This is a genomic window from Rhodococcus sp. Z13_19A (assembly GCF_058133575.1).
In genome coordinates this window covers 788,881-902,062 of the sequence record NZ_JBYUNN010000002.1, presented here as the reverse complement: position 1 = coordinate 902,062, position 113,182 = coordinate 788,881, and the positions used below count along the sequence as shown (strand labels likewise).

Sequence of the window (113,182 nt, the reverse complement as noted above, 5' to 3'; positions counted from 1 at the left end):
GTGATGGTGCCCACCGTGGACCGCGGGTTGCGGTTGGTGGACTTCTGGTCGATGGAGACCGCCGGCGAGAGGCCCTCGATGAAGTCCACGTCAGGCTTGTCCATCTGCCCCAGGAACTGGCGGGCGTAGGCCGAGAGCGACTCGACGTAGCGGCGCTGCCCCTCGGCGAAGATGGTGTCGAAGGCGAGGCTGGACTTGCCCGAGCCGGACAGCCCGGTGAAGACGATGAGGCTGTCCCGGGGCAGGTCGATGTCGATCCCCTGCAGGTTGTGCTCGCGAGCGCCACGGACGACCAGACGGTCAGCCACTCCAGATCCCTTCATCACGCACTAGTTCCCCTGCGCACCACTGCACACCCGGCAGCACACCGCGGTGCACCGAGTGTGGCCAACATCCGCCACGAGGTGACCACATCCGATATGCGACCGGTGTGGCCGGATGTCGCGCTCTCCTCCATGGTAGGTCGGCGCCCCGACAAGAACCGGGCGGCCAGTCGCTCCCCCGGTCTGGACGTGACGCCGGTAACGTTGTGCACCATGCAGGTTGACGCGCACTACACAGGCTCGGTGACCCCGGGTGGGGCCGCGCAGCGCAAGGACTTTCCCGGCGGGACCCTCACCAAGGTGTCGGTGGGCCCGATGGACAACAACGCCTACCTGGTGGTGTGCCATTCCACCGGCAAGTCCTTGCTCATCGACGCCGCGAACGACGCCGACCGCCTCACCGAGCTGCTCGACGAGCAGGCCCCCGAGCTGTCGCTGGTGGTGACCACCCACCAGCACCCTGACCACTGGCAGGCCCTGGCCGACGTGGTCGGCGGCACCGGCTCCCCCACCGCCGCGCACGCGCTGGACGCCGCCCCGCTGCCGGTGGTCCCGGACCGCGTGCTCGCCCACGGCGACACCGTCGAGGTGGGTGACCTACGGCTGGAGGTGATCCACCTGCGCGGCCACACGCCTGGCTCGGTGGCCCTGCTGCTGCGCGCCGGCGAGCAGAAGCACCTCTTCACCGGCGACAGCCTGTTCCCGGGCGGGCCGGGAAAGACGCAGAACCCGGAGGACTTCGGCCAGCTGATGGACGACCTGGAGGAGCGCGTCTTCGGGACGCTGCCCGACGACACCGTCGTCTACCCCGGCCACGGGCGCGACACCAACCTGGGCATCGAGCGTCCGCAGCTGGGCGAGTGGCGCGCCCGCGGCTGGTGACCGCCGGCTAGGGCAGCTGCTCGTACAGCCGGGACAGCGCTGACTCCACCTCGGGGGTGAAGGCGGTGAACGGGGTGGCGCTGATGGTCTGCTGCGCGCCGCGCCCCGCCCGCCGCCAGGTGCCCACGATGCGCCCGGCGCTCACCACGGTGGACAGGAACATCCCGTTGCCGCCGGGCACCACCCGGCCGGCGTGCTCGGTGTCCAGCTGCGCCCGGCGATCGCCGTAGCCCAGCACCAGCTCGTCGAAGCCGGGCAGCAGCAGCACCCCCTCGGCCTCCTCGCGCGCGGCAGCGAGCCGCTCGGGAGTCTGCGGGTCCATCAGGTGCTCGGTGCCGTCGCCGTCGGCGCCCGCCACCTCGACGCTGAGCAGGTGCAGCCGGGCCAGCTCCACCCCGGTGCGGCGGTCGCCCACCCGCAGGTGGGCCCACCGGCCCAGGTCGGCCGGGGTGGCGGGGCCGTGGCTGCGGAAGTAGCGCAGCGCCAGCTCACCCAGGGCCTCCTCGCGCTCGAGCCGGCGGGGCCGGCGCACCCAGTCGCGCGCGAGCACCAGCAGGTGCTGCCCGTTCCGGGTAGGGCCGAAGACCAGGGTGCCGGTCATGGCCAGGTAGCCGAGCAGGTGCGCACCGCGCTGCTCGCGGGTGGCCAGACCCGCGTCGTCCCACACCGCGAACAGCTCGCTGCGGGTGAGGCCAGCTCCCCCGGCCAGCGCCTGCTCGGCCAGCTGCCCGGCACGGTCGAGGTCGTCCTCGGTGAGCCCGAGGCTGCGGCGCCGGCCCGCGCTGGCGGCCACCACCCGCGGGGTGAGCAGCGGCAGCATCCAGGCCACGTCCTCGGCGGGCAGCAGGTGCAGCGTGCCGCGCATGGGCCAGGTCCGCACCACCTCGCCGGCGTCCAGCGCGGCCACCACGTCGGCGCGGGTGCCGGCGGCGGTGCGCAGCGCCACCGAGGTGAGCGAGCCGGGGTGGTCCTGGGCCTGCACCGCGCCCATCCACCGCACCGCCTCGGCCGCGGTGGCGGCACGTGGCCCCGCCAGCCGCTGCGCCGCCAGCCGCAGCAGCGCCACCTCCGGCAGCGTCACGTTCTGCACCGTGGCCATGGGTTCACGGTCGCACGCCACGCCGACAGGATGGTGCGTCTGCAAGTACCACCAACCGCCCCGCGCCGCGTCCGCAACCGCTGCCAAGCAGGCTGGAGCGTCAGCTCGCGGTGAGGCCCGTGATCACCAGGTCGAGCAGCCGTCCGTAGGTCGCCTCCGGGTCGACCGCCACGGTGCACCCGGCCAGCTCTAGCGACACCGCCCCGTGCACCGCCGCCCAGATCTGGCTGGCAAGGTCCTCGGCGTCACCGGTGGCGATCGCCCGCTGCGCCATGGCGTGCTGCACGTGCCCCACCAGCTCGCCGAACGCCGCCATGGCCGCCTCCTGCACCTGCTCGGAGGCGAACCCCGCGCCGGTGGTGGCGTCGAACATGACGCGGTAGTGCTGCGGGTGCGACAGCGCGAACTCTCGGTAGCGCACGCCGCAGCACCGCAACCGCTGCAGCGGGTCGGCCTCGCCGCGGGGGGCCACCGCGTCACGCAGCCCGTGGAAGCCGCGCACCAACAGCTCGCGCTCCAGGCCCTCCTTGTCGCCGAAGCGGTTGTAGACACCCATCGGCGCCACCCCGGCCTCGGTCGCCACCGCGCGCACGGTCACGCCGGACGGGCCCTCTCGCACCAGCACCGCCTCGGCGGCGTCCACCAGCGCAGCCCGCACGTCACCGCTGGGGGTGCGCACCCGACGCGTGGATCCCGCCACCGGTACCTCCTTGGCCTTGCTGATCGCCGTGCCACGCCCTGCTGGCCAACGCGCTGGCTCGACTGCCAGCAATGACCGCAAGTTACCCCTTGCCAGCACCCCCATCGTAGATAACACTGTTCCACATCAGTAGTACATCGTTCTACAGGAGAACCTGATGGCTGCACCACGACTCGACCCGCCCCACGCCGCTGCCCCGCACCCACGCCGCTGGTGGGCGCTGGCCGTGCTGTGCCTGAGCGTGCTCATCGTGTTGGTGGACAACACCATCGTGAACGTCGCGCTCCCCACGCTGAGCCGCGAGCTGCGGGCCTCCACCAGCGACCTGCAGTGGCTGGTGGACGCCTACACCCTGCTGTTCGCCGGGCTGATGCTCACCGGTGGCGGGCTCGGAGACCGCTTCGGGCGCAAGCCGGTGCTGCAGGTGGGCCTGGTGCTGTTCGCCGCCACCTCGGTGTGGGCGGCCTACGCCTCCACCACCGGCGAGCTGATCGCCGCACGGGCGGCGATGGGGGTGTCCGCAGCCTTGATCTACCCGGCCACGCTGGCCATCCTGTCCACGATCTTCACCGACCGCCGGGAGAAGGCCACCGCGATCGGCATCTGGACGGCGGTGTCCGGGCTCGCGGTGGCGGTGGGGCCGGTCAGCGGCGGGCTGCTCCTGAAGCACTTCTCCTGGAGCTCGATCTTTCTGGTGAACATTCCGCTGGTGGTGCTGGCGCTGGTGGCCGGCAAGCTGCTGCTGCCCAGCTCGCGCGACCCCCACCCGGGCCGGTTCGACGCCGTCGGCGCGGTGCTGTCGGTGGCCTCAGTCGGGCTGCTGGTGTGGACGGTGATCGAGGCACCGGACCACGGGTGGCTCTCGCCGGCCACCCTCGGCGGCTTCGTGGGGGCGGCACTGCTCTCTGTGGTCTTCACCTGGTGGGAGCTGCGCCGGTCGCAGCCGCTGCTGGACGTCCGGGTGTTCGCCAACCGCCGGGTGTCGGCGGCCAGCGCGGCTGTGGCGATGGCCTACTTCGGCCTGTTCGGCTTCATCTTCATGATCACCCAGTACTTCCAGGCGGTACGCGGCTACGACACCCTGCGGGCCGGGGTGGCGACGCTGCCCTTCGCGGTGGTGGTGGGCCTGCTGTCGCCGGTGGCGATCGTGCTGATGAAGCGGTGGGGCACCACCGTGGTGGTCGCCGCCGGTCTGCTGCTGATGAGCTCCGGGTTCCTGCTGGTCACGGTGACCACGGTGGACGCGCCCTACTGGGGGCCGATCGTCGTCGCGATGGTGCTGATGGCAGCAGGGCTGGGACTGACCACCGGCCCGGCCACCGACGCGATCATGGGCGCCCTGCCCGCGGTGCGGGTCGGCGCCGGCTCGGCGATCAACGACACCACTCGCGAGGTGGGCGGGGCCCTGGGGGTCGCGGTCATCGGCTCGGTGCTCAGCTCGGTCTACGGCGGCAAGCTCGCCACCGAGCTCGGCGGGCTCGGGCTGCCGGCCGACGCGGTGTCCGCCGCGCGGCACTCGGTGATAGCCGCCTTCGAGGTGGTCGGGCAGCTGCCCGGCGAGCTCCAGGGCCCGGCGGTCGCCACCGTCCGCACGACCTTCATGGACGGGTTGCACGCGGGTTCGCTCGCCTCCGCCATCGCCACAGCCCTGGCTGCGGTGGGGGTGCTGGTCGCGCTGCCCAAGCACGACCAACACCCCGATCCGTCCCCGGAGGAGCAGACGGCTAACGACGCTGCGGCGCCGGGCACGCGCCAGCCAGCCACCCCACCGAGTTGATCTCCTCGGCGGAGCGAGGGTCCCCGGCGTAGCTGACCTGGTCGGTGCACGGGCGGGCGCTGGCCGTGGGGGTGGTGGTGCCCGGCGGCGACGCGGTGGCGCTGGGCACCGGCGTGCGGGCGGTGCTCGGCGCCGGGCTGGTGCGCGGCGGCACCGGCGCAGCCCGCTCGCGCAGCGTGACCGTCGGCGTGTGCGGTGACGAGGTGGGCGGGGTGGCCAGCGGAACGCTGGCCGTGGGCGCCTCCTCCAGCGTGGCGGACGGCTGCTCCCGGACGCCGGACGGAGCGGGGCGCGCGCACGCGCTGACGACCGTGGTGGCGGCGAGTGCCCCGAGCAGCAACCGCTTCATGGAACGGCCCTCCTGGCTGACTCGCCCATTGCGGACGAACGACAAGAAATGGCAGGTACCAGCCGCCATTACAGACCACGAACGGCTCCGCAGCCATTCCGGGAGCGACGGAGCAGTCGCCGGCTCGGGGCGTCTGCAAGTACCACCACGTGACGGCGGCCCCTCGCCGGGCGACGGATCTACCAGCGCCGATGCCGGCAGTCGATCAGTTTCCTGCGGCTGCGGCGTCCCTTCTCCCAGGACGGCGCACGGTGCGCGCACGGCAGAGGAGGGCGAAACAGCATGGGCGACTTGGTGGTCACCACGTTTCTGACGATGGACGGCGTGATGCAGGCCCCGGGGGGTCCGCCCGAGGACGTCTCCGGCAGTTTCGAGCACGGTGGGTGGCTGGTGCCCTTCGCCGATGAGGACATGGGCGCCCAGGTGGACGAGTGGTTCTCCCACGCCGGGGCGTTCCTGCTCGGTCGCGGCACCTACGAGATCTTCGCCGCGCACTGGCCGAAGGTTCCGGTGGAGGGCGACCGGGTGGCGTGGTCGTTGAACACCCTGCCCAAGCACGTGGCCTCCACCACGCTCAGCGCGGTGGACTGGGAGGCCTCGCAGCTGATCACCGGTGACGTGCCCACGGCGGTGCGGGGGCTGAAGGAGACTGTGGACGGTGAGCTGCAGGTGCACGGCAGCGCCGGGCTGGTGCAGACCCTGCTGACCCACGAGCTGGTGGACGAGCTGCGGCTGATCGTCTTCCCCGTGGTGGTGGGCACGGGCAAGCGGTTGTTCGGCGAGGGCACGGTGCCCACCACCTTCTCGCTGGTCACCTCGGCGAGCACCAGCACCGGCGCCCTCACCGCCGCCTACCGGCACGTGGGCGGGGTGCAGACCGGCTCCTTCCTGCTCGAGGAGTGAGCAGGAAGGACCCTCAGCCAGGACGGCCGGCTGCGCGCCGTCAGGCCTGGCGCAGCGCCTGGTCCAGGTCAGCCCGCAGGTCTTCCACGTCCTCCAGGCCCACCGACAGCCGCACCACGCCGTCGGTGATGCCGACGGCCGCGCGGCCCTCCGCGCCCAGGCGGCGGTGGGTGGTGGTGGCCGGGTGGGTCATCATCGACTTGGCGTCGCCCAGGTTGTTGGAGATGTCGATGATCTGCAGGCGGTTGAGCAGCTCGAAGGCCCGCTCCTTGCCGCCGTCGAGCTCGAAGGTGATGACGGTGCCGCCCCCGGACATCTGCCGCTTCGCCAGCTCCACCTGGGGGTGCGAGGCCAGGAACGGGTAGCGCACCCAGCTGATGCCGGGCTGCTGCTCGAGCCACTCGGCCAGCTGCTGGGTGGTGCCCACCGCGTGGCGCACCCGCAGGCCCATGGTCTCCAGGCCCTTGGTGAGCACCCAGGCGTTGAACGGCGACATGGAGGGCCCGGTGTGGCGCATCAGCGTCTTCACCGGGCCGTCGATGAACTCCTTGCTGCCCAGGATGGCGCCGCCGAGCACGCGCCCCTGGCCGTCCATGTGCTTGGTGGCGGAGTAGACCACCACGTCGGCACCCACCTCGGTGGGCCGCTGCAGCACGGGGGTGGCGAAGACGTTGTCCACCACGACCCTCGCACCCGCGCCGTGGGCGAGCTCCACCACGGCGGCGACGTCCACGATCTCCTGCATCGGGTTGGACGGGCTCTCGAAGAACACTGCGGCGGCCGGGGTGGCCAGCGCCCGCTTCCACTCGTCCAGGTCGCCGCCGTCGATGAACTCGGTGACGATGCCCCAGCGGGGCAGGATCTCGTCGAGGATGACGAAGCACGAGCCGAACAGGCTCTTGGCCGCGACCACCCGGTCGCCGGCCTTGAGCAGGGCCGCGAGCGCGGTGAACACCGCGGACATGCCGCTGGCGGTGGCGAAACAGGCCTCCGCACCCTCCAGCCGCGCCAGGCGCTCCTCGAACATGGCCACCGTGGGGTTGCCGTAGCGGGAGTAGACGAAGCGGTCGACCTCGCCGGCGAACGCCGCCTCAGCGTCCTCGGCAGTGTCGTAGACGAAGCCCGAGGTGAGGAACAGCCCTTCCGACGTCTCCTGGAACTCCGAGCGCGTCACGCCAGAACGCACGGCCAGGGTGTCGGGACGCCAGCTCGGCGTCCCGTCGGTGCTGCTCACGACTGCCTCCACGGGAGCCCCTCGGCTCGCCATCCGGTACTGCCACGGTGGCCGGAGGAGTCCAGCCCACCCTCGAATCCGTCGAGCACGTTGTAGGCCGGGCCGCTGCCGGCCGCCGTCACCGCCCGAGCAGCCGACACCGACCGCTGCCCAGACCGACACAGGAACATCACCGGACGTCCCTGCGCGAGCCGATCCACTTCGTCGGTGAACTCCGGGTTGACCTCGCCCTGGGCGCTGACCCACTCCACCAGGCCGAGCTCGGCCTGCAGGTCGGAGAGGTCGGGCACGCCGACGTGGCGCCACTCCGCGTCGGTGCGGACGTCGACGAGCACAGCGGCGCCGCCGGCCACCGCCTCCCACGCCTCCTGCACGGTCAGGTCACCGGCGTAGCCCTCGGCCGGGCACCCCTGGGGGGCGCTCACCGCGCGGCCTCGCTGTCGTCCAGCACCACGGCCTGGGCCACGATGACCTGCCCGTCGGGCCGGCAGGTGGCGGAGGGCGAGCCGTGCAGGCGGTAGCCCTCGGCCAGTGCCGTGCTCACCCGCTTGCAGAACGTCTGGTCGTCGGGGCCGGTCAGCAACCGGTACCGGAGCCTTCCCTCACCTGGCTGGGGATCACTCACGTGCTTCGTCCCATCGTCTCCGTGCGCGCCGACGTGCTCACCGGCGCGGAGGCGATGTTACGACCCCGGCTCCGCGGCGCTGCGGCCTCGTCCGGCACCCGGGGCGAAAACGCCCTCCGGGACCGCACCCGCGTCGAGGATCACGCGGGACAGCCGGGTTCCGATCTCGGTGAGCCGAAGGGTGCCCGGCACGCCCAGCGCCGCCCAGGGGGCCACGGCCATCCGGTCGGTGGCAGCCTCGACGTCGGCGCGCAGCTGCACGCCGGCCTCGGTGAGCGAGCCGTCCCCGGCCAACAGGCCCCGCTGCCGCAGCGCCTGCTCGGCGTCCGCCCACTGCTGCTCCGACCAGCCGCGGGTGGCCTGCGCGGCCCCCACGGTGAACCCGGTGCCGGTGGCGGTGTGGGTGATCAGCGCCTCGATGCCCGACAGCCCCGCACCCAGCAGTGCCGCCACGTGGCCGTCGCCGCGGTGCTCGCGCAGCAGCGTGATGGCGTGCCAGAGCACCAGCAGCGGGGACTCCGGCCACTCCAGGTCGGCGTGCCCGGCGTGCAGTGCCCGGCCCGCGCTGGTGCAGGCCAGCGCCGCGGTGCGGGCGAGCTCGGCCGCCTCGGCGACCTCGGGCGAGTCGGCGAGCTCCGGGCCCAGCAGCCGGCGCAGCGCCTGCTCGGCCGCCGTCCGGCGGGCGGCCAGCACGGCCGGTGGCTCGGCCAGGGTCCAGGCCCGCGGGAGGTGGCGCGCGATCACGTCGGGGTTGAAGTTGTAGAAGGTGGCCGCCACCGGACCCGGGCCCACCGCCCCCATGGCCGCGGCGCGACCCGCGAAGTAGCACATCCGGCCCGGCCGCAGGCCCGCCTCGGTGAGCCGCTGGTCGGTCTCCGGCACGAAGTAGGTCATCGAGTGGATCATGTCGGTGGCGCGGGCACAGCGAGTGGCCGTGGCGGTGTCCATCGCAGCGGTGTCCAACGTGGAGCTGTCCATCGTGGCGGTGTGCACCGTGGAGCTGTCCATCTCGGGGGTCGTCATCTGCGTGACCCTAGCCACGCCAGGGGCCCCGGCCCAGCGGCACGGCTGCGACAGCGCGCCGCGGGGCTACTTGGCGGTCTGCCGTCGCAGCAGGTACGGGTGCAGCCGGCTGAGCCCGCGCACCCGCACCGGACGCATCGACCGCAGCCGGAACTGCTCGGCGTGCTCCTCCAGCGCCTCGGCCAGCTCGGAGTCGAGCAGCACCGAGTCGGGCTTGGCCACCGAGGTCAGCCTGGCGGCGATGTTGACCACCGAGCCGAAGGCGTCGCCGAAGCGGACGAGGACGGGGCCGTAGGCCATCCCCACCCGGATCCCGGGCAGCACGTCGTCGGCGATCACCCGCTCCTGCAGCTCCAGGGCGATGCGGGCGGCGTGCGCGGGCTCCTGCACGGCGAACATCACCTCGTCGCCCACGGTCTTGACCACCCAGCCGTGTCCCTCGGCGATCACGTCCATGGCGCAGGACTCGAAGCGCTCGATCAGCCGGTCGAGCTCCTCGATGTCGAGCTGGCGGGTGAGCCGGGTGTAGCCCACGATGTCGGCGAAGCCGACGACCAGGCACTGCCGGGAGATCTGCTCGGTGGGACCGACCAGCGCACGGCCGGCGTTCGCAGCGAGGTGGCGGCGCCACACGTAGGACTGCAGCGCCTCGATGGTCGGGAGCAGCCCCTTGGCCACCGAGCCCACCTCGGCGCGCACCACGTCCACGTCCAGCTCGGAACCCTCAGGGGTCTTGTCCACCGCCTCGGCCAGCCGGGTGCCGATGTAGCTGGTCATCAGCCCCACCTGCCACTCGGCGAGCCGGGACAACGACTGGCCCAGGGCGCGGGTCACCGAGATCTCCATCTCGGCCGAGATCACGCCCTCCTCGACCAGCCGGCTGATGGTGCGCAGCGCCTGGACGTCGCCGCGGGTGTACATCACCGCGTCGGGGTCGTCGCCCTGCGCGAAGCCCATGGCCACCCACAGGCGGGTGGCCTGCTCCAGCGGGACACCGGCCTCCTCGGCCGCCTGGTAGCGGTCGTAGCGACGGCGCCCGCCCAGCAGGGTGCGCTCGAGCTCCTCCTGGATGCCCTCGCGCAGCGCCTTGTCGTCGTCGGCCCGGTCGCTCTCGGGGCTCGGGGCTGTGCCCTCGCCCACCGTGTCGGCTCCAGCCGTCGCGGCTGCACCCTCCTCGACGACTGGTGCGGTGTCCTCGGAGTCTGCCGTCACTGCACCGTGTGCACGATCAGGACGTCGCAGTGGGCCTTGCGGGCGGTGTCGGACGGGACGGAGCCGAGCAGCCGACCGGTGAGGCTGTTGAGGCCGCGGTTGCCCACCACGAGCAGGTCGGCCTTCACCTCGTCGATGAGGGCGAGCAGGGTGTCCACCGGCGCGCCGCTGACCGCGCGGGTCTCGATCTCCCCCGCGCCAGCCAGCTTGGCCCGGTCGTGGGCGGTCTGCAGGGTGTCCTGGGCCGGCGCCGAGCCCATCACCTGGTAGGACTCCTCGCGCAGCGCCTCCGAGGCCCGCTTCACCTCGCGCGGGCTGGCCGGGAAGTAGGCGCACGCGATCACCAGGCGCGCACCAGCGTCACCGGCGAGGCTGGCAGCGCGCTCCACCGCGAGGAGTGACGAGTCCGAACCATCAGTACCGACGAGCACGGTGCGATAGGCGGTCAACTGAACCTCCGACGTGGGGCGGGCCGGGCGCCTCTGCCCGGTCTCTGTCAGAGACCGTAACGGTTTTGCCCTGTTTTCGGGGTTGAGGTCATCGCGGCAGGACCGGCTCCGAGCCCTCCTGGACACCGGAGCGCTCCGGGACGTCGAGCTCGGTGCGGCGGGTCGGCCAGCTGCGCTGCCGCTCGCGCGCCACCACCACGGCTCCGACCAGCAGCGCGATGCCGACGAAGCACTCACCGTTGCCGACGAACTGCTGGATCAGGTCCCAGTTGTGCAGCTCGCGGTCGCCGCCACCGGGCAGGTCCCACTGCGCCCCGAGCAGGAACACCACCGTGGCCAGGGCGAGCAGGTAGCGCCACGACCGGTACTGCGGAGCCACCAGCAGCGGCAGCAGCAGGATGACGTAGGCCCAGTGGTGGGAGGCGGCGAACGGGGCGGCGAGCAGGGCCGCCAGCGCCACCACGCACATCGCCAGGACGTGCTCACCGGTGCGGGTGAACTGCCAGGCGGCGTAGGCCGCGGCGGCCACCACCAGCAGCACCGCCAGCGCCCAGAGCCCGGTCTGCACCGCGTCGGGCAGGCCGAGGCGGGCCAGCGGACCCGTGATCGCCTGGTTGGGGCCGTACCAGGGCTTTCCGCCGCGGTCGGTGTCGTAGGCGACGTCGGTCCAGAAGCTCTTGGTGTCCTCCCACGCGAACACCGCACCGATGCCCGCGGCCACCACGAAGGCGACCCCCGCGCGGACGATGGACGCGAAGTCGCGGCGCACCAGCAGGAGCAGGCCGAAGGCCAGCGGGGTGATCTTGATGGCCGCGGCCAGCCCGATGCCCACCCCGCGGAAGCGCTTGGGGATGACGCCGGTGCAGTCGGCCACCACCAGGGCCACGATCACCATGTTCACCTGGCCGAAGCCGATGGTGCCGCGGATCGGCTCCAGCAGCAGCGCCGGGGCGAGCAGGGCCAGCGCGGTGAGCTCGGGCGCGCTGGTGCCGAGGCGACGCATCACCGCCCGCAGCACGAAGTACACCAGGGCCACCGTGCCCAGCGTCCACACCACGTGCAGCACGTCGAGGGGCAGGAAGGTGACCGGTACCAGGACCACCGCCGCGAACGGCGGGTAGATGTACTTCAGGTCGTAGGGCGAGCCCGGCAGCGAGCCGTACAGCCCCTGACCGTCCAGCAGCGACTTGGCCGCCGCCCGGTACACGTCGAGGTCGATGAAGTCATGGTCGGAGATGACCACCGCGAACAGCACGGCCGCAGCAGCGACGAGCCCCTGCACGACAGCCATGGCCGTGGACGTCGTCCGCGGCGTCGCACGCTCCTGTTCGATGACAGCCATCTAGGTCGAACCTCCAGGCGGGTGGGTGGCAGAAACCGCGTCAGCGTAGCCGCTGAGCGGCGCAAACCGGGCACCCAGCGGCGGTGGCGTGCCCGCCCGGAGCCTGCTGTCCGTGCCCGTCGGACACCGGGTCCTGTTGTGGCCCAGCGCTGGCCAGCAGGGTGATTGCGACGTGCACCACACCGGCGTACACCGGAGGGAGAGACCAGTGCAGGGGGTCGGTGCTCGATCTCGTGGTCACGCACGCTAGCTAGGGGGGAATGGTGCCCGTGCCCGTCGATGCTGCCACCAAGTCCGAACACGCTGTGCACGAGCGCAACCCGGTGAGGCGAGCCCGTCCGTGAGCAGCGCAGCCCCCATGACGCAGCTGTCCTTCGCCGTGCTGGACGTGCAGGCCGAGCCCGCGGCGGCGGTGCCCCAGCTGGTGGCCCGACTGCAGATCGAGGAGTCCAGCGGAGCGCTGGTGCACGCCATGGTCGTGCGGGCGCAGGTGTGCATCGAGCCCCTGCGCCGCGCCGCCGGTGAGGAGCAGGGGCTGCTGAGCCGGTACGGGCCGCGCGAGCCCTGGCGGGAGACCGAGCGCCCGCTGCGGTGGCTGCAGGCCACCACGATGGTGCGAGGCTTCACCGGGGTGACCGAGACCGACCTGCCGCTGCCGTGCACCTACGACTTCAACGTCACCGCGTCGCAGTACCTGCACGCGCTGGGTGAGGGCGCGGTGGGCCTGCGGATGATGTTCTCCGGCACCGTGCTGACCCGCGGCAGCCACGGATTCGGCGTGCAACCGGTGTCGTGGGACTGCGAGGCCAGGCACGAGATGCCGGTGGCCGTGTGGCAGGACCTGATGGCCGAGCACTACCCCGGCACCGGCTGGCTGCGGGTGGGCCACGACGTGATCGCCCGGCTGGCCCGGCACAAGGCCGACCACGGGCTGATCAGCTGGGACGAGACGCTGCGCTCGCTGCTGCCCGCTGGTGAGGCGCCGCGCACCCAGGCCCGGCTGCGGGTGGGCGGAGCGGCCAGCGGGAGCGGCTAGGGTCCGGTTCATGGTCATCGAGGTCGCACAGCTCACCATCAACGCCGACGCCGCGGAAGGGTTCGCGGAGGTCTTCGCCGCGGCGGTGCCGCACGTCGCGGGCGCCCACGGCTTTCGCAGCGCACAGCTCACCCGCAGCATCGAGTCACCCCTGCGGTTCGTGCTGCTGGTGGAGTGGGAGACCCTGGCCGACCACACCGAGGGCTTCCGCGGCTCCCCCGCCTTCGCCGAGTGGCGTGCACTGGTGGGGCCGCACTTCGCCGAGCCACCGCACGTGGAGCACGTCGAGGTGGTCGGGTCCGCCTAGCTCCTCGGAGCCGACGGGTGTCACCGGGTCCGCCTAGCTCCTCGGAGCCGACGAGTGTCACCGGGTCCGCCTAGCTCCTCGGAGCCGACGAGTGTCACAGGGTCCGCCTAGCTCGTGATCGACTGGCGCGGATAGCCGGGATGTCGGGCACCTCACATACCGTGGGCGCATGTCCCGTAGCCGTCTGACGCGCCCGCTGGTCCTGCTCGGCGTGGTGGTGCTCCTCGCTGGCGTCCTGCTCGCGGTCACCGTGAGCCGGGCCAGCGGTGCCTCCGGGGTCGCCGAGCGCGCGGTGAGCGTCGACGTCACCGACGGGCCGGCCCGCGACCAGCCGATCACCGTGGACGCCACGCTGTTCACCCCCGACGCCACGCCCGCGCCGGCGGTGCTGCTGGCCCACGGCTTCGGCGGCACCAAGGACTCCGTGGCCGCGCAGGCCCGCCAGCTCGCTCGGGACGGCTTCGTGGTGCTCACCTACAGTGCCCGCGGCTTCGGCCGCACCACCGGGCAGATCGCGGTGAACTCTCCCGACTACGAGGTGGTGGACGCCCAGGCCCTGCTGGACTACCTGGCCCAGCAGCCGCAGGTGCAGCTGGACTCCCCCGGCGATCCCCGGGTGGGCGTGGCCGGCGGCTCCTACGGCGGTGCGCTGTCGCTGTCACTGGCCGGCCGGGACCCTCGGGTGGACGCGGTGGCCGCGTCGATCACCTGGAACGACCTGGGCCAGTCCCTGTTCCCGGAGCTCGCCACCACCTCCGGCGCGCTGCCGGACACTCCCGCGGCCGGCGCCACCGGCACCGACGGCGTGCTCAAGCGCAGCTGGGCGGGGATCTTCTTCGCCGCCGGCGCCACCAACCCGCTCGCCGGGCCGTGCGGCACCTTCGTCCCGGAGATCTGCGCCGCCTACAACACCGCCGCCGAGACCGGCCGCCCCTCCCCCGAGCTGGTGGAGCTGCTGCGACGCAGCTCGCCGGTGGCCACCAACGCGGCGGTGCGCGCGCCCACGCTGCTGGTGCAGGGCCAGCAGGACACCCTCTTCGGCCTGGACCAGTCCGACGCCAACGCCCGCCAGATCGCCGCCACCGGCACCCCGGTGACCACCACCTGGTTCGCCGGCGGGCACGACGGGGCCACCAGCAACGCCACCACCGAGGCCGCGGTCACCGACTTCCTGGCCTTCCACCTGGCCGGGCGCGGTGACGACCCCGGCACCTCGTTCAGCTACCAGCTCGCCGGTCCGCTGAGCAGCAGCGGCAACCAGCGCACCCGCACCATCCGGGTGCCCGCCTACCCGGGCCTGCAGGCCGACGACCCCACCCCCACCCGTCGCCTGGACCTGACCGGCCCCACCCAGCCGATCAGCCGGCCCGCCGGGGCGTCGCCGTCGTCGCTGAGCACGGTGCCCGGCCTGTCCTCCGCCTTCGCCGGCCTGGCCTCCGGGGAGGCGTCCGCGGCTGCGCTCAACGGGTCCACCGCGCTGGACGTGCCCGGGCAGGCCGCGGTGTTCCGCACCGAGCCGGTGTCCTCCACGGTCACCATCACCGGCTCCAGCCGGGTGACGCTGGAGGTGACCGGCCTCGGCCAGACCCGCGACGCGGTCCTCTACGCCAAGCTCTACGACGTCGGCGCGGACGGCCGCCGCACGCTGCCCGGCGGTGGCGTGGCGGCCTTCCGGGTGCCGGCGCTGAGCCCGGGCGGGCCGGCCACCCCGGTCACGGTCACCCTGCCCGGCATCGTCACCTCGGTGCCCACCGGGCACCACCTGGAGCTGGTGGTCAGCACCACCGACCAGGCCTACGCCACACCCCTCACCCCCGCCCAGTACGCGGTGGCGCTGGCACCGGGGGGCGCGCTCACGCTGCCCTCGGTCTCCGGTACCAGCGAGAGCTCGGGCACCGTCCCCGTCGGAGCCGCCGCGGGCATCGCCGCCATCCTGGCCGGCCTGGTGGTCGTCGCCGTGGTGGGTCGGCTGCGCCGCCGGCGCCGGGCGGCGAGCGACCACGACGGCTCGGACGTGCCGCTGGTGGTCTCCGGGCTGGCCAAGTCCTACGCCGACGGCTACCGGGCGGTGGACGGGGTGGACTTCGCGGTGCAGCACGGCCAGGTGCTCGGGCTGCTCGGCCCCAACGGCGCCGGCAAGACCACCATCCTGCGCATGCTGATGGGCCTGATCGCGCCCAGCAGCGGGGAGATCCGGGTGTTCGGCCACCGGGTGAGCGCCGGCTCCCCGGTGCTGTCGCGGATCGGCTCCTTCGTGGAGGGCTCGGGCTTCCTGCCGCACCTGTCCGGGGCGGAGAACCTGCGGATGTACTGGGCAGCCACCGGCCGGCCCGCGGCGGACGCTCACCTGGAGGAGGCGCTGGCCATCGCGGGGCTGGGCTCCGCCGTGGAGCGCACCGTCAAGTCCTACAGCCAGGGCATGCGCCAGCGCCTGGCCATCGCCCAGGCCATGCTCGGCCTGCCCGACCTGCTGGTGCTCGACGAGCCGACCAACGGCCTCGACCCACCGCAGATCATGGCCATGCGCGCCGTGCTGCGCGACTACGCCCGCACCGGGCGCACCGTGCTGGTCTCCAGCCACCTCCTCTCGGAGGTGGAGCAGACCTGCAGCCACGTCGTGGTGGTGCACAAGGGCAAGGTGGTCGCTGCCGGCACGGTGCAGGAGATCGTCGCCGCCGACGGCCGCGTGGTGCTGCGGGTGGACGACGCCGACCGCACCGCGGCCGTGCTGCACCAGCTGCCCGGGGTGGGCGCCGTGACGGTGACCGAGGTGGACGCCGGCACCTCCGCCGGGCTGGTGCAGGCAGACCTGGAGCAGGTCCCCGCCGCCGAGGCGGTGCGCTCGCTGGTGCAGGCCGGGGTAGGCGTGAGCTCGGTGGCGCCCCGCAACCGGCTGGAGGACGTCTTCCTGGCCCTGGTGGAGACCCCCGGCGGCAGCACCACCCCTGGTGACGGCAAGCAACCCGCCGAGGCGAGCGCCCCGGCGGCAGAACGGGTGGACCGATGAGCGAGCAGATGACGGCCACCGACGGCCGGGCCCCGGGCTACCGGATCGAGCGCACCCTGCGGGTCGGGGTGGAGCTGCGTCGGCAGGTCACCCGCCGGCGCACCCAGATCACCATGGGCTTCCTGGCGCTGCTGCCGTTCCTGCTGGTGCTGGCCTTCACCCTGGGCGACAGCTCGTCCACCGAGGGCGGCAGCTTCGTGGACCGGGCCACCACTGGTGGGCTCGGGTTCACCGTGTTCACCCTGTTCGCGTCCATCGGGTTCCTGCTGGTGGTGGTGGTGGCGCTGTTCTTCGGCGACTCGGTCTCCAGCGAGGCGTCGTGGTCCAGCCTGCGCTACCTGCTGGCCATCCCGGTGCCGCGCGGGCGGCTGCTGCGGCAGAAGTCCGTGGTGGCGGGGCTGCTCTCGCTGTTCGCGCTGGTGCTGCTGCCCGCGGTGGCCCTGGCGGTGGGCACTGCGCTCTACGGCACCGGCGACATCGTCAGCCCGCTCGGCGACACGCTGTCCTACGGCCCCGGCCTGGTGCGCCTGCTCGGGGCGATCGTCTACATCGCCATCAGCCTGCTCTGGGTGGCCGGGCTCGCCAGCCTGTTGTCGGTGGCCACCGACGCCCCGCTGGGCGCAGTGGGTGGGGCGGTGATGGTGACGATCGTGTCGGAGATCCTGGACGGCATCCCCGCGCTGGAGGGCCTGCGCGACTACCTGCCGACCCACCACGCCTATGCGTGGACGGCGCTGCTGTCCACCGACGTCGACTGGTCGCGGATGGCCTGGGGCACCTTGTCGTCGCTGATCTACGCCACGGTGTTCGGCGCAGCCGCCTGGTACCGGTTCAGCCGCAAGGACATCACCAGCTGACGAGCTCAGCTCTTGCTGATCTTCTCCTGCAGCCAGCCGGCGGTCCACGCGGTGGCGGTCTTGCCGTCCTCCACCTGGTAGCTGGCGTAGGAGGAGTGCACCTGCGAGGCCATGTAGGAGCCCACCTGGGCCAGGGCGGCGGGGATGTTGGACAAGGTCCGGGCCGCCTCGGGGGTGGCGCAGATCAGGTCGCCGGGTGCGCAGAAGGTGACCACGCGGTCGGCGACCTCGCCGAAGTCCTTGGCCCGCGGGCCGGCCAGGCCGGCGCCCTCGACCGGGGGGCCGACGAGCTTCTCGGTGCTGGGGCTGCGGTTGGGGTCAGAGAGCAGCGCGACGGCCACGAGCTTGTCCGCCTCCACCGGTCCCTCGCCGTTGCCGATCTGGGTGGCCACGTCACCGGTGACCGCAGCCCCCTGGGAGTAGCCGGTGAGCGCGAACTTGGTGCTCGGGCACTTGGTGGCCACGGACTGGATGAGGTCACGGGTGGCCTTGACCCCGGCCGCCTGGCTCTCCGGGTACGGGGTGGGGTTGCCGAACTGGGCGATGTAGGGCACGAAGCTGATGCCCATCGCGTCGGGTGCGACCGCACCGCGCAGCGGGTCGGCCACGGCCTTGAGCAGCCCCTGCGGGACGTTGGGGTCGGCGGTCGGCGAGGTCTCGTTGGTGCCGGGCACGAACACCGCCTGCACGTCTGCGCAGCCGGCGGGCTTGGCCTCGTCGGAGTCGGAGGAGCAGGCCGCGCTGAGCAGACCCACCACCGCCAGCGCGGAGAGCAGTCCAGCTCCGGTGCCACCGGTGATCCTCGAGCGCGTTCCCGCCATCGTCTGTCCCCTTCTCGGCCGTGTCCGTGGGCGAACGGCGCCCCGCACAGCGGGTCTCGCCATCCCGGCCAGGACACTACGGGACCGGTGGGGGCTAGCTGATGCCTGCCGCGTCCATGCCGCGCAGCTCCTTCTTCAGGTCGGCGATCTCGTCGCGCAGCCGTCCGGCCAGCTCGAACTGCAGGTCGCGGGCGGCCTCCATCATCTGGGCGGTGAGCTGCTGGATGAGGTCGGCCAGCTCGGCACGCGGCATCGACCCCGGCGCGCGGCCCTCCAGCACCCCGGCGCTGGCGGCCCGACCGGCCTCGCCGGTGGCCCGCTTGCCGCGGCTGGCGTTGCGCCCGGAGCCGCCCACCGAGACCATCCCCTCGCTGTCCTCGGCCTCGGCGTAGACCACGTCGAGGATGTCGTTGATCTTCTTCCGCAGCGGCTGCGGGTCCAGGCCCCGCTCGGTGTTGTAGGCGATCTGCTTCTCGCGGCGCCGGTCGGTCTCGTCGATGGCCTGCTTCATCGAGTCGGTGATCTTGTCGGCGTACATGTGCACCTCGCCGGAGACGTTGCGCGCCGCGCGGCCGATGGTCTGGATCAACGAGGTGGCACTGCGCAGGAAGCCTTCCTTGTCGGCGTCGAGGATGGCCACCAGCGACACCTCCGGCAGGTCCAGGCCCTCGCGGAGGAGGTTGATGCCCACCAGCACGTCGTAGTCGCCCAGGCGCAGCTGGCGCAGCAGCTCCACCCGGCGCAGGGTGTCGACCTCGGAGTGCAGGTAGCGGACCCGGATGCCCAGCTCGAGCAGGTAGTCGGTGAGGTCCTCCGACATCTTCTTGGTCAGCGTGGTCACCAGCACCCGCTCGTCGCGCTCGCTGCGCACCCGGATCTCGTGCACCAGGTCGTCGATCTGGCCCTTGGTGGGCTTGACCACCACCTTGGGGTCGACCAGCCCGGTGGGCCGGATGACCTGCTCCACGAACTCACCGCCGGCCTTGGCGATCTCGTACTTGCCCGGCGTGGCCGAGAGGTACACCGTCTGGCCGATGCGGTCGACGAACTCCTCCCAGCGCAACGGCCGGTTGTCCATCGCGCTGGGCAGCCGGAAGCCGTGCTCCACCAGGGTTCGCTTGCGGCTCATGTCGCCCTCGTACATGCCGCCGATCTGCGGCACGGTGACGTGCGACTCGTCGATGACCAGGAGGAAGTCGTCCGGGAAGTAGTCCAGCAGGGTGGCACCGGCGGAGCCGGGCGGGCGCCCGTCCACGTGGCGCGAGTAGTTCTCGATGCCGGAGCAGAAGCCCACCTGGCGCATCATCTCCAGGTCGTAGGCGGTGCGCATGCGCAGCCGCTGCGCCTCCAGCAGCTTGCCCTGCCCCTCCAGCTTGGCCAGCTGCTCCTCCAGCTCGGCCTCGATGTCGCGGGTGGCGCGCTCCATCCGCTGCGGTCCGGCCACGTAGTGGGTGGCGGGGAAGACCCGCGTCTCGTCCACCTCGCGCACCACGTCCCCGGTGAGCGGGTGCAGGTAGTACAGCGCCTCGATCTCGTCGCCGAAGAACTCGATGCGCACCGCCAGCTCCTCGTAGGCGGGGATGACCTCGACGGTGTCTCCCCGCACCCGGAAGGTGCCGCGGGCGAAGGCCAGGTCGTTGCGGGCGTACTGCACGTCCACCAGCGCCCGCAGCAGCGTCTCCCGGTCCATCGTCGCGCCCACCTCGAGCCCGATGGAGCGGTCCAGGTACTCCTGCGGCGTGCCCAGGCCGTAGATGCAGCTGACCGAGGCCACCACGATCACGTCCCGCCGGGTGAGCAGGCTCATGGTCGCCGAGTGCCGCAGCCGCTCGACGTCGTCGTTGACCGAGGAGTCCTTCTCGATGTAGGTGTCGGTCTGCGGGACGTACGCCTCGGGCTGGTAGTAGTCGTAGTAGGAGACGAAGTACTCCACCGCGTTGTGCGGGAAGTAGCCGCGCAGCTCGTTGGCCAGCTGGGCGGCGAGGGTCTTGTTTGGCGCCAGCACCAGGGTGGGCCGCTGCACCTGCTCGACCAGCCACGCCGTGGTGGCCGACTTGCCCGTGCCGGTGGCGCCGAGCAGCACCACGTCCGGCTCGCCGGCCTTGATCCGCTTGGTGAGCTCGGCGATGGCGGCGGGCTGGTCACCGGCGGGCTGGTAGTCGCTGACCACCTGGAACTGCCCCTTGACGCGCGGGATCGCGCTGACCGGCCGGAACTCCGAGTGCGCGCGGAGCCCGTGCTCGGGCTCCGAGGTCTGCTTCGTCTGCTGTGCCACGGGTCCAGGGTAGGCGTCGCCCCCGACAGCTCTCGCTGGGCGAACGCCCGGGTCGGGCACGGGCGGGGCGCGCGGCGTCGACTAGGTTTGGCCGGTATGGCGCTGCACCGTCCCAAGCGGGAGACCTTCGACGTCCCAGCGCGAACCAACACCGATCCCAAGGGGATCCTGCGGGCCGTGGACACCTACCGGGTGCAGCCGTGGGGCCTGTACATGGCCCGCCCTGCCGACCACGTGCAGTTCCACTACCTCGAGTCGTGGCTGCTGCCCAGCGCGGGGCTGCGGGTGACGGTGTTCCACTTCAACCCCGGTCACGAGCGCGACCAGGACTTCTACGTGGACATCGGTGAGTACCACCGCGACGGCGAGGTCTGGCACGGGGTGGACCACTACCTCGACCTGGTGGTGCGCACCGGGCGCTCCACCACGCTGCTGGACACCGACGAGCTGCTGGCGGCCCACGCGCACGGGCTGCTGGACCTCGAGTCCAGCGAGCTGGCCGTGCAGCGGGCGGTCGGCGCGGTGGACGGCATCGCCAGCCACGGCCACGACGTCACCGCGTGGCTGGGCGAGCGGGGCATGCCCCTCACCTGGCGGTGACGGTGCCCGGCTGAGCTAGTCGGTGGTGGGCTCCCAGGCGGTGCGCTCGGCCCACTCCCGCGCCCGGCCCGCGGTCTGCTCGATCCAGTCCTGCACGAGCCGGCGGTGCTCCGCCGCGGTGCCCGCGCGCGCCGCGGCCGCGCGCTGCGCCGCCACCAGCTCCTCGGCCACCGCAGGCTCGGTGCGCAGCCAGTCCACCAGCAGCAGCGTGTGCCGCTGCGCCGGCTCACCCGCCACCCGCACGGCCACGTGCACCGGCCGGTCCGGGTCGGCGCCCGCGTGGTGGGCCTCCGCCCAGGCGTGGTCGCCGCCGACGACCGGCTGCTCCTCCAGCGGGGCGAAGCCGGCGTCGACCAGCGGCTGCACCAGCGCGGCCACGTCGTCGGGCTGCGCCACGGTCACCTGCACGTCCAGCACGTCCGGCGCCGCCAGGCCGGGCACCGCGGTGGGCCCCACGTGGTCGATCCGCTGCGCGTGCAGCCCGGCCGCCACCCGCAGCCGGGCCACCAGCCGCGCACCCTGCGCGGCCCACTCCGGGTCGGCGTCCACCACCGTCAGGTCGGCCGGCTCGACCGGCCGGTGCAGCCGCACGTTCGCCTCGTAGGGCACCAGCCGCCGCTCCCACAGCTGGTCCACCTCCGCCAGCAGCGAGTCGGGCGCGCCCCCGTTGTCCAGCCACACGTCCGCCGCCGCGCGCCGCTGCTCGTCGCTGGCCTGCGCGCCGATGCGGGCCCGGGCGTCCTCCGCGGTCATCCCCCGCTGCCCCACCAGCCGCTGCACCCGCTCGTCGGCGTCGGTGTGCACCACCACCACCAGGTGGAACAGCGGCGCCATCCTGCCCTCGACCAGCAGCGGGATGTCCTGCACCACCACGGCGTCGGCAGGGGCGGCGGCCACCAGCTCGGCGGTGCGGGCGCCGATCAGCGGGTGCAGCACCGCGTTCAGCGCCGCCCGCTCGGCGGGGTCGGCGAAGGCCACGGCGGCCAGGGCGGGGCGGTCGAGGGCCCCGTCGGCGTCCAGGATGCCGTCCCCGAAGCGCTCCACCAGCTGGGCCAGGCCCGGGGTGCCGGGGGCCACCACCTCCCGGGCGATGAGGTCGGCGTCGACCACCACCGCCCCCCGCTCGGCCCAGCGGCGCGAGACCGTGGACTTGCCGGCGCCGATACCGCCCGTGAGGCCAACCCGAAGCATGGATCGAGTGTGGCACAACGGCGAGACTCGCCGCGGCACACCGGCGCGCCTCCGCGTCCCGACAGACCCTCATGCGTAGGTTGAGAGTTCACGGTTAGTGACCGCAGGTGTAGCACTCGTTCCCAGGAGGCCCCGATGTCGAGCTCTCACCGCAGGGGCACCGTCGGGCGCCACCGCGCCGGCCGCCCCGGACTCGTGCACTGCACCGAGCACCCCGCCGTGGCCGTCGTGCTCAGCACGCGTCGCCGCAGCTGGTTGAGCGTGCTGCTCACCCCGGCTCGCCACAGCCTGGCGGGGCTGCGCCGGCGCTCCCCCGCCACCCCGGAGGTGCGCTGGGCTCCGAGCCTGGCCACCACCGGGCAGCTGGCGCACTAGCCCGACCTCGCCCCGAGGAGGCACCCCCACCCGCACGTCCCCAGCAACGAGTCAGGCCCCGCCCCCGGATGTCCGGGAACGGGGCCTGCTTCGTCGGCTACTGACTAGGCGCCGGACAGCTTCTCGCGCAGGGCGGCAAGCTGGGCGTCGCTGGCGAGCGAACCACCGGCGGCGGCGGGGGCACCCTCACCGGCGTCGACCTCTTCGGTGTCGTCAGCGGAGTCGGAGGAGTAGTTGGTCTCCGACGCGGCCTCAGCCTCGTCCTTGGCCGACTTCTCCATCTGAGCCTTGTGAGCCTCGTGGCGCTTCTCCGCCTCGGCGTAGCGACGCTCCCAGTCCTCACGCTGCTTCTCGAAGCCCTCGAGCCACTCGTTGGTCTCGGCGTCGAAGCCCTCCGGGAAGATGTAGTTGCCGGCCTCGTCGTACTGGTCGGCCATCCCGTACTTGGAGGGGTCGAACTCCGCGGAGAAGTCCTCGTTGGCCTGCTTGAGGCTCAGCGAGATGCGACGACGCTCCAGGTCGATGTCGATGACCTTGACCATGACGTCGTCGCCGACGCCGACAACCTGGTCCGGGATCTCCACGTGGCGCTCGGCCAGCTCGGAGATGTGCACCAGGCCCTCGATGCCCTCGTCCACCCGGACGAACGCGCCGAAGGGCACCAGCTTGGTGACCTTGCCGGGCACGATCTGGCCGATGGCGTGGGTGCGGGCGAACTGGCGCCACGGGTCTTCCTGCGTGGCCTTGAGGCTCAGGGAGACGCGCTCGCGGTCCAGGTCGACGTCGAGCACCTCGACGGTGACCTCGGTGCCGACCTCGACGACCTCGCTCGGGTGGTCGATGTGCTTCCAGGACAGCTCGGAGACGTGCACCAGGCCGTCGACGCCACCCAGGTCCACGAAGGCACCGAAGTTGACGATGGAGGACACGACGCCCTTGCGGACCTGGCCCTTCTGCAGCTGGTTGAGGAACTCGCTGCGGACCTCGGACTGGGTCTGCTCGAGCCACGCACGGCGGGACAGGACCACGTTGTTGCGGTTCTTGTCCAGCTCGATGATCTTGGCCTCGATCTCCTTGCCCACGTAGGGCTGGAGGTCGCGGACGCGACGCATCTCCACCAGCGAGGCGGGCAGGAAGCCGCGCAGGCCGATGTCCAGGATGAGGCCACCCTTGACGACCTCGATGACCGTGCCGCTGACCGGCTCGTCGGCCTCCTTGAGCGCCTCGATCGTGCCCCAGGCGCGCTCGTACTGCGCGCGCTTCTTGGACAGGATCAGCCGACCTTCCTTGTCCTCCTTCGTGAGCACGAGGGCCTCGACGATGTCGCCGACGGCGACAACCTCGTTGGGGTCCACGTCGTGCTTGATGGAGAGCTCGCGGGAGGGGATGACGCCTTCGGTCTTGTAACCGATGTCGAGCAGAACCTCGTCGCGGTCGACCTTCACGATCGTGCCCTCAACGAGATCACCGTCGTTGAAGTACTTGATCGTGGCGTCGATCGCAGCCATGAAGTCCTCGGCGGAGCCAATGTCGTTGATGGCTACCTGGGGGCTGCGTGACGAGGGGAGGGTGGTTGTCGGCATGGGGTGGAGTGCTCCGGAGGGATAGGAAGTCGGTTGACGGTGTTCGGCCATACTGTGTGTGTTCAGCGCACAGTGGTCGTGCTGGTCTTCTTCAGTTCTGCAGTGAGCCGTCGTGCGGGAAGATCGCACGGTCAGCTGCAAGCGTCGAGACGCATGCCACGTGCGGGCGTAAGCCTACGGGGTGTCGAGTACCCCAGCAAACCCGTGAGGTAGGACGAGTGAGCAACCAGTCGCCCGGAGCGTCCCAGGCAGGCACCGGATCCCACGAGACCCCCGTGAGCGGGGCGGATGCCTCCCGACACAGCGAGGCTATCGCCGCCCTGGGCACCGTCGGGCCGAGCCGGGTGGGGCTCAGCGCCGAGGACAGCGTGCGCGCCAACCTGGCGTGGTGGGACGCCGACGCCGAGGACTACCACCGCACCCACGGCGACTTCCTGGGGTCGGACTCCGAGACCGGTGAGTTCGTCTGGTGCCCAGAGGGACTGCACGAGGGAGACGTGCACCTGCTGGGTGAGCTGGCCGACCGCGACGTGCTCGAGGTGGGGTGCGGGTCGGCGCCGTGCAGCCGCTGGCTCGCCAGCCAGGGTGCCCGCCCGGTGGGCCTGGACCTGTCCTCGGGGATGCTGGCCCGCGGGCGGGCCCGGATGGCGCAGGGTGGGCCGCAGGTGCCGCTGGTGCAGGCCAGCGCCGACGCCCTGCCCTTCGCCGACGCCAGCTTCGACCTGGCCTGCTCGGCCTTCGGCGCGGTGCCCTTCGTGGCCGACTCCGGGCTGGTGATGGCCGAGGTGGCGCGGGTGCTGCGGCCCGGCGGGCGGTGGGTGTTCTCGGTCAACCACCCGATGCGCTGGGTCTTCCCCGACGACCCGGGCCCGCGCGGGCTCACCGCGACCATCTCCTACTTCGACCGCTCCCCGTACGTCGAGGTGGACACCGACGGCCGGCCCACCTACGCCGAGCACCACCGCACCCTCGGCGACCGGGTCCGCGAGATCGTCGCGGCCGGGCTGGAGCTGGTGGACCTGGTGGAGCCGGACTGGCCGGAGTGGCTGGACCGCGAGTGGGGCCAGTGGAGCCCGCTGCGCGGCGAGCTGTTCCCGGGCACCGCCATCTTCTGCTGCCGCAAGCCCGCCTAGCTGCCCGTCCGCTGCCCGGTCCGCCGGTGCGCGGCGGGCTAGTGGGCGGCGGCGTCCCAGGACGAGCCGGTGCCCACCGAGACCTCCAGCGGCACGTCCAGCGGGTAGGCGTTGCCCATGTAGGTGCGCACCAGCTGCTCCACCTGCTCGCGCTCGCCCTGGGCGACCTCCAGCACCAGCTCGTCGTGCACCTGCAGCAGCATCCGGGAGCGCAGCCCCTGCTCGTGCAGCGCGGTGTGCACGCCGAGCATGGCCATCTTGATGATGTCCGCGGCGCTGCCCTGGATGGGGGCGTTGAGCGCGGCGCGCTCGGCCACCTCGCGGCGCTGGCGGTTGGAGCTGGTGAGGTCGGGCAGGTAGCGCCGGCGCCCGAAGATGGTGGAGGTGTAGCCGACCTTGCGGGCCTGCTCCACCACCTCGTGCAGGTAGTCGCGCACCCCGCCGAAGCGGCGGAAGTAGGCCTCCATCTGCTCACGGGCCTCCTCGGTGGAGATCCGCAGCTGGCTGGCCAGCCCGAACGCGCTGAGGCCGTACGCCAGCCCGTAGGACATCGCCTTCACCCGGCGGCGCAGCTCCGGGGTGACCTCCTCCAGCGGCACCCCGAAGGCCCGCGAGCCCACGAAGGTGTGCAGGTCCTCCCCGGTGCGGAAGGCCTCGAGCAGCCCCTCGTCGCCGGACAGGTGCGCCATGATCCGCATCTCGATCTGGCTGTAGTCCGCGGTCATCAGCGTCTCGAAGGGGGTGCCGTCGGAGTCCCGGCCCACCACGAAGGTCTGCCGGATGCGGCGGCCGGCGTCGTTGCGCACCGGGATGTTCTGCAGGTTGGGGTCGGTGGAGGACAGTCGGCCGGTGGCGGCGATCGTCTGGTTGAACGTGGTGTGGATGCGCCCATCCTCGGCGATGCACTTGAGCAGCCCGTCCACGGTGACCTTCAGCCGGGTGGCGTCGCGGTGGGCCAGCAGGTGCTCCAGGAACGGGTGCCCGGTGCTGGTGAACAGCGTCTGCAGCGCGTCGGCGTCGGTGGTGTAGCCGGTCTTGGTGCGCTTGGTCTTGGGCATGTCCAGCTCGTCGAAGAGGACCACCTGCAGCTGCTTGGGCGAGCCCAGGTTGATCTCCTTGCCGATCACCGCGTAGGCAGCGTCGGCGGCCTCCTTGACCTGCGCGGCGAAGGACGACTGCAGGTCGCTGAGGCTGTCGGCGTCCACCGCGATGCCGGTGGCCTCCAGCTCGGCCAGCACCTCCAGCAGCGGCAGCTCCATCTCGGTGAGCAGCGAGGTGCTCTCGATCTCCGCCAGCTCCTGGTCCAGCGCCGCGGCCAGGTCGAGCACGGCGCGGGCCCGGACGATCTCGCCGGTGGCCTCGGCGGCCTCCGCGGCGTCGGGGGCGTCCAGCAGCGACAGCTGCCCGTCGTCGGAGGTCTCCGCACGCAGCTCGCGGTGCAGGTAGCGCAGCGCCAGGTCGGCGAGGTTGAAGCTGCGCTGGCCCGGGCGCACCAGGTACGCCGCGAGTGCGGTGTCGCTGGTGGACCCGACCAGCGTCCAGCCGCGGCCGCGCAGCGCGTGCAGGGCCCGCTTGAGCTCGTGGGCGGCCTTGGGGATGGTGGCGTCGGCCAGCCACTGGCCCAGCGCCGCCTCGTCGTCGGGGTCCATGGCGGAGGTGCGGACGAACGCGCCCTCGCCGTCGGCTGCAGCCAGCGCCACCCCCAGGGTGTCGCCGCCGAAGGGGGTGCCGGTGCCGCTGACCGACAGCCCGACCCGGGAGCCGTCGCGGGCGTGGGTGTCCAGCCACTCGCGCACGGTGCCCGGCTCCAGGGTGGTGCCGCGGGCGTCGAAGCCCTCCTCCGCCTCGGGCTCCGAGGACGCCAGGGTCTCGAACAGCCGGTCGCGCAGCACCCGGAACTCCAGGTCGTCGAACAGCCCGTGGATCTTCTCCCGGTCCCACGGCGCCAGCGCCAGCTGCTCAGGGGTGTAGGGCAGGCTGACGTCGCGGATCAGCTCGGTGAGCTGGCGGTTGCGCAGCACCGAGGACAGGTTGTCCCGCAGCGAGGCACCGACCTTGCCCTTGACCTCGTCCACCCGCTGCACCAGCTCCTCCAGTGAGCCGTACTCGCGGATCCACTTGGCGGCGGTCTTCTCCCCCACCCCGGGGATGCCCGGCAGGTTGTCGGAGGGGTCGCCGCGCAGGGCGGCGAAGTCCGGGTACTGCACTGGGCTGAGGTTGTACTTGGTCTGCACCTCCTCCGGCGTGAAGCGGGTGAGCTCGGAGACGCCCTTGCGCGGGTAGAGCACGGTGACGTTGTCGTCCACCAGCTGCAGCGCGTCGCGGTCGCCGGTGCAGACGAGCACCCGGAAGCCCTGCGCCGTGGCCTGGGTGGTGAGGGTGGCGATGATGTCGTCGGCCTCGTAGCCGGCCAGCGCCATCACCGGGATGCCCATGGCGCCCAGCACGTCCTTGGTGATGTCCACCTGGCCGCGGAACTCGTCCGGGGTGGCGCTGCGGTTGGCCTTGTACTCGGGGAACGTCTCGGCGCGGAAGGTCTGGCGGGAGACGTCGAACGCGGCGGCGACGTGGGTGGGCTTCTCGTCGCGCAGCAGGTTGATCAGCATGGAGGTGAAGCCGTAGACCGCGTTGGTGGTCTGGCCGCTGGTGGTGCGGAAGTTCTCCGCGGGCAGGGCGAAGAACGCGCGGTAGGCCAGCGAGTGCCCGTCCAGCAGCAGCAGCGTCGGCTGGGTGGTCCCGGCGGGCGGCACGGCAGCGGCTGGCTCGTCGGCGGCCGGAACGTCGGCGGCCGGAACGTCGGCGGCCGGCTCGGCGGTGGGGGTGTGCGCGGTGTTCTCAGCGGTGGGGCTCACGAGGCCGAAGTCTAGAGACCAGCACCGACAGCCGGGGCGTCGCCGGGGGCCGGGGCAGCAGGGCGGGGCTTGGTAGCGGTTGCTGACCTTGGGGCGCCTGGTTGGTGGTACTTGCAGACGCCCCAAGGGCTAGGCGACGCCCAGGTAGGCGGCCTTGACGCTGTCGTCGGCCAGCAGCTCCCGGCCCGGCCCCGTGCGGGTGACCTCGCCGGTCTCCAGGATGTAGGCGCGGTCGGAGCGGGTCAGCGCCTGCTGGGCGTTCTGCTCCACCAGCAGCACCGTGGTGCCCTGGGAGTTGATCTCGCTGATGATCCGGAAGATCTGCTGGATGATCATCGGCGCCAGCCCCATCGACGGCTCGTCCAGCAGCAGCACCCGCGGGCGCGCCATCAGCGCCCGGCCGATGGCCACCATCTGCTGCTCGCCGCCGGACATGGTGCCGCCCACCTGGGTGCGCCGCTCCAGCAGCCGCGGGAACAGCTCGAAGACCCAGTCCAGGCGCTGGTTGTACTCCGCCTTCGTGGCGAACTTGCGCGCGTAGCAGCCCATGTCCAGGTTCTCCTGCACCGTCATGCCCGGGAACACCCCGCGGCCCTCCGGCGCCTGCACGATGCCGCGCAGCACCCGCTCGTGCGCCTTCACCCGGGTGATGTCCTGGCCGTCGAAGAACACCGTGCCGCGGGTGAGCGGCAGCAGCCCGGAGATGGCCCGCATGGTGGTGGACTTGCCGGCGCCGTTGGCCCCCAGCAGGGTGACCAGCTCGCCCTCCTCCACGGACAGGGAGATGCCGTGCAGCGCCTCGATGCGGCCGTAGCTGACCGTCATGTCGGAGATCTCAAGCAAGGGCATCGTCGGGCACTCCTAGGTAGGCGGCGATGACGGCCGGGTCTTCCCGAACATCCTTGGGCAGGCCCTCGGCGATCTTGCGACCGAACTCCAGCACCACGATGCGGTCGGTCACCTCCATCACCAGGCGCATGTCGTGCTCGATGAGCAGCACGGTGAACCCGTCGTCGCGGGTCTTGCGGATGAGGTCCATCAGCGCCGACTTCTCGCTGGGGTTGAACCCCGCGGCCGGCTCGTCCAGGCACAGCAGCTTGGGCTCGGTGGCCAGCGCCCGGGCGATCTCCAGGCGGCGCTGGTCGCCGTAGGAGAGGTTGCGGGCCTTCTCCACCGCGCGCGGGGCGATGCCGACGAACTCCAGCAGCGCCATCCCCCGCTCCACCGCGTCGCGCTCCTCGGCGGCGTGGCGGCGGCTGCGGAACAGCGCGCCGGGCACGGAGGTCCGGTGCCGGGCGTCGGTGCCCACCACCACGTTCTCCAGCGCCGTCATCTCCCCGAACAGGCGAATGTTCTGGAAGGTGCGGGCGATGCCGCGCTGGGTGATCTGGTGACGCTTGAGCTTGCCCAGCGGGGCGCCGTCGAAGAGCACCTCTCCGGAGGTGGGCCGGTAGACCCCGGTGATCGCGTTGAAGCAGGTCGTCTTGCCCGCGCCGTTGGGACCGATCATGCCCAGGATCTCGCCACGCTTGATGTCGAAGGTGACGTCGTCCAGGGCCGTCAGCCCGCCGAAGCGCATGGTCAGGTTGCGCGCCTGCAGCAGTGCCCCGCCCTCGGCGGTGAGCACCTCCCGCTGCGGGGCGACAGCAGCGGCCACCGCGGCGTCGTCGGTCAGCGCCGGGTTCACCGCCGCGGGATCCACCACCAGCTCGCTGTCCTGCGGGACGTCGACGGTCTCCTCGCTCATGGGCGTGCCTCCACTGGTGCCTCGGACGGTGTCGGGCGTCGGTGCACCGCCAGGAACACCTGGCGGCCCATCGCGAGCAGCTTCTGGCGCACCGGGAAGAGCCCCTGCGGCCGGAAGATCATCAGCACGATCAGCGCCACGCCGAAGAACAGGTACTTGTAGTCGCCCAGCGACTGGCCGCCGATGTCGATCGACATCACCCGGTTGGGCAGGTAGACGACGATGAACGCCCCGACGATGACCCCGAGCTTGTTGCCCTGCCCGCCGAGGACCACCGCGCAGAGGAACAGCATGGAGTTGATGACGTTGAACCCGGTCGGCACCACGAACTGCACCTGCCCGGCGAGCAGCGCACCGGAGAGGCCACCGATGGCGGCACCGATCACGAAGGCCCACAGCTTGAAGCGGAAGGTGGGCACGCCCATGATCTCCGCGGCGTCCTCGTCCTCGCGGATGGCCACCCAGGCCCGGCCCACCCGGCTGCGCTCCAGGTTCCCCACCAGCACGAGGACCAGGATGATCAGCGCGATGCCGAGCCAGAACCACCAGACGCCGGAGTTGACCGCGCCGCTGTTGTTGCCGGCGGAGAAGATGCCGTTGGGGTTGGCCTCGGTCTCCCCCACCCGCGGGTAGGCCACCGCGGACAGGCCCTGCCCGCCGCCGGTGATCTCCTTGAGGTTGTCGCTGAGCAGCCGCACGATCTCACCGAAGCCGAGGGTGACGATGGCCAGGTAGTCACCGCGCAGCCGCAGGGTTGGCGTGCCCAGGATGACCCCCGACATCGCGGTGATGATCACCGCCAGCGGCAGCACTGCCAACCAGGCCCACTTGTCGCTGAGCCAGCCGTCCGGACCGGTCTGGTTCCACGGCGAGTTGGGGCTGGTCAAGATGGCCACGGTGTAGGCGCCCATGGCGTAGAACCCGACGTAGCCGAGGTCGAGCAACCCGGTCTGGCCGACCACCACGTTGAGCCCGATGGCCAGCAGCGCGTAGACGGAGAACTGGGCCATCACCCCGCCGAAGTCGGTGCCGGGGGTGGTGATCAGCGGCGGCTTGAGCACCGGCAGCAGCGCGATGACGAGGATGGCCGGCACCGCGAAGCCCCACTGGGCCGGCCGAGCCAGGCCGTTCCACCACACTCGCAGCGCGTCGCCCACCCCGCGCGGGGGTGGTTCGCCGGCGGACTTGGCGCCGACCGGCGGCGGGGTGAGGTCCTTGGCCGAGGTGCTCATGCGCGTGACCTTCCGAGTGACTCGCCGAGGATTCCGGTCGGGCGGATCAGCAGCACGCCCACCAGCAGCGCGAAGGCCACCACGTCGCGCCACTCGGAGCCGAACAGCGCCTGGCCGTAGAGCTCCATCACCCCGAGCAGCAGCCCGCCGAGCAGGGCGCCGCGCAGGTTGCCGATGCCGCCGAGCACGGCGGCGGCGAAGGCCTTGATGCCGAGGATGAAGCCGCCGTTGAAGATGATCCCGGAGGGGATCTTGAGGGTGTAGAAGAGCGCGGCGGCGCCGGCGAGCAGACCGCCGAGCAGGAACGTCAGCATGATCACCCGCTCGCGGGAGACCCCCATCAGCGTCGCGGTGTCCGGGTCCTGTGCCACCGCGCGGATGCCTCGGCCGAAGCGGGTGCGGTTGATGACGATGTCGGCCATCGCGGCCAGCACCAGCGCGGCCACGATGATCACCAGCGTCACGTTGGTGACCGAGGCGCCGAAGACGGTGAACTGCTCCTTGGGGTCGACCAGCTTGATCGGCTGCTGCGCGGTGGAGCCACCGAGGTCGGAGTCGATGCGCGGCAGGATGAAGTGCACGAACTCCTGCAGCACGAAGGAGGCGCCGATGGCGGTGATGAGGAAGGTCAGCGAGGAGGCACGGCGCTTGCGCAGCGGCCGGTAGGCGACTCGTTCCAGGGCCACCGCGGCCCCGCCAGAGACCAGCATGCCGGCCACCAGCGCGATGGCCAGGTAGCCGACGGTGAAGACGATGCCCTCGGTGTAGGTGTTGCCGCTGGGGGCGAAGCCGAGGGCCATCAGTGCCAGGTACTGCCCGAACATGCCGAGCATGAAGATCTCGGAGTGGGCGAAGTTGATCAGCTTGAGCACCCCGTACACCAGGGTGTAGCCCACCGCGATCAGGGCGTAGATGGCGCCGTAGGACAGTCCGTCCACGGTCAGCTGCCAGAAGTTGTCCACCAGGGACTCGACGTCGAACCCGATGGGGCTCACCGCCAGCGTCGTGGCGCCGTCGGCCGTCGCGCCGGTCGTCGTGCTCACAGACCACGCCGTTTCATGTGTGCTCCCAGCAGCTCGTAGCAGGGTGGGCAGGAAGGGGTGCAGGCCAGGACCGCGCTGAGGGCAGTGCCGGACGACCGGTCAGGCACTGCCCTCAGCTCAGGTCAGGGGTGGATCACTTGACCTGGTACATCCAGATCAGGGCGTTGTCGAGCTCGCCCTTGTCGTTCCACTTGTAGTTGCGGGCCAGGCCGGCGCCGTCGTAGCTCTTGACGAAGGCCGCCAGGTCCGCGCGGGTGGTCTTCCCGGCGTCGATGCCCTTGAGCATGATCGTGGTCAGGTCGTAGCCCTCGGTGGAGTAGACACCCGGCTCGGCGTTGTTCGCGGCCTTGTAGGCGGCCTTGTAGCTGTCCGGCGCCGGGCCGCACGGGCAGGAGAGCAGCGCGTCCTGGGCGGAGGACCCGGCCTGCTTGACGAACTCCGGGTCGTTGGTGCCGTCGGCGGAGACGAACTTGGCGGTCACGCCGGCGCTGCGCAGCTGGGTGACCAGCGGCGCCGCCTCGGCGAAGTAGCCGGCGTAGAAGATCGCGTCGGCGTTGGCGCTCTTGATGGAGGTGGAGGTGGCGGAGAAGTCCTTGTCACCGGTCTTGACGCTGGCGGAGCAGCTCTTGTCGGCCGCGCTGCCCAGTGCGTCCTCGACGGCCTTGGCCAGGCCCACGCCGTAGTCGGAGTCGTCCTGGACCACGCAGATCTTCTTGAAGCCCTGCGAGTCGGTGAGGTACTTGGCCACGGAGGGACCCTGGACGCCGTCGTTGGCCAGACCGCGGTAGAAGGTCTTCCAGCCGTTGGTGGTGAGCGCGACGTTGGTGGCCGAGGCGCTCAGCGAGGGCAGCCCGGCCTGGGCGAAGATGCCGCCGGTGGCCTTGGTCTCGCCGGAGAACGCCGGGCCGAGCAGGCCGATGACGGAGGGGTCGCTGACGATCTGCGGCGCCACCTGGGTGGCCTTCTGCGGGTCACCCTCGGTGTCGAAGTCCACCATTTCCACCTGGCAGCCCGGGTTGGCCTTGTTGTGCGCATCCAGCGCCACCTTGGCGCCGTTGCGGATGTTGATGCCCAGGGCGGCGTTGGGGCCGGTCTTGGCGCCGGCAAAGGCCAGCTTGACGTTGGTGCAGGTGGCCTTTCCGTCCCCGGCCGGGTCGGCTGCGGCGGTGGTGCTGGAAGCCGCAACCTCCTTGCCGGACTGGTCGATCTGCACCAGCGGCGCAATGGCGAGCGGTGCGGACGAGCCCGATCCGCCGGAGCTGTCGCTCGACTTCGAGCCACAGGCGCTGAGGGTCAAGGTGGCGGCTCCCACCAGCACCAAAACCGTTGTGAGCTTGCGACGACGCACGTAAACCTCCGGGTGGTCGAGTCCCCCAGTAACGCCGGGAGGCGTCGGCGCGCGCCGACACGGGGGTGAACCTAACGCAGAGGTAACGCCACAACGGTCAAGCGACAGCGCGTGTGACGAAGTGGCGACACAAAAATAACTCGCCGTAACAATGGCCGGACCCATCTCGACCGAGACCGTGTCCGTTTAGTCGGGATTCCCCCGTCGGGCGGGGAATGGCCCCGGTCAGTCGGAGGTGGCTTGGTCCAGCAGCGCCTGGGCGACCGCCTGCATGGTGGTGCGCTGATCCATGGCGTTGCGCTGGATCCAGCGGAACGCCTGCGGCTCGGTGAGCGAGAGCGTCTGCATGAGCACGCCCTTGGCCCGCTCGATGACCTTGCGCGCGGCGAGGCGACCGTTGAGGTCGGCGACCTCGGCCTCCAGCGCGGACAGCTCGGCGAAGCGGGAGGCGGCCAGCTCCACCGCGGGCACGATGTCGGCCACCGAGAACGGCTTGACCAGGTAGGCCATCGCGCCGGCGTCGCGCGCACGCTCGACCAGCTCCCGCTGGCTGAAGGCGGTGAGGATGACCACGGGCGCAAGACGTTCCGCGGCGATCTCGCCAGCGGCGTCGATGCCGTCGCGGCGGGGCATCTTGACGTCCATGATGACGACGTCGGGCTTGAGCGAGCGGGTGAGGTCGACCGCCTCCTGGCCGTCGGCCGCCTCGCCGGCGATCTCGTAGCCGACCTCGCGGAGCATCTCCACCAGGTCGAGCCGGATCAGCGCCTCGTCCTCGGCCACGAGCACGCGCCGGGGCTTGCGGTTACCGTCGGAGCTGGGAGCACCGTCGACCATCGAACGCCTGCTGAGTGGGTCGCTCACGGGCTGCCTCCTGCCGTCCTGCTGGGAGGCTGAGCCTACCGGCACGACCGCGGCTGTCCGCGTCTTCTAGAGTGGGGCCCGGCGAGCCCTCGTAGCCCAACGGCAGAGGCAACGGATTCAAAACCCGTCCAGTGTGAGTTCGAATCTCACCGAGGGCACCACAGCACCCGGTCAGCGTGATGCCGCAGGCGAGCGTCCAGACGCATTCGCCTACTTGCCCGAAGCGGGGCCGCCGTGCAGTCAGGCCGCCCGCATCAACGCACCGAGCCACTCAGCAACGAAGCGACCCCATGGTGACCGATCGGCGATCGTCGACAAGCTGGAAGCACTGCCGAGCTTCGAAAGTTGCGCGAAGACCCGCGCAGCCCTCGGATGCGGGTGACGGTGCCGCACCTCCACCACAGCTCCGATGTAACGTTTGTCCTTTTCGGACGATTGACTGAGGCAACGAAAAATACTGCGCAGCAGTCTTTTTCAGATGAACAGTCAGGGATGCAAATGCCGGATCAGCACAGCGAGGGCCCCACCTGGGGCAGCCCGCCACCTCCCCCCTCCGCCCCAGGTGGTCGCACTCAAGGGGGCCCAGCCCCAGAGTTCCGGGGACCAGCCCCAGAGTTCCGGGGACCAGTGCGCCATGGCCCCGGCCAGGGCTACGGCGGACCCCCCGGCTACAGCCCGCCACCAGGCTGGGGGGACCAGCCGCCGATGAACAACAACAGAGACCCCAAATCGCCGCGGAGCTGGATTGCTCGCCACAAAATTCTCACCGCACTCACCGCACTCGCCGCGTTCATCGTCTTCATGGGCGCTATCGCTGTTGCCTCGAGTGAAGAGTTTTCGGACGGATATTCCGCGGGCAAGTCAGCAGGCTCTAAGCAATCGGGCAGCGCGCCGCCCAGCCCTCAGCCATCGGTGGATCCACCGCCCAGCCCTCAGCCATCAGTGAGTGCACCGCCCAGCCCTCAGCCATCGGTGAATGCACCGCCCAGCCCTCAGCCATCGGCGAGTGCACCTCCGCTGGCCACGATCGGCAGTCCCGTGCGCGACGGAAAGTTCGAGTTCGTGGTGACTACCGTCCAGCCCGGAAAGGCTTCGGTCGGCAGCGGTTACTTGAAGGCCACAGCTCAGGGCCAGTTCGTCGTTGTGAAGCTCACTGTGCGAAACATTGGGGACCGCCAACAAATGTTCGCCGGGAGCGCCCAGAAGATGACTGACCAGCAGGGACGAGAGCTGTCCACGGACACTATGGCAGGCATCTACCTCGACTCGGACAACTTCCTGGCTGAGATAAACCCGGGCAACAGCGTGCAAGGCACACTCGTCTTCGACATCCCGAAGGACGCGGTGCCCACAACGCTGGAGCTGCACGACTCGGTGTTCTCCGGAGGAGTGACTGTCCGGCTCAGCTAGATCCGTGCGAAAGTAGGCCGCGCCGCCGGGACACCACCCGGCTGCTCGGCCTACCCCGTTGCGCCGCTCCGCTTTTCGCGGAGCCGAAGGACTGTGATGTCTGACGACCACCTCACCCACCCCGAAGATCCCGACCAGCCGGCTCCCCCGGGCGAGAGTGGTCCCCCGCAGGACTCGGTCGTGGTGCACCGCTGGCTGCTGGCGGGGCTGATCGCGGTGGCAGCCGTCGCCACGATCGTCGTCGTGGTCCTCGTGGTCGGGCTGATGGGCAATGACTCCGACCCGCGACCACAGTCGGACGACCGCCCGACCGCCACCGCGCTCCCCGGCACGCGCTCACCGACCACCACCACGGAGCCCGCCGAGGCCTCGACCGCCGTCGAGGAGCCCACGCCGTCGGCCAGTGCTGCTGCCCCCTCCGCGACCGCCGTGCGCACCAGCACCACCCGGACCGCCGTGCCGTCCGCGGCGCCGAGCACCCAGGCGCCCAGCACCACGACGCTCGCCCCCGCCCCGACTGGTCCGCCCGGCGTGGGGACCACCGTCTCCTTCACGGTGGCCGCACCTGGCGCCGAGGACATCGCCGGCACCGTCACTCTCAACGGCACCCGGCGCATCAGCGAGCCGGAGAACGACTTCGGTGACGACCCCGCCAGTGGCTCCTACCTGGTGGCCACGTTCACCGTGTCGGTCAGTGCCGGCTCCACCTACGTCAGCGACTACGACTTCCGCGCCGAGGTCGCCGACGGCACCACGCGCACCCCCTCGATCGGTGTGGTGAACCAACAGATGGACGGCACGGTCGACGCGGGCCGACAGCTGATCGGCGACGTCGCCTTCGACCTGCCACCCGGCGGTCCGGTACTCATCTACTTCTACGGTCCGAAACCGGCCCCGCTGGCCAGCTTCCGCGTCACCGGCTAGCTCAGGCGGACATCCGCTGGAAGGTGCGCGTCCCCCACCAGGCCAGCAGCGCGGTGAGCACCACGGTGACGATGACTCCGGTCGTCACCGTGCCGCCGGAGAGCTCGCCGCGGAACAGCGAGCGCGCCGCGTCCACCAGGTACACCAGCGGGTTGATCCTGCTCAGGTTCTCCAGCCAGCCCGGCGCCAGCGACATCGGCAGGAACACCCCGGACAGCAGCAGCAGGGGCAGCGAGACGCCCTGCACGAACGGGGCGAAGGAGTCCTCATCCTTGAGGATGATGCCCATCGAGTACGACGCCGCTGACACCCCCAGAGCCAGCACGCAGATCAGCACCAGGGTGATCGCCACCCCACCCCAGGTCGGTCGCAACCCGAACGGCACGGCCACCAGCACCAGGATCACCCCCTGCACCCCGATGGTCACCGTGTTGCCCAGCGTCCGCCCGAGCAGCAGCGACAGCCGCGGCGCCGGGGTCACCCGCTGGCGCTCCAGCACGCCCTCACGCATCTCCTGGATGATGCCGAACCCGGCGAAGCCCGCCCCGAAGATGGTGAGCTGCAGCAGCAGGCCGGGCACGAACAGCGACCACGACGCCTCGCCGCCGAGCCCGCCCGCGCGCACGTTGGTGAGCAGCGGGCCGAACAGCACCAGGAACAGGACGGGCTGGGCCAGCCCGAAGAACACCCACACCGGGTTGCGCAGCAGCAGCCGCATGTCCCGGGTGAACACCACGGACGTCGCGTCGAGGGTGGAGCGCATGGGGGTCCTCTCAGGTCAGCAGGAGCAGGAGCACGTCAGGCCGGCGCGTCCTCGCGCAGCGACCGTCCGGTCAGCGTGAGGAAGACGGTGTCCAGGGTGGGGCGGGCCACGGTGACCGTGCGCAGGGGCAGGTCGGCGGCGTCCAGCGCGCGCAGCAGCGGGGCCACCGCCACGTCGCCGCGCTCCACGGTCAGCTGCAGCGTCTCCCCCTCCACGCGCGCCTCCCGGACCTCGATGGCCTCCCGGGCCACCACCTCGGCCAGCGCCAGGTCACCGTCCACGCTGACGGTGATGACGTCGCCGGACACGGCCGCCTTGAGCGCGTCCGGGGTGTCGTCGGCGACGATGCGCCCCTGGTCCATCACCAGGATGCGGTCGGCGAGCGCGTCGGCCTCGTCCAGGTAGTGCGTGGTGATCACCACGGTCACCCCGCGCTCGTCGCGCAGCGCGCGGATGTGCTCCCACAGGTTGGCCCGGCTCTGTGGGTCCAGCCCGGTGGTGGGCTCGTCCAGGAAGATCAGCCCCGGGGTGTGCACCAAGCCGCTGGCCACGTCGAAGCGGCGACGCTGCCCACCGGAGAGCTCGGACAGCGCCCGGCCACCCAGCTCTCCCAGGTCCAGCTGGGGCAGCAGCTCGGTCACCCGCTGCTGCGCCTGCGCCCGGCTCAGCCCGTACAGCCGCCCCTGGGTGACGAGCTCCTCGGCCACCCGCGAGCCCGGCGCCGGCGCGGAGCCCACCTGGGCGACGTAGCCGATGCGCCGGCGCACCTCACGGGGCTGCTCGCGCAGGTCGGCACCGGCCACGGTGGCCGTGCCCTCGGTGGGGTCGAGCAAGGTGGTGAGCATCCGCAGCGTGGTGGTCTTGCCCGCGCCGTTGGGGCCGAGCAGCCCGACGATCTCGCCGGCACTGACGTCGAGGTCCAGCGGAGCCACCGCCTGCACCGGCCCGGTCTTGGTCTTGAACGACCGGGCCAACCCGCGTGCGTGAATCATCGCGACCTTCCCCCTTGCCGGTGGTGGGGCCACACTATGCACCCGGGCGCCGACAACAACAGCGCTTTGGCGGAGGGGTGGTGCGCCCTACCGGTTCGAGACGCGGAGCAGGCCCTCCTGGACCACGGTGGCCAACAGCTCGCCGCCGCGGGAGTAGAACCGACCCGTGGCCAGGCCGCGGCCGCCGGAGGCGGTGGGCGACTCGGTGTCGTAGAGCACCCACTCGTCGGCCTGGACCGGACGGTGGAACCACATGGCGTGGTCCAGGCTGGCCAGCAGCACCTTGTCGATGCCGTAGGCCAGGCCGTGGCCCGACATCATCGAGTCCAGCAGCGTCATGTCCGAGGCGTAGGCCAGCACGCAGACGTGCAGCAGCGGCTGGGCCGGCAGCACCCCGTCGGCGCGCATCCACACCTGGCTGCGGGTGGAGCGAGCGCCGGTGGCGCGGCGCACCCACGGCGGGTCGTTGACGTAGCGGATGTCGATGGGCCGGCGCAGCGTGGCACGGGGGCCGAACAGGTCCTCGTACCCGGTGAGGCGCTCCGGCAGGGAGGGCAGCTCCTCCGGCGCGGGGACGTCGGGCATGGGCGTGGTGTGCTCCACGCCCTCCTGGGCCTCCTGGAACGACGCCGAGAGCGCGAAGATGGGGTTGCCGTGCTGGATCGCGGTGACCCGGCGGGTGGCGAAGGATCGTCCGTCGCGCACCCGGTCCACCTCGTAGACGATGGGCACGCGGGGGTCGCCGCCGCGAATGAAGTAGGCGTGCAGGGAGTGCACCTGGCGCTCGCTGGAGACGGTGCGCCCGGCCGCGACCAGTGCCTGGCCGGCCACCTGGCCACCGAAGACGCGGGTGGGCGCCGTCGTGGGGCTCACCCCGCGGTAGATGTTCTCCTCGATGCGCTCCAGGTCGAGCAGCTGCACCAGCTCGTCGAGCTCAGGTTGGGCGACCACCCCGGTCATCCGTGGTCCTCCTCGCCGAGGCGGTGCACCAGGATCAGGTTGGTGGAGCCCACCGTGTTGGGCGGGGACCCGGCCACCACGACCACCACGTCACCGCGCTGGTAGCGGTCCATCTCCAGCATCGCCTTGTCGACCAGGTCGACCATCTCGTCGGTGGTGCTGACCTTGGGGACGATGAACGTCTCGGTGCCCCACGTCATGGCCAGCTGGCTGCGCACCTCCTGCTGCGGCGTGAACGCCAGCAGCGGCAGCGGCGTGTGCAGCCGGGCAAGCCGGCGCACGGTGTCGCCGGACTGGGTGAAGGCCACCAGGGCGGTGGCGTTGAGCCGCTCGCCGATGTCGCGGGAGGCGTAGGAGAGCACGCCGCGCTTGGTGCGGGGCACGTGGTTCAGCGGCGGGACCGCGGTGGACTCCGCCTCCACCGCCTCCACGATGCGGCTCATGGTGCGCACGGTGGCCATCACGTGGGCACCCACCGACGTCTCGCCGGAGAGCATCACCGCGTCGGCGCCGTCCAGCACGGCGTTGGCGACGTCGGAGGCCTCGGCGCGGGTGGGCCGGGAGTTGCTGATCATCGACTCGAGCATCTGGGTGGCCACGATCACCGGCTTGGCGTTCTCCCTGGCCACCTGGATGGCGCGCTTCTGCACCAGCGGCACCTGCTCCAGCGGGAGCTCCACCCCCAGGTCGCCGCGGGCCACCATCACGCCGTCGAAGGCCAGCACGATGGCCTCCAGGTTGTCGATGGCCTCGGGCTTCTCCAGCTTGGCGATCACCGGCAGCCGGCCGCGGCCCTTGCGGTCCATCACCTGGTGCACCAGGTCGATGTCGGCGGGCGAGCGCACGAAGGACAGCGCGATCACGTCCACGCCCAGGTCGATGGCGAACTCCAGGTCGGCGATGTCCTTCTCCGACAGCGCCGGCACCGACACGTTCACCCCGGGCAGCGAGAGGCCCTTGTTGTTGCTGACGGTGCCACCCTCGGTCACCCGACAGACCACGTCGTTGCCCTCGACCGCGGTGACCACGAGCCCGACGTTGCCGTCGTCGACGAGCAGCCGGTCACCGGCGCGGGCGTCCTTGGCCAGCTCGGAGTAGGTGGTGGAGACCCGGTCGTGGGTGCCGAGGACGTCCTCGACGGTGATGCGGACCTCTTCGCCGTTGGCCCACAGCTCCTTGCCGTTGACGAACCGGCCCAACCGGATCTTCGGCCCCTGCAGGTCGGCCAGGATTCCCACGGCGCGGCCGCTGCGGTCCGACGCCGCCCGCACGTAGCCGTAGGTCCGCTCGTGGTCGCCGTGGGAGCCGTGGCTGAAGTTGAGCCGGGCCACGTCCATGCCGCACTCGACAAGCTCATGGACCAGCTCCTGGCTGTCTGTCGCAGGGCCCAGGGTGCACACGATCTTCGCTCGACGACTCACGAGCCCAGCCTAGTCCCGTCCGCGCGAGCCTCACCTCCGTGGAGGGACCTAGGCCACACCGCAGGCACCGGGGTCGCCGCGAATTCGTTCGGGGTGCCGGCCGGTGCTAGCGTCCCTGTGCTGGTCGAGCCGTCTCGTCCGGTCAGTGCCTCCGTAGCGAAGTCCGGTGAGATCCCGGCGCTGTGCCGCAACTGTGATTCCACCCCCGCTGGGGATGGTGAGCCAGGTCGCCGAGGAGGCACTGGTGCGCAACCACCCCCGCAGCAGTGGTGGAGTGTCGCCCGGTCGCTCGCGGCCGGAGGTACAACATCCGCTGGGCAGAGCTCCCAGGAGAACGCCCCGATGACCCCCCTCAGCACGCCGCGGGCCCGTCGAGCGCCCGCGCTCGCGGCCCTGCTCGCCGCCCTCGCCCTGGTGCTCACCGCGTGCGGCGCCGAGCGCACCGACCCGGTGACCCCGACCGCCGGCACCGCCTACCCGCTGACCGTGCAGGCCGACAACGGCGACGTCACGGTGCCCGCCAGGCCGAGCCGGATCGTCTCGCTGTCGCCCACCGGCACCGAGATGCTCTTCGCCATCGGCGCCGGCTCGCAGGTGATCGCGGTGGACTCCTACTCCACCTACCCCCCGGACGCCCCGATCACCGACCTGTCGGCGTTCACGCCCAACCTGGAGGCGGTGCTGGCCCACGAGCCGGACCTGGTGGTGGCCTCCGACGACGCCAACGGCCTGGTCGACGGCCTGCGCACCGCCCAGGTGCCCACCCTGCTGCTGGGTGCGGCGGACCAGCTGGAGGACACCTACGCGCAGCTGAACACCCTGGGCACCGCGACCGACCACACCGCCGGGGCCCAGGCGGTGGTCTCCGGCATGCAGCAGAAGGTCACCGACATCGTGGCCAGCGTGCCCCAGCAGACCACACCGCTGAGCTACTACTACGAGCTCGAGCCCACCCTCTACACCGTCACCTCGGCCAGCTTCGTGGGCACGCTGCTGGCCCGGCTGGGCCTGACCAACATCGCCGACTCGGCGGGCTCGCCGGGCAACGCCTACCCGCAGCTCTCCGCCGAGGCCCTGGCCAAGGCCGACCCCGACCTGGTGTTCCTGGCCGACACCAAGTGCTGCAACGCCAACGCCCAGACCTACGCCGCCCGCCCGGGCCTCGGCGGGTCCACCGCGGTGGCCACCGGCAGCATCGTCGCGCTGGACGACGACCTCGCCTCCCGCTGGGGCCCGCGCACCGTGGACCTGCTGGCTGCCGCCGCCGACGCGGTGCGCTCCCGGTCGGCCGGCTGAGCGCGACGCCCGGAGCAGTGACGCTCGAAGCAATGACGCACCCACCCGGCTCGCCGGTGTCGGCCGCCGCCCCCACCCGCCTGACGCCCCGCCACCTGGTGATCGCCGTGGCGGGGCTGGTGGTCGTCGTGGTGGCCGCGGTGCTCATCGGCGCCGTGGACCTGGGACCCGGCCGGGTGTTCGGCGAGGTCTGGGCGCAGGTCACCGGTGGTACCTCGCCGCTGAGCTCCACCGAGGCAGCCATCCTCTGGCAGCTGCGGGTGCCGCGGGTGCTGCTGGGCGTGCTGGTGGGCGCCGCGCTCGCCTGCTGCGGCGCCGCGTTCCAGGGCGTGTTCCGCAACCCGCTGGCCGATCCCTACCTGCTGGGCGCCGCTGCCGGAGCCGGGCTGGGCGCCACCCTGATGATCGTGCTGGCCACGCCGGACACGCTGCCGATCGACCCGGTGCCCGCCGGGGCGTTCGTGGGTGCGCTGGTGGGGGTCGGGCTGGCGTGGCTGGTGAGCCAGTCGGCCGGGTCCGGCCCCGGGGTGCTGGTGCTCGCCGGCGTGGCCGTCGCTGCGTTCCTCTCCGCGGTGCAGCTGGCGCTGCAGACCGCCCACCCCGACCGCATCCGCGCCATCTACTCGTTCATCCTCGGCTCGCTGGGCACGCCGGGCTGGGGCGCGGTGGTGCAGACCGCCATCTACGTCGGGGTGAGCTGCGGGGCGCTCGCCGGCTGCGGGCGCCTGCTGGACGTGCTCAGCCTGGGCGACACCGAGGCCAGCACCCTGGGGATCCGCCCCGGCCGGGCGCGGCTGCTCATCGTGGTGGCCGCGTCGCTGGGCACGGCAGCCGCGGTGTCGGTGTCCGGGCTCATCGGCTTCGTGGGACTGGTGGTGCCGCACCTGGTGCGGCTGGTGCTGGGTGGCTCCTTCCGGGTGATCCTGCCGGTGTCGCTGCTGGCCGGCGGAGCGTTCCTGGTGCTGGCCGACCTGCTGGCCCGCACGGTGGTCTCCCCTGCCGAGCTGCCGGTGGGGGTGGTCACCGCCTTCGTGGGCGGACCGTTCTTCGCCCTGCTGCTGCGCCGCACCAAGGCCCCCGCATGAGCGGCCCGCGCCCCACCGGGCGAACCACCAGCAGCATCCGGGCCACCAACCTCGGGGTGCAGCGCGGCGCCACCTCCGTGCTGCGCGGGGTGGACCTGGACGCGCCGCCGGGCTCCTGGCTGGCGGTGGTGGGCCCCAACGGCGCGGGCAAGTCCACCCTCCTCGCCGCGCTGGCCGGGCTGCTGCCCTGCACCGGGGAGGTGTGCCTGGGTGGGCGCGAGCTGCGCCGGATGAACCCCCGCCAGCGGGCCAAGGTGCTCGCCTACGCCCCGCAGGAGCCGGTGCTGCCGGCGGACCTGACCGTCACCGACTACGTGTTGCTCGGCCGCGTCCCGCACCGCTCGATGCTGGGCGCCGACCGCCCCGCCGACACCGCGCTGGCAGCACGGGTGCTGGCCCAGCTCGACCTCACCGCGCTCGCCGGGCGACGGCTGGACCGGCTCTCCGGCGGCGAGCGGCGGCGAGCGGTGCTCGGCCGGGCGCTGGCCCAGCAGGCTCAGGTGCTCCTGCTGGACGAGCCCACCACCGGCCTGGACATCGGCCACGCCCAGCAGCTGCTGGAGCTGCTGGACGAGCTGCGCCACTCCACCGGCACCACGCTGGTGACCACCCTGCACGACCTCACCCTGGCCGGGCAGTACGCCGACGCCCTGCTGCTCGTGCACGAGGGCGCGCCGGTGGCCGCGGGCACGCCCGCGCAGGTGCTGCGCACGGACGTGCTGCGGGAGCGCTACCAGGCCGAGCTCACCGTGCTCGACCCCGGCGACGGCTCGCTGGCCGTGGTGCCGCTGCGTCCGAGCACCCGCCCGGACTGACCCGGTCGCGGACGGCAGGCGCTGGCGTCGTCGCACCAGACGTCAGGCGAGCGACTCCGCCGCGGTCTTCTTGGCCCACCGGTAGTCGGCCTTGCCGCTGGGCGAGCGCACGATCGTCGGCGCCACCACCAGCGCGCGCGGCACCTTGTAGCCCGCCACCTGGGTGCGGCAGTGCGCCATGAGCTCCTCCAGCGACGGCTCCTGCTCGCCCTCGCGCACCTGGACCACCGCCGACACCTGCTCGCCGAAACGCGGGTGCGGAGTGCCCACCACCAGGGCGTCCATCACCGCGGGGTGGCTCTTCAGCGCCTGCTCCACCTCCTCCGGGAAGACCTTCTCGCCACCGGTGTTGATGCACAGCGACCCGCGGCCCAGCAGCACGATGGTGCCGTCCGCCTCCACCTGCGCCATGTCGCCCAGCACCGACATCCGCACGCCGTCCACCACCGGGAACGTGGCGGCGCTCTTGGCCGGGTCGCGGAAGTACTCCAGCGGCACGTGGCCCAGCCGCGCCAGGTAGCCGATGTCCTCGGAGCCGGGGGCGATGGGCTGCAGCCGCTCGTCCACCACCACGCTGTGGCTGGACGCGGGCAGCCGCACGTGTCCGTCCGCGCCGAGCTGCACCTGGCCGTCGGCGCCGGACTCCGAGGCCCCGAAGTTGTCCAGCAGGAAGATGTTGGGCAGCAGCTCGGTGAGCTGGTCACGGACGCTGCGCGACCACAGCGCCCCGCCGGAGCCGATGAGGAACAGCGAGCTGAGGTCGAACTCGCCCTGGTGCTCGGCGATGGCGTCGGCCAGCGGGCGGGCCATGGCGTCGCCCACCAGCATCACCGAGCTGCACTTCTCCGCCTCCACCAGCCGCAGCACCTCGAGCTCGTCGAACTGCTTCATCAGCACCTGCGTGGCGCCCATGTAGAAGGTGCTGAACATCGAGTACACCGCGGCGCCGTGCATCAGCGGGGCCGTCACCAGGAACTTGAGGGTGCCGGCCTTGGCGGTGGCCGACTCCACCACCTCGGCCACCGTGTTCAGCGGCTCGCCACCGTGGTTTCCACCGCCCAGCGCCGCGTAGTAGAAGTCCTCCTGCCGCCACACCACGCCCTTGGGCATGCCGGTGGTGCCACCGGTGTAGATCACGAAGCGGTCGTCGGGGCTGCGCTCGCCGAACCCGCGGGACTCCGGCTGAGCGGCCACCGCCTGGTGGTAGTCGGCGTGCTCCACCCCGGACAGGGCCGGGCCCGCCGGCAGGGCGTCCAGGGTGAGCACGTGCTTGATGCCGGGCGCGGCCGGCAGCACCGCGGCCGCACTGGGCACGAACTCCGCCTCCACCACCAGCGCGACCAGGGCGGCGTTGTCGTAGAGGTAGCTCAGCTCGGTGTCGGTGTAGCGGAAGTTCACCGTGATGGGCACGACGCGCGCCTTGAGGCAGGCGAGCAGGGCCTCGACGAACTCGATGCGGTTGCGCATGTGCAGGCCGACGTGCTCGCCCGGCTGCAGGCCCAGCGACAGCAGGTGGTGGGCCAGCCGGTTGGCGCGGGCGTCCAGGTCGGAGTAGGTGAGCCGGTCGCCCTCGCAGATCAGCGCCTCGTGGTCGGGCAGGGCATCGGCGACGGCCTCGTACAGGTCGGCAAGGTTCAGCGACATCTCTCGGTCCTTCAGGGTGGCGGCCGGCAAGGTCAAGGGTGTAACCCAGATCACTTCACGTTCGAGCAGTGTGACACAAGCGGCGTCCCGGCAACCGGGACTGCTCTGGTGTCCGCGGGACGCATGTGCTCTCTGGGGCTGCCCCTGGGCCCGGAGTCCCCCGCGCGACTGTCCCCCGGGTGGGCCTCGGCCGTGGGAGCATCCGCCGATGACGAGCACGGAGCTGCCCCTGCAGGACAAGGTCGCCCTGGTCACCGGTGCGTCCTCCGGGCTGGGCCAGGAGGTGGCCCGGCTGCTCACCGCCCGCGGCGCCCGGGTCTTCGGCGTCGCCCGCGACAAGGACAAGCTGCACCAGGCGATGGCTGACGTCACCGCCGACCCGAGCAGCCACTCGCTGGCCGTGGACCTCGCCGACCCGGCGGCGTGCCGGGAGGCGGTGTCGGCGTGCGTGGCCGCGCTGGGCGGGCTGGACGTGCTGGTGAACACCGCCGGTGCCCACACCCTGCGGCACACCGGCCAGGTCAGCGACGACCAGTGGGAGCGCGACCTGGCGGTGAACCTGAGCGCCCCGTTCTTCCTGTCCCAGGCCGCGCTGCCGCACCTGCTGGAGCGGGCCGGCAACATCGTCAACGTGTCGTCGGTGGCCGGCGTGCAGGGGCAGGCCTACTCGGCCGGGTACTGCTCGGCCAAGCACGGGCTGATCGGGCTGACCCGGGCCATGGCGGTGGAGTTCACCGCGGCGACGCTGCGGGTCAACGTGGTGTGCCCGGGCGGGATGCTCACCCCGCAGGTCACCGGCTTCAGCTTTCCCGACGGCGCCGACCTGGACCTGGTGATGCGCTCGGCGGCGCCGCGGGGGCTGATGGAGACCCACCAGGTCGCCCCGCTGATCGCCTTCCTGGCCTCCGACGACGCCGCCGCGATCACCGGCGGTGTCTACCTGCTGGACAACGGCAAGACCGCCGGCTAGGCGTCCGCAGCGGTGAGGGTGCCCGCCCGGTAGAGGGTGACCACGCAGGCCCCGCCCAGGCCGAGGTTGTGCTGCAGGCCCACGGTGGCCCCCTGCACCTGACGCTTGTCGGCCAGCCCGCGCAGCTGCCAGCTCAGCTCGGCGCACTGGGCCAGGCCGGTGGCACCGAGCGGGTGGCCCTTGGAGATGAGCCCGCCGGAGGGGTTGACCACCCACCTGCCGCCGTAGGTGGTGGCGCCGGACTCCACCAGCTTGCCGCCCTCGCCCACCGGGCACAGGCCGAGGCCCTCGTAGGTGAGGATCTCGTTGATGGAGAAGCAGTCGTGCAGCTCGATGACGTCCACGTCGTCCACGGTCAGCCCGGACTCGGCGAAGACCTGCTCGGCGGCGGCGCGAGTCATCGGGCTGCCCACGGCGTCGATGCACCGGTTGCTCTCGAAGCACTCGGTGGTGTCGGTGGTCATCGCCTGGGCGACGATCTCCACCGCTTGGCCCTCCAGGCCGTGCTCCCGCACGAAGGCCTCGCTGACCACCACGGCCGCGGCGGCACCGTCGGACGTCGGGGAGCACTGCGACCGGGTGAGCGGGTGGTGGATCATCCGGTCCTCCAGCACCCGCTCCAGGGTGTAGGAGTCTTGGAACTGCGCGTACGGGTTGTTCACCGAGTGCCGGTGGTTCTTCACCGCGACCGCAGCGATCTGCTCGGCGGTGGTGCCGTAGAGCTCCATGTGCTCGCGGGCGGCGTCACCGAAGATCTGCGCGGTGATCGGCGAGGCCTCGATGCCGTGGGCGTTCTTCATGATGGCCAGGTGCCGGTCGATGGTGCTGACCTTCGGCATCTCCCCGGTCATGCCGCCGCGGGACATCTTCTCGAAGCCGACGGCCAGCGCGCACTCGGCCTGGCCGCCCTGCACCCACTCGCGGGCCATCATCAGCGCGCTGGAGCCGGTGGCGCAGTTGTTGTTGACGTTGAACACCGGGACACCGGTGAGCCCGATGTCGTACAGCGCCCGCTGCCCCTGCGCCGAGGGGCCGGCGGTGTAGCCCACCGACGCCCGCTGCACGGCGTCGTAGGTCAGCCCGGCGTCGGCCAGCGCCGCGTTCACGGCCTCGCCCACCATGTCCGGGTACTCCCAGTCGCGGCTCTCGACCTTGCAGAAGGGCGTCATCCCGACACCGACGACGAAGGCGCGTGCGCTCATGGCTTGTTTCCTCACGGAGGTGGTGGAGCTGGACGGGGCAGACCGGGGCACTGCCGTGTGACGCTAACCACCCTCACCACCTCCGCCCGGACCCCTCCCGATCACCGGGACACGCCACTGCAGCACCCACCGACCGGCTAGGTTCGGCCCGTCCGGGCTCTGTTGCCGCTGGGGAGGACCCGCCATGAGAGTGAGCATCCAGCTCGACGCCGGCCCGGGCCGGGCCGGAGCACGTGCGGTGGAGCTGACCCAGACCGGGGCGGACGGGCTGTTCACCTTCGAGGGGCAGCACGACGTGTTCTTCCCGTTGGTGGAGGCCGCGGCGACGGTGGACGTGGCGCTGATGACCAACGTGGCCATCGCCCTGCCCCGCAGCCCGCTGCACCTGGCCCACTCCGCGCACGACCTGCAGACGTTGAGCCGGGGGCGCTTCGCCCTGGGCCTGGGCTCGCAGATCCGCCCGCACATCGAGAAGCGCTACGGGTCCACCTGGTCGCGCCCGGCGGCGCGGATGGGCGAGACGGTGCGGGCCATCAAGGCCATCTTCGCCGCGTGGGAGGGCACGGCGCCGCTGAGCTTCCGCGGGGAGTTCACCACCCACACGCTGATGGCACCCAGCTTCACCCCGGCTCCGCACCCCTACGGCCCACCGCCGATCCTGCTGGGGGCGCTGGGCCCGGTGATGACCCGCACCGCCGCCGAGGTGGCCGACGGGCTGCTGGTGATGCCGTTCAACAGCGAGCAGCACTTCCTCCAGCGCACCCTGCCCGCGGTGCAGGAGGGCCTGGACCGGGCCGGGCGCACCGCTGACTCCTTCGACGTGATCCCGCAGGTGATCGTGGCCGTGGGCCGCACGCGGGAGCAGCAGGCCGCCGCGGTGCGGGGGGTGCGCGGCCTGCTCGCCTTCTACGGCTCCACCCCCGCCTACCTGCCGGTGCTGCAGGTGCACGGCTGGGAGGCCGCGCAGCCCGAGCTGAACGCGTTGTCCAAGCGGGGCGACGTGGCCGCGATGATGGGCTGCGTGGACGACGAGATGGTGACCACGCTGGCCGTGGTGGGCACGCCGGAGCAGTGCGCGGAGGAGATCCTGCGCCGCTACGGCGACCACGCGGAGCAGGTGTGCTGCTACTTCCCCGGCTACCCCGAGGACCCCGCCGACGTGGCCGACCTGGTCACCGCCCTGCACCGTGGCTGACCCGGCGGCGGCGCCGGAGCTGCTGGTGGAGGTGTCCGACGGGGTGGCGGTGCTGACGCTGAACCGACCCGCCCAGCGCAACGCCTTCACCGCGACCATGGGCCGCGCGCTGGGGGCGGCCTACCGCGACTGCGACGCCGACGACGACGTGCGGGCGATCGTGCTCACCGGCACCGCACCCGCCTTCTGCGCGGGCGCCGACCTCGGCTCGGCCGGCGACACCTTCGGCCGCCCCGGCGACGACTTCAGCGCCTCCCCGGTGAACCCGCCGGCGTTCGCGCTGCGCACCCCGGTGATCGCCGCGGTCAACGGCCACGCCGTGGGCATCGGGCTGACGCTGGCGCTGCAGGCCGACGTCCGGGTGGTGGCCGCCGACGCCAAGTACGCGGTGGTGCAGGCCCGCCTCGGTGTGCTGGGCGACGCGATGTCGCACTGGACGCTGCCCCGCATCGCCGGTGCCGCCGCCGCCGCGGAGATCCTGCTGACCGGCCGCACCTTCGACGGCGCGGAGGCCGTGCGGCTGGGCATCGCCACCCGCTGCCTGCCGGCCGAGCAGGTGCTGCCCGCCGCGCTCGCCCTAGCCACCGACATCGCCGAGAACGTCGCGCCGATGTCCGCGGCGCTGAGCAAGCGCCTGCTGTGGGACACCGTCGAGCACGGCTACACCGCCGCGCAGGTGGCCGCGCTGGAGACCGAGGCGCACCACCGGGTGATGGGCGGAGCCGACGCCCGCGAGGGGGTGCTCGCCCACCTGCAGCGGCGCCGTCCGCAGTGGTCGTCGCGGGTGAGCCAGGAGTGGACCGACCTGCCGCGGCCCTGACCCCCGCCGCAAGGACCCCGTCAGGACTGGCCTTGCGGGCATCAGGAACACGTCAGGGATCGTCCCGGCCGTCGCCGGCGGAGCTTCACTGATCTCCGGGGCAACGCTGCCCGGAGGGAGCACCGATCATGTCGACGTCAACCAGCATCGCCCGGCGGCCACCAGCGGGGCAGGACCCGGGCAGTGACGACGAGGACTGTCGTGACCAAGACTGTCGTGACCAAGACTGTCGTGACCAAGACTGTCGTGACCAGGACTGCCGGGACCAGGACTGCCGGGACCATGGCCCGAGCGAACCGGGCTGGCGGGAACCGCGACTGCCGGTCGCCCTCGCCGCTCCGCTCGGGTTCGCGGTGACGCTGACAGTGGCCGCGGCACTCACTGCCGGCCGGGAGGTGCTGGCTCCGTCGCAGGCCGTGGCCTGCATGTGTCTGGCGATCGCCGCGCTCGGGTGGTGCAGCACCGTCCGCGGCGCGTTGCTGTGTGCCGGCATCGGGTGGCTGATGTTCAACGGGTTCGTCGTCAACAGCGCCGGCACGCTGGCCTGGGACGGCGCAGGCGACCTGCTCCGCGCGGGCCTGTTCGCTGGCACCGCGCTGACCTTCGCCTGGCTCCGCGCCCTCGCGCTGTGGTCCCGGCGGGTGCTGGACTAGTGGTTGCCCAGCTTGCCGGGGCGGTCGTCAGAGTCGGCTGTGCCGGACTCTGCTGTGCCCGACTCCCCAGCCCCCGACTCCCCTGCTTCTGACTCCCCTGCTTCTGACTCGCCGGCTTCTGACTCCGTCTCGTCCGGGCTGGGCTGGGCGGACCGGCCCGTCAGCTCGGCCGGATCCTCCCGCCCCTTCTTGGCGAGGACGAAGTACGTCACCGCACCGAGGAACACGATCACTGCGGTGAACACGTTGATCCGCACGCCGAACAGCGTGTTGGCGAAGTCCACCCGCATCAGCTCGATCCAGAACCGGCCCGCGCAGTACCCGGCCACGTACAGCGCGAACGCCCTGCCGTGGCCGAGCCGGAAGCGGCGGTCGGCCCACACCACCAGCGCGGCGACCGCCAGGTTCCACAGCAGCTCGTACAGGAACGTGGGGTGCACGGTGGCCACCGGCACCGCCCCTGCCGGAACGCTGCCGTTCAGCTCGTCGGGCAGCCCAGCGTCGTTGAGGCGCTGGTAGATGTCCATGCCCCAGGGCAGCGTGGTGGCGCGGCCGTAGAGCTCCTGGTTGAAGTAGTTGCCCAGCCGGCCGATGGCCTGGGCCACCACGATGCCGGGTGCGACGGCGTCGGCGAACGCGGGCAGCGGGATGCCCTTGCGGCGGCAGGCGATCCAGGCACCCACCCCACCGAGCAGCACCGCGCCCCAGATGCCCAGGCCGCCGTCCCAGATCTTCAGCGCGTCCACGGGGTCGCGGCCCGCGCCGAAGTACTTCTCGTGGTCGGTGATCACGTGGTACAGCCGGCCGCCCACCAGGCCGAAGGGCACCGCGAACACCGCCACCTCGGTGACGGTCTCCGGCTCGCCGCCGCGGGCCACCCACCGCTTGTTGCCCCAGACGATGGCCACGATGATGCCGGCGATGATGCACAGCGCGTAGGCGCGCAGCGGGAAGGGCCCGAGCTCCCACACCCCCTGCGGGGGACTGGGGAACGAGGCCAGCACCACCCCGGCGGAGGTCACTGCCCGACGCCGGCCGGGCTGGCCGCCCGGACGCCCGCAGCCAGCTCGGTGACCAGGGTGGCCACCGCCTCCTGGCTCTCGGTGCTGGCCGTGACGATGGCCGACCCCACGATCACCGCGTCGGCGTAGCCGGCGACCTCGGCCGCCTGCGCACCCGAGCGCACGCCCAGGCCCACGCCGATCGGGATGTCGGAGTGGCTGCGGATCCGCTTGACCAGGCTGGGCGCGGAGCTGGCGACGGCGTCGCGGGCCCCGGTGACCCCCATGGTGGAGGCGGCGTAGACGAAGCCGCGGCTCACCGTGGCGGTGCTGGCCACGCGGGCCTCGGTGGAGGAGGGCGCGAGCAGGAAGATGCGGTCCAGGTCGTGTGCGTCCGCCGCGGCCAGCCACGCGTCGGCCTCGTCCGGGATGAGGTCCGGGGTGATCATGCCCAGGCCGCCGGCGGCGGCCAGGTCGCGGGCGAAGGCGTCCACGCCGTAGCGCAGCACCGGGTTCCAGTAGCTCATCACCACCGCGCGGCCGCCGGCGGCGGCGACCTGCTCCACCACACCAATGACGTCGCGCAGCCGGGTGCCCGCCCGCAGCGCGGTGTCGGCCGCGGCCTGGATGGTGGGCCCGTCCATCACCGGGTCGGAGTAGGGCACGCCGACCTCCACCAGGTCGCAGCCGTTGTCGACCATGGTGCGCAGGGTGCGGACCGAGCCGGGCACGTCAGGGAAGCCACCGGGCAGGTAGCCGACCAGCGCGGCGCGCCCCTCGGCGCGGCACTGCTCGAACATCGGACCGAGACGTGAGCTCACAGCTGCTCCCCTGTTCCTGATCCCGCGCCGTCCTCGGGGTTGGGTGCTGGGTTGTCCAGCGCGGCCTCGTCGATGACGTGGAACCACCGGGCGGCGGTGTCCACGTCCTTGTCCCCACGGCCGGACAGGCTCACCAGGATGACGGCGCCCTCGCCGAGCTCGCGGCCCAGCTTGAGCGCACCGGCCACGGCGTGCGAGGACTCGATGGCCGGGATGATGCCCTCGGTGCGGCACAGCAGCCGGAAGGCGTCCATGGCCTCGGTGTCGGTGATCGGCTCGTACTCGGCGCGACCGATGTCCTTGAGCAGCGAGTGCTCCGGGCCCACGCCGGGGTAGTCCAGCCCCGCCGAGATGGAGTGCGTCTCCATGGTCTGGCCGTCGTCGTCCTGCAGCAGGTAGGACAGCGCCCCGTGCAGCGAGCCCGGGCTCCCGCCGGTGAGGGTGGCGGCGTGCTTGCCCGAGGCGACGCCGTCCCCGGCGGCCTCGTAGCCGACCAGCCGGACGTCGGAGTCGTCCAGGAAGGCGTGGAAGATGCCGATGGCGTTGGACCCGCCGCCGACGCAGGCGACCACGGCGTCGGGCAGCTGCCCGGTGCGCTGCAGCACCTGGGCGCGGGCCTCCAGGCCGATCACCCGGTGGAAGTCGCGAACCATGGTCGGGAACGGGTGCGGGCCGGCGACGGTGCCCAGGCAGTAGTGGGTGTCGTCGACGTTGCTGACCCAGTCGCGCAGCGCCTCGTTGATGGCGTCCTTGAGGGTGCGGGAGCCGGTGGTGACCGGGACGACCTCCGCGCCGAGCAGGCGCATGCGGGCCACGTTCAGCGCCTGCCGCTCGGTGTCCACCTCGCCCATGTAGACCACGCACTCCAGGCCCAGCAGCGCGCAGGCGGTGGCCGTGGCCACGCCGTGCTGGCCGGCACCGGTCTCGGCGATCACCCGGCGCTTGCCCATCCGCTTGGTGAGCAGCGCCTGCCCGAGCACGTTGTTGATCTTGTGCGAGCCGGTGTGGTTGAGGTCCTCGCGCTTGAGCAGGATGCGTGCCCCACCGGCGTGCGGGGCCAGCCGCTTGGCCTCGAACACCGGGGACGGCCGGCCGGTGTAGTCGCGCTGCAGCTCGTCCAGCTCGGTGAGGAACTCCGGGTCGGTGCGCGCCTTCTCGTAGGCGGCGGTGAGCTCCTCGAGGGCGCCGATCAGCGCCTCGGGCACGAACCGGCCGCCGTAGTCACCGAAGTGACCGGTGGCGTCGGGATCGTGGTCGCTGCTGTGGATCAGCCCCGAGCTCGCGGTGGGCAGATCCCCGGAGGGCACATGCGTGGAGGTCACGCGCCCATTCTCCCCCAGAGGGTCTCAGCGCGAGGGCTTGGGGCAGGAAGGGTGCGATCCGGCGGTGACGAGGTCGGACACGGCGCTGCGCGGGTCGCCACTGGTCACCAGTCCCTCCCCCACCAGCACCGCGTCCGCGCCGGCGCCGGCGTAGGCGAGCAGGTCGGCCGTGCCGCGCACGCCCGACTCCGCCACCTTCACCACGTCGCTGGGCAGGCCCGGGGCGATGCGCGCGAACACGTCGCGGTGCACCTCGAGGGTCTTGAGGTCGCGGGCGTTGACGCCGATGACCTTGGCGCCGGCCTGCAGGGCACGGTCGGCCTCGGCCTCGGTGTGCACCTCCACCAGCGCGGTCATGCCGAGGGACTCCACCCGGTCCAGCAGCGCCGTCAGCGTGTTCTGCTCCAGCATCGCCACGATCAGCAGCACCAGGTCAGCACCGTGGGCACGGGCCTCGTGGATCTGGTACGGGCCGACGATGAAGTCCTTGCGCAGCACCGGGATGCTCACCGCGGCGCGCACGGCGTCGAGGTCGGCCAGCGACCCGCCGAAGCGGCGCTCCTCGGTGAGCACGCTGATCACGCGGGCGCCACCGGCCTCGTACTGCGACGCCAGCACCGCCGGCTCCGGGATGTCGGCCAGCGCGCCCTTGGACGGGCTGGACCGCTTCACCTCGGCGATGACGGCGATGCCCGGCTCCTTGAGCGCGGCCACCACGTCCTGCGCGGGCTTGGCCTGCTGCGCCGCGGCCTTGACGGCCTCGAAGTCGGTGATCTTCTCCCGGGCCGCCACATCTGCCCGGACACCCTCCACGATCGAGTCGAGAACGCTCATCGCGTCAAGCCCCCCTTCCCTGCTCGCCCTGCTCAACCTCGCTGAGCCTATCCGGGTGGTGACGTACGTCTCTCATCGGGGCGGCAGGCTGTTGCGCAGCTGTGCCGGTTCCGTGATCAGCGGTCGGGTCCTGTCCCGCGCTGAGGGCGTCCCACAGCTGTCGCTCGGTGACGTCGTCGTCGGTGACAGCCGCCTGCACGGCCCGCTCGCGCTGCACCGCAGGGGTCTCGTAGCGGGTGGACAGACCACCGGCACGGCGCGGGGCGCGGGCCAGCAGCACGGCGGCGGCCACGGTGAGCAGCGCACCGAGCAGCGCCAGGAGCGGTCCGACGACCGACGCGGAGGTGCTCACCTGCTCGGCCAGCACCGGCGGGGTGATCAGCTCGGCGGCGTGCTCGGCGGAGGGCCCGCCGACCAGCGCCACCACGGCCGGCTCGGCCGCGGCCACCGCGACGACCAGCAGCACCAGCGCCAGCACGCGCACGGCCAGGCCACGCAGCGCGAAGACCGCGGCGACCCCGGCCAGCAGCACCAGGGCCAGCGGGGTGAGCTGCGCCGCCCAGGTGCTGCCGAGGAGGTCGGCCTCGCGCACCCCCCGCAGGTCGTCCTCGGTGCGTGCCTGCACCCACTGCACGCGGGAGGCGGCCCACAGCGCGACGGCGCCGAGCACCAGCAGCACCGCGGGCACGCGCAGCCGCGACCGGCCTGCCTTCGGGGCGGCCGGCTCCGGTGCCTGGTCGGTCCCCGGCGCCTGGTCTGGCCCCGGCGCCTGGTTGGGATCAGTCATCGGCCACTCCACGCATCGTCTCGGCCGCCGCCACCGCCGACAGCACGGCCAGCGCCTTGTTCACCGTCTCGGTGTCCTCGGCGGCGGGGTCGGAGTCGGCGACCACGCCGCCGCCGGCCTGCACGTAGGCGGTGCCGTCCTTGAGCACCGCGGAGCGGATGGCGATGGCGGTGTCGGCGTCACCGGCGAAGTCCAGGTAGCCCACGATGCCGCCGTAGACCCCGCGCCGGGTGGGCTCCATCTGCTCGATGAGCTCCAGCGCCCGCGGCTTGGGGGCACCGGACAAGGTGCCGGCGGGGAAGCACGCCGTCACCGCGTCCAGCGCGGTGCGGTCGGCGGCCAGGCGGCCGGTGACGGTGGACACCAGGTGCATCACGTGGCTGTAGCGCTCCACGTGCCGGTACTGGGTGACGGTGACCGTGCCCGGCTCGCACACCCGGCCCAGGTCGTTGCGCCCCAGGTCGACGAGCATCAGGTGCTCGGCGTTCTCCTTGGCGTCGGCGCAGAGGTCCTTCTCCAGCAGCAGGTCTTCCTCGGTGCTCGCCCCGCGCCAGCGGGTGCCGGCGATGGGGTGCGTGGTGGCCACGTCGTCCACCACGGTGACCAGCGCCTCCGGGCTGGAGCCGATGATGTCGAAGGCGGTGCCGCCGTGGGCGTCGGGCACCCGGAACAGGTACATGTACGGGCTCGGGTTGGACGCGCGCAGCACCCGGTAGATGTCCAGCGCCTCGGCCTGGGTGGGCATCTCGAAGCGCTGCGAGAGCACCACCTGGAACGCCTCGCCGGCCTCGATCTCGCCGATGAGCTTGCGCACTCCGGCCTGGTGCTGCTCGCTGGTCGTCCGCCGGTGGAACTGCGGGCTGGGCCGGTCGAAGGCGGTGACCGTGGACGGCGCGGCCGAGGCCAGCTTCGTGGTCATCGCGTCCAGCCGCTGCACCGCCGCGGTGTAGGCCTCGTCCACCCGCTCGTCGCTGCCGTCGAAGTTCACCGCGTTGGCGATGAGGGTGATGGTGCCCTCGTGGTGGTCCACCGCGGCCAGGTCGGTGGCCAGCAGCATCACCATCTCCGGCAGCTGCAGGTCGTCGGTGGCCAGCTCGGGCAGGCGCTCCAGGCGGCGCACCGTGTCGTAGCCGAGGTAGCCGACCATGCCGCCGGTGAGCGGGGGCAGGTCGGGCAGGCGCTCGGAGCGCAGCAGCTGCAGGGTCTCGCGCAGCACGTCCAGCGGGTCGCCGCCGGTGGGGGCGCCGGCGGGCACGATGCCCTGCCAGTGCGCCTGACCGTCCACCACGGTCAGCGCGGCGGCGCTGCCCGCGCCGATGAACGACCAGCGCGACCAGGAGCGACCGTTCTCCGCCGACTCCAGCAGGAACGTGCCGGGGCGGTCACCGGCCAGCTTGCGGTAGGCCGAGACGGGGGTCTCGGAGTCGGCCAGCAGCTTCCGCGTCACCGGCACCACGCGGTGCTCCGCCGCGAGGGCACGGAACTCCGCGCGAGTGGGACTCGTCTCCCCGAGGTGCGCACCAGACATGGCTGACAGTCTCCCAGCCAGGCCCGACGCCCCCGCGTGCGCCCCGTCCCTGGCCGTGCCACCCCACCATGGCCCAGCCGACGAGCCGGGGGGATACCGTCTGGAGAATGAAGCAGGGAGAGAAGGCGCCGGACTTCACGCTGCCCGACCAGCAGGGCACGCCCCGGTCGCTGTACCAGCTGCTGGAGCAGGGCCCGGTGGTGCTGTTCTTCTACCCCATCGCGTCCTCGTCGGGCTGCACCGCGGAGGCGTGCCACTTCCGGGACCTGGGCGGTGAGTTCACCGAGCTCGGTGCCCAGCGGGTGGGCATCAGCACCGACAGCGTGTCCCGGCAGCAGAAGTTCGCCACCGCCCACACCTTCGACTACCCGCTGCTGGCCGACGAGGACGGGCAGGTGGCCGACCTGTTCGGGGTGCGGCGCCGGCTGCTGGGCAAGCTGGCCCCGGTCAAGCGGGTGACCTTCGTGATCGACACCGACGCGGTGGTCCTGGCTGCGCTGAGCAGCGAGACCAAGATGAGCTCGCACGCCGACCGCGCGCTGGACGTGCTGCGGGCACGGCCCTAGAGCCTGGCCCCGGCAGCAGCTAGCTGGGGCCGAGCAGCACGTCGGCGTCGAAGCAGGTGCGCTCGCCGGTGTGGCAGGCCGCACCCACCTGGTCCACCACCAGCAGCAGGGTGTCGCCGTCGCAGTCCAGGCGCACCTCGTGCACCTGCTGGGTGTGGCCAGAGGTCTCGCCCTTGACCCACAGCTGCTGGCGTGAGCGCGACCAGTAGGTGGCCTTGCGGGTGGCCAGCGTGCGGGCCAGCGCCTCGTCGTTCATCCACGCCACCATGAGCACCTCGCCGGTGCCCTGCTGCTGCGCCACCGCGCACACCAGCCCGTCGGCGTTGCGCTTGAGCCGGGCGGCGATCGCCGGGTCCAGCACCGGAGCCTGAGCCTCGCTCATCGGACCTCGATGTCCTCGGCGCGCATGGCGTCCTTGACCGCACCGATGGTCAGCTCACCGAAGTGGAAGACGCTGGCGGCGAGCACCGCGTCGGCCCCGGCGTGCACCGCAGGCGCGAAGTGCTCGATGGCCCCGGCTCCCCCGCTGGCGATCACCGGCACGGTGACCGCGGCCCGCGCGGCAGCGATCATGGCCAGGTCGAAGCCCTGCTTGGTGCCGTCGGCGTCCATGGAGTTGAGCAGGATCTCCCCCACCCCCAGCTCGGCGCCGCGCTGGGCCCACTCGATGGCGTCGATGCCGGTGCCGCGCTTGCCACCGTGGGTGGTGACCTCCCAGCCCGACGGGGTGGGCTCGGCGCCCTCGGGGACGGTGCGGGCGTCCACCGACAGCACGATGCACTGCGAGCCGTAGCGCTGGCTCAGCTCGCTCAGCAGCTCCGGGCGGGCGATGGCCGCGGTGTTCACGCTGACCTTGTCGGCGCCGGCGCGCAGCAGCTGGTCCACGTCGGCCACCGAGCGCACGCCCCCGCCCACGGTGAGCGGGATGAACACCTGCTCGGCGGTGCGCCGGACCACGTCGATCATGGTGGCGCGCTCGCCGGAGGAGGCGGTGACGTCGAGGAAGGTGAGCTCGTCGGCACCCTGGGCGTCGTAGGCCGCGGCCAGCTCCACCGGGTCGCCGGCGTCCTTGAGGTTGGCGAAGCGCACCCCCTTGACCACCCGGCCGCCGTCGACGTCCAGGCACGGGATGACCCGCACGGCGAGGCTCATGCGTGCGCCGCCGACAGGTGGTCGGCGGGGTCGCCGAGGGCGCCGATCAGCTCGAGCATCTCCTGGTGCACGCCGGGCGAAGCCGCCAGCACGGAGGGCGAGGTGATGGTCCAGGGGTTGCCCGCCAGGTCGGTGACCACTCCCCCTGCCGCGCGGACCTGGCAGACGCCGGCCGCGTTGTCCCAGGCGTGGTGGCCGAAGGTGACCGAGCCACCGAGCAGGCCGGCGGCGGTCCAGGCCAGCTCGAGGCCGGTGGAGCCCAGCATCCGCACGCGCAGGCAGGCGCGGCTGACCTCGCCGAACACCTGGTAGCGGTACTCGCCGGGGTAGTGCCCGCCGGAGGCGCGGTTGAGCGCGCCGACGCTGGTGGTCGAGGACTGCAGGGTGCGGCTCTGCAGCCGAGGCACCTCCACGCCGTTGCAGAACAGCGGGCCGTCCTGCACCGCGGTGTAGCGCTGGTTGAGCAGCGGCAGCCAGGTCAGCCCGGCCACCGGCACGCCGTCGTGCACCAGGGCGAGCAGCATGCCGCTCAGCGGCAGGCCGGCGGAGTAGTTGGCGGTGCCGTCCACCGGGTCGAGGACCCACACGGTCCCGGTGGCCACGTCGGGGCCGCCGAACTCCTCGCCGTGCACCGCGATCCCGGTGCGCCGGGTCAGCTCGGCGGTGAGCCGACGCTCCAGCTCCAGGTCGACGGCGGTGGCGAAGTCCGCGGGACCCTTCTCCACCTCGCTGGGCGCACCCAGGCCGCTGACGAAGCGCTCGCTGACCTCGTCGAGCAGGGCCGCGGCCTCGGCCAGCAGTCCTGCGGCGTCGGGGGTGCTCACCGCGATACCGCTGCCAGCGCCTCGGGCAGGGTGAAGCGGCCGGCGTAGAGCGCCTTGCCGACGATCGCGCCCTCCACACCCTCGTCCACCAGCGCGGCGATGGCCCGCAGGTCGTCCACCGTGGACACCCCGCCGGAGGCCACCACGGGAGCGTCGGTGACGGCGCAGACCTCGGAGAGCAGCTGCAGGTTGGGGCCGGTCAGGGTGCCGTCCTTGGTGACGTCGGTGACCACGTAGCGGGCGCAGCCGTGCCGCTCCAGGCGCTCCAGCACCTCCCACAGGTCGCCGCCGTCGCTCACCCAGCCGCGGGCGGCGAGGCGGTACTGGTCACCGGTGATGCGCACGTCCAGGCCGACGGCGATCTGGTCGCCGAAGCGCTCGATGGCGCTGGCGCACCACTCGGGGTCCTCCAGCGCGGCGGTGCCCAGGTTCACCCGGCGGCAGCCGGTGGCCAGCGCGGCCTCCAGCGAGGCGTCGTCCCGGATCCCGCCGGAGAGCTCCACCTGCACGTCCAGCTCGCCGACCACCGCGGCGAGCAGCTCACGGTTGTTGCCGCGGCCGAAGGCGGCGTCGAGGTCGACCAGGTGCACCCACTCGGCTCCGGCCGACTGCCAGGCGAGGGCGGCGTCTCGGGGCGAGCCGTAGTCGGTCTCGCTCCCTGCCTCTCCTTGCACCAGGCGGACGGCCTGACCGTCGGCGACGTCAACAGCGGGCAGCAGGACCAGGCTCACGTGGGCCAACTCTAGTAGTCGGCGTCCGGCGCCCGACCGGCCGGTCTCGGCGACCGGGCGTCAGAGGCTCTTGACCCAGTTCTCCAGCAGCGTGGCACCGGCGTCACCGGACTTCTCCGGGTGGAACTGGGTGGCCGACAGCGGTCCGTTCTCCACCGCGGCGAGGAACCGGCCGCCGTGCTCGGCCCAGGTCAGCTTGGCGGGGGGCAGCGGTCCGTCCTCGTCGAGCTCCCACTGGCGCGCGGCGTAGGAGTGCACGAAGTAGAAGCGGGTGTCGGCGTCGAGCCCGGCGAACAGGGTGCTGTCCTCGGGTGCCTCCACGGTGTTCCAGCCCATGTGTGGCAGCACCTTGGCCGGCAGCATCTCCACCGTGCCCGGCCACTCGCCGCAGCCGGTCGAGGCCTCGGGAGAGCCGTGGTCGAACTCCACCCCGCGCTCGAAGAGCACCTGCATGCCCACGCACACCCCGAGCACCGGACGTCCACCGGCCAGGCGCTCGCCGATGATGCGGTCACCCTTGACCTCGCGCAGGCCGGCCATGCACGCGGCGTAGGCGCCCACGCCGGGCACCATCAACCCGTCGGCAGCCAGGGCCTCGCGGGGGTCGGCGGTGACGGTGACCTGGGCACCCACCCGCTCGAGCGCACGCTCGGCGGAGCGCAGGTTGCCGGAGCCGTAGTCCAGGACCACGACGGATGCAGCTGTCATGCACTCCAGCGTAGTGGCCCGCCCCGACACTGCCCGCGCGGGCGGGGGTGCGTCCGCCCACACCTCAGGAGCCGCACCCTCCTGCCGGGACACGCCCTGACCACGCACTCCGGCACCACCATCCCCCAGGCCGGCGTGGCGGCCGCAGAACCGGGACTGCCGGGACCCGGCAAGAAAGGGCGACGGGAGCAGCCGGTCACCGACGCTGTGCTGCGGCCGGCTGTCCCGCACGCTTGAGGGAACATTCAACTTCCGTGAGGAGACCCTGTGCTCGACGTACCGATGTGGTTGTGGGTGGCCTTCGGGGCCATCGTGGTCGTGGCCCTGGCGGTGGACCTGCTTGCGCACCGCGACGACCACGTCATCGGGTTCAAGGAGGCCGCGCTGTGGAGCGCCGGCTGGGTGGGCCTGGCCGTGATCTTCGGCGGCGTGGTGTTCGCCGTGCTCGGCAGCGGCGCCGGGGTGGAGTACTCCACCGCCTGGCTGCTGGAGAAGAGCTTGTCCGTGGACAACCTCTTCGTGTTCGCGCTGATCTTCGGCTACTTCAAGGTGCCCCAGGAGTACCAGCACCGCGTGCTGTTCATGGGTGTCATCGGCGCCCTGGTGTTCCGGGCGATCTTCCTGGGCCTCGGCGTGGCCGTGGTCAACCAGTTCACCGCCATCCTGTTCGTCTTCGCCGCGATCCTGCTCTACAGCGCGTTCAAGCTGGTCAAGGGCGACGACGACAGCTACGACCCCAGCAAGAGCCTGGCGCTGAAGCTGATGAACAAGGTCATCCCGACCACGGAGGACTACCACGGCACCAAGTTCTTCATCAAGCAGGGCGCCAAGTGGGTGGGCACTCCCCTGCTGGCCGTGGTGGTCACCATCGAGGCGGCTGACCTGCTCTTCGCGGTGGACAGCGTGCCGGCCGTGCTGGCGGTCAGCGACGAGGCGTTCATCGTCTACACCTCCAACGCCTTCGCCATCCTGGGCCTGCGGGCGCTGTACTTCCTGCTCCGCGGGCTGCTGGACAAGTTCCACTTCCTGGACAAGGGCCTGGCCATCATCCTGGCGTTCATCGGCGTCAAGCTGATGATGCAGGCCGGCCACAAGACCATCTCCACCTCCATTCCGGAGATCCCCTCGCTGGTCAGCCTGGCCGTGATCGTGGTGGTGCTCGCCGGGTCCATCGCCCTGAGCATCCTCCGGCCCCAGGCCGCGGAGGACGACGAGGAGAAGGCGCCGGCGCTGGACGACCCAGCGCAGGCTGGGCGGGCCTCGGAGGCACCGGCAGGACCGGGCGGCGGCGAGATGATCAAGCGCCCCAACCCGGACCTGGAGCGCGACACCCGCTGACCCGCTCCGTTCCGCACACGACGAGCCCCGCACCGGATTCCGGTGCGGGGCTCGTCGTGCGTGGGGGGTCAGACCATGCGGAGCACGGCGCCGGCCAGGGCGAGCGCACCCAGCACGCCGGCGACCACGGCCACCGGCCGAGCACTGTGGCGGGTGGTCCAGGCACCGCCCAGGAAGAACCCGGCCACGACCACCAGGATGAAGGCCAGCGTCTGGTCGCTCACCGGCCGGCCCTCACAGCGAGCCCTTGGTGGAGGGGACGCCGAGCACCCGGGGGTCGGGCTCCACGGCGGCGCGCAGCGCGCGGGCCACGGCCTTGAACTCGGCCTCGGTGATGTGGTGCGGGTCGCGGCCGTAGAGGGTGCGCACGTGCAGGTTGATGCGGGCGTGGAAGGCCAGCGACTCGAAGACGTGCCGGTTGATCACCGTGTTGTACGGCGCTCCCCCGTCGGCCCGCCCGGCGATGGTGGTGGTGAGCATCTGCTCCGGCTCACCGGTGTGCACGCAGTAGGGCCGGCCCGACACGTCCACCACGGCGTGCACGAGCGTCTCGTCCATCGGGATCCAGGCGTCACCGAAGCGGCGGATGCCGGCCTTGTCGCCGAGCGCCTGGCCCAGGGCCTGGCCCAGCACGATGGCGGTGTCCTCCACCGTGTGGTGCGCCTCGATGTCGGTGTCGCCGGAGGCGGCCACGGTGAGGTCGAAGCTGGCGTGGGTGCCCAGCGCGTTGAGCATGTGGTCGTAGAAGGGCACGCCCGTGCTGACGCTCACCTGACCGGTGCCGTCCAGGTTCAGCTCGACCACGATGCTCGACTCGCGGGTGGTGCGCTCCACTCGTGCGGTGCGGCCGGTCATGCGGGGGCTCCTTCGATGTCTGTGCGGACGAGATCAGCCGAGACCTGCAGGAACGCGTCGTTCTCCGCGCGCAGGCCGACCGTCGTACGAAGGTACCCGGGGATGCCGACGTCGCGGATCAGCACACCGCGGTCGAGGTAGTGCTGCCACGTGGCGCCGGCGTCGGTGAAGTGGCCGAAGAGCACGAAGTTGGCGTCGCTGGGCACCACCTGGAAGCCCTGCTCGCGCAGCGTCCGGCAGACCCGGTCACGCTCGGCGGACAGCTCGGCCACCGAGGCCAGGGTGTCGTCGGCGTGGCGCAGCGCGGCCCGAGCGGCCGTCTGGGTGAGCACCGACAGGTGGTACGGCAGGCGCACCAGCAGCATGGCGTCCACCAGGGCGGGGGCGGCCACCAGGTAGCCCAGCCGACCACCGGCGAAGGCGAAGGCCTTGCTCATGGTGCGGCTCACCACCACCTTGGTGGGGAACTCCGCGACCAGCTCCACGGCGCTGGGCGCGGGGGAGAACTCCGCGTAGGCCTCGTCCACCACCACGATGCCCGGCGCCACCGCCAGCAGCGTGCGCAGCTCGGCCAGGGTGGTGCTCTGCCCGGTGGGGTTGTTGGGGCTGGTGACGAACACGACGTCGGGCTGGTGGGTGCGCACGGCGTCCACCGCCGCGTCCAGGTCCAGGCCGAAGTCGGCGCCACGGGGCACCGACAGCCACGTGGTCTGGGTGCCCGCGGCCAGCAGCGGGTGCATCGAGTACGACGGCACGAAGCCCATGGCGGTGCGCCCGGGGCCACCGAAGGCCTGCAGCAGCTGCTGCAGCACCTCGTTGGAGCCGTTGGCCGCCCACACGTTGCGGACGTCGACGGCGACGCCGGTCTGCCGCGTGAGGTAGGCGGCCAGGTCGGTGCGCAGGGCCACCGCGTCACGGTCGGGGTAGCGGTGCAGCTCGGTGGCGGCCTCGCCCACCGCGGCGGTGAGGTCGGCGACCAGCGCAGCGCTGGGCGGGTGCGGGTTCTCGTTGGTGTTCAGCCGCACCGGCACGTCCAGCTGCGGCGCGCCGTAGGCACTGGCTCCGCGCAGCTCCGCGCGCAGGGGCAGGTCGTCGATGGTGATCGCCGACCCGGGCACCTGGCGCTCGTCGGGAGCGCTCACCGGGAGCGCTCGGGCGAGCCGAAGCGCACCTGCACGGCCGTGCCGTGCGCGGGCAGGTCCTCGGCGCCGGCCAGGGCCACCACGTGCCCGGCCACGTCGGCGAGGGCCTGCTCGGTGTACTCCACCACGTGGATGCCGCGCAGGAAGGTCTGCACGCTCAGTCCGGAGGAGTGCCGGGCGCAGCCGGCGGTGGGCAGCACGTGGTTGCTGCCGGCGCAGTAGTCGCCCAGGCTCACCGGCGACCACGGGCCGACGAACACCGCACCGGCGTTGCGCACCCCGGCGGCGACGTCGGCGGCGTCTGCGGTCTGGATCTCCAGGTGCTCGGCGGCGTAGGCGTTGACCACCCGCAGGCCCTCGGCCACCGAGGAGACCAGCACGATGCCGGACTGCTTGCCGGACAGGGCCGTGCGCACCCGCTCAGCGTGCTTGGTGGCGGCCACCTGCTCGGTGACCGCGGCGTCCACGGCGTCGGCCAGGTCCTCGCTGGTGGTGACCAGCACGCTGGCGGCCAGCACGTCGTGCTCGGCCTGGCTGATCAGGTCGGCCGCGACGTGCACGGCGTCCGCGGTCTCGTCGGCCAGGATCGCGATCTCGGTGGGCCCGGCCTCGGAGTCGATGCCCACCAGCCCGCGCAGCAGCCGCTTGGCCGCGGTGACGTAGATGTTGCCCGGACCGGTGATGAGGTCCACCGGCTCCAGCTCGGCCGGCTCACCGTCCACCGCGGTGGTGTCGGTGCCGCCGAGGGCGAGCAGCGCGATGGCTTGGGCGCCACCGGCGGCCCACACCTCCCGCACGCCCAGCAGCGCGCAGGCGGCCAGGATGGTGCCGTCGGGCAGACCCCCGTTGTCGGCCTGCGGCGGCGAGCACACCACCACCGAGCTGACCTCCGCGGCCTGCGCGGGCACCACGTTCATCACCACGCTGGAGGCGAGCACCGCGTTGCCGCCGGGCACGTACAGACCGACCCGGTCCACCGGCACCCAGCGCTCGGTGACCGTGCCGCCCTCGACCACCTGCGTGACGGTGTCGCGGCGACGCTGGTCGGCGTGCACCCGGCGGGCGCGGGCGATGGACTCCTCCAGCGCGGCGCGCACGGTGGGGTCGAGGTGCTCCAGGGCGCGGTCGAGCTCCTCGGCGGGCACCCGCACCGAGCGGGGGCGCACCTTGTCGAACTTCTCGCTCAGCTCGAGCACCGCCTCCACCCCGCGCTCGCGGACGGCGTCGACGATGGGGCGCACCGTGTGCAGCACCGCGTCCACGTCGACCTCGCCGCGCGGCAGGGCGGCGCGCAGCTCAGCAGTGGACGGGGTACGACCGCGCAGGTCGGTGCGGGCGAGCATGGTGAGCCTCCAGCGGAGTTCGACGACAGTTCACCAGGATAGGCCGCCTGGCCGGGCCGCCGGACGACTGAGTCCCCCGACTCGGTGTCCTCCGGCTCTGGCCCGGCCAGGTGGCCGCCCCGTGGTGGGACTGGTTCGTCAGGACTCGCGGATCTGCTTGGCCTGCGCCACCGCTGCCTTGTCCTCGTCGTCGAGCTTGCGGGTGTCGCGCGGCTCGGCGAAGGGCTGCACGTCCTCGGGCAGGCCGTCGGCGATGGCCCGGCCGTGCTCGAGCTCGGCGTTGACCTCGGCGCCGAGCAGGATGGCCACGTTGCTCAGCCACAGCCAGACCAAGAAGATGATCACGCCCGCGAGCGCGCCGTAGGTCTTGTCGTAGGAGGAGAAGTTGGTGACGTAGACGGCGAACAGGCCGGAGATGATCACCCAGACCACCACCGCGAGCAGGCCACCGGGGCTGACCCACTTGATCCCGCCCTGCTTGGCGTTGGGCGAGGCCCAGAACAGGATGGCCAGCAGCACCGAGATCAGCACCAGCAGCACGGGCCACTTGGCGATGTTCCACACCAGCACGGCGGTGTCGCCGACGCCGACGACGTCACCGATCTGCTTGGCCACCGGTCCGCTCACCACCACGATCACCGCGCTGAGCACCAGGATCAGCACCGCCACGATGGTCACGCCCACCCGGATGGGGGTGGTCTTCCAGATCGGCCGGCCCTCGCCGATGCCGTAGATCACGTTGGAGGCGCGCATGAAGGCCGCCACGTAGCCCGAGGCGGACCACAGGGCGACCACCAGGCCGATGATCGCGCTCAGGCTGGCGCTGCTCTTGTTGGCCTGCGCCTGGTCGATGAGGGTGCGCACGAAGTCGGCGCTGGAGCCGGGAGCGATCTGCTGCACCTGGTCCATCAGGTCCTGGGTGGTCGTCGGACCCAGCAGACCGAGGATGGAGACGAGCACGATCATGCCCGGCACGATCGCCAGCACCGCGTAGTAGGTGAGCCCTGCGGCGAGGTCGGTGAGGTTGTCCTTCTGGAACTGCTTGCCCGCCCGCTTCACCACCGCCATCTTGGACTTGCCGGACAAGTCACCAGGGCCCTGCGGGTTGTTGGCGTCCAGGTCGGGCCGGGCGCCACCGGTGGGCCCACGGTTCTCCACCGCGGCACCGGAGCGGGCGGGACGCTGGGCGTCCTCGCTGTGGCTGGGACTCATGTCTTCTCCATCGCAAGGTCAGGGCCATGTGCTGGGCCCGGTCTGGTCGGAAAGCAGCCGCGCCGCGGGCGGCCGAGCGGGACTCGGCGCCAGCCGCGTCGACCGCAGCAGTCGGAGAGGTGCTCCGCTGAGGTGGCCAAAGGTAGCGCGTGGCGATCAGCCCCGCCCCGTGAACCCGCGCGTGGCCCGGGTCTGCGGCACGGGCCTGCGGCACGGGTCTGCGGCTCAGCTCAGGTCCAGGCCCAGGTCGAGCACGGTGACGGAGTGGGTGAGCGCACCGACGGCGACGTAGTCCACCCCGGTGGCGGCGTAGTCGGCGGCCACGGCCAGGGACAGCCCGCCCGAGGACTCCAGCAGCGTGGCCGGGGCGACAGCGTCGCGGCGCCGGACCGCCTCCGCGGTGTCGGCCACGTCGAAGTTGTCCAGCAGCACCAGCTCGGCGCCCTCGGCCAGCACCTCGTCCAGCTGGTGCAGCGAGTCCACCTCCACCTCGCACGGCAGCTGGGGCGCGGCCGTCCGCACCGCCCGCAGCGCGGCCACCACCGAGCCGGCTGCCACCACGTGGTTGTCCTTGACCAGGGCGGCATCGCCCAGCCCGAGCCGGTGGTTCACCCCGCCGCCGGCGCGGACGGCGTACTTCTGCAGCAGCCGCAGCCCGGGCAGCGTCTTGCGGGTGTCGCGGACGCGGCAGCCGGTGCCCGCCGTGGCCGCCACCCAGGCGTCGGTGGCGGTGGCCACGCCGGACAGGTGGCACACCAGGTTCAGCATCGTCCGCTCCGCGGTGAGCAGGCCGGCGGTGGTGGCCTCGACGGTGAGCACGGCCGAGCCGGGCTGCAGGCGAGCGCCGTCGTCGCTGCGCTGCAGCACCCGGTAGCCGTCCGCGCCGAGGACGGTGTCCAGCACCGCCAGCGCCACCCCGGTGCCGGCCAGCACCCCGGACTGCCGGCTCACCACTGCGCCGGTGGCCACCGCGTCAGCGCCCACCGTGGCCGTGGTGGTGACGTCCGGGCCGTAACGCAGGTCCTCCCCCAGCGCGGTGGCGACCACGCGGCGCACGTCGTCGACGTCCAGGCCCTGCCTGGTCAGCAGGGTGGTGGTGGCCGGCGCCAGGTCGTGCAGGGCGGGGGTGGGCAGGACGGTCATGCCAGGGCTCCTGTGCGGTGGGTGGGGTGGTCCTGGGGCACCACCGTGGGGCGGCCGGTCTCCCGGTCGAGCACGACCAGGCTGGGCAGAGCCGCCGAGCCGGTGCTGCCCGGAGAGTCGGTGCTGCCCGGAGAGTCGGTCCGCACGTGGCAGCCCCGGCTCTCGGTGCGCCAGGTGGCGGCAGCGACCAGGGCCCCGGCGACGGTGGTGAGGGTGGCGTCCTCGCGGGCCCGCTGGTCGAGCGGGTAGGCCAGCGGTGCCGCCGTGAGCGCGTCGGCGACGGTGCCCAGCCCGGTGGCGTCGCGGCCGATGCCGGCGTGCGCGCTCATCAGGTGCTGCAGCCGGGTGCGGTCGAGCACCGGCGCAGGTGTCGGCGGCAGCACCGGGGCAGCCTCCACCCGGCCAGCGGCGACCACCCGCTCGGCCGCGGCCGCCGCCACCCGCTCGGCCACCACCAGGCCCTCGAGCAGGCTGTTGGACGCCAGCCGGTTGGCACCGTGCAGCCCGGTGCGGGCCACCTCGCCGGCGGCGTAGAGGCCCTCGACGCCGGTGCGGCCGTGCACGTCGGTCCGCACTCCGCCGCAGGAGTAGTGGGCGGCCGGAGCCACCGGGATCGGCGCGCGGGCGGGGTCGATGCCCACCGCCGCGCAGGCCGCGTGCACGGTGGGGAAGCGGGTGCGCAGGTCGGGCACCGCGCGGGCGTCCAGCCACACGTGCTCGGCCCCGGTGCGGGCCAGCACGGCGGTGATCGCCCCGGCCACCACGTCGCGGGGGGCGAGGTCGCCCAGCGGGTGCACCCCGGCGGTCACCGAAGCGCCGTCGGGGCCCACCAGGCGTGCACCCTCGCCGCGCACCGCCTCGGTGACCAGCGGTCGCTGTCCAGTGGCGGCGGCGGTGAACAGCACCGTGGGGTGGAACTGCACCAGCTCCAGGTCGCTGACCACCGCCCCGGCGGCCAGGGCCAGGGCGATGCCGTCACCGGTGGCCACGGTCGGGTTGGTGGTGACCGCGTAGAGGTGGCCGAGCCCGCCGGTGGCCAGCACCACCGCCGGCGCGTGCAGCACCCCGAGGGCCCCGCCGGCGTCGGTGACCGCGAGGCCGTGCACGGACCCGTCGCGGCCGAGCAGCACCCGGGTGGCGTGGTGGTGCTCGAGCACCGCCGGCCCGGGCAGGCTCTGCTGCGCCGCGCCGCCGAGCGCGCGCTGCACCTCGGCGCCGGTGGCGTCACCACCGGCGTGCACCACCCGGCGGAAGCGGTGCCCGCCCTCGCGGGTGCGCGCCACTCTGCCGTCAGGCGCCCGGTCGAACACCGCGCCCCGCTGCACCAGGCGGCGCACCGCACCGGCGCCAGCACCGACCACCGAGCGCACCGCGGCCTCGTCGCACAACCCCGCGCCGGCAGCCAGGGTGTCGGCCACGTGGGCCTCCACCGTGTCCCCGTCCGCCGTGTCCCCGTCCGCCGTGTCCCCGTCCGCCGTGTCCCCGCCGGCCGTGTCCCCGCCCACCGTGGTCCCGGCACCCGCCGTCGCGGCACCGTCGACCACCGCGATCCCGCCCTGTGCCCAGGCGGTGGCCGAGTCGTGCAGGCCAGCCTTGCTCACCACCAGCACCCGCAGCCCCCGCTCGTGGGCGGTGAGCGCGGCGGTGAGCCCGGCGACGCCGCTGCCGACCACGACGACGTCGGCGTGCGCCTCCCAGCCGCTCGTGCCGGCGGGGCTCACTACTCGCCGCCGCCGGGCTGGCCGATGGCGATCATCCGGCGCACCGCACCGCTGGCCCGCCGGGCGGTCTCCGCATCGACGTGCACCTCGTCGGCACCCTCCACCAGGCACCGCAGCAGCGCGGCCGGGGTGATCATCTTCATGTACCGGCAGGACGCCTTCTCGTTCACCGCGCGGAAGTCCACGCCCGGCGCGGCCTGGCGCAGCTGGTGCAGCATCCCCACCTCGGTGGCCACCAGCACCTCGCGAGTTCCCCCGGGGGCCAGGGCGCGGGCGGAGTCGAGCATCCCGCCGGTGGAGAGGATCTTCACCCGGTCGGCGGGCACCGCACCCTCCCCGGCCAGGTAGAGCGCCGAGGTGGCACACCCGCACTCCGGGTGGATGTAGAGCTCGGCGTCGGGGTGGGCCGCGGCCTGCGCCGCCAGCTCGTCGCCGTTGATGCCGGCGTGCACGTGGCACTCCCCCGCCCACACCAGGACGTTGTCGCGCCCGGTCACCCGCCGCACGTGCGCGCCGAGGAACTGGTCGGGCAGGAAGAGCACCTCCTGCTCGGCCGGGATCGACTCCACCACCTCGACCGCGTTGGAGGAGGTGCAGCAGATGTCGGTGAGCGCCTTCACCTCGGCGGTCGTGTTCACGTACGACACCACCACCGCACCGGGGTGCTCGGCCTTCCACTCCGCCAGCTGGGTGGCGTCGATGGAGTCCGCCAGCGAGCAGCCCGCGCGCTCGTCGGGGATGAGCACCGTCTTGTGCGGGGCCAGGATCTTCGCCGTCTCGGCCATGAAGTGCACGCCGCAGAACACGATGGTGTCGGCCTCGGACTCCGCGGCGATGCGCGAGAGCGCCAGCGAGTCGCCGACGTGGTCGGCGACGTCCTGGATGGCCGGGAGCTGGTAGTTGTGCGCCAGCAGCACCGCGTTGCGCTCGGCCAGCAGCGCGCGCACCTGCTGGGTCCAGGCGCCGTCGGGCTCCACGCCCACGTAGCCGGCGTCGGTGCGCTGGTAGGGGGTGGCTGCAGCTGTGGTCGTCATCGCCGATCTCCTCGTCCGCCCGGGGCCGGCTGGACGCCCACCCAGTTTTCGACTTACGATCGAAAACATGGTTGATGATAGCAGCAGCAACGAGGTGCTCGTCACAGTGCTGCAGGTTCGCCTCGGCGCCAACGGACTTGAGCTCGCCGTCCTGCTGTGGCAGCGCGCCCAGGAGCCGGAGGCCGGCCGCTGGGCGCTGCCCGGCGGGCGGTTGCGGCCGGACGAGGACGTGGAGGCGTCCGCGCGGCGCCAGCTGGCCGAGAAGGTGGACGTCCGGGACGTGGCGCACCTGGAGCAGCTCGCCGTCTTCAGCGACCCGCACCGGGTGCCCGGTCGGCGCACCGTGGCGTCCACCTTCCTGGGGCTGGTCCCGCTGCCTGCCGATCCGCAGCTGCCGCCGGACACCCACTGGCACCCCGTGCACGCGCTGCCGGAGATGAGCTTCGACCACGGCACCGTGGTGCAGCGCGCGTGCGCCCGGCTGGCCGGCAAGCTTTCCTACACCAACATCGCCTTCGCGCTGGCCCCCGCGGAGTTCACGCTGTCCACGCTGCGAGACCTCTACGGCGCCGCGCTGGGCTACCCGGTGGATGTGACCAATCTCAAACGAGTGCTCGCGCGCCGTGGTGTCATTTCCCCCACGGGCGCCACCTCAGCCTCCGGCCGGGCGGGCGGCAGGCCTGCTGCTCACTTCCGGTTCACCGACAACCGACTACGTGTCACCGATGCTTTCGCCGCGCTGCGACCACCCGGCCACCCCTAGCGCGCCGGATCGTTGCCCGCCCGCATGGTGACCGTGCGCAACCGACGGAGCCGACGTAACGTAGCGGCGTGCCCGAAACGCTGCCGTTGTTCCCGCTGGGGACCGTGCTGCTCCCGGGGGCCTTGCTGCCCCTGCACATCTTTGAGCCGCGGTACCGCCAGCTCGTCACCGACCTCGTGACCGGCGCCGTGCCGGACCGCACCTTCGGGGTGGTGGCCGTCCGACCAGGCTGGAACATCGCCGACGGGGTGGCCGAGGCCGTCTACGAGGTTGGCTGCACCGCCGAGCTGCAGGACGCCCAGCGGCTGCAGGACGGCGGCTTCGACGTCATCACCCGAGGCATGCGTCGCTTCCGGCTGCTGGCCATCGACCCCACCGCAGCGCCGTACCTGACGGCGACGGTGGATTGGCTGCCCGACCTGCCCACCGAGCGCGAGCCGCGCCAGGAGCTGACCAGCGCGTCCTCGGTGCGGGCACTCGCCACCCAGGCTCGCGGCGCCCACCAGCGGTACTGCTCGCTGGCCTGGCAGCGCGACGACTGGCGCTCACCCAGGAAGGACGTGGACCCGGCGATCCTCTCGCACGTGCTTGCCTCGGACTGCCTGCTCCCGCTGGAGGACCGGCAGAGCCTGCTGGAGCAGCGCTGCGCGGCGCTGCGGCTGCAGATGATCCGGCGCCTGGTGGCCCGGGAGGCGGAGTTCCTGCAGCGCTTGAGCGCGGTGCCGGCGACGCCGGAGCTCGCTAGCGCTCCGCTGAGCCTGAACTGAACCCAGCCGGTCCCTCGTGCCGGGAACCGGCCCCGCTCGCCCCCACGGTGGAGTGCCCCTGCGGCTCGGCCTGCCGGGCAGGACCTGCACCCAGGTTGTCGTCGCCGCTGAAGGCCACCGCGGTGGTGTAGGCGAAGGCGGCGCCCAGCGGCTGAGCCACCAACACCATCCAGGTGCCCAGCGTGGGCGGCAGGGCCAGGATCGAGCCCACCGCCGCGGCTGCCGGACCCTCCGGCACCGCGAGCAGGCCCACCGACCGGGCGACCAGCGCGCTCAGCGCGGAGCCGAGCACCACCAGCAGCAGCACCGTCGCTCCCCGCCGGGTGCGCCACACCCAGGCCGCCGCCCCGGTGACCAGTCCGGCGCCCAGCCCCATCAGGGCGAACAGCGCGACGTCGTCGAACAGGTGGTAGCTCTCGGTCGGCAGCTCGGCCACCGAGCCGTCGCGCAGCACCAGGGCGAGCGTGCTCGGCGCCAGCACCGCCCAGAGCCAGCCCAGGATCGCCCCGAGCACCACCAGGGCCGCCAGCACCGTCCCGCCGGCACGGACGTCCCGCCGGAGGTTCACCGCCGCGCCCGCACGCTCACCGCTGCCCGAGCTCCACGGAGTCGGTGATGCCGTGCCGGCTGCAGCGCGCCCACCAGCCGTCCGGGCGCACCTGGACGACCATGCGCCGAGCACAGATGCCGCAGAACCGCGGCGGCTCGAGCTGCAGCAGGGCCTCGCACCGCGGGTGCGGGCCGTCCTGCTCCCCGCAGGCACCGCAGAACTTCGGCGTCAGCACCGCGCTCACAGCGTGTCGTTGAGGGCCTTGATCGGCATCTGCAGCTCGCCGAGCAGGTCGAGGTCGGTCTCCGCCGGACGCCCCAGGGTGGTGAGGTAGTTGCCCACGATGACGGCGTTGATGCCGCCGAGAATGCCCTGGCGCGCACCCAGGTCGCCGAGGGTGATCTCGCGGCCGCCGGCGAAGCGCAGCACCGTGCGGGGCAGGGCCAGCCGGAAGGCGGCGATGGCGCGCAGCGCGTCCTGCGCGGGCAGCACCTCGAGGTCGCCGAAGGGGGTGCCGGGGCGCGGGTTGAGGAAGTTCAGCGGAACCTCGTCGGGCTCCAGCGCCGCCAGGTCGGTGGCGAACTCGGCGCGCTGCTCCAGGGTCTCCCCCATGCCGAGGATGCCGCCGCAGCAGACCTCCATGCCGGCCTCGCGCACCATCCGCAGGGTCTCCGAGCGCTCCTCCCAGGTGTGCGTGGTGACCACCTTGGGGAAGTGTGACCGGGAGGTCTCCAGGTTGTGGTTGTAGCGGTGCACGCCCATCGCGGCCAGCTGGTCGACCTGCTCCTGGGTGAGCATGCCCAGCGAGCAGGCGATCTGGATGTCCACCTCGGAGCGGATGGCCTCGATGCCCGCGGAGACCTGCGCCATCAGCCGCTCGTCGGGACCGCGGACGGCGGCGACGATGCAGAACTCGGTGGCACCGGTCTTGGCGGTCTGCTTGGCCGCCTCCACCAGGTTGGGGATGTCCAGCCAGGCCGAGCGCACCGGGGAGGTGAACAGCCCGGACTGGGAGCAGAAGTGGCAGTCCTCGGGGCAGCCGCCGGTCTTGAGGCTGATGATGCCCTCGACCTCCACCTCGGGCCCGCACCAGCGCATGCGCACGTCGTGGGCCAGCGAGAGCAGCTCGTCGAGCTTGTCGTCGGGCAGCTGCAGGACGGCGAGCACCTGCTCCTGGTTCAGCGCCTCGCCACGCTCGAGCACCTGCTCGCGCGCAATGGCGAGAATGTCGGCGGACAGGATGTCGGTGTGCTCAGCTACTGCGGTCACCCTGGAACTCCTCTCGCGGCCACCCCACCGGGCTCGACCGCTTGGCACGTCTGACGCCGCCTAGTGTGCCTCAGGCCAGGCGGGACCCGTGCATCCGGAGGGGGCAAGCGCGCCAGCCGGTTCCCGCCGCGGCCGTGTCGGCGGCGCCAGGCATCATGTCTGGCTGTGACCCCGCCCTTCTTGCGCCGCAGCACTCGACGTCGATCAACCCTCGTGGCGGTGGCGCTGGTCGGCGCTGCGGCGCTGAGCGGCTGCTCGGCCGACACCGGCGCACCCACCGCGCAGACCGGCCCCGCTGGAGCCAGCCCGACAGCACCCGGCTCGACTGCACCTGGATCGGCGGTGCCGGCTCCGGGCACCCCCGACCCCGCGGCCGACGGTGCGGCCGCAGCACCAGGTGCCCCGGCTGCGAGCGGCACGGCCCTCGCCGCGCTGGCGACGCTGCCGGTGAAGGGACGCGCACCCAAGACCGGCTACAGCCGGGACGAGTTCGGCGCGGCGTGGGCCGACGTGGACCGCAACGGCTGCGACACCCGCAACGACGTCCTGGCCCGCGACCTCACGGCCACCTCGGCGCGACCGGGCACCCGCGAGTGCGTGGTGCTCACCGGCGTGCTGCAGGACCCGTACTCGGGCAAGCAGATCTCCTTCACCCGCGGGGAGACCACGTCCGCGGCCATCCAGATCGACCACGTGGTGGCGCTCTCGGACGCCTGGCAGAAGGGCGCCCAGCAGCTCGACCGCACCCGGCGCACCGCGCTGGCCAACGACCCGCTGAACCTGCTGGCCGTGGACGGGCCGCTGAACAACCAGAAGTCCGACTCCGACGCCGCCTCCTGGCTGCCGCCCAACAGGGCCTACCGCTGCGCCTACGTCGCCCGCCAGGTGGCGGTGAAGACCACCTACGCCCTGTGGGTCACCCAGGCCGAGCGGGACGCGATCGCCGGGGTGCTGCAGGAGTGCCCGGCCGAGCCGCTGCCGACCGGTGGCGCCCCGGCGGCCGTGGCCCAGCAGGAGGCACCCCGGCAAGAGGCCCCCCAGCCGCCGGCCGCGCCGGCCCCTGCCCCGCAGGCCCCCACCGAGCAGGCTCCCGGCAGCCAGGCCACCGCGCCGTTCGCCAGCTGCGCCGCCGCCCGGGCTGCCGGCGCGGCCCCGGTGCACCGCGGTGAGCCGGGGTACTCCAGCAAGATCGACCGGGACGGGGACGGCGTCGGCTGCGAGTAGCCCCGGCTAGTGCGCGTGGGAGTGCTGGTGCACCTCGGCCGGCTGGTCCACCGTCAGTTCGTCGTCCACGCGGTCGTGGTCGGTGGTCCTGGCGTAGGTCACCTCGTCCCAGCCCTTGTGCCAGTACCCGATGACCAGCTGGCGCCTGCGGTCGAAGCCCTTGTCCTTCAGGTGCTTGCGGGCGGCCAGCGCCAGCTGGGACTCCCCCGACACCCACACCCGCACGTCCTCGGCACCCACCGGCAGCTCCACCTCGCGCAGCGCGTCGATGAGCAGCGTGGTGGAGCCGGGGGCCGCGCCGTTGCGGTAGAGCCACCGCACGTCCAGCCCGGCCGGTGCCTGCAGGTCCTGGCGCTCGGCCTCGTCGGCCACCTCCACCAGCACCACCCCGCGCTGGTCGACGGGCCGCCTGGCGATGATCGCGGCCATCGCCGGCAGCGCCGCCTCGTCGCCGACCAGCAGGATCCACGACGCCCGGCCGATGGTCAGCCCACCGCCGCCCAGCACGCCCAGGACGTCCCCGGGCTGGGCCCGCTCGGCCCACGCCGCGGCCAGGCCCGCCGCACCATCACCGTCACCGTGGCCGTGCCGGACGAAGTCCACGTCCATCTCCCCGGCAGCACGGTCGGCGCGGCGCACGGTGTAGGTGCGCACCCGGGCGCGCTGGCTGCCCTGGAACTGGTAGCCGTTCGCCCACACCGGCAGGTCCAGCGGGGCGTCGCCGTCGGGGAAGAACAGCTTGACGTTGGGCTCGCAGTCGCCGCTGAGATAGGTGCGCACCCCCTCGCCGGCGAAGGTCACCCGGCGCATCCTGGGGGTGACGGTGCTGACGGCGGTGACGACGACCTCGACGGGGAGCGTGCTCATGCGGGTTCCTCCAGGGGGATGACCATGGGCTTGCCGGTGACGGGGTCGGGCATGACCAGCGCGCCCAGCCCGAACACCTCCCGCACCAGCTCGGGGGTGACCACCTCGGTGGGTGCGCCGGTGGCGACCACCCGGCCGTCCTTCATGGCGATCAGGTGGTCGGCGTAGCGGAACGCCATGTTCAGGTCGTGCAGCACCGCCACCAGCGTGTAACCACCGCTGGCGTGCAGCGAGCGGCAGAGGTTGAGCACCTCCAGCTGGTGGGAGAGGTCGAGGTAGGTGGTGGGCTCGTCCAGCAGCAGGATCGGCGTCTGCTGGGCCAGCACCAGCGCCAGCCACACCCGTTGCCGCTGGCCGCCGGAGAGCTCGTCCACCGGGCGGTCGGCCAGGTCGAGCAGGTCGGTCACCCGCATCGCCTCGGTGACCGCCGCCTCGTCCTCCGGCGACCACTGCCGCAGCAGGCTCTGGTGCGGGAAGCGCCCACGGCTGACCAGGTCGGCCACCGCGATGCCGTGCGGGGCCACCGACGACTGCGGCAGCAGGCCGAGCCGGCGGGCCACCTCCCGGGAGGAGTACTCGGTGATGAGCCTGCCGTCCAGCACCACGCTGCCCTCGGTGGGCTTGAGCAACCGGGACAGTGCCCGCAGCAGGGTGGACTTGCCGCAGGCGTTGGGGCCGATGATCGCGGTGAACGAGCCGGTCGGGACGTCCACGTCCAGGCCCTGCGAGATCTGCCTGCCCTCGTAGCCGAGGGTCAGCCGCTCGCCGCCCAGGATCGTCGGGGCGAGCGCCCGCTCGGTAGGGCCGGACAGGGTCTTGGCGGGGCCGGACATGGCCCTCCTCTCGGTCATACCTGCCTGGAGCGGGTGAGCAGGTACAGCAGGTAGCTGCCCCCCAGGAAGCCGGTCATCAGCCCGACCGGCATGGACGCGTTCAGCGGCAGGTACAGGGTGAGCAGGTCGGCGACGACCACCAGCACCGCACCCATCAGGGCGGCGAGGGCCAGCGGCGCCCCGTCGGCCCGCGTCAGCCGCCGCACCAGCTGGGGCGCGGCCAGCGCCACGAACGCGAGCGGACCGGCGGCGGCGGTGGCCAGGGCGGTCATGCCCACCGCGGCGACCATGAGCACCAGCCGGGTGCGCTCCACCCGGATGCCGAGCTGGCGGGCGAGGTCGTCGCCCATCTCCATCACGTTGAGGTTGCGCCCCAGCGCCAGCACCACCGGCAGCAGCAGCACGAACCCCACCAGCACCGGCATGGCGTGCGTCCAGCTGCGCACGTTCAGCGACCCGCTCAGCCACAGCTGGGCGGAGACGGCCTGGTCGATCTGCCCCTTGGCCAGCAGCAGGTTGTTCACCGCGGCCAGCACTGCGCCCACGCCGATGCCGATGAGCACCAGCCGGTACCCCCCGGTGACGCCACCCTTGAGCGACAGCAGGTACACCGCCGCCGCGGTGAGCAGCCCGCCCCCCACGGCAGCCGCCGCGGTGGCGGTGGGACCGGCGTTGAACAGGATGATCTGGGCGACGGCGCCGGTGGCCGAGCCGGTGGTGAAGCCGATGATGTCGGGCGAGCCCAGCGCGTTGCCGGAGATGGACTGGAACACCGAGCCGGCCACGCCCAGGCAGCAGCCCACGAAGATCCCGGTGACCAGCCGGGGCAGCCGGATGTCCACCACGATCATCCGGGTGGCCGAGCTGTCGGCCCGGCCCAGCAGGGCGGCGACGACCTCCGTCCAGCTCAGCTGCATGGCGCCGGTGCCGAGCACCACCACCCCCATCGCGGCAGCGAGCACCGCCAGCACCAGGCCGACGACGACCACCCGCGGGTGCCAGCGAACCGAGAGCGGACCCACCCGCAGCAGCCGGCCCGTCAGCCGCACCGGGGTGACGGGGGCGCCCGGCAGCGGAGCGGTGATGGTCGGCGTCACAGCGTCGCCATCTTCCTGCGCCGCACCAGCACGACGAAGAACGGACCGCCGATGATCGCGGTCATCACACCCGCACCGATCTCGCCGGGATAGATGACCACCCGGCCGACCACGTCGGCGAGCAGCATGAGGAGGGCCCCCAGCAGCATCGCGTAGGGCAGCAGCCAGGTGTGCACCGGGCCGACCAGCAGGCGCGCGACGTGCGGCGCGGCCAGGCCGACGAAGGCGATGGGGCCGGCGGCCGCGGTGGCGGCGCCGGAGAGCAGCAGCACGGCCACGGCGGCGAGGATCCAGGTGCGGCGCTGGGAGATGCCCAGCGCCGTGCTGAGGTCCGAGCCCAGGGCGACCGAGTCCAGCGAGCGGGACAGGGCGAAGGCGATGACGAAGCCCACCGCGCAGACCACCGCCACCACCGGGAGCACCTCCCAGCCGCGGCCCTGCAGGGAGCCGGTGTTCCAGTTGCGGTAGGCGTCGTAGGTCGTCTCGTCGCTGTTGATGAGCACCATGTTGGTCAGGGCCAGCAGCACGAAGCCGATCCCGGCCCCGGCGAGCACCAGGCGCACCGGGTTGGTGCCCACGTCGTGGGCGCGCCCCAGCACGTACACCGCAACCCCGGCGAGCCCCGCACCGAGGAAGCCCAGCCACACGTAGCCCATGATCGTGGTGATGCCCAGCGCGGAGATGCCGATGGCCACCGCGGCCGCGGCACCGGCGTTGATGCCCAGGATCCCGGGCTCGGCCAGCGGGTTGCGGGTCAGCGCCTGCATGATCGTGCCGGCCAGGCCGAGCGCGGCGCCAACCACGAGGGCCAGCAGCGTGCGCGGCACCCGCAGGTCCACCACCAGCAGGTGCAGGTCGTTGGTGGGGTCGTGGCTGAACAGCGCCTGCAGCGTGGTGCCCAGGGGAATGCCCCGCGAGCCCACGGCCAGGCTGAGCAGCGACAGCACCAGCAGCACCAAAACCCCGACCGCGAGGCCGGTGCGACGCAGCGTGCTGCGGGACGCACCGGCCTCGACGGTCGACTTCAGAGTGCTCACTGCTAGCTGGCGAACTGGGTCTTCACCAGGTCGACCAGCTGCTTGGCGCTGTAGTAGTCGAGACGGAAGGAGTTGCCCATCGGGTGGACGGCGCCACTCTTGACCGCGGCGAGGTTGGCCAGCACCGGGGTGGACTTGAACTGCTTCACGGTCTCGTCGGTGCCCGACATCAGCATGACGGTGTCCCCGGTGACGGCCTTGGACAGGTTCTCCAGGGTCACCCAGGCGACGTCGTCCCGCTTCTGCTCGCTGGTGTCCAGCCCGTCGGGCGCCTGCACCACGGTGAAGCCGAGCGCGGTGTAGAGCTTGGCGTGGGTGCCGGTGGTCTTGGCCACCGCGCTGTCCTTGGCGCCGTTGAAGGCCACGATGCTGGTGGTGCCGGTCGGGGCCTTGATCTTCGTGGCAGCGTCGGCGACGTAGGCGTTGAACTCGTCGGTCACCTTCTTGGCGCTCTCCTCCTGGCCGGTGGCCGCGCCCAGCTGGGTGGCCAGGTCCTGCCAGGTCTTGTCGCCGTAGTTCACGACCACGGTGGGGGCGATCGCGCTGAGCTCCTTGTACTGCGGCAGCACGCTGTCGGCGCCGCTGGTGGAGACCACGATCAGGTCCGGCTTGGCCGCGATGACCGACTCGATGTCCAGCGCCAGGTTCGGGTACAGCACCGTGACGCCGCGCTCGTCGGCCACGCTGGCCCACTGGGTGAAGAAGCCCTTGCCGTCGGTGGTGGGGCCGGGCTTGGTGGCCGCGCTCGCGGTGACCGGGGCGCCGATGGCCAGCAGGGTGCCGGTGACGCTCACCGACGTGGAGACGATGTTCTTGGGCTTGGCCGGGATGGTGGTCTCCCCCGCCTCGTGCGTGACCGTGCGGGGCCAGGTCCCGTCGGAGGAGGACGACGCCTCGTTGGCCGTCCCCGAGCTGGGGCTGTCGCTGCTGCTGCAGCCGACCAGCAGGACGGCCGCGGCCGCCAGCAGGGCCACCAACGAGAGTGGCTTGGATCGGAAGGTCACGGAGGCTCTCCTGTCGCGGTAGGACACGGCATCTGCCGGCGCGCCGAACTTAGCCTAGGCTAACTTAAGTAGCAAGCCCCAGAAGTGTCGTGCCCCTGTGGTTCCCGCGATCACCCGACGGCGGTACCGGCCGTCCCGTTCGGACAGTCACCACCCGATATCCCCGGGTAGCCTCGCCCCGTCAGCCGGCCCGGGGCGCCAGGGGTGGCACCCACGTCGCGGCGAAGCCGTAGGCCTTGGCCGCGGCCGCCACGTCCGGAAAGCCGAAGCCCTCCCGACGCACCACCAGCTCACCACCCACCTGGTACATCGCCAGCGTGGCCACGGTGGGCACGTGCGTCTCGTGCACCGACTCCACGGTGGCCTCGTCGTAGAGGGAGAGCACCGTGGTGGTGGTCGCGGCGGCAGGGTCGAGGCCGTCCACCACCAGCAGCAGCCGGCGCAGCTGGTGCACGTGGCGCAGCCCCACCAGCACCGTGCCGCGGCGCAGCTCCACCAGCGGGCGGCGACCGTGCTCGGGACTCACCCGCACGCCACTGGCCTCCGAGACCACGCCCGAGGTGCCGTCGACCAGCTCCCATACCGCGCACAACCGGCCCTGCGGCACCAGGTCCACCGCCAGCGAGCCGATGGCGCTCTGCCGGCGGTCCAGCACCACCATCGCCGCATCCGGGGTGAGCACCGTGCGACCCCGGGCGCGCTCGGCCAGCCGCACCGGCGGCTCGGCGGCAGCGGGTCGGCCCAGCTGCGCGGCGGGGGCCGGCGGACCGTGGCTCAGCGAGAGGGAGCCGGCGTCGGGGCGGGCCGGAGCCTGGGCGGCCGGCTGGGCGGCCTGGCCGGGGTGCGGTCGGCGGCGCAGGAAGGCGAGGTCGGGGCGGGGACGGGTGCGGTCGACGGCCACGGCAGCGCCCGCCTCAGATCCGCACGTCGAAGTCGTCCGCCACGCCCTTGAGCCCGGTGGAGTAGCCCTGCCCGATGGCGCGGATCTTCCAGCCACCACGGTGGCGGTACAGCTCGGCGAAGACCATCGCGGTGATCTCGATGCCCGAGCCCTCCTCGATGTCGTAGCGCACCAGCTCCGCCCCGCTGCGGTCGCTGACCCGGATGTAGGCGCTGCGCACGGCACCGAAGTTGCCGGGCTGGCGCAGGTCGGGGTCGGCGTAGACGACGAACACGATCTTGGCGACGTCGGCAGGCACGTTGGCCAGGTCCACCTCGATCTGCTCGACGTCGCCCTCGACGTAGGTCACCGCCCCGTCCGGGGACACCAGCTGGTTGAAGAACACCAGGTGCTCGTCCGACAGCGCAGTGCCGGACTCGCCGCACAGGATGGCTGAGGGCACCAGCTCCACCGCCGGGCCGCGGCTCTGGACCACGTCCCAGCCGAAGCCCACCACCACGGTGCCCAGCGTCGGGATCAGGTCACTGATGGAGGTGTTGCTCCCCCGGATCAGCTTGACCGGCGCCATCCTCACCCCTTCTCGTCGTGCAGCTGTCGAACTGTGGTCGGTATCCGGAAGCGCCGTGCCGTGCCCTACAGCTCCAGGTCGGAGCGGGTGAACTTGCTGCTCAGGAAGCGGCCCTGCACCTCGAGCTGCTGGGCGTCGTGGGCGTACACCGCCTGGGCGAGGTCACGAATGGCCTGCTCCAGCATCCTCATCTGCTCCAGCAGGTCGTCACCCGGGGTGCGCCCGTCGGGTCGAACCTGCTTGGCGTACTGCGGGTTCAGCGAGAGGTAGGCGTTGATGGTGGTGGGCAGGTAGTCGGTGACCATCGACTCGACGGCGATCTCCTCGTCCATCGTGGGCGGGTTGTGCCGCAGGTGCTCGACGAGCGGGATGAGCACGTCCTCGATGCGCCCCAGCTCGGGCAGCGCCGCCACCGGCAGCACCGCCCCGGCCCCCCGCGCAGTCCAGCTCACCTTGCGCAGCTCGGCCCGCATCCGGTCCGGGAAGGGCTTGGACACAGGCGTCGGCTCGGGCTCCGACGGGGCGTGCTCGTCGGAGCCTCGGCCGAACAGCGAGCGCCACATGTGCCGGCGCTACCGCGGGGTGGGCGAGCTGGCCCGCTCCAGGTACGGCCGGGCCTTGACCAGCTGACCCTCCAGCGCGGTCACCGTCTGCTGCATGCTGCCCACGGCCTCCGCGCGGAAGGTGTCCACCGCGTCCATGGTGGCGAAGACGTCGTCGAAGGCCTGCTGCAGCTTGGCCACGTCGATGCTCGACGACGCCGCCTGGTTCTGGATGTCGGTGGAGTTCTGCTTCAGCATCGCCGCGTTGTTGGCGATCACGTTGCTGGTCACCGTGTTCAGCGCGGTGATCTGGGACAGCACCAGGCGCTGGTTGGTGAGTGCCTCGGCCACGATCACCGCGGTGCGCAGCGCGGACAGGGTGGTGGTGCGCGCCCGCTCCACGCCCTTGATCAGCTCCACGTTGTTCTTCTTCACCATGTCCATGGCCAGGTAGCCCTGGGCGGCCACGGCCAGCTGGGTGAGCACGTCCTGGTGGCGCTGCACCACGGCGAACTGCACCTCGGACTTGAACGCGGTGGCCTTGGACGGGTCGGTGGACTCCAGCTCGTCGGCGCGGCGGCCGACGGCGTCGGAGAGCATGTTCAGCAGGTGGGCGTACTCGGTGAGGTCGCCCATCAGCTTCCAGAGGTTGGCCCGCTCCTGCTCGATGGCCGCGTTGTCCTTGCGCAGCTCGTCCTGCCCGGCCGAGAGCGACTTGGTGATGGCGTCGAGCTGGGACTGGGCGCTGCGGTACTTGTCGAAGTACTTGTCGATGCGCTTGCCCGCGGGGATGAAGCCGAGGATCTTCTTGGTGGGCGTGAGGTCGGCCTGGTTGGGGGTGAGCTCCTCCACCGCGCGGCGCAGGTCGGCGAGGGTCTTGCCCACCTTGGCCTGCGGCGCGGAGCTGCTCTTGCCCTCGGTGCCCGCCAGCGCCGAGGACGGGCGCTCGAGCATCCGGTTGGAGACGTTGGCCGAGGCGCGCAGCTCCTCCGCGCCCACCCGGCTGATCTCGTCCACCTTGGCGGCGAGCTCCGGGCTGTTGGGAGCGAGCGAGTCGAGGTCCTTGACGTAGGCGTCGGCCATCTTCTGCAGCTCGCCCACGCGGGCCTCGGGGATGGGCAGCATCCCCTCGGCCTGCTCGACCTCGACCACCGGGACGGCGGCGGGCGGGGTCAGGCTGAGACTCTTCGAGGCTGCGGGTCCTGTCATGTTCCTGTCTCTTTTCTGCTCGCGTGCCCTGCTCCGACAGCGACTGGCTCCGGGGACGCCCGCCTCTGCGCGCGCGCCAAGTCTGCCCCTGACCCTAGATGCTCCGCACCCGACAGTGGTGGCGCGCAAGGCAAAAATGCCGCAATCAGGACACCGATCTGGACGAGCCCCCGGTCAGGCTCGGTCCCGGCGCCAGGTGCCCCCGAGCTCGGGAACCAGCGCCGCACGGGCGAGCTCGGCGAACGCCGCCGGGTGCAGTCCCCCGCTCCCCTCCGGAAGCAGGCCCAGCAGCGGCGCACCGGCCGCCACCGGCAGGTCGTCGACGTTGCACCGCTCGGCGAGGTCGGGCTCGCGAGGCCAGCTGCCCACCAGCACCCCCAGGCACCGAAGGTCCCGCGCGGCCAGCGCTTCCGCAGTGAGCGCCGCGGCGTTGAGGGTGCCCAGCCCCGCGGCAGCCACCACCAGCACCGGCACGTCCGGGCCGAGCAGCGCCGTCAGGTCGGCCAGCGTGTTGCCCGCGCCGTCCAGGCGCACCAGCAGCCCGCCGGCGCCCTCCACCAGCACCAGGTCGTGGGTCTGCGCCAGCTCCTGCACCGCCGCGGCCACCACGGCCAGGTCCGGGGCGGCCATCCCGGCGCGGCGGGCAGCGGTGTCCGGCGCCAGTGGCTCCGGGTAGCGGTAGAGCTCGGCGGTGTGCACCGCGGGCACCAGCGCGTGCACCACGTCCACGTCGCCGGGCTCGCCGGGGGCGAGGCCGGTCTGAGCGGGCTTGACCACCGCCACCGTCCGGCCCTGCGCGACCGCAGCCGCCGCCACCGCCGCGGTGGCGATGGTCTTGCCGACGTCGGTACCGGTGCCGCTGACCACCACCACGCTCATGCCGGCACCACCGAGGTGAGCACCTGGTCGAGGACGCTGCGCACCAGGTCCACGTCGTCCTCGCTCAGGGTGGCCCGGGCGGTCAGGCGCAGCCGGCTGGTGCCGGCGGGCACCGACGGCGGGCGGAAGCAGCCCACGTGCAGGCCCAGCTCGCGGCAGCGCTGGGCGGCGGCGTAGGCCACTGCGGGCTCGCCCAGGACCACCGACACCACGGCGGAGGTGGGCACCGGCACACCGGCGGCGGCGGCCAGCTGCCCGGCGCGCACCATCACCCGCGCGGCCCGCTCGGGCTCGGCACGCAGCACGGCCAGGGCCGCGGCGGCCGCGCCCACCGCGGCGGGGTTGAGGCCGGTGTCGAAGATGAACGTGCGGGCGTTGTCGATCAGGTGCGCCACCACCGGCGCGGCGCCGAGCACGGCGCCGCCCTGGCTGCCCAGCGACTTCGACAGCGTCATGGTGAGCACCACGTCGGGCTCGCCGGCCACGCCCTGCTCCGCGGCCAGCCCGCGGCCACCCTCGCCGCGCACGCCGATCCCGTGCGCCTCGTCCACCACCAGCACCGCCCGGTGCTCGCGGCACACCGCGTGCAGCTCGCGCAGCGGCGCCAGGTCGCCGTCGACGCTGGAGACCGAGTCGCACACCACGATCGCCCGCTCCTCGGTGCGGGCGGCCAGCGCGGCGCGAACCTGCTCGACGTCGTTGTGGGCGGTCACCTGCACCCGGGCGCGGGAGAGCCGGCAGGCGTCCACCAGCGAGGCGTGGCTGCCGGCGTCGGAGACCACCAGCGTGCCGGGCCCGCTCAGCGCGGTGACCGCAGCCAGGTTGGCGGTGTAGCCGGAGGAGAAGACCAGCCCCGCCTCGGTGCCGGTGAAGGCGGCGAGGTCGTCCTCGAGGTCGTGGTGGGCGCGGGTGGAGCCGGTGACCAGCCGCGAGCCGGTGGAGCCGGCACCCCAGGTGCGCAGCGCCGCCTCGGCGCCGGCGACCACCCGGGGGTCGCGGGACAGGCCCAGGTAGTCGTTGGAGGCCAGGTCCAGCAGCGCGTTGTCGGCCTCGCGGGGACGCAGCTCACGGCGCACCCCGGCGGCGCGCCGGGCCTGCTCGTGCCCGGCCAGCCAGTGCAGCGACTCGGGCAGGTCAGACGAGGGTTCGGGCTGGTGGGACGGTGACTCGGGCAGCTCCACGGGCAGCCAGACTACGGCGGCGCTCAGGCCCCCGCGGCGGCCACCACGCCGGCGGAGATCCGCGCCACGTCCTCGGGGCTGCTGATGAACGGCGGCATCGTGTAGACGAGGTCGCGGAACGGGCGCAGCCACACCCCGGCGTCCACCGCGGCGGCGGTGGCGGCAGCCATGTCCACCAGGTGGTCGAGCTGCACCACCCCGATGGCGCCGAGCACGCGCACGTCGCGCACCCCCGGGAGCTCGGCGGCCGGGGCGAGGCCGGCGCGCAGCCCGTCGCCGATGGCCGCCACCTCGCCGCGCCAGTCCCGGGACAGCAGCAGGTCGATGGAGGCCGTCGCCACCGCACACGCCAGCGGGTTGGCCATGAAGGTGGGCCCGTGCATCAGCCCGCCGGCCTCCCCCGCCGAGATGGTCCTGGCCACCTCGGGGGTGCACAGCGTGGCGGCCAGGGTGAGGTATCCCCCGGTCAGCGCCTTGCCCACGCACATCACGTCCGGGGCGATGCCGGCGTGGTCGGCGGCGAAGAGCTCACCGGTGCGGCCGAAGCCGGTGGCGATCTCGTCGAGCACCAGCAGCACGTCGTGGCGGTGGCACAGCTCGCGCAGCACCTGCAGGTAGCGCGGGTCGTGGAAGCGCATGCCGCCCGCGCCCTGCACCACCGGCTCCACGATCACCGCGGCCAGCTCGTCGGCGTGCTCGGCGATCATCGTGGCCAGGTGCGCCACGTAGGCCTCGTCCAGCCCGGCCGCCCCCAGCTCGCTGGGCGGGACGTCGGCGAAGACCTGCGGGGTGAGCACGTCGGTCCACAGCGAGTGCATGCCTCCGTCGGGGTCGCACACGCTCATCGGGGTGAAGGTGTCGCCGTGGTAGCCGCCGCGCCAGGTCATCAGCCGGTGCTTGGCCGGCTTGCCCTTGCCGCGCCAGTACTGCAGGCACATCTTCGCGGCCACCTCCACCGACACCGAGCCGGAGTCGGCGAAGAACACGTGCTCCAGCCCGTCCGGGGTGAGGTCCACCAGCCGCTGGGCGAGCTGGGCGGCGGGCTCGTGGGTGAGCCCGCCGAACATGACGTGGCTCATCCGGCCCAGCTGGTCGGTGACCGCGGCGTCCAGCACGGGGTGGCGGTAGCCGTGCACCGCCGCCCACCAGGACGACATCCCGTCGATGACCTCGCGCCCGTCGCCGAGCGTCAGCCGCACCCCCTGCGCCGAGGTCACCACCAGTGGCGCCAGTGGCCCCTCCGCAGCGTCGACGGACTCCGGCCCGGCCGGGTCGAGCGAGACGGCGCCGTAGGGGTGCCAGACGTGGGCGGCGTCGATCGCCAGGATCTCCTCGGGGGTCATGGCACGACGGTAGATCGCGTCACGGTGCTCGTCCCGTCCGGCCACGCACGCTCGTCCCGACCGGCGGGGCGATTCTGGTGTTGCGCCCGGCACTCGGGAGCGCAGAGGCACACTTTGCGTCACTGTGCGTGGTGAAACGCTGTAACTACCGTCACTGCTGTCGACCTGTGTCAGCGCGGCAGCGCCACTAGTGTTTGACCAATGGCCGATGACACCAAGACCACCGCCCCCTCTGTGTGGCCGGGAAGCGCGTATCCCCTGGGCGCGACCTACGACGGCACCGGCACCAACTTCGCGCTGTTCTCCGAGATCGCCGACGGCGTCGAGCTGTGCCTGATCGACGACGACGGCGCCGAGACGCGCATCCCGCTGATCGAGGTGGACGGCTACGTGTGGCACGGCTACCTGCCGTCAGTGCAGCCGGGCCAGCGCTACGGCTACCGGGTGCACGGGCCCTACGACCCGGCGAACGGGCACCGCTGCGACCCCAGCAAGCTGCTGGTGGACCCCTACGCGAAGTCCTTCGACGGCGACTTCGACGGTGACCCGTCGCTGTTCTCCTACAGCTTCGACAACCCGGAGGAGCGCAACACCGACGACTCCCTGGGCCACACCATGACCTCGGTCGTCATCAACCCCTTCTTCGACTGGGGCTACGACCGCGCACCCAAGACGCCCTACCACCAGACGGTGATCTACGAGGCGCACGTCAAGGGCATGACGATGACGCACCCGGACGTGCCCGAGGACCAGCGCGGCACCTACGCCGGCCTGGCGCACCCGGCCATCATCGAGCACCTGAAGAAGCTGGGTGTCACGGCCATCGAGCTGATGCCCGTGCACCAGTTCATGCAGGACCAGACGCTGCTGGACAAGGGTCTGCGCAACTACTGGGGCTACAACAGCTTCGGCTTCCTGGCCCCGCACGCCGAGTACGGCCAGCAGGGCCTGCCGGCCGGCTCGGCCGTCAACGAGTTCAAGGCGATGGTCCGCGACATGCACGAGGCGGGCATCGAGGTGATCCTCGACGTGGTCTACAACCACACCGCCGAGGGCAACCACCAGGGCCCGACCATCAGCTTCCGCGGCATCGACAACGCCGCGTACTACCGCTTGGTCGACGGCGACGAGCAGTTCTACATGGACTACACCGGCACCGGCAACAGCCTCAACGTGCGCCACCCGCACACGCTGCAGCTGATCATGGACTCGCTGCGCTACTGGGTCACCGAGATGCACGTCGACGGCTTCCGCTTCGACCTCGCCTCCACCCTGGCCCGCGAGCTGCACGACGTGGACAAGCTCAGCGCCTTCTTCGACCTCGTCCAGCAGGACCCGGTGGTCAGCCAGGTCAAGCTGATCGCCGAGCCGTGGGACGTCGGCGAGGGCGGCTACCAGGTGGGCAACTTCCCGTCCCTGTGGACGGAGTGGAACGGGAAGTACCGCGACACCGTGCGCGACTACTGGCGGGGCGAGGACTCCACCCTCGGCGAGTTCGCCTCTCGGCTCACCGGCTCGTCGGACCTGTACAAGGAGTCCAGCCGACGCCCGGGTGCCAGCATCAACTTCGTCATCGCCCACGACGGCTTCACGCTGATGGACCTGGTGTCCTACAACGAGAAGCACAACGAGGCCAACGGCGAGAACTCCCAGGACGGTGAGAGCCACAACCGCTCGTGGAACTGCGGCGCGGAGGGCCCCACCGACGACCCCGAGGTGAACGCGCTGCGGGCGCGCCAGCAGCGCAACGTGCTGGCCACCCTGCTGGTCAGCCAGGGCACCCCGATGATCGCGCACGGCGACGAGATGGGCCGCACGCAGCAGGGCAACAACAACGTCTACTGCCAGGACTCCGAGCTGGCCTGGATGAACTGGACACTCGCCGAGGAGGGCACCCCGGGTGCTGACCTGGTGGAGTTCACCGCCCGGGCGATCGCCCTGCGCAGCGAGCACCCGGTGTTCCGCCGGCGCCGCTTCTTCGAGGGTCGGCCGCTGCGCTCCGGCGAGGAGGTCCGCGACATCGCCTGGCTCACCCCGCAGGGCCGGGAGATGACCCCGGAGGACTGGGACGCCGGGTTCGGCAAGAGCCTGACCGTGTTCCTCAACGGCGACGGCATCCCCTACCCGGACCAGCGTGGTGAGCGCATCACGGACGACTCGTTCCTGCTGTGCTTCAACGCCCACCACGAGGACCTCGACTTCGTGCTGCCGGACGGCGAGTACGCCGAGGAGTGGACGGTGGAGCTGGACACCGCCACCGCCACCGGCGCCCGCGAGGAGGACACCGTGGTGAAGGCCGGGCTCGCGATCAGCGTGACGGCCCGGTCGCTGCTCGTCCTGCGCAAGACCGCATGAGCACCCCCACCTCCACCTACCGGCTGCAGCTGCACGCTGCCGGTGACGGGGTCCCCGCGTTCGGCTTCGACGAGGCCATCGCCCAGCTGGACTACCTGCGGCGGCTCGGGGTGGGCGCGGTGTACCTCTCGCCCATCCTGAGCGCGGCCGAGGGTTCCCAGCACGGCTACGACGTCATCGACCCGACCACGGTCTCCGCCGCACTGGGCGGCCCCGAGGGGCTGGCCCGGCTGTCGGCGGCGGCGCGAGAGCGGGGGTTGGGCCTGGTGGTCGACATCGTGCCCAACCACGTGGGGGTGGAGACGCCGTCGGAGAACGCGTGGTGGTGGGACGTGCTCCGCCATGGTCGCGACTCCGCCTACGCCAGCTACTTCGACATCGACTGGGCACCGGACAACGGCTGCAACGGGCGCATCGCGCTGCCCGTGCTGGGCTCGGCCACCGACGTCGAGGCGCTGGAGGTCGTCGGTGCCGGCGACGACGCCGAGCTGGGCTTCTACGAGCACCGCTTCCCCGTCGCCCCGGGCACGCTCGGGGGCACCGCCCAGGAGGTGCACGACCGGCAGGCCTACCAGCTGGTGCCGTGGCGCTCCGGGCTGGTGGGCTACCGCCGGTTCTTCCACGTCAACGGCCTCGCCGCGCTGCGCATGGAGGACGAGACCGTCTTCGACGCCACCCACGCGGAGATCCGCCGGTGGGCCCAGGACGGCGTGGTGGACGGGATCCGGGTGGACCACCCGGACGGCCTGGCCGACCCGGCCGGCTACCTGGCCCGGCTGCGCGGGGCCATCGGCGACGACCGCTGGCTGGTGATCGAGAAGATCCTGGCGCCGGACGAGGCGCTGGACACCAGCCTGCCGGCAGACGGCACCACCGGGTATGACGCGCTGCGCGAGGTGGGCGGGGTGTTCGTCGACCCGTCCGGCGCGGAGCCGCTGAGCGCCATCGCGGTGCAGCGCACCGGTGTCGCCGGCGACGCCGAGCAGCTGCACGCCACCGAGCACGAGCTGAAGCTGGGCGTGGCCCGTGCGGGCCTGCGCCCGGAGCTGGAGCGCTGCGTGCGGGCCATCGAGTCCGGCGACGTGGCGCACGAGCAGCTGGTGGATGCCGTGGTGGAGCTGGTGGCGGCGGTGCCGGTGTACCGGGCCGACTACCCGTCCCTGGCCGGGATGCTGCCCGCCGTGGTGGCGCAGGTGAGCGTCGCCCGGCCGGAGCTCTCGGCTGCGCTGTCCCGGGTGAGCGCCGCCCTGGTCGCCGGCGGCGAGGCGGCCACCCGCTTCCAGCAGGTGTGCGGGGCCGTCACCGCCAAGGGCGTGGAGGACTGCCTGTTCTACCGCACCAACCGGCTGGTCAGCCTGCAGGAGGTGGGCGGCGATCCTGGTCGCTTCGGCGTGAGCCCGGCGGAGATGCACCTGGCCTTCGCCGAGCGCGCCACCCTGTGGCCGGCGGCGATGACCACGCTGAGCACCCACGACACCAAGCGCGGCGAGGATGTCCGGTCGCGCATCGCGGTGCTCTCGGAGGTGCCGCAGCTGTGGGCGCAGGCCCTGGAGCGCTGGGAGGAGGTCGCCCCCTCCCCTGACGGTGGGATGGGCTCGTTCCTGTGGCAGAACATCTTCGGGGTGTGGCCCGCGGACGGTCGCACCGCCGCGGACGTCCCGCAGTTGCGGGAGCGGTTGCACGCCTACGCGGAGAAGGCCGCCCGCGAGGCGGGTACCCGCACGGAGTGGAACGAGGTCGACGAAGAGTTCGAGCAGGCCATGCACACCTGGATCGACCAGGTGCTGGACGGTCCCGTCGCCGCCTCGATGGACCAGCTGGTGGCCGACCTGGCTCCCCGCGGGTGGTCGAACTCGCTGGGCCAGAAGCTGCTGCAGCTGGCCGGGCCGGGCGTGCCCGACGTCTACCAGGGCACCGAGCTGTGGGAGGACTCCCTGGTCGACCCGGACAACCGCCGCGAGGTGGACTACGACCGACGCACCAAGCTGCTGTCCACCTTGGACACGGTGCCACCGGTCGATCCCTCCGGGGCGGCCAAGCTGTTGGTGGTGAGCAAGACGCTCAGCCTGCGGCGGGAGCGGCCGGAGTCCTTCGTCGGCGGCACCTACGCACCGGTGCTCGCCGAGGGTGAGCAGGCCGAGCACCTGGTGGGCTTCTCCCGCGGGCCGCAGGGCGACGCGGCTGACGTCCTCGCGCTGGCGACCAGGTTGTCGGTGACCCTGGGCGACTGGGGATCCACCACGGTGGCGCTCCCGACGGGTGAGTGGACCGATCGGCTCACCGGGCAGTCGTACCGGGACAAGCTGTCGCTGGCCGAGGTGTTCGGCCGCCTGCCGGTGGCGCTGTTGGTGCGCAGCTAGCTCGCACCGTCGCTTCGCTGAACCGCCGCCTCCTGCATGGGGGCGGCGGTTCTTTTTCTGCGTCGTTGCTGGTCAGGGGCGAAAACCTGTCGGGGCGGGGTTCTATGTTTCGAACATGAGTTCGAACGATGTGGCGGTGGTCCCCGAGGGGATGGCGGCTGCGCTGGACTGCCTCGACAACGCACTGGCGCGAGTCCGGGACGAGGCGGCAGTCCTTTCTGGCACCGCCGTGCTGGCCGCATACCAGCGCTTCGAGCAGCTCCGCAACACCATGCCCGTGGTGGATCACTCGTTGATCACCACGCTGGAACGAGAAGGCACTGCTGGACAGCACATGCACCGCTGCACCGCAGCACTGCTGGTGCACCTGCTGCACGTGGACCAGCCCGAGGCGAGGGCCAGAGTCCGGGAAGCCGAGCTGCTGGGACCGCGTGCCTCCTTCACCGGCGAACCACTGCAGCCGGTGCGCCCCGCCACCGCCGCAGCGCAGGCGGCCGGCTCGGTGTCCCGCGCGCACGTCCGCGTGATCACCAAGACCCTGCACGACCTGCCGGCCTCGTTGGATGCCGAGACTGTCGGGGCGGCCGAGCAGACCCTCGCCGCGCAGGCCTGCGCGCTGCGCCCGTCCGAGCTGGCCAAGGCCGCCGAGCGTCTGACTGCCTACCTGGATCCCGACGGACGCGAGACCTCCGACGCCGATCGCGCGCGGCGGCGCGGGTTCACCATCGGTAGGCAACGCCCCGACGGGATGAGCCGCATCAGCGGTGAGCTCGACCCGATGACCCGGGCGCTGGTGGACGCCGCCTTCTCCGCCGCCGCCCGGCCGGTGTCGGACGATGGGACGCCGGATCCGCGGAGCGCCGCCCAGCGCAACCACGACGCGTTGGCCACCCTCTGCCGCAACGCCCTCGCCTCCGGTGAGCTGCCCAGCAACCGCGGATTACCGGCGACGGTGGTGGTGACCATGGGGCTGGCCGACCTGGAGCGCCGGGCGGGTACCGCGTCGACCGCTTCCGGTGGCACCGTGCCGGTGCGCGACGTGCTGCGCAGAGCGGCCGACGCGAAGTGGCTGCCCTGCGTGCTCGACTCCGCCGGACAAGTGCTCCACCTCGGTCAGGGCCAGCGCCTGGCCTCACCGGCACAACGACTAGCCCTGTACGCCCGTGATCGCGGCTGCACCCGACCCGGCTGCGAGATACCCGCCCAGTGGACCCAGGTCCACCACCTGCACGAGTGGCAACACGGCGGACCCACCGACCTGCACAACCTCGCGCTCGTCTGCCCGTTCGACCACCGGCTCATCACCCACGAAGGCTTCACCGTCCGCATGGGTGCCAGCGGCCGCATCGAGTGGATCGCACCCAGACACGTTGACCCACAACAGGTGCCACGCACCAACCCGATCCACCACCCACCCGACCTCAGCGACCCCGACCCGCCCTGAGCAGGCCGAGGGGCGGAGTCAGCTCAGCCCGACGGGCTGCGGAGCCACGGGGCCAGCAGCCAGCTCAGCCGCGTGGTGAGCAGCGCGGTCGACGGGTCGTGCCCGTGGCCCACCAGCCGGTAGCGCGACAGCTAGCGCAGCGACACCGGCAGGCTCTTGATGCCGTTGATGAACGACGAGCGCAGCCGCGGTGGCTCCCCCACCACCTGCAGGTGCGGCACCTGCGCGAACAGCGTCCGAAAGGTCACCGCGATCTCGCGTCGGGCCAGGTTGGCCCCCAGGCAGAAGTGCGGGCCCCGGCCACCGAAGCCCAGGTGTGGGTTGGGGCTGCGACCGAGGTCCAGCGTGTACGGGTCGGCGAAGACGTCCTCGTCGCGGTTGGCCGAGTTGTAGAACAGCAGGAACTTGTCGCCAGCGCGGAACTGCCGCCCGCTCAGCTCCACGTCCCGGGTGGCGGTGCGGCGCATCCAGATCACCGGGGTGGCCCACCGGACGATCTCCTCCACCGCGGTTTTGGTCAGCCCCGGGTCGGCCATCCATCGGTCACGCTGGTCGGGGAACTCGCTCAGCGCCAGCACACCCTGGCTGATGGCCGTGCGGGTGGTCTCGTTGCCCGCCACGCACAGCAGGATGAAGAACGACGCGATCTCCTGGTGCGTCAGGCGCTCGCCGTCCACCTCGGCGTGGACCAACGCCGACGTCAGGTCCTGGGTGGGCGTCTCCGCCCGCTCGGCCGCCAGCCGGGTCATCAGCCCCGCCAGCTCGCCACCGGCCTCCAGCGAGATCCGCACCGCCTCGTTCTCGTCGGCGATGAACTCCGGGTCGCCGCCGGAGAGGATGATGTTGGTGCACCGCAGCACCAGCTCGTGCTCCGTCTCCGGCACACCCATCATGTCGCAGATGACCCGCAGCGGCAGCGGCGCCGCCACCTCCGTCACCAGGTCGAAGGTGCCGTCCCCGTCCTCGGCCAGCCGGCGCGCCCTGGCCACCAGCTCGGTGGCCAGCACCTCCACGCTGTCCATCACCGACTCCAGCATCTTGGGCGTGAACGCTCGTGCCACGATGCGTCGGATCTTGGCGTGGCGGGGGTCGTCCATGCTGATCACCGAACCGTAGAACTCCGTCAGCTCGGCAGGCATGTCCGCGATGGAGATCGCCCCCTGGCCGGAGCAGAACAGCGCCGGCTGCGAGCTGATGGCGTCCACGTCGGCGTGCCGGGTGACGGCGTAGTAGCCCGGCCCCTCGGGGATGAACGGCACCACCGGCTCGGCGTGGAAGGAGAACGGCGCCTGCCTGCGCAGCAGCGCGAAGGCAGCCTCCCGCTCCGCCGGGGGCCGACCCCAGAACTCCTGGTCGGAGAGGTCGATGTCGGTCGGCGTCGTCCACGTCGCGGTCACCGGGACGTCCCTTCGTCTGGCGAACCTGTTGCCGATCCGGACGGATCATGCGGTTGGCTGCGCACGCTACGAGGGTGCGAGACCAGCGTCAACGGCACCGCGCCGGTCGGCTACACCAGCGTCCGGGACGAGTGCAACGTGTTCCAGGCAACAGGTAGTACGTTCACGTCAACCGGCCCCGACGCCTGAGGAGATCGCCCATGGACTTCGACGACACCCCGGACGAGGCGGCGTGGCGCGAGAGCGTGCGCAGCTTCATCACCGCCCACCGCGACGAGCTGGGGCACCGCGGCGCCCGCAACGGCCGTGACGACGTCCCCGCGGCCAAGGCCTCCCAGGCGTGCATGTTCGACGGCGGCTTCGTCGGCGTCACCTGGCCGGTGGAGTACGGCGGCCAGGGCGGCACCCCCATGCAGCAGGCCATCGTGGACCAGGAGATGGCCCGCGCCGGGGTCCCCTCGCTGATCAACCTCATCGGCATCGGCATGTGCGGACCCACCGTCATCGCCCATGGCAGCGACGACCAGAAGCAGCGCTACCTGCAGCGCCTGCTGCGCAGCGACGACATCTGGTGCCAGCTGTTCAGCGAGCCCGCCTCCGGCAGCGACCTGGCTGCCCTGCGCACCAAGGCCGTGCAGGACGACAACGGCGACTGGCACGTCACCGGCCAGAAGGTCTGGACCACCGGCGCCCAGATCGCCGACTACGGCATCCTGCTCACGCGCACCAACCCCGACGTGGCCAAGCACAAGGGCCTGACGATGTTCGTGGTGGACATGCACGCCCCCGGCGTCACCGTCCGCCCGCTGCGCCAGATGAGCGGCGGCGCCGACTTCAACGAGGTGTTCTTCGACGACGTGGTCATCCCGGACAGCGAACGCCTCGGCGACGTCGACAACGGCTGGCGCGTCGCGCTCACCACCCTGATGAGCGAGCGGCTCTCCCTCGGCGGTGGCGGCACCGACATCGGGGTGGGCATCGACGCGGTCATCGAGCACTCCGCCAACCGGCTCAGCAGCCTCTCCAGCGACCAGCAGGCGCTGGCCCGCCAGGAGCTCGGCCGGGCCTACGTGGCGTCGCTGGGCATCCGCTACACCGGCTACCGCCAGCTCTCCGCGATCAGCCGCGGCGAGTCCCCTGGCCCGGAGGCCAGCGCCGGCAAGCTGGCCGGCACCGTGGCCTCCCGCGCGATGGCCAGCTACGCGGTGCGCCTGCTCGGGCAGGAGGGTGTCTTCGCCCGCACCGCCGACGGCTCCGACACCTGGCAGCACCTGGAGGCGGTGCTGCCCGGCATGGCCATCGCCGGCGGCACCGACCAGGTGCTGCGCAACGTGCTCGGCGAGCGCGTCCTGGGTCTGCCCACCGAGCCGCGCTCGGACAAGAACGCCCCCGTGAAGTCAGCTCCCGCAGGAGGACAGCAGTGAACTTCGACCTCGACGACGACCAGCGGGTGTTCGCCGAGGCGGCCCGTGACTTCTTCACCGGCACCGCCTCCCCCGCCGACGCGCGCAAGAGCCTGGACGGCGACGCCCCGACCGCGCCCGGCCGCCAGGCCATCGCCGACATCGGCTTCTACGGCATCACCGTGCCGGAGGCCGCCGGCGGCGCCGGGCAGAGCGTGCTCGACCTCGCCGTGGTGGCCGAGCAGGCCGGGCGCGTGCTCGCCGGGCCGTCGCTGGTGACCGCCGCTCGGGCGGCCGTGCTGCTGGAGGGCGACGACAAGCGCCTCGCCGGCCTGGCCGACGGCTCGGTCTCCTACGCCGTGGTGGACGCCCCCGGCGCGCCGGCGCTCGACGCCGCCACCGCCACCCGCTTCCTCAGCCGCGACGGCGACGACCTGGTGCTCTCCTCGGGCACCGTCACCGTGGGCGAGCCCATCGACCCCACCCGCGGCCTGGGCACCGTGGAGCTCACCGACTCCGAGGTGATCGCCTCCGGCATCGGTGAGCGCTGGGACCGGGCCGAGCGGGTGGCTCGGATCATCCTGGCCGCCGAGGGCCTGGGTGCGGCCGCCCGCGCGGTGGAGATGGGTGTGGCCTACGCCAAGGAGCGCGAGGCCTTCGGCCGCCAGATCGGCTCCTACCAGGCCATCAAGCACATGCTGGTGGACTCCTTCGTGGGGGTGGAGCAGCTGCGCTCGCTGGTGTGGTGGGCGGCGTGGACGGCTGACGAGTCGGCCGCCGAGCTGCCGCTGGCCGCCGCCTCGGCCAAGGCCTCCGCGGCCGGGGTGCTGGAGCAGGCCGCCGAGACGCTGATCCAGGTGCACGGGGGCATCGGCTTCACCTGGGAGCACGACGCCCACCTGTACTGGCGCCGTGCCAAGGTGGACCGGCTGCTGCTGGGCGACGCCGCCAGCGCCTTCGACGAGGTGGCGCGCCTCGCGCTGGCCTCGGCCCCCACCAACGCCCCGGACCCGGCGCCGGTGGAGCTGGAGCCGACCACCGCCAGCTGAACCGGACAGGCAGACCCGCGACCCGGGCCGGGAGAGATCACACCGGCCCGGGTCGCGGGCGTCCAGTCCACCCCGCAGAATGAGCACGTGACCGAAACCGCTGCCGCCCAGACCTTTGACGCCTGGCCCTTCGACGTGTGGGCACCCACCCCGCAGTCCGTCCGCGTCGTGGTCGACGGCACCGAGCACCCCATGCAGCGCGACGACGACGGCTGGTGGCACGCCGACGTGGCCGGCGCCGGTCCCGGCAGCCGCTACGGGTTCCTGCTCGACGACGACCCCACGCCCATCCCGGACCCGCGCTCGCCGCGCCAGCCCGAGGGCGTGCACGCGCTGTCCCAGGTGCACCAGCTCGACCCTGCGGCCTGGACCGACGGCCTCTGGGGCGGCCAGCAGCTGGCCGGGGCCTGCCTGTACGAGCTGCACGTGGGCACCTTCACCCCCGAGGGCACCTTCGACGCCGCCATCGCCAAGCTGGACCACCTGGTGGACCTGGGCGTCACCATGGTGGAGCTGATGCCGCTCAACGGTGTCAACGGCACGCACAACTGGGGCTACGACGGCGTGCTCTGGTACACCGTGCACGAGCCCTACGGCGGCCCGGACGGCCTGCAGCGCTTCGTGGACGCCTGCCACAGCCGGGGCCTGGGCGTGGCCGTCGACGTGGTCTACAACCACCTCGGTCCGTCCGGCAACTACCTGGAGCGCTTCGGTCCCTACCTGTCCGAGGCCGGCGGCAACAGCTGGGGCCGCAGCATCAACCTGTCCGGGGCGTCCTCGGGCCAGGTGCGCCGCTACATCATCGACAACGCGCTGCGCTGGATGCGCGAGTTCCACGTGGACGGGCTGCGCCTGGACGCCGTGCACGCGCTGGTGGACGAGTCGGCCATCCACCTGCTGGAGGAGCTGGCGGTGGAGACCGAGGCGCTGTCGACGCACCTGCGCCGCCCGCTCACCCTCATCGCCGAGAGCGACCTCAACGACCCGCGGCTGGTCACTCCCCGCGCCGCCGGCGGCTACGGCCTCACCGCGCAGTGGGACGACGACATCCACCACGCCATCCACGCGGCGGTCAGCGGTGAGCGACAGGGCTACTACGCCGACTTCGGCAGCATGGACTGCCTGGCCAGCACGCTGCAGCACGCCTACTTCCACGCCGCCACGTTCTCCAGCTTCCGCGGCCGGGTGCACGGCCGGGAGGTCGACGTCCGCACCACGCCGGGCTACCGCTTCCTGGCCTACACCTCCGACCACGACCAGGTGGGCAACCGGGCCATCGGCGACCGGCCCTCGGCGTACCTGTCGCACGGGATGCTGGCGGTCAGCGCGGCGCTGGTGCTGTGCTCGCCCTACACGCCGATGCTGTTCATGGGCGAGGAGTGGGGCGCGTCCACGCCGTTCCAGTTCTTCACCTCCCACCCCGAGCCCGAGCTGGGCGAGGCCACCGCGGCTGGGCGCAAGCGCGAGTTCGCCGAGCACGGCTGGGACGCCGAGGAGATCCCCGACCCGCAGGACCCGGAGACCTTCCACCGGTCCACGCTGGACTGGTCGGAGGTGACCGTGGGCCGCCACGCCGAGCTGCTGCAGGTCTACCGCGACCTGCTGGCGCTGCGGCGGGAGCGCCCCGAGCTGAGCGACCCGTGGCTGGCGGACCTGCGGGTCGACTTCGACGAGGACGAGCGCTGGATCGTGCTGCACCGCGGGTCGCTGCGGGTGGCGTGCAACCTCAGCACCAACCCGGTGACCGTGCCGGTGGCCGGGCGCACCCTGCTGGCCTCCACCGCGGTCACCGCGCGGGGGGCGCAGACCGAGCTGGCGCCGGAGTCGTTCGCGATCCTCGCGACCTGAGCGGGCTGACCTGGGGGTTCGCCCCACCGCGCCGGTACCGTGAGTGGGGACCGGTGCTGCCCAGCGCGGAGGTTCCCCATGGCCGAGCGGCGTCCCTACATCCCGGTCAACCCGCTGTTCGCCCGGCCCGGGGAGCGCACGCATGCGCCGCGGTTCCAGCTGGCCGACGACGGGATGATGCCGGAGACGGCCTACCAGGTCGCCCACGACGAGACGATGCTCGACGGCAACGCCCGGCGGAACCTGGCCACCTTCGTCACCACCTGGATGGACGACCACGCGCGCCGGCTCTACGCCGAGACCGTCGACAAGAACATGATCGACAAGGACGAGTACCCCCAGACGGCGGCCATCGAGGAGAGCTGCTGGCGTATCTTGGCCGACCTCTGGCACGCGCCTGACCCGCACGACACCATCGGCACCTCCACCCTGGGCTCCTCGGAGGCCTGCATGCTGGGCGGGCTGGCGCTCAAGCGGCGCTGGCAACAGGCGCGCCGCGCCGCCGGGAGGTCCACCGAGCACCCCAACCTGGTGATGAGCTCCGCGGTGCAGGTGTGCTGGGAGAAGTTCTGCAACTACTTCGAGGTGGAGCCCCGGCTCGTGCCCATCACCGAGGAGCACAAGACCCTCGACGGGCACCACCTGGACCAGCACGTGGACGAGAACACCATCGGCGTGGTGGCGATCATGGGGGTCACCTACACCGGCATGTACGAGCCGGTGGCCGAGATCTGCGCCGCCCTGGACGCCCTGCAGGCCCGCACGGGCCTGGACGTGCCGGTGCACGTGGACGGCGCCTCCGGGGCGATGATCGCGCCGTTCCTGCAGCCGGAGCTGGTGTGGGACTTCCAGCTGGAGCGGGTGCACTCCATCAACACCTCCGGGCACAAGTACGGCCTGGTGTACCCCGGGCTGGGCTGGGTGGTGTGGCGCTCGACCGACAAGCTGCCCGAGGACCTCGTGTTCCGGGTCAGCTACCTGGGCGGGCAGATGCCGACCTTCGCGCTGAACTTCTCCCGGCCCGGCGCGCAGGTGGTGCTGCAGCTCTACAACTTCCTGCGGCTGGGGCGCAGCGGCTACACCCAGGTGCAGCAGGCCTCGCAGGACGTGGCCCGGCACCTCGCCGACGGGGTGGGGCGGCTGGATGCCTTCGAGCTGTGGAACGACGGTTCCGACATCCCCGTCTTCGCGTGGCGGCTGCGGTCGGGCCACACCGACAAGTGGAACCTCTACCACCTCGCCGACCGGCTGCGCACCCGTGGCTGGCTGGTGCCGGCGTACCCGATGCCCGACGACCTGACCGACCTCACCGTGGAGCGGATCGTGGTGCGCAACGGGCTGAGCATGGACGTGGCCGACCTCCTGCTGGAGGACATCGAGCGGGAGACGCGCTACCTCGACCGGCTCACCGCGCCCATGCCGTCGGCTACGCCGCACCCGGGCTTCCACCACTAGCGCGAGGCCGCAGGGCCACCCCGCTCGCCCCGTCTTTGTCGACACTGCGTTGATATGATGTCGACATCGTGTCGGCACGTGCCGCCTGCGACGTCCTGCCCCCGACCCGGAGGACCAACGATGTTCCTCGCCCTGCGCGAGCTGTGGTTCGCGCGCACCCGCTTCCTGCTGATGGGTGCGGTCATCGCCCTCATCTCCATCCTCATGGTGATGCTGTCCGGCCTGTCCTCGGGCCTGGTCAACGACGGCGTGTCCGGCCTGCAGCGCACCCCCGTGCAGTCCTTCGCCTTCGCCGAGGGCACCAAGACCGACTCGGCGTTCAGCCGCTCGGTGGTCACTGAGGAGCAGGCCGCCGCCTGGCGCGAGCAGCCCGGCGTGGCCCGCGCCGAGCTGTTCGGCAACACCATCGTCAACGCCAGGACCTCCACCGGCACCCCGGTGGACCTGACCCTGTTCGGCATCGCCACGGGCTCCTTCCTGGAGCCGACCGCCGCCGAGGGCGCGGCGCTGCAGGGTGAGCGCGACATCATCGTGAGCGAGACCGCCCGCGACGCCGGGGTGAACCTGGGCGACACCGTGGTCATCGACCGGCTGGGCACCGAGCTCACCGTGGTGGGCTTCACCGCCGACCAGCGCACCTTCGGCCACGTCGACGTCGCCTACGTGCCGCTGCGCACCTGGCAGGAGATCAACGCCGGCACCAAGGTGGGCGAGCAGCCCAACCCCGACGTGTACGGCGAGGCCAGCGTGGTCGCCGTCCAGGGCGTGGACGGCCTCACCCCCGACCTGGCCGCCGGCGACGCCGCCGCGCAGACCGCCAGCAAGACCCTCACGGAGTCCTTCGACGCCTCCCCCGGCTACACGGCCGAGATGATGACGATGGACATGATCACGTGGTTCCTCTACGCCATCTCGGCGCTGGTGGTCGGCGCGTTCTTCACCATCTGGACGGTGCAGCGCACCCGGGAGCTGGCGGTGATGCGCGCGATGGGCGCCTCCACCGGCTTCCTCGTGCGCGACGGCCTCACCCAGGCGCTGCTCATCCTGCTCGGGTCGGTGGCCGTCGGTGTGGCCGTGGGCGTGGGCCTGGGCTCGCTGCTGGTGGGCTCGGGCATGCCCTTCGCCCTGGAGGCCGCGCCGATCATCGGCGGCGCCGTCCTGCTGATCGTGCTCGGGCTGGTCGGCGCCGCGGCCGCCGTCGTCCGCATCGCCTCCGTCGACCCGCTGACCGCGCTGGGAGAGAACCGATGAGCAGCCCCACCCCCACCTCGACCCGCTCCGGCCTGACCCTCGCCGGCGCCACCCTCTCCTTCGGAGACGGCGACACCACGGTGGTGGCCATGGACCACGTCGACCTGCGGGTGCGCCCCGGCGAGATCGTGGCCGTGGTCGGACCCTCCGGCGCCGGCAAGTCCACCCTGCTCGCGGTGGCCGGCGGGCTCACCCAGCCCACCTCCGGCACCGTGGTGGTCAACGGCGTCGACGTCGGCACGCTGTCCCAGCGGGAGCTGGCCACCTTCCGCCGCGAGCACGTCGGCTTCGTCTTCCAGTCCGGCAACCTCATCCCCGCGCTCACCGCGCTGGACCAGCTGCGGCTCGTCGCCAAGATCACCGGCAAGCAAGACACCGGCGACCCCGCCGCGCTGCTGGCGGCAGTGGGCATGTCCCACCGTGCGGACCGTCGGCCCGGCCAGCTCTCCGGCGGCGAGCGCCAGCGGGTGGGCATCGCCCGAGCGCTGATGAGCAACCCGTCGGTGCTGCTGGTGGACGAGCCGACCGCCGCGCTGGACCGCGCCCGCAGCCACGAGGTGGTGGAGCTGCTCGCCCGCACCACACACGAGGCGGGCGTGGCCACGGTGATGGTGACCCACGACCACGAGGTGCTCCAGCACTGTGACCGGGTGGTGGAGATGACCGACGGCGCGGTGACCGAGCAGGAGCGCGTCGCACGCTGAGCGGCCGCGGGACTACCCTGCACAGGTCCGCACCGTCGCTGCCGACGGTGCGGGCCCGCTGTCCAGCCGAGGAGGGCCGTGCCGAAGATCTCCGCCTCCACCGTGGCCGACCACCGGGCGGCACAGCGGCGCGCGCTGCTGGACGCGGCCCGCGCCCTGCTGGCGGAGAACCCCACCCAGCGCCCCGGGCTGGGCCAGGTCGCGGCGGCCACCGGGCTGTCCCGCTCCAGCGTCTACCACTACTTCGCCTCCAGCGAGGACCTGCTCTACGCGGTGGTGGAGGACCTGTGCCCGCCGTGGCTGGAGCGCGTCAGCGCCGCGGTCGCCGGGGTGGACACCGTGCCGGGCGTGGTGGCCGCCTACGTCGACGCCAACCTGGAGCTGGTGGCCGAGGGTGAGCACGCCATCCTCAGCGCGCTGGCCCGGCTGAGCCCGCAGACCTTCCAGGACGAGCGGCTGACCAGCATGCACGAGGGCCTGGTGCAGCCGTTGGTGCAGGCGCTGCGCAAGCACGGGGCACCGGAGCCCGAGCGGACCGCCCAGCTCGTCAACGCCGTGGTGTACAAGGCAACTGAGATGATCGAGTCCGGCAGCGCACTGGCCAGCGTGCAGCTGGCGCTGCAGGCCGTGCTGGTGCAACCGACCCGCTGAGCAGCGGTTTCGGCCAGCAGCGGCCCCTCCACCGGGCACCGCGGGCGCCAGTCTTGTGCAAGTATCGAGACGTAGGCAGATCACGATCGCCAGGCGTATCGGAGGAGCCGTGCCCGAGCTGTTCATCGGGGGCCAGTGGGTCAGTGCCCGCGACGGGGGTCGCCGAGAGATCCGGTGCCCAGCCGACGGCCAGGTGGTCGTGGAGGTGGACGAGGCCGGCCCGGCCGACACCGAGGCCGCCATCCTCGCCGCCCGGGAAGCCTTCGACCACGGTCCCTGGCCCACCATGCCCGCCGGCAAGCGCGGTGACGTGCTGCTGCGCACCTCGCAGCTGCTGCAGCGCGACCGCGACGAGTACGCCCGGGCGGAGTCGCTGGACACCGGCAAGCGCTTCGTGGAGTCGCAGTACGACATGGACGACATCGCGGCCTGCTTCCGCTACTTCGGCGCCCTGGCCGACGTGGACGCCGGGCGGGTGGTGGACACCGGCACCCCGGGCGCGCTCAGCCGGGTGGTGCGCGAGCCGGTGGGGGTGTGCGGGCTGATCACGCCGTGGAACTACCCGCTGCTGCAGACCTCCTGGAAGGTGGCCCCGGCGCTGGCCGCGGGCAACACGTTCGTGCTCAAGCCCAGCGAGCTGACCCCCTCCACCGCCATCCTGCTGATGCGCACCCTCACCGAGGCCGGCGTGCCCGGCGGGGTGGCCAACCTGGTGCTCGGCGCCGGCGCCCAGGCTGGGGCGCCGCTGTCGGAGCACCCCGAGGTGGACATGGTCTCCTTCACCGGCGGCCTGGCCACCGGCCGGGTGATCATGGCGGCCGCTGCGGGCACGGTGAAGAACATCGCGCTGGAGCTGGGCGGGAAGAACCCGCTGATCGTGTTCGCCGACTCCGACTTCGAGCTGACCGTGGACCACGTGCTGATGGCGGTGTTCCTGCACTCCGGCCAGGTCTGCTCGGCCGGGTCCCGGCTGATCATCGAGGAGTCCGCGCACGACGCCGTGGTGGACGAGGTGGTGCGCCGCGCCCAGCGGATCCGCATGGGCGGGCCGTTCGACGCCGACGCCGACACCGGGCCGCTGATCTCCGAGACCCACCTGGCCAAGGTGCAGGCCTACGTCGACGCGGGCGTGGCCGAGGGCGCGGTGCTGCGCTGCGGCGGGGCCCGCCACACCGAGGGCGACCTCGCCAACGGCTGGTTCTTCCCGCCCACGGTGCTGGACGGCTGCCGCAGCGGGATGCGGGTGGTCAGCGAGGAGAGCTTCGGCCCGGTGCTCACCGTGGAGACCTTCCCCGACGGAGACGAGGACGCGGCGGTGGCCATCGCCAACGACACTCGCTACGGCCTGGCCGGCGGGGTGTTCACCCCGGACGCCGGGCGTGGGCAGCGGGTGGCCAACCGGCTGCGCCACGGCACGGTCTGGATCAACGACTTCCACCCGTACCTGCCGCAGGCGGAGTGGGGCGGCTACGGCGAGTCCGGGGTCGGCCGCGAGCTGGGGCCCACCGGGCTGGGCGAGTACCAGGAGCTCAAGCACGTCTGGCAGAACATCAGCCCCGCGCCAGCGGGGTGGTTTCCGCACCGTCCTGAGTAGCGGCCCGCGCGCGGGCCGAGGACCGACACGAGGGGACACAAGTTGGTGAGCACTGACCCGAGCCGGGGGGCCGGAGGCAGTCGTCGCGCTGTGCCGGGCGGCGGTGACCGAGAAGGGGTCGGCGACTTCGGCTACACACAGTCCCTGACCAGGACGCTGGGCAACTTCCACACCTTCGCCGCGGGAATCAGCTACATCTCCATCCTCACCGGCACCTTCCAGCTGTTCTACTTCGGCTTCGGGGTGGGCGGGCCGGCCTACTGGTGGAGCTGGCCCATGGTCTTCGTCGGCCAGCTCATGGTGGCGCTGTCCTTCGCCGAGCTGGCCGCGCACTACCCGGTGGCCGGCTCCATCTACAACTGGACCAAACGGCTCTCCAACCGCCACGTCGCCTGGTTGTCGGGCTGGATGATGGTGGTGGCCACCATCGTCTCGATCTCCGCCACGGCCCTGGCCTACCAGCTGACGCTGCCGCAGATCTCCAGCGTGTTCCAGGTGGTGGGCGACGGCACGGGCACCAGCTTCGCCTCCAACGCCGTGCTGCTGGCAGCGGTGCTCATCACGTTCACCACGCTGGTCAACGCCTTCGGAGTGCGCCTGATGGCGCGGATCAACAGCGCCGGCGTGGCCATCGAGCTGGTGGCGGCCGCCATCCTCATCATCCTGCTGGCGGCGCACATCACCCGCGGTCCCGACGTGGTGCTGGATACGCAGGGCACCGGCGCCACCTACCCCGCCGGCTACCTGGGGGCGTTCCTGGTCGCCTCGCTCGCCTCGGCCTACGTGATGTACGGCTTCGACACCGCAGCGTCGCTGGGCGAGGAGACGGTGGACCCCCGCCGCAACGCCCCCAAGGCGATCCTGCGCGCACTCATCGCCTCGTTCATCATCGGCGGGCTGATCCTGCTGTTCGCCATGATGGCGGTGCCCGACCTCGCCGACCCGCGCCTGGGCGAGGAGGGCGGTCTGCAGTACGCCGTGCTGCAGACCCTGGGCTCCACGCTGGGCACGGCGCTGCTGTGGGCGGTGGTGGTCGCGGTGACGGTGTGCGTGCTGGCCGTGCACACCGCGGGCATCCGGATGATCTTCGCCATGGCGCGGGACAACAACCTGCCCGCCAGCTCCCAGCTGGCTCGGGTCAGCCCGCGCTTCGGCACCCCGATCCTGCCCGCGGTGGTGATCGGCGTGCTGGCCATCGGGATCCTGGTGCTCAACATCGGGCAGCCGCAGATCTTCACCCTGGTCACCAGCCTGGCCATCATCTTCATCTACTGCGCCTACCTGCTGGTCACCGTCCCGCTGCTGCTCGCCCGGCTGCGCGGGAAGTGGCCGCTGGAGGGTGCCGCCGAGTCTGGCCGCTTCGGCCTGGGCCGGTGGGGCCTGCCCGTCAACGTCGTCGCCGTGGTGTGGGGGGCGGCGATGGCCATCAACCTGGCGTGGCCGCGGCCGGAGGTCTACAACACCGAGCCGCCGTACCACTGGTACCTGCAGTGGGGCGCGGTGCTGGTGGTGGGTGGCGCGGCCGCCATCGGCTTCGCCTACTACTGGTTCGTGCAACGACACAAGACCGGCACCCTGCGCGAGCACCTGGCCCTGGTGCCCGGGGTCACCGACGTGCCCGACCCGCCCCTGCCCGGACCCGAGGGCCCGGACATGACCGAGGGGCCCTTTCCCCGGCTGCCCGACGACGGGCCGGCCGCTCGCCCACCCAAGGAGGGCCGATGACCGCTGCGCAGCAGCCGACCTACGACTACGTGGTGGTCGGCGGGGGCACCGCGGGGGCGGTGGTGGCCGCCCGGCTCTCCGAGGACCCCGCGGTCACGGTGTGCCTGCTCGAGGCCGGGCCCAGCGACGTGGACCGTCCGGAGATCTTGGAGCTGGACCGGTGGATGGGCCTGCTGGAGTCCGGCTACGACTGGGACTACCCGGTGGCCGAGCAGCCCACCGGCAACTCCTTCCTGCGCCACGCCCGCGCCAAGGTGCTGGGCGGGTGCTCCTCGCACAACTCCGCGATCGCCTTCTGGGCACCCCGGGAGGACCTGGACGAGTGGGAGTCCCTCGGCGCCACGGGCTGGGGCGCGGAGTCGACCTTCCCGCTGTTCACCCGGCTGGAGACCAACCTCGACGGCGTCGGTCCGCTGCACGGCCACGACGGACCGGTGGTGATCCGCAACGTGCCCCCGGTGCACCCGGCGGGCAAGGCGGTGCTGCAGGCCTGCGAGGAGCAGGGCATCCCGGTCACCGACTTCAACACCGGCACCACCGTGACGCACGGGGCCAACTGGTTCCAGATCAACTGCCGGCCGGACGGCATCCGCTCGTCGTCGTCGGTGTCCTACCTGCACCCGCTGCTGGGCCGCCGGCCCAACCTGGAGATCCGCACCGAGGTGCGCGCCGAGCACCTGGTGCTGGACGGCACCCGGTGCACCGGCGTGCGGGTGCGGGAGAACGACCTGCTGCACAGCACCACCGTCTCCGCCCGCCGCGAGGTGATCGTCTCCGCCGGCGCCATCGACAGCCCCAAGCTGCTCATGCTCTCCGGCATCGGCCCGGCCGAGCACCTGCAGGAGGTGGGGGTGCCCGTGCTGGTGGACTCCCCCGGCGTCGGCTCCACGCTGCAGGACCACCCGGAGGGCATCGTCGCCTGGGACGCCCTGCAGCCGGTGCCGCTGCAGTCGACGCAGTACTGGGAGATCGGCATCTTCACCTGCACCACCGAGGGACTGGACCGCCCGGACCTGATGTTCCACTTCGGGTCGGTGCCCTTCGACATGAACACCGTGCGCCGCGGCTACCCCACCACCGAGAACGGCTTCTGCCTCACCCCCAACGTCACGCGCAGCCGCAGCCTGGGCACGGTCCGGCTGGCCTCGCGGGACTACCGGGACAAGCCGGTGGTGGACCCCCGCTACTTCACCGACCCGCACGACATGCGGGTGATGACGGCCGGCATCCGGCTGGCCCGGGAGATCGCCGCGCAGCCGGCGCTGGCGGGCTGGGCGGGCACCGAGCTGGCGCCAGGACCCGACGTGGTGAGCGACGACGAGCTGGCCGACTTCATCCGGCAGACCCACAACACCGTCTACCACCCCTCGGCGACGGTGCGGATGGGCGCGGCCGAGGACCCGGCCACCCCGCTGGACGCGCGGCTGCGGGTGAAGGGCGTGCAGGGCCTGCGGGTGTGCGACGGCTCGGTGATGCCGTTCCTGGTGACGGTGAACCCGTGCATCACCACCATGATGATCGGCGAGAAGTGTGCCGACCTGGTGCGCCAGGACAACCCCTAGCCGCGCGGGCGGCCCGGGCCTACTTGCTGAGGCAGCCCGGGCCGAGCAGCGCCTTGAGGTCACCCATCAGGGCCGAGGTGGGCGTGACCCGCAGCGCGTCGTCCAGGCGCAGCACGGTGGAGCTGGAGCCGGCGACCAGGCGCAGGTGCACGTCGGAGGTGCCCGGGTGGGCGGTGAGCACCTGCTTGAGCGAGGCCACCCGGTCGGCGGTGCACAGCCGCGCGGGCAGGCTCACCTGCACCGGCTGGGCCACCCCCGCCGCCGCCAGGTCGGGCACCGCGATGTCGTTGGCGATCACCGAGACCCGGTCGTCGCGCACCGCCACCCGGCCCTTGACCAGCACCACGGCGTCCTCGACCACGTCCATGCCCAGCACCGAGTAGCTCTTGGGGAAGAACAGCACCTCGATGCCACCGGCCAGGTCCTCCAGCTGCGCCGAGGCCCAGGGCTCGCCGTTCTTGTTCACCCGGCGGGTGACGCTGGCCAGGATGCCGCCCAGGGTGATCTGGGTGCCGTCCTTGACCGCACCCTCCAGGATGGCGGGGATGTTGGTGTCGGCCTGCGCGGCCAGCAGGTGCTCCAGCCCGTTGAGCGGGTGCCCGGACACGTACAGCCCGAGCATCTCCCGCTCCAGGGCCAGCCGGTGCTTGGTGTCCCACTCCTCGTCGGGCACCTTCACGTCGAACACCGACGACACCGAGGCGTCCTCGCCCCCGAACAGGTCGAACTGGCCGATGGCCTCGGCCTTCTTGGTGCTCATCACCGCGTCGATGGCGTCGGCGTGCACCAGCAGCAGCCCCTTGCGGGGGTGGCCCAGGGAGTCGAAGCCGCCGGCCTTGATCAGCGACTCCACGGCCTTCTTGTTGCAGGCCACCGTGTCGACCTTGGAGAGGTAGTCGGAGAAGTCGGTGTAGGCCCCCTTCTCCTTGCGGGCCTTGACGATGGAGGCAACCACCCCGGTGCCGACGTTGCGCACCCCGCCGAGGCCGAAGCGGATGTCCTCCCCGACGGAGGTGAAGTTGGTGGAGGAGGAGTTGACGTCGGGCGGCAGCACGGTGATGCCCATCCGCCGGCAGTCGGCCAGGTAGATGGCGGCCTTGTCCTTGTCGTCGCCGACGCTGGTGAGCAGCCCCGCCATGTACTCGGCCGGGAAGTTGGCCTTGAGGTAGGCCGTCCAGAACGACACCAGGCCGTAGCCGGCGGCGTGGGACTTGTTGAACGCGTACCCGGCGAAGGGAAGGATGGTGTCCCACAGCGCCTTGACCGCGGCGTCGGAGAAGCCGTTCGCGCGCATGCCCGCCTGGAAGCCGGCGTACTCCTGCTCGAGAACCTCCTTCTTCTTCTTTCCCATCGCCTTGCGGAGCACGTCGGCTCGACCCATCGAGTACCCGGCGACCTTCTGCGCGATGCGCATGATCTGCTCCTGGTACACGATCAGGCCGTAGGTCTCGGAGAGGATCTCCTGGAGCGGCTCCTCCAGCTCCGGGTGGATCGGGGTGATGTCCTGGCGACCGTTCTTGCGGTCGGCGTAGTCGTTGTGGGCGTTCATGCCCATCGGGCCGGGCCGGTACAGCGCCAGCACGGCCACGATGTCCTGGAAGCCGGTGGGCTGCATCCGGCGCAGCAGGTCGCGCATGGCCCCGCCGTCGAGCTGGAACACGCCCAGCGTCTCGCCCTTGCCCAGCAGCTCGTAGGTGGCAGGGTCCTCCAGCGGCAGCGTGTCCAGGTCGATGTCGATGTCGCGGTTGGCCTTGATGTTCTCGATCGTGTCACCGATGACGGTGAGGTTGCGCAGCCCGAGGAAGTCCATCTTGAGCAGGCCGATGGCCTCGCACGACGGGTAGTCCCAGCCGGTGATGATGGCGCCGTCCTGCGCCCGCTTCCACAGCGGGATGGCCTGCATCAGCGGCTCGGAGGACATGATCACCGCGCAGGCGTGCACGCCGGCGTTGCGGACCAGACCCTCCAGGCCCAGGGCGGTCTCGTAGATCTTGCGGACGTCGGGGTCGGAGTCCAGCAGCGCGCGCACCTCGGCGGCCTCGCCGTAGCGCTCGTGCGACGGGTCGGTGATGCCGGCCACCGAGATGTCCTTGGCCATCACCGGCGGGGGCAGCGCCTTGGAGATGCGGTCGGCGATGGCGAAGCCGGGCTGGCCGAAAGTGACGCGGGCGGAGTCCTTGATGGCCGCCTTGGTCTTGATGGTGCCGAAGGTGATCACCTGGGCGACGCGGTCAGCACCCCACTTCTCGGTGGCGTAGCGCACCATGTCGCCGCGGCGACGGTCGTCGAAGTCGATGTCGATGTCGGGCGCGGAGGGGCGCTCGGGGTTGAGGAACCGCTCGAACAGCAGGCCGTGCGGCAGCGGGTCGATGTTGGTGATGCCCAGCGCGTAGGCCACCAGGGAGCCGGCGGCCGAACCACGGCCCGGGCCCACCCGGATGCCGACCTCCTTGGCGTGCTTGACCAGGTCGCCGACCACCAGGAAGTAGGCCGGGAAGCCCTTCTGCTCGATGACGTCGAGCTCGAAGTCGGCCCGCTCGCGGTAGCCGTCCGGGATGCCGTCGGGGAAGCGGTTGTCCAGCCCGCGGGCGACCTCCTTGCGCAGGAAGCTGGCCTGGGTGTCGCCCTCGGGAACCGGGAAGATGGGCATCCGGTCGTGGTGGGCCCAGACGTCGTCGTAGGGCTGCACCCGCTCGGCGATGAGCAGGGTGTTGTCGCACGCCCCGGGGACCTCGGAGTCCCACAGCTCGCGCATCTCCTCGGCCGACTTGAGGTAGTAGCCGTCACCGTCGAACTTGAACCGGGTGGGGTCGGACAGCGTCTTGCCGGTCTGGATGCACAGCAGCGCCTCGTGGTTCTTGGCGTCGCTCTTGGTGACGTAGTGGCAGTCGTTGGTGGCCAGCGGCTTGAGGTCGAGCTTGCGGCCGATGTCCAGCAGGCCCTCGCGCACCCGGGTCTCGATGGACAGCCCGTGGTCCATCAGCTCCAGGAAGAAGTTGTCCGCCCCGTAGATGTCGCGCCACTTGGCCGCGGCCTCCAGGGCCTCCCGCTCGTGGCCCAGGCGCAGCCGGGTCTGCACCTCTCCGGAGGGGCAGCCGGTGGTGGCGATGATGCCCTCGGCGTGCTGGGCGATGATCTCGGCGTCCATGCGGGGCCACTTGCCCAGCTGGCCCTCCAGCGAGGCCAGGCTGGAGAGGGTGAACAGGTTGCGCAGACCGGTGGCGTTCTCCGCCAGCATCGTCATGTGCGTGTAGGCGCCGCTGCCGGAGACGTCGTCGCTCTTCTGGCTGCGATCGCCCCACAGCACCCGCTTGGTGCTGAACCGCGACTCCGGCGCCAGGTAGGCCTCGATGCCGATGATCGGCTTGATGCCGGCCTTCTGGGCCTGGTTGTAGAACTCGCTGGCGCCGTACATGTTGCCGTGGTCGGTCATCGCGACTGCCGACATGCCCAGGCGGGCCGCCTCGTCGAACATCGGCGCCACCTTGGCCGCACCGTCGAGCATGGAGAACTCGGTGTGGTTGTGCAGGTGGACGAAGGAGTCAGCCACGGACGAGTGCACCTTTCGGCAGAGCTTCAGGATCAGCCAGAGTCTAGGCCCTCCCCCCGTCACGTCCCGGTGCCCGCCGCGCTCTGCCGGTACCGTGCGAGGTGTGACACCCCCCGACCCCACGGACCTGCGGCTGGTCTCGGCGCTGGCCGAGCTCGGTCGGACGACGGTGCTCGACCTGGCGGCCCGCGCGGGGGTGCACCCGGAGGAAGCGGCGGTGCGCCTGCTGCGCATGGGCTGGTACGGCATCCCGCTGGTCGTCGGGGTGGAGGGTGATCGCGCCGGGCTGTACGCCTGGCTGGGCGCGCAGCAGGGTGGTGTTCCCCCGCAGCCGCCGCTGCCGCAGCAGGGCGCCATGCCCCAGCCGCCGCCCATGCAGCAGCCCCCACCGATGCCCCAGCCCCCACCGATGCAGCAGCCGCCCGGGATGCCGCCGGGACCCCACGCTGCTGGACCCCAGTCGCAGCCGGGCTGGCAGGGTCCCACCCCCTGGGGGCAGCCTCCTGCCGCAGCCGGTGCCTACCGTGCACCGGAGTCACCCCCGGCCAGGCGGGAGCCGGCCGGTGCGACCACGGCCACCGTGGGCGACGAGCTCGCTGCCGTCGGACCGAGCGGGGAGTCGGTGTCGATCACGCTGGTGGAGGTGGTGGACACCGCCGACGCCCTCATCGCCGCCGCCGGCCACCACCTGACGCCGGGCAAGCGGGCCACCGTGGTGCACACCGAGGTGACCGCAGGACCGGAGGGATTCGCCGCCATCGCCGACACCGGTCTCACCGTGGTGCTGGGCGACGGCACCGAGGTGGAGAAGTCGGGCATGACGCTGAGCTCGCGGCCCCCGTTCCGGGCCGGCATCGCCGCCGGCGACACCGTGGGCGGGCACACCGTGTTCGAGCTGGACGCGCAGGCCAGCATCGTCGGGGTGCGCTGGCGCGCAGCCGAGGACCGGCCACCACTGGACTGGCGCATCCGCTAGCGAGCGCGGGTGAACGGTGCGCGCCGGTGCCTGGTGCGGGAGGTACCCGGCCCTAGACCGGGGCGCGGCCCAGCATGCCCAGCAACCGGTCGAACGCCGAGGCGTCGGCGGCCACCGGCTGCGGCGGGCCGAAGGGACGACGGTCGGCCGGGATGGCAGACAGCTGGCGCTCGGTGAACCGCAGCTCCTGCTCGGCCAGCTCCGGGGACACCTCCACCGGCTGCCCGCTGGCCTGGGCGAGGTCCCAGCCGTGCACCAGCATCTCCACCACCCGCAGGTGCACCACCACCGCGCCCCGGATGGCCCCGAAGGGCACCGACACCGTCTGGTCCATCACACCGGGCAGCCGCAGCGCGGTCACCACCTCGTTCGCGGACTCCCGGAACGCCGCGCGCAGGCGCGCCGCGTCACGCTCGTCGTCGGGGTAGCCCGGGGTGTCCGGGATGTGCCCGGGACTGCCCCGCAGCGCGGCGGTGAACACCCGATTGCCCTGCACCAGGTGGGTGACCAGGTCGCGCACGCTCCAGTCGGTGCACGGGGTGGCGTCGTCCCACTGCTCGTCGGGCAGTCCGTCCAGCAGGCTGCTGACTCGCTCCGACAGCCGCGCCAGCTCGTCGATCTTGGCGGTGCTGTCGGCGTGGTCGGTGGTGCGCTGCTGCCCCGGCGGGAACTTCTCGGTGCTGTTCTGGTTGTTGCTGGTCGTCATGGCCCCCACCTGTGGCTCGTCCCGGCACTGAGGCGACCAGCCTGGCGCACTGGCGGCGCGGCGGCCACCGGGACTGGCCCGGGCACCTGCCGGACTGGGCGTCGGGCTAGCCGCCGGCGAAGGCCCGGATGCGCTGGTCGCGGCTGCGCTCCAGGTGGCTGCGCATCTCCCGCCGTGCCGCCTCCTCGTCCCGCTCCCGCAGGGCGGTGAGGATCGCGGCGTGCTCGGCGTTGAGGGCCTCGGGCTCGCCGTGGCTGGCGGGCGGGCCGCTGTCGTAGATGTGCAGCTGGGTGGTGAGGCGCACCAGGATCGCGGTGATGGTGGCGTTGTGCGCGGCCTGCCACAGCACCTCGTGGAAGCGGAAGTGCGCGGTGCGGGCGACCGCCGGGTCGTCAGTGGTGCTGCACAGCCGGTGCACCTGCTCCAGCCGGGCCAGGTCCAGCTCGGTGCGCCGGGTGGCCGCCGACGACGCCGCCTCGGCCTCCAGCGCGATCCGCGCCGCGTAGATCTCCACCACGTCCTCCGGCGTGCCCGAGCGCACGTGGTATCCGCGGTCGGCGCGCTCCAGCAGCCCGTCGTGCACCAGCAGGTTCAGCGCCTCCCGCACCGGGGTGCGCGACACCCCGTACTGGGCGCTCAGCGAGGTCTCCAGCAGCACCGAGCCGCGGTCGAAGCGGCCGGCGAGGATGTCAGTGCGCAGCCGCAGGTACTGCCGCG

Annotated in this window: 104 protein-coding genes and 1 tRNA gene (2 of these 105 running past the window's edge); 39 read left to right on the top strand and 66 right to left on the bottom strand. The window is 72.2% G+C overall.

The window, feature by feature from the left end; all coding sequences use genetic code 11:
- On the bottom strand, window positions 1-308 hold the 5' end (the start) of the coding sequence (gene uvrA / locus AC3YNX_RS10965; RefSeq protein ID WP_127782606.1) for an excinuclease ABC subunit UvrA. It extends 2,614 nt beyond the left edge of the window; 308 of the gene's 2,922 nt are visible here — the first part of the coding sequence; it begins with the start codon at window positions 306-308; its stop codon lies beyond the left edge, outside the window.
- 228 nt (window positions 309-536) lie between these two features.
- Here uvrA and AC3YNX_RS10960 point away from each other — a divergent pair, with 228 nt between their 5' ends.
- Complete coding sequence (locus tag AC3YNX_RS10960; protein WP_489995469.1) at window positions 537-1,205, top strand: MBL fold metallo-hydrolase; 669 nt, start codon at window positions 537-539, stop codon at window positions 1,203-1,205.
- A 7-nt stretch (window positions 1,206-1,212) separates the two neighbouring features.
- On the opposite strand, the gene AC3YNX_RS10955 is transcribed toward AC3YNX_RS10960, so the two are convergent.
- Together AC3YNX_RS10955 and AC3YNX_RS10950 are read right to left on the bottom strand one after the other, a co-directional pair.
- Window positions 1,213-2,304, bottom strand: coding sequence for a winged helix DNA-binding domain-containing protein (locus AC3YNX_RS10955; RefSeq protein ID WP_489995468.1), 1,092 nt, complete (start codon window positions 2,302-2,304; stop codon window positions 1,213-1,215).
- Window positions 2,305-2,404: 100 nt separating this feature from the next.
- On the bottom strand, window positions 2,405-3,004 hold the full coding sequence (locus AC3YNX_RS10950) for a TetR/AcrR family transcriptional regulator (RefSeq protein WP_164860590.1): 600 nt from the start codon (window positions 3,002-3,004) through the stop codon (window positions 2,405-2,407).
- A gap of 157 nt (window positions 3,005-3,161) precedes the next feature.
- Here AC3YNX_RS10950 and AC3YNX_RS10945 point away from each other — a divergent pair, with 157 nt between their 5' ends.
- The gene (locus AC3YNX_RS10945; RefSeq protein WP_489995467.1) at window positions 3,162-4,781 is read left to right on the top strand and encodes an MFS transporter; all 1,620 of its coding nucleotides are present in this window, start codon (window positions 3,162-3,164) and stop codon (window positions 4,779-4,781) included.
- Here the strand turns inward: AC3YNX_RS10945 and AC3YNX_RS10940 are convergent.
- Window positions 4,729-5,130 carry a hypothetical protein gene (locus tag AC3YNX_RS10940; protein ID WP_489995466.1) on the bottom strand — a complete coding sequence of 134 codons (402 nt, stop codon included), beginning with the start codon at window positions 5,128-5,130 and terminating at the stop codon, window positions 4,729-4,731. The two genes, AC3YNX_RS10945 and AC3YNX_RS10940, sit on opposite strands and share 53 nt — an antisense overlap.
- A 282-nt stretch (window positions 5,131-5,412) precedes the next feature.
- On the opposite strand from AC3YNX_RS10940, the gene AC3YNX_RS10935 reads away from it, so the two are divergent.
- Window positions 5,413-6,033, top strand: a complete 621-nt coding sequence (locus tag AC3YNX_RS10935; protein WP_489995465.1) for a dihydrofolate reductase family protein — start codon at window positions 5,413-5,415, stop codon at window positions 6,031-6,033.
- 40 nt (window positions 6,034-6,073) lie between these two features.
- Here the strand turns inward: AC3YNX_RS10935 and AC3YNX_RS10930 are convergent, their stop codons facing one another.
- The 7 genes from AC3YNX_RS10930 to AC3YNX_RS10900 form a co-directional block, all read right to left on the bottom strand.
- The gene (locus AC3YNX_RS10930; RefSeq protein ID WP_489995464.1) at window positions 6,074-7,300 is read right to left on the bottom strand and encodes an O-succinylhomoserine sulfhydrylase; all 1,227 of its coding nucleotides are present in this window, start codon (window positions 7,298-7,300) and stop codon (window positions 6,074-6,076) included.
- Entirely contained in the window at window positions 7,264-7,692 is a 429-nt protein-coding gene (locus AC3YNX_RS10925; protein WP_489995463.1) for a rhodanese-like domain-containing protein, read from the bottom strand. Before AC3YNX_RS10925 ends, AC3YNX_RS10930 begins: the two co-directional genes overlap by 37 nt.
- Window positions 7,689-7,892, bottom strand: a complete 204-nt coding sequence (locus AC3YNX_RS10920) for a DUF1737 domain-containing protein (RefSeq protein ID WP_127782597.1) — start codon at window positions 7,890-7,892, stop codon at window positions 7,689-7,691. Before AC3YNX_RS10920 ends, AC3YNX_RS10925 begins: the two co-directional genes overlap by 4 nt.
- A gap of 57 nt (window positions 7,893-7,949) precedes the next feature.
- On the bottom strand, window positions 7,950-8,840 hold the full coding sequence (locus AC3YNX_RS10915; protein ID WP_489995518.1) for an SCO6745 family protein: 891 nt from the start codon (window positions 8,838-8,840) through the stop codon (window positions 7,950-7,952).
- A gap of 141 nt (window positions 8,841-8,981) precedes the next feature.
- Complete coding sequence (locus AC3YNX_RS10910) at window positions 8,982-10,127, bottom strand: adenylate/guanylate cyclase domain-containing protein (protein WP_241249809.1); 1,146 nt, start codon at window positions 10,125-10,127, stop codon at window positions 8,982-8,984.
- Window positions 10,124-10,576: a universal stress protein gene (locus AC3YNX_RS10905; protein ID WP_127782596.1), complete on the bottom strand. Its 453-nt coding sequence runs from the start codon at window positions 10,574-10,576 to the stop codon at window positions 10,124-10,126. Before AC3YNX_RS10905 ends, AC3YNX_RS10910 begins: the two co-directional genes overlap by 4 nt.
- Before the next feature lie 88 nt (window positions 10,577-10,664).
- Complete coding sequence (locus tag AC3YNX_RS10900; protein WP_489984031.1) at window positions 10,665-11,918, bottom strand: glycosyltransferase family 87 protein; 1,254 nt, start codon at window positions 11,916-11,918, stop codon at window positions 10,665-10,667.
- A gap of 340 nt (window positions 11,919-12,258) precedes the next feature.
- On the opposite strand from AC3YNX_RS10900, the gene AC3YNX_RS10895 reads away from it, so the two are divergent.
- The 4 genes from AC3YNX_RS10895 to AC3YNX_RS10880 all read left to right on the top strand — a co-directional run bounded on the left by AC3YNX_RS10895 (window position 12,259) and on the right by AC3YNX_RS10880 (window position 17,125).
- Window positions 12,259-12,954, top strand: a complete 696-nt coding sequence (locus tag AC3YNX_RS10895; RefSeq protein ID WP_489995462.1) for a DUF6084 family protein — start codon at window positions 12,259-12,261, stop codon at window positions 12,952-12,954.
- 10 nt (window positions 12,955-12,964) lie between these two features.
- A complete protein-coding gene (locus AC3YNX_RS10890) occupies window positions 12,965-13,261 on the top strand; it encodes an antibiotic biosynthesis monooxygenase family protein (RefSeq protein WP_127782594.1) in 297 nt (98 codons plus the stop codon).
- A gap of 169 nt (window positions 13,262-13,430) precedes the next feature.
- The gene (locus AC3YNX_RS10885) at window positions 13,431-16,268 is read left to right on the top strand and encodes an alpha/beta fold hydrolase (protein WP_489995461.1); all 2,838 of its coding nucleotides are present in this window, start codon (window positions 13,431-13,433) and stop codon (window positions 16,266-16,268) included.
- Window positions 16,265-17,125, top strand: coding sequence for a DUF2705 family protein (locus AC3YNX_RS10880; protein WP_127782592.1), 861 nt, complete (start codon window positions 16,265-16,267; stop codon window positions 17,123-17,125). The genes AC3YNX_RS10885 and AC3YNX_RS10880 overlap by 4 nt, the downstream gene beginning before the upstream one ends.
- A 5-nt stretch (window positions 17,126-17,130) precedes the next feature.
- Here the strand turns inward: AC3YNX_RS10880 and AC3YNX_RS10875 are convergent, their stop codons facing one another.
- Together AC3YNX_RS10875 and uvrB are read right to left on the bottom strand one after the other, a co-directional pair.
- Window positions 17,131-17,946, bottom strand: a complete 816-nt coding sequence (locus tag AC3YNX_RS10875; RefSeq protein WP_489995460.1) for a cutinase family protein — start codon at window positions 17,944-17,946, stop codon at window positions 17,131-17,133.
- Window positions 17,947-18,040: 94 nt separating this feature from the next.
- Complete coding sequence (gene uvrB / locus AC3YNX_RS10870) at window positions 18,041-20,221, bottom strand: excinuclease ABC subunit UvrB (RefSeq protein WP_489995459.1); 2,181 nt, start codon at window positions 20,219-20,221, stop codon at window positions 18,041-18,043.
- Window positions 20,222-20,323: 102 nt separating this feature from the next.
- On the opposite strand from uvrB, the gene AC3YNX_RS10865 reads away from it, so the two are divergent.
- Entirely contained in the window at window positions 20,324-20,821 is a 498-nt protein-coding gene (locus AC3YNX_RS10865) for a ribonuclease FAU-1 family protein (protein ID WP_206518202.1), read from the top strand.
- Window positions 20,822-20,836: 15 nt separating this feature from the next.
- Here AC3YNX_RS10865 and coaE read toward each other — a convergent pair whose 3' ends face one another.
- On the bottom strand, window positions 20,837-22,012 hold the full coding sequence (gene coaE, locus AC3YNX_RS10860; protein WP_489995458.1) for a dephospho-CoA kinase: 1,176 nt from the start codon (window positions 22,010-22,012) through the stop codon (window positions 20,837-20,839).
- Between the two features lie 135 nt (window positions 22,013-22,147).
- Between coaE and AC3YNX_RS10855 the strand changes: the two genes are divergently transcribed.
- Window positions 22,148-22,387, top strand: a complete 240-nt coding sequence (locus tag AC3YNX_RS10855) for a hypothetical protein (RefSeq protein WP_127782587.1) — start codon at window positions 22,148-22,150, stop codon at window positions 22,385-22,387.
- 104 nt (window positions 22,388-22,491) lie between these two features.
- On the opposite strand, the gene rpsA is transcribed toward AC3YNX_RS10855, so the two are convergent.
- On the bottom strand, window positions 22,492-23,970 hold the full coding sequence (gene rpsA / locus AC3YNX_RS10850) for a 30S ribosomal protein S1 (protein WP_127782586.1): 1,479 nt from the start codon (window positions 23,968-23,970) through the stop codon (window positions 22,492-22,494).
- Window positions 23,971-24,245: 275 nt separating this feature from the next.
- On the opposite strand from rpsA, the gene AC3YNX_RS10845 reads away from it, so the two are divergent.
- Window positions 24,246-25,103: a class I SAM-dependent methyltransferase gene (locus tag AC3YNX_RS10845; protein WP_127782585.1), complete on the top strand. Its 858-nt coding sequence runs from the start codon at window positions 24,246-24,248 to the stop codon at window positions 25,101-25,103.
- A gap of 38 nt (window positions 25,104-25,141) precedes the next feature.
- Here the strand turns inward: AC3YNX_RS10845 and polA are convergent, their stop codons facing one another.
- The 7 genes from polA to AC3YNX_RS10810 all read right to left on the bottom strand — a co-directional run bounded on the left by polA (window position 25,142) and on the right by AC3YNX_RS10810 (window position 34,162).
- Entirely contained in the window at window positions 25,142-27,853 is a 2,712-nt protein-coding gene (polA, locus tag AC3YNX_RS10840) for a DNA polymerase I (RefSeq protein ID WP_489995517.1), read from the bottom strand.
- Between the two features lie 231 nt (window positions 27,854-28,084).
- Window positions 28,085-28,804: an ABC transporter ATP-binding protein gene (locus tag AC3YNX_RS10835; RefSeq protein ID WP_489984025.1), complete on the bottom strand. Its 720-nt coding sequence runs from the start codon at window positions 28,802-28,804 to the stop codon at window positions 28,085-28,087.
- Window positions 28,791-29,702, bottom strand: a complete 912-nt coding sequence (locus tag AC3YNX_RS10830; protein WP_127782583.1) for an ABC transporter ATP-binding protein — start codon at window positions 29,700-29,702, stop codon at window positions 28,791-28,793. Before AC3YNX_RS10830 ends, AC3YNX_RS10835 begins: the two co-directional genes overlap by 14 nt.
- Window positions 29,699-30,934 (bottom strand): branched-chain amino acid ABC transporter permease, encoded by a 1,236-nt coding sequence (locus tag AC3YNX_RS10825; RefSeq protein WP_127782582.1) that lies wholly within the window; start codon window positions 30,932-30,934, stop codon window positions 29,699-29,701. Before AC3YNX_RS10825 ends, AC3YNX_RS10830 begins: the two co-directional genes overlap by 4 nt.
- Entirely contained in the window at window positions 30,931-31,935 is a 1,005-nt protein-coding gene (locus tag AC3YNX_RS10820; protein ID WP_127784719.1) for a branched-chain amino acid ABC transporter permease, read from the bottom strand. Before AC3YNX_RS10820 ends, AC3YNX_RS10825 begins: the two co-directional genes overlap by 4 nt.
- Before the next feature lie 175 nt (window positions 31,936-32,110).
- A complete protein-coding gene (locus AC3YNX_RS10815) occupies window positions 32,111-33,298 on the bottom strand; it encodes a branched-chain amino acid ABC transporter substrate-binding protein (protein WP_127784718.1) in 1,188 nt (395 codons plus the stop codon).
- Between the two features lie 252 nt (window positions 33,299-33,550).
- Window positions 33,551-34,162, bottom strand: coding sequence for an ANTAR domain-containing response regulator (locus tag AC3YNX_RS10810; RefSeq protein ID WP_127784717.1), 612 nt, complete (start codon window positions 34,160-34,162; stop codon window positions 33,551-33,553).
- Window positions 34,163-34,274: 112 nt separating this feature from the next.
- On the opposite strand from AC3YNX_RS10810, the gene AC3YNX_RS10805 reads away from it, so the two are divergent.
- From AC3YNX_RS10805 to AC3YNX_RS10795, 3 genes are all read left to right on the top strand, one after another.
- A tRNA-Leu gene (locus AC3YNX_RS10805) sits at window positions 34,275-34,350 on the top strand.
- 877 nt (window positions 34,351-35,227) lie between these two features.
- Complete coding sequence (locus AC3YNX_RS10800; RefSeq protein ID WP_241249808.1) at window positions 35,228-35,599, top strand: DUF4352 domain-containing protein; 372 nt, start codon at window positions 35,228-35,230, stop codon at window positions 35,597-35,599.
- Window positions 35,600-35,695: 96 nt separating this feature from the next.
- Entirely contained in the window at window positions 35,696-36,523 is an 828-nt protein-coding gene (locus AC3YNX_RS10795) for a DUF4352 domain-containing protein (RefSeq protein ID WP_489995457.1), read from the top strand.
- Between the two features lies 1 nt (window position 36,524).
- Here the strand turns inward: AC3YNX_RS10795 and AC3YNX_RS10790 are convergent, their stop codons facing one another.
- From AC3YNX_RS10790 to pyk, 4 genes are all read right to left on the bottom strand, one after another.
- On the bottom strand, window positions 36,525-37,286 hold the full coding sequence (locus tag AC3YNX_RS10790; RefSeq protein ID WP_127782580.1) for an ABC transporter permease: 762 nt from the start codon (window positions 37,284-37,286) through the stop codon (window positions 36,525-36,527).
- A 35-nt stretch (window positions 37,287-37,321) separates the two neighbouring features.
- The gene (locus tag AC3YNX_RS10785; RefSeq protein ID WP_489995456.1) at window positions 37,322-38,278 is read right to left on the bottom strand and encodes an ATP-binding cassette domain-containing protein; all 957 of its coding nucleotides are present in this window, start codon (window positions 38,276-38,278) and stop codon (window positions 37,322-37,324) included.
- 87 nt (window positions 38,279-38,365) lie between these two features.
- Entirely contained in the window at window positions 38,366-39,238 is an 873-nt protein-coding gene (tesB, locus tag AC3YNX_RS10780; RefSeq protein WP_127782578.1) for an acyl-CoA thioesterase II, read from the bottom strand.
- Window positions 39,235-40,659, bottom strand: coding sequence for a pyruvate kinase (pyk, locus tag AC3YNX_RS10775; RefSeq protein WP_489995455.1), 1,425 nt, complete (start codon window positions 40,657-40,659; stop codon window positions 39,235-39,237). Before pyk ends, tesB begins: the two co-directional genes overlap by 4 nt.
- A gap of 342 nt (window positions 40,660-41,001) precedes the next feature.
- Here pyk and AC3YNX_RS10770 point away from each other — a divergent pair, with 342 nt between their 5' ends.
- Genes AC3YNX_RS10770 through AC3YNX_RS10760 form a run of 3 tightly spaced genes read left to right on the top strand, consistent with a single transcriptional unit; the run spans window position 41,002 to window position 43,855 of the window.
- Window positions 41,002-41,955 carry an ABC transporter substrate-binding protein gene (locus AC3YNX_RS10770; protein ID WP_489995454.1) on the top strand — a complete coding sequence of 318 codons (954 nt, stop codon included), beginning with the start codon at window positions 41,002-41,004 and terminating at the stop codon, window positions 41,953-41,955.
- A gap of 32 nt (window positions 41,956-41,987) precedes the next feature.
- Complete coding sequence (locus AC3YNX_RS10765) at window positions 41,988-43,040, top strand: FecCD family ABC transporter permease (RefSeq protein ID WP_489995453.1); 1,053 nt, start codon at window positions 41,988-41,990, stop codon at window positions 43,038-43,040.
- Complete coding sequence (locus AC3YNX_RS10760; RefSeq protein ID WP_489995452.1) at window positions 43,037-43,855, top strand: ABC transporter ATP-binding protein; 819 nt, start codon at window positions 43,037-43,039, stop codon at window positions 43,853-43,855. Before AC3YNX_RS10765 ends, AC3YNX_RS10760 begins: the two co-directional genes overlap by 4 nt.
- Window positions 43,856-43,897: 42 nt before the next feature.
- On the opposite strand, the gene AC3YNX_RS10755 is transcribed toward AC3YNX_RS10760, so the two are convergent.
- Window positions 43,898-45,499 (bottom strand): acyl-CoA synthetase, encoded by a 1,602-nt coding sequence (locus tag AC3YNX_RS10755; protein WP_489995451.1) that lies wholly within the window; start codon window positions 45,497-45,499, stop codon window positions 43,898-43,900.
- 208 nt (window positions 45,500-45,707) lie between these two features.
- Here AC3YNX_RS10755 and AC3YNX_RS10750 point away from each other — a divergent pair, with 208 nt between their 5' ends.
- Window positions 45,708-46,469: an SDR family NAD(P)-dependent oxidoreductase gene (locus tag AC3YNX_RS10750; RefSeq protein WP_489995450.1), complete on the top strand. Its 762-nt coding sequence runs from the start codon at window positions 45,708-45,710 to the stop codon at window positions 46,467-46,469.
- On the opposite strand, the gene AC3YNX_RS10745 is transcribed toward AC3YNX_RS10750, so the two are convergent.
- Window positions 46,466-47,671: a thiolase C-terminal domain-containing protein gene (locus tag AC3YNX_RS10745; RefSeq protein ID WP_489995449.1), complete on the bottom strand. Its 1,206-nt coding sequence runs from the start codon at window positions 47,669-47,671 to the stop codon at window positions 46,466-46,468. The genes AC3YNX_RS10750 and AC3YNX_RS10745 overlap by 4 nt on opposite strands.
- A gap of 100 nt (window positions 47,672-47,771) precedes the next feature.
- On the opposite strand from AC3YNX_RS10745, the gene AC3YNX_RS10740 reads away from it, so the two are divergent.
- The 3 genes from AC3YNX_RS10740 to AC3YNX_RS10730 all read left to right on the top strand — a co-directional run bounded on the left by AC3YNX_RS10740 (window position 47,772) and on the right by AC3YNX_RS10730 (window position 50,339).
- A complete protein-coding gene (locus tag AC3YNX_RS10740; RefSeq protein ID WP_277601727.1) occupies window positions 47,772-48,866 on the top strand; it encodes a TIGR03617 family F420-dependent LLM class oxidoreductase in 1,095 nt (364 codons plus the stop codon).
- Complete coding sequence (locus AC3YNX_RS10735; protein WP_489995448.1) at window positions 48,859-49,686, top strand: enoyl-CoA hydratase-related protein; 828 nt, start codon at window positions 48,859-48,861, stop codon at window positions 49,684-49,686. Before AC3YNX_RS10740 ends, AC3YNX_RS10735 begins: the two co-directional genes overlap by 8 nt.
- A gap of 353 nt (window positions 49,687-50,039) precedes the next feature.
- On the top strand, window positions 50,040-50,339 hold the full coding sequence (locus tag AC3YNX_RS10730) for a hypothetical protein (protein ID WP_489995447.1): 300 nt from the start codon (window positions 50,040-50,042) through the stop codon (window positions 50,337-50,339).
- On the opposite strand, the gene lgt is transcribed toward AC3YNX_RS10730, so the two are convergent.
- Genes lgt through AC3YNX_RS10700 form a run of 6 tightly spaced genes read right to left on the bottom strand, consistent with a single transcriptional unit; the run spans window position 50,336 to window position 56,632 of the window.
- Window positions 50,336-51,361, bottom strand: a complete 1,026-nt coding sequence (lgt, locus tag AC3YNX_RS10725) for a prolipoprotein diacylglyceryl transferase (RefSeq protein ID WP_489995446.1) — start codon at window positions 51,359-51,361, stop codon at window positions 50,336-50,338. The genes AC3YNX_RS10730 and lgt overlap by 4 nt on opposite strands.
- A complete protein-coding gene (gene trpA, locus AC3YNX_RS10720) occupies window positions 51,358-52,140 on the bottom strand; it encodes a tryptophan synthase subunit alpha (RefSeq protein WP_489984099.1) in 783 nt (260 codons plus the stop codon). The genes lgt and trpA overlap by 4 nt, the downstream gene beginning before the upstream one ends.
- Before the next feature lie 17 nt (window positions 52,141-52,157).
- Window positions 52,158-53,468, bottom strand: coding sequence for a tryptophan synthase subunit beta (trpB, locus tag AC3YNX_RS10715; protein WP_489995516.1), 1,311 nt, complete (start codon window positions 53,466-53,468; stop codon window positions 52,158-52,160).
- Window positions 53,469-53,507: 39 nt separating this feature from the next.
- Window positions 53,508-54,317 (bottom strand): indole-3-glycerol phosphate synthase TrpC, encoded by an 810-nt coding sequence (trpC, locus tag AC3YNX_RS10710; RefSeq protein ID WP_127782566.1) that lies wholly within the window; start codon window positions 54,315-54,317, stop codon window positions 53,508-53,510.
- Between the two features lie 4 nt (window positions 54,318-54,321).
- The gene (locus AC3YNX_RS10705; protein ID WP_489995445.1) at window positions 54,322-55,104 is read right to left on the bottom strand and encodes a TIGR02234 family membrane protein; all 783 of its coding nucleotides are present in this window, start codon (window positions 55,102-55,104) and stop codon (window positions 54,322-54,324) included.
- On the bottom strand, window positions 55,097-56,632 hold the full coding sequence (locus AC3YNX_RS10700) for an anthranilate synthase component I (RefSeq protein ID WP_489995444.1): 1,536 nt from the start codon (window positions 56,630-56,632) through the stop codon (window positions 55,097-55,099). Before AC3YNX_RS10700 ends, AC3YNX_RS10705 begins: the two co-directional genes overlap by 8 nt.
- Window positions 56,633-56,739: 107 nt before the next feature.
- Between AC3YNX_RS10700 and AC3YNX_RS10695 the strand changes: the two genes are divergently transcribed.
- Complete coding sequence (locus tag AC3YNX_RS10695) at window positions 56,740-57,198, top strand: peroxiredoxin (RefSeq protein ID WP_127782563.1); 459 nt, start codon at window positions 56,740-56,742, stop codon at window positions 57,196-57,198.
- Window positions 57,199-57,217: 19 nt separating this feature from the next.
- Here the strand turns inward: AC3YNX_RS10695 and hisI are convergent, their stop codons facing one another.
- Genes hisI through hisH form a run of 5 tightly spaced genes read right to left on the bottom strand, consistent with a single transcriptional unit; the run spans window position 57,218 to window position 60,613 of the window.
- Window positions 57,218-57,580 (bottom strand): phosphoribosyl-AMP cyclohydrolase, encoded by a 363-nt coding sequence (gene hisI / locus AC3YNX_RS10690; protein WP_127782562.1) that lies wholly within the window; start codon window positions 57,578-57,580, stop codon window positions 57,218-57,220.
- The gene (gene hisF, locus AC3YNX_RS10685; protein WP_489995443.1) at window positions 57,577-58,350 is read right to left on the bottom strand and encodes an imidazole glycerol phosphate synthase subunit HisF; all 774 of its coding nucleotides are present in this window, start codon (window positions 58,348-58,350) and stop codon (window positions 57,577-57,579) included. The genes hisI and hisF overlap by 4 nt, the downstream gene beginning before the upstream one ends.
- Window positions 58,347-59,174 (bottom strand): inositol monophosphatase family protein, encoded by an 828-nt coding sequence (locus AC3YNX_RS10680; RefSeq protein ID WP_489995442.1) that lies wholly within the window; start codon window positions 59,172-59,174, stop codon window positions 58,347-58,349. Before AC3YNX_RS10680 ends, hisF begins: the two co-directional genes overlap by 4 nt.
- On the bottom strand, window positions 59,171-59,905 hold the full coding sequence (priA, locus tag AC3YNX_RS10675) for a bifunctional 1-(5-phosphoribosyl)-5-((5-phosphoribosylamino)methylideneamino)imidazole-4-carboxamide isomerase/phosphoribosylanthranilate isomerase PriA (RefSeq protein ID WP_489995441.1): 735 nt from the start codon (window positions 59,903-59,905) through the stop codon (window positions 59,171-59,173). The genes AC3YNX_RS10680 and priA overlap by 4 nt, the downstream gene beginning before the upstream one ends.
- Before the next feature lie 60 nt (window positions 59,906-59,965).
- Complete coding sequence (gene hisH, locus AC3YNX_RS10670; protein ID WP_127782559.1) at window positions 59,966-60,613, bottom strand: imidazole glycerol phosphate synthase subunit HisH; 648 nt, start codon at window positions 60,611-60,613, stop codon at window positions 59,966-59,968.
- Window positions 60,614-60,880: 267 nt separating this feature from the next.
- Between hisH and AC3YNX_RS10665 the strand changes: the two genes are divergently transcribed.
- Entirely contained in the window at window positions 60,881-61,951 is a 1,071-nt protein-coding gene (locus AC3YNX_RS10665; RefSeq protein ID WP_241249806.1) for a TerC family protein, read from the top strand.
- Window positions 61,952-62,019: 68 nt separating this feature from the next.
- On the opposite strand, the gene AC3YNX_RS10660 is transcribed toward AC3YNX_RS10665, so the two are convergent.
- The 8 genes from AC3YNX_RS10660 to nadA all read right to left on the bottom strand — a co-directional run bounded on the left by AC3YNX_RS10660 (window position 62,020) and on the right by nadA (window position 70,401).
- Window positions 62,020-62,175 (bottom strand): hypothetical protein, encoded by a 156-nt coding sequence (locus AC3YNX_RS10660; RefSeq protein WP_164860588.1) that lies wholly within the window; start codon window positions 62,173-62,175, stop codon window positions 62,020-62,022.
- Between the two features lie 10 nt (window positions 62,176-62,185).
- Entirely contained in the window at window positions 62,186-62,806 is a 621-nt protein-coding gene (hisB, locus tag AC3YNX_RS10655; RefSeq protein WP_127782558.1) for an imidazoleglycerol-phosphate dehydratase HisB, read from the bottom strand.
- Window positions 62,803-63,948 carry a histidinol-phosphate transaminase gene (locus AC3YNX_RS10650; RefSeq protein WP_489995440.1) on the bottom strand — a complete coding sequence of 382 codons (1,146 nt, stop codon included), beginning with the start codon at window positions 63,946-63,948 and terminating at the stop codon, window positions 62,803-62,805. Before AC3YNX_RS10650 ends, hisB begins: the two co-directional genes overlap by 4 nt.
- Window positions 63,945-65,291 (bottom strand): histidinol dehydrogenase, encoded by a 1,347-nt coding sequence (gene hisD / locus AC3YNX_RS10645; protein WP_489984014.1) that lies wholly within the window; start codon window positions 65,289-65,291, stop codon window positions 63,945-63,947. Before hisD ends, AC3YNX_RS10650 begins: the two co-directional genes overlap by 4 nt.
- Window positions 65,292-65,429: 138 nt before the next feature.
- Entirely contained in the window at window positions 65,430-66,503 is a 1,074-nt protein-coding gene (locus AC3YNX_RS10640) for a YihY/virulence factor BrkB family protein (protein ID WP_489995439.1), read from the bottom strand.
- 225 nt (window positions 66,504-66,728) lie between these two features.
- Window positions 66,729-67,646, bottom strand: coding sequence for a carboxylating nicotinate-nucleotide diphosphorylase (gene nadC / locus AC3YNX_RS10635; protein WP_489984012.1), 918 nt, complete (start codon window positions 67,644-67,646; stop codon window positions 66,729-66,731).
- The gene (gene nadB, locus AC3YNX_RS10630; protein ID WP_489995438.1) at window positions 67,643-69,367 is read right to left on the bottom strand and encodes an L-aspartate oxidase; all 1,725 of its coding nucleotides are present in this window, start codon (window positions 69,365-69,367) and stop codon (window positions 67,643-67,645) included. The genes nadC and nadB overlap by 4 nt, the downstream gene beginning before the upstream one ends.
- A complete protein-coding gene (gene nadA / locus AC3YNX_RS10625) occupies window positions 69,367-70,401 on the bottom strand; it encodes a quinolinate synthase NadA (RefSeq protein ID WP_489995437.1) in 1,035 nt (344 codons plus the stop codon). The genes nadB and nadA overlap by 1 nt, the downstream gene beginning before the upstream one ends.
- A 67-nt stretch (window positions 70,402-70,468) precedes the next feature.
- Here nadA and AC3YNX_RS10620 point away from each other — a divergent pair, with 67 nt between their 5' ends.
- Both AC3YNX_RS10620 and AC3YNX_RS10615 read left to right on the top strand, forming a co-directional pair.
- A complete protein-coding gene (locus AC3YNX_RS10620; RefSeq protein ID WP_489995436.1) occupies window positions 70,469-71,164 on the top strand; it encodes an NUDIX hydrolase in 696 nt (231 codons plus the stop codon).
- A gap of 68 nt (window positions 71,165-71,232) precedes the next feature.
- Window positions 71,233-71,931, top strand: coding sequence for an LON peptidase substrate-binding domain-containing protein (locus AC3YNX_RS10615; RefSeq protein ID WP_489995435.1), 699 nt, complete (start codon window positions 71,233-71,235; stop codon window positions 71,929-71,931).
- On the opposite strand, the gene AC3YNX_RS10610 is transcribed toward AC3YNX_RS10615, so the two are convergent.
- From AC3YNX_RS10610 to bioB, 3 genes are read right to left on the bottom strand one after another with little or no spacing between them, the layout of a single operon-like run.
- Complete coding sequence (locus AC3YNX_RS10610) at window positions 71,906-72,499, bottom strand: DUF2567 domain-containing protein (protein ID WP_489995434.1); 594 nt, start codon at window positions 72,497-72,499, stop codon at window positions 71,906-71,908. The two genes, AC3YNX_RS10615 and AC3YNX_RS10610, sit on opposite strands and share 26 nt — an antisense overlap.
- Window positions 72,500-72,515: 16 nt before the next feature.
- A complete protein-coding gene (gene bsaP, locus AC3YNX_RS10605) occupies window positions 72,516-72,713 on the bottom strand; it encodes a biotin synthase auxiliary protein BsaP (RefSeq protein ID WP_489984097.1) in 198 nt (65 codons plus the stop codon).
- Between the two features lie 8 nt (window positions 72,714-72,721).
- Entirely contained in the window at window positions 72,722-73,750 is a 1,029-nt protein-coding gene (gene bioB, locus AC3YNX_RS10600; protein WP_127782547.1) for a biotin synthase BioB, read from the bottom strand.
- Window positions 73,751-73,969: 219 nt separating this feature from the next.
- Here bioB and AC3YNX_RS10595 point away from each other — a divergent pair, with 219 nt between their 5' ends.
- Window positions 73,970-74,974, top strand: a complete 1,005-nt coding sequence (locus AC3YNX_RS10595) for a GmrSD restriction endonuclease domain-containing protein (protein ID WP_489995433.1) — start codon at window positions 73,970-73,972, stop codon at window positions 74,972-74,974.
- A gap of 6 nt (window positions 74,975-74,980) precedes the next feature.
- Here AC3YNX_RS10595 and AC3YNX_RS10590 read toward each other — a convergent pair whose 3' ends face one another.
- The 12 genes from AC3YNX_RS10590 to AC3YNX_RS10535 all read right to left on the bottom strand — a co-directional run bounded on the left by AC3YNX_RS10590 (window position 74,981) and on the right by AC3YNX_RS10535 (window position 86,435).
- The gene (locus tag AC3YNX_RS10590) at window positions 74,981-75,841 is read right to left on the bottom strand and encodes a siderophore-interacting protein (protein ID WP_489995432.1); all 861 of its coding nucleotides are present in this window, start codon (window positions 75,839-75,841) and stop codon (window positions 74,981-74,983) included.
- The gene (locus AC3YNX_RS10585; RefSeq protein ID WP_489984005.1) at window positions 75,838-76,674 is read right to left on the bottom strand and encodes an ABC transporter ATP-binding protein; all 837 of its coding nucleotides are present in this window, start codon (window positions 76,672-76,674) and stop codon (window positions 75,838-75,840) included. The genes AC3YNX_RS10590 and AC3YNX_RS10585 overlap by 4 nt, the downstream gene beginning before the upstream one ends.
- A 14-nt stretch (window positions 76,675-76,688) precedes the next feature.
- Entirely contained in the window at window positions 76,689-77,771 is a 1,083-nt protein-coding gene (locus tag AC3YNX_RS10580) for a FecCD family ABC transporter permease (protein ID WP_489995431.1), read from the bottom strand.
- On the bottom strand, window positions 77,768-78,808 hold the full coding sequence (locus AC3YNX_RS10575) for a FecCD family ABC transporter permease (RefSeq protein ID WP_489995430.1): 1,041 nt from the start codon (window positions 78,806-78,808) through the stop codon (window positions 77,768-77,770). The genes AC3YNX_RS10580 and AC3YNX_RS10575 overlap by 4 nt, the downstream gene beginning before the upstream one ends.
- Window positions 78,809-78,810: 2 nt before the next feature.
- Complete coding sequence (gene fepB / locus AC3YNX_RS10570) at window positions 78,811-79,812, bottom strand: Fe2+-enterobactin ABC transporter substrate-binding protein (RefSeq protein ID WP_489995429.1); 1,002 nt, start codon at window positions 79,810-79,812, stop codon at window positions 78,811-78,813.
- A gap of 181 nt (window positions 79,813-79,993) precedes the next feature.
- The gene (locus AC3YNX_RS10565) at window positions 79,994-80,713 is read right to left on the bottom strand and encodes a hypothetical protein (protein WP_489995428.1); all 720 of its coding nucleotides are present in this window, start codon (window positions 80,711-80,713) and stop codon (window positions 79,994-79,996) included.
- 13 nt (window positions 80,714-80,726) lie between these two features.
- Window positions 80,727-81,281: a TerD family protein gene (locus AC3YNX_RS10560; RefSeq protein WP_127782541.1), complete on the bottom strand. Its 555-nt coding sequence runs from the start codon at window positions 81,279-81,281 to the stop codon at window positions 80,727-80,729.
- A gap of 65 nt (window positions 81,282-81,346) precedes the next feature.
- Window positions 81,347-81,844 carry a hypothetical protein gene (locus tag AC3YNX_RS10555; RefSeq protein WP_127782540.1) on the bottom strand — a complete coding sequence of 166 codons (498 nt, stop codon included), beginning with the start codon at window positions 81,842-81,844 and terminating at the stop codon, window positions 81,347-81,349.
- Between the two features lie 9 nt (window positions 81,845-81,853).
- Complete coding sequence (locus tag AC3YNX_RS10550) at window positions 81,854-83,032, bottom strand: toxic anion resistance protein (protein WP_127782539.1); 1,179 nt, start codon at window positions 83,030-83,032, stop codon at window positions 81,854-81,856.
- Between the two features lie 174 nt (window positions 83,033-83,206).
- Window positions 83,207-83,911 carry a dethiobiotin synthase gene (bioD, locus tag AC3YNX_RS10545; RefSeq protein WP_489995427.1) on the bottom strand — a complete coding sequence of 235 codons (705 nt, stop codon included), beginning with the start codon at window positions 83,909-83,911 and terminating at the stop codon, window positions 83,207-83,209.
- Window positions 83,908-85,086 (bottom strand): 8-amino-7-oxononanoate synthase, encoded by a 1,179-nt coding sequence (locus tag AC3YNX_RS10540; protein WP_489995515.1) that lies wholly within the window; start codon window positions 85,084-85,086, stop codon window positions 83,908-83,910. Before AC3YNX_RS10540 ends, bioD begins: the two co-directional genes overlap by 4 nt.
- A gap of 29 nt (window positions 85,087-85,115) precedes the next feature.
- A complete protein-coding gene (locus tag AC3YNX_RS10535; protein ID WP_489983998.1) occupies window positions 85,116-86,435 on the bottom strand; it encodes an adenosylmethionine--8-amino-7-oxononanoate transaminase in 1,320 nt (439 codons plus the stop codon).
- 201 nt (window positions 86,436-86,636) lie between these two features.
- Between AC3YNX_RS10535 and glgX the strand changes: the two genes are divergently transcribed.
- From glgX to AC3YNX_RS10520, 3 genes are all read left to right on the top strand, one after another.
- The gene (glgX, locus tag AC3YNX_RS10530) at window positions 86,637-88,790 is read left to right on the top strand and encodes a glycogen debranching protein GlgX (protein ID WP_489995426.1); all 2,154 of its coding nucleotides are present in this window, start codon (window positions 86,637-86,639) and stop codon (window positions 88,788-88,790) included.
- A complete protein-coding gene (treY, locus tag AC3YNX_RS10525; RefSeq protein ID WP_489995425.1) occupies window positions 88,787-91,150 on the top strand; it encodes a malto-oligosyltrehalose synthase in 2,364 nt (787 codons plus the stop codon). The genes glgX and treY overlap by 4 nt, the downstream gene beginning before the upstream one ends.
- A 115-nt stretch (window positions 91,151-91,265) precedes the next feature.
- Window positions 91,266-92,594, top strand: coding sequence for an HNH endonuclease signature motif containing protein (locus AC3YNX_RS10520; protein WP_489995424.1), 1,329 nt, complete (start codon window positions 91,266-91,268; stop codon window positions 92,592-92,594).
- 131 nt (window positions 92,595-92,725) lie between these two features.
- Here AC3YNX_RS10520 and AC3YNX_RS10515 read toward each other — a convergent pair whose 3' ends face one another.
- Window positions 92,726-93,991, bottom strand: a complete 1,266-nt coding sequence (locus AC3YNX_RS10515) for a cytochrome P450 (RefSeq protein WP_489995423.1) — start codon at window positions 93,989-93,991, stop codon at window positions 92,726-92,728.
- Window positions 93,992-94,191: 200 nt separating this feature from the next.
- On the opposite strand from AC3YNX_RS10515, the gene AC3YNX_RS10510 reads away from it, so the two are divergent.
- The 10 genes from AC3YNX_RS10510 (at window position 94,192) to AC3YNX_RS10465 (ending at window position 107,233) form a co-directional block, all read left to right on the top strand.
- Window positions 94,192-95,415: an acyl-CoA dehydrogenase family protein gene (locus tag AC3YNX_RS10510; RefSeq protein WP_127782528.1), complete on the top strand. Its 1,224-nt coding sequence runs from the start codon at window positions 94,192-94,194 to the stop codon at window positions 95,413-95,415.
- Window positions 95,412-96,443: an acyl-CoA dehydrogenase family protein gene (locus tag AC3YNX_RS10505; protein WP_489995422.1), complete on the top strand. Its 1,032-nt coding sequence runs from the start codon at window positions 95,412-95,414 to the stop codon at window positions 96,441-96,443. The genes AC3YNX_RS10510 and AC3YNX_RS10505 overlap by 4 nt, the downstream gene beginning before the upstream one ends.
- Window positions 96,444-96,530: 87 nt before the next feature.
- The gene (treZ, locus tag AC3YNX_RS10500; RefSeq protein ID WP_489983992.1) at window positions 96,531-98,291 is read left to right on the top strand and encodes a malto-oligosyltrehalose trehalohydrolase; all 1,761 of its coding nucleotides are present in this window, start codon (window positions 96,531-96,533) and stop codon (window positions 98,289-98,291) included.
- 78 nt (window positions 98,292-98,369) lie between these two features.
- Window positions 98,370-99,746: a glutamate decarboxylase gene (gad, locus tag AC3YNX_RS10495; protein WP_489995421.1), complete on the top strand. Its 1,377-nt coding sequence runs from the start codon at window positions 98,370-98,372 to the stop codon at window positions 99,744-99,746.
- 120 nt (window positions 99,747-99,866) lie between these two features.
- A complete protein-coding gene (locus AC3YNX_RS10490; protein ID WP_206518117.1) occupies window positions 99,867-100,997 on the top strand; it encodes an ABC transporter permease in 1,131 nt (376 codons plus the stop codon).
- Window positions 100,994-101,701, top strand: a complete 708-nt coding sequence (locus AC3YNX_RS10485; protein ID WP_489995420.1) for an ABC transporter ATP-binding protein — start codon at window positions 100,994-100,996, stop codon at window positions 101,699-101,701. The genes AC3YNX_RS10490 and AC3YNX_RS10485 overlap by 4 nt, the downstream gene beginning before the upstream one ends.
- A 78-nt stretch (window positions 101,702-101,779) precedes the next feature.
- Window positions 101,780-102,352, top strand: coding sequence for a TetR/AcrR family transcriptional regulator (locus AC3YNX_RS10480; protein WP_127782523.1), 573 nt, complete (start codon window positions 101,780-101,782; stop codon window positions 102,350-102,352).
- 109 nt (window positions 102,353-102,461) lie between these two features.
- Window positions 102,462-103,946: an aldehyde dehydrogenase family protein gene (locus tag AC3YNX_RS10475; RefSeq protein ID WP_489995419.1), complete on the top strand. Its 1,485-nt coding sequence runs from the start codon at window positions 102,462-102,464 to the stop codon at window positions 103,944-103,946.
- 42 nt (window positions 103,947-103,988) lie between these two features.
- A complete protein-coding gene (locus tag AC3YNX_RS10470) occupies window positions 103,989-105,671 on the top strand; it encodes an APC family permease (RefSeq protein WP_489995418.1) in 1,683 nt (560 codons plus the stop codon).
- On the top strand, window positions 105,668-107,233 hold the full coding sequence (locus AC3YNX_RS10465; protein WP_489983985.1) for a GMC family oxidoreductase: 1,566 nt from the start codon (window positions 105,668-105,670) through the stop codon (window positions 107,231-107,233). Before AC3YNX_RS10470 ends, AC3YNX_RS10465 begins: the two co-directional genes overlap by 4 nt.
- A gap of 19 nt (window positions 107,234-107,252) precedes the next feature.
- On the opposite strand, the gene dnaE is transcribed toward AC3YNX_RS10465, so the two are convergent.
- Window positions 107,253-110,783 (bottom strand): DNA polymerase III subunit alpha, encoded by a 3,531-nt coding sequence (dnaE, locus tag AC3YNX_RS10460; RefSeq protein WP_489995417.1) that lies wholly within the window; start codon window positions 110,781-110,783, stop codon window positions 107,253-107,255.
- 103 nt (window positions 110,784-110,886) lie between these two features.
- Between dnaE and AC3YNX_RS10455 the strand changes: the two genes are divergently transcribed.
- The gene (locus AC3YNX_RS10455; RefSeq protein ID WP_489995416.1) at window positions 110,887-111,759 is read left to right on the top strand and encodes an Lrp/AsnC family transcriptional regulator; all 873 of its coding nucleotides are present in this window, start codon (window positions 110,887-110,889) and stop codon (window positions 111,757-111,759) included.
- 52 nt (window positions 111,760-111,811) lie between these two features.
- Here the strand turns inward: AC3YNX_RS10455 and AC3YNX_RS10450 are convergent, their stop codons facing one another.
- Together AC3YNX_RS10450 and AC3YNX_RS10445 are read right to left on the bottom strand one after the other, a co-directional pair.
- Window positions 111,812-112,465, bottom strand: a complete 654-nt coding sequence (locus AC3YNX_RS10450; protein WP_489995415.1) for a TIGR03086 family metal-binding protein — start codon at window positions 112,463-112,465, stop codon at window positions 111,812-111,814.
- A 106-nt stretch (window positions 112,466-112,571) separates the two neighbouring features.
- Window positions 112,572-113,182, bottom strand: the 3' portion of a protein-coding gene (locus AC3YNX_RS10445; RefSeq protein ID WP_489995414.1) for a GntR family transcriptional regulator. Its footprint extends 79 nt past the window's final position; 611 of the gene's 690 nt are visible here — the last part of the coding sequence; the start codon falls outside the window, past its right edge — the gene reads right to left on this strand; the stop codon is at window positions 112,572-112,574.

Excerpts from the sequence above, each read along its gene's own strand:
- glgX (WP_489995426.1), top strand. The coding sequence starts at position 86,637 with ATGGCCGATGACACCAAGACCACCGCCCCCTCTGTGTGGCCGGGAAGC.
- hisB (WP_127782558.1), bottom strand. The coding sequence starts at position 62,806 with ATGACCGGCCGCACCGCACGAGTGGAGCGCACCACCCGCGAGTCGAGC.
- AC3YNX_RS10880 (WP_127782592.1), top strand. The coding sequence starts at position 16,265 with ATGAGCGAGCAGATGACGGCCACCGACGGCCGGGCCCCGGGCTACCGG.
- AC3YNX_RS10555 (WP_127782540.1), bottom strand. The coding sequence starts at position 81,844 with ATGTGGCGCTCGCTGTTCGGCCGAGGCTCCGACGAGCACGCCCCGTCG.
- AC3YNX_RS10620 (WP_489995436.1), top strand. The coding sequence starts at position 70,469 with ATGGTTGATGATAGCAGCAGCAACGAGGTGCTCGTCACAGTGCTGCAG.
- nadA (WP_489995437.1), bottom strand. The coding sequence starts at position 70,401 with ATGACGACCACAGCTGCAGCCACCCCCTACCAGCGCACCGACGCCGGC.
- gad (WP_489995421.1), top strand. The coding sequence starts at position 98,370 with ATGGCCGAGCGGCGTCCCTACATCCCGGTCAACCCGCTGTTCGCCCGG.
- AC3YNX_RS10955 (WP_489995468.1), bottom strand. The coding sequence starts at position 2,304 with ATGGCCACGGTGCAGAACGTGACGCTGCCGGAGGTGGCGCTGCTGCGG.
- AC3YNX_RS10790 (WP_127782580.1), bottom strand. The coding sequence starts at position 37,286 with ATGCGCTCCACCCTCGACGCGACGTCCGTGGTGTTCACCCGGGACATG.
- AC3YNX_RS10960 (WP_489995469.1), top strand. The coding sequence starts at position 537 with ATGCAGGTTGACGCGCACTACACAGGCTCGGTGACCCCGGGTGGGGCC.
- AC3YNX_RS10465 (WP_489983985.1), top strand. The coding sequence starts at position 105,668 with ATGACCGCTGCGCAGCAGCCGACCTACGACTACGTGGTGGTCGGCGGG.
- AC3YNX_RS10590 (WP_489995432.1), bottom strand. The coding sequence starts at position 75,841 with ATGAGCACGCTCCCCGTCGAGGTCGTCGTCACCGCCGTCAGCACCGTC.
- AC3YNX_RS10490 (WP_206518117.1), top strand. The coding sequence starts at position 99,867 with ATGTTCCTCGCCCTGCGCGAGCTGTGGTTCGCGCGCACCCGCTTCCTG.
- AC3YNX_RS10830 (WP_127782583.1), bottom strand. The coding sequence starts at position 29,702 with ATGAGCGAGGAGACCGTCGACGTCCCGCAGGACAGCGAGCTGGTGGTG.
- AC3YNX_RS10755 (WP_489995451.1), bottom strand. The coding sequence starts at position 45,499 with ATGTCGCTGAACCTTGCCGACCTGTACGAGGCCGTCGCCGATGCCCTG.
- AC3YNX_RS10855 (WP_127782587.1), top strand. The coding sequence starts at position 22,148 with ATGTCGAGCTCTCACCGCAGGGGCACCGTCGGGCGCCACCGCGCCGGC.
- AC3YNX_RS10930 (WP_489995464.1), bottom strand. The coding sequence starts at position 7,300 with ATGGCGAGCCGAGGGGCTCCCGTGGAGGCAGTCGTGAGCAGCACCGAC.
- AC3YNX_RS10765 (WP_489995453.1), top strand. The coding sequence starts at position 41,988 with ATGACGCACCCACCCGGCTCGCCGGTGTCGGCCGCCGCCCCCACCCGC.
- hisH (WP_127782559.1), bottom strand. The coding sequence starts at position 60,613 with ATGACAGCTGCATCCGTCGTGGTCCTGGACTACGGCTCCGGCAACCTG.
- coaE (WP_489995458.1), bottom strand. The coding sequence starts at position 22,012 with ATGCTTCGGGTTGGCCTCACGGGCGGTATCGGCGCCGGCAAGTCCACG.
- AC3YNX_RS10945 (WP_489995467.1), top strand. The coding sequence starts at position 3,162 with ATGGCTGCACCACGACTCGACCCGCCCCACGCCGCTGCCCCGCACCCA.
- AC3YNX_RS10825 (WP_127782582.1), bottom strand. The coding sequence starts at position 30,934 with ATGAGCACCTCGGCCAAGGACCTCACCCCGCCGCCGGTCGGCGCCAAG.
- AC3YNX_RS10760 (WP_489995452.1), top strand. The coding sequence starts at position 43,037 with ATGAGCGGCCCGCGCCCCACCGGGCGAACCACCAGCAGCATCCGGGCC.
- AC3YNX_RS10450 (WP_489995415.1), bottom strand. The coding sequence starts at position 112,465 with ATGACGACCAGCAACAACCAGAACAGCACCGAGAAGTTCCCGCCGGGG.
- AC3YNX_RS10700 (WP_489995444.1), bottom strand. The coding sequence starts at position 56,632 with ATGTCTGGTGCGCACCTCGGGGAGACGAGTCCCACTCGCGCGGAGTTC.
- AC3YNX_RS10795 (WP_489995457.1), top strand. The coding sequence starts at position 35,696 with ATGTCTGACGACCACCTCACCCACCCCGAAGATCCCGACCAGCCGGCT.
- trpC (WP_127782566.1), bottom strand. The coding sequence starts at position 54,317 with ATGAGCGTTCTCGACTCGATCGTGGAGGGTGTCCGGGCAGATGTGGCG.
- AC3YNX_RS10900 (WP_489984031.1), bottom strand. The coding sequence starts at position 11,918 with ATGGCTGTCATCGAACAGGAGCGTGCGACGCCGCGGACGACGTCCACG.
- AC3YNX_RS10940 (WP_489995466.1), bottom strand. The coding sequence starts at position 5,130 with ATGAAGCGGTTGCTGCTCGGGGCACTCGCCGCCACCACGGTCGTCAGC.
- AC3YNX_RS10535 (WP_489983998.1), bottom strand. The coding sequence starts at position 86,435 with ATGACCCCCGAGGAGATCCTGGCGATCGACGCCGCCCACGTCTGGCAC.
- hisD (WP_489984014.1), bottom strand. The coding sequence starts at position 65,291 with ATGCTCGCCCGCACCGACCTGCGCGGTCGTACCCCGTCCACTGCTGAG.
- AC3YNX_RS10510 (WP_127782528.1), top strand. The coding sequence starts at position 94,192 with ATGGACTTCGACGACACCCCGGACGAGGCGGCGTGGCGCGAGAGCGTG.
- AC3YNX_RS10640 (WP_489995439.1), bottom strand. The coding sequence starts at position 66,503 with ATGAGTCCCAGCCACAGCGAGGACGCCCAGCGTCCCGCCCGCTCCGGT.
- AC3YNX_RS10875 (WP_489995460.1), bottom strand. The coding sequence starts at position 17,946 with ATGGCGGGAACGCGCTCGAGGATCACCGGTGGCACCGGAGCTGGACTG.
- AC3YNX_RS10835 (WP_489984025.1), bottom strand. The coding sequence starts at position 28,804 with ATGCCCTTGCTTGAGATCTCCGACATGACGGTCAGCTACGGCCGCATC.
- AC3YNX_RS10750 (WP_489995450.1), top strand. The coding sequence starts at position 45,708 with ATGACGAGCACGGAGCTGCCCCTGCAGGACAAGGTCGCCCTGGTCACC.
- AC3YNX_RS10695 (WP_127782563.1), top strand. The coding sequence starts at position 56,740 with ATGAAGCAGGGAGAGAAGGCGCCGGACTTCACGCTGCCCGACCAGCAG.
- AC3YNX_RS10745 (WP_489995449.1), bottom strand. The coding sequence starts at position 47,671 with ATGAGCGCACGCGCCTTCGTCGTCGGTGTCGGGATGACGCCCTTCTGC.
- AC3YNX_RS10560 (WP_127782541.1), bottom strand. The coding sequence starts at position 81,281 with ATGGCGCCGGTCAAGCTGATCCGGGGGAGCAACACCTCCATCAGTGAC.
- AC3YNX_RS10550 (WP_127782539.1), bottom strand. The coding sequence starts at position 83,032 with ATGACAGGACCCGCAGCCTCGAAGAGTCTCAGCCTGACCCCGCCCGCC.
- treY (WP_489995425.1), top strand. The coding sequence starts at position 88,787 with ATGAGCACCCCCACCTCCACCTACCGGCTGCAGCTGCACGCTGCCGGT.
- AC3YNX_RS10520 (WP_489995424.1), top strand. The coding sequence starts at position 91,266 with ATGAGTTCGAACGATGTGGCGGTGGTCCCCGAGGGGATGGCGGCTGCG.
- tesB (WP_127782578.1), bottom strand. The coding sequence starts at position 39,238 with ATGACCGGGGTGGTCGCCCAACCTGAGCTCGACGAGCTGGTGCAGCTG.
- AC3YNX_RS10890 (WP_127782594.1), top strand. The coding sequence starts at position 12,965 with ATGGTCATCGAGGTCGCACAGCTCACCATCAACGCCGACGCCGCGGAA.
- AC3YNX_RS10810 (WP_127784717.1), bottom strand. The coding sequence starts at position 34,162 with ATGGTCGACGGTGCTCCCAGCTCCGACGGTAACCGCAAGCCCCGGCGC.
- nadC (WP_489984012.1), bottom strand. The coding sequence starts at position 67,646 with ATGACCGTCCTGCCCACCCCCGCCCTGCACGACCTGGCGCCGGCCACC.
- trpA (WP_489984099.1), bottom strand. The coding sequence starts at position 52,140 with ATGTTCGAGCAGTGCCGCGCCGAGGGGCGCGCCGCGCTGGTCGGCTAC.
- hisF (WP_489995443.1), bottom strand. The coding sequence starts at position 58,350 with ATGAGCCTCGCCGTGCGGGTCATCCCGTGCCTGGACGTCGACGGCGGC.
- AC3YNX_RS10935 (WP_489995465.1), top strand. The coding sequence starts at position 5,413 with ATGGGCGACTTGGTGGTCACCACGTTTCTGACGATGGACGGCGTGATG.
- AC3YNX_RS10915 (WP_489995518.1), bottom strand. The coding sequence starts at position 8,840 with ATGGACACCGCCACGGCCACTCGCTGTGCCCGCGCCACCGACATGATC.
- AC3YNX_RS10885 (WP_489995461.1), top strand. The coding sequence starts at position 13,431 with ATGTCCCGTAGCCGTCTGACGCGCCCGCTGGTCCTGCTCGGCGTGGTG.
- bioD (WP_489995427.1), bottom strand. The coding sequence starts at position 83,911 with ATGAGCGTGGTGGTGGTCAGCGGCACCGGTACCGACGTCGGCAAGACC.
- hisI (WP_127782562.1), bottom strand. The coding sequence starts at position 57,580 with ATGAGCGAGGCTCAGGCTCCGGTGCTGGACCCGGCGATCGCCGCCCGG.
- AC3YNX_RS10785 (WP_489995456.1), bottom strand. The coding sequence starts at position 38,278 with ATGATTCACGCACGCGGGTTGGCCCGGTCGTTCAAGACCAAGACCGGG.
- AC3YNX_RS10585 (WP_489984005.1), bottom strand. The coding sequence starts at position 76,674 with ATGTCCGGCCCCGCCAAGACCCTGTCCGGCCCTACCGAGCGGGCGCTC.
- AC3YNX_RS10705 (WP_489995445.1), bottom strand. The coding sequence starts at position 55,104 with ATGACTGATCCCAACCAGGCGCCGGGGCCAGACCAGGCGCCGGGGACC.
- rpsA (WP_127782586.1), bottom strand. The coding sequence starts at position 23,970 with ATGCCGACAACCACCCTCCCCTCGTCACGCAGCCCCCAGGTAGCCATC.
- AC3YNX_RS10770 (WP_489995454.1), top strand. The coding sequence starts at position 41,002 with ATGACCCCCCTCAGCACGCCGCGGGCCCGTCGAGCGCCCGCGCTCGCG.
- AC3YNX_RS10485 (WP_489995420.1), top strand. The coding sequence starts at position 100,994 with ATGAGCAGCCCCACCCCCACCTCGACCCGCTCCGGCCTGACCCTCGCC.